General features: G+C 35.7%; 119 protein-coding genes, 3 tRNA genes and 10 pseudogenes (2 of these 132 only partly in view). 33 read left to right on the top strand and 99 right to left on the bottom strand.

Annotated features, from left to right (window positions below; all coding sequences use genetic code 11):
• On the bottom strand, nucleotides 1-115 hold the 5' portion of the coding sequence (gene metG, locus ACJZL3_RS02010; RefSeq protein ID WP_419198877.1) for a methionine--tRNA ligase. 1,523 nt of this gene lie to the left of the window's left edge; the window shows 115 of its 1,638 coding nt (coding positions 1-115); the start codon lies at nucleotides 113-115; the stop codon falls past the left edge of the window.
• 157 nt (nucleotides 116-272) lie between these two features.
• On the opposite strand from metG, the gene ACJZL3_RS02005 reads away from it, so the two are divergent.
• Nucleotides 273-695 carry a TrbC/VirB2 family protein gene (locus ACJZL3_RS02005; RefSeq protein ID WP_233395601.1) on the top strand — a complete coding sequence of 141 codons (423 nt, stop codon included), beginning with the start codon at nucleotides 273-275 and terminating at the stop codon, nucleotides 693-695.
• A gap of 11 nt (nucleotides 696-706) precedes the next feature.
• Here ACJZL3_RS02005 and ubiG read toward each other — a convergent pair whose 3' ends face one another.
• A complete protein-coding gene (gene ubiG, locus ACJZL3_RS02000) occupies nucleotides 707-1,882 on the bottom strand; it encodes a bifunctional 2-polyprenyl-6-hydroxyphenol methylase/3-demethylubiquinol 3-O-methyltransferase UbiG (RefSeq protein WP_419198876.1) in 1,176 nt (391 codons plus the stop codon).
• Nucleotides 1,883-2,077: 195 nt separating this feature from the next.
• Between ubiG and ACJZL3_RS01995 the strand changes: the two are divergent.
• The 4 genes and pseudogenes from ACJZL3_RS01995 to ACJZL3_RS01980 all read left to right on the top strand — a co-directional run.
• Nucleotides 2,078-2,167, top strand: a pseudogene (locus tag ACJZL3_RS01995) (WPE palindromic element domain-containing protein); the annotation flags it as partial.
• A 615-nt stretch (nucleotides 2,168-2,782) separates the two neighbouring features.
• Nucleotides 2,783-4,531 (top strand): DNA primase, encoded by a 1,749-nt coding sequence (gene dnaG / locus ACJZL3_RS01990; protein WP_010082533.1) that lies wholly within the window; start codon nucleotides 2,783-2,785, stop codon nucleotides 4,529-4,531.
• Between the two features lie 237 nt (nucleotides 4,532-4,768).
• On the top strand, nucleotides 4,769-5,851 hold the full coding sequence (locus ACJZL3_RS01985; protein ID WP_010082532.1) for a Fic family protein: 1,083 nt from the start codon (nucleotides 4,769-4,771) through the stop codon (nucleotides 5,849-5,851).
• Between the two features lie 201 nt (nucleotides 5,852-6,052).
• On the top strand, nucleotides 6,053-7,135 hold the full coding sequence (locus ACJZL3_RS01980) for an efflux RND transporter periplasmic adaptor subunit (protein WP_010962527.1): 1,083 nt from the start codon (nucleotides 6,053-6,055) through the stop codon (nucleotides 7,133-7,135).
• Between the two features lie 57 nt (nucleotides 7,136-7,192).
• On the opposite strand, the pseudogene ACJZL3_RS01975 reads toward ACJZL3_RS01980, so the two are convergent.
• From ACJZL3_RS01975 to ACJZL3_RS01940, 8 genes and pseudogenes are all read right to left on the bottom strand, one after another.
• Nucleotides 7,193-8,278: pseudogene (locus ACJZL3_RS01975) on the bottom strand (IS3 family transposase).
• A 156-nt stretch (nucleotides 8,279-8,434) separates the two neighbouring features.
• Nucleotides 8,435-10,228: a reverse transcriptase/maturase family protein gene (locus tag ACJZL3_RS01970; protein WP_253309139.1), complete on the bottom strand. Its 1,794-nt coding sequence runs from the start codon at nucleotides 10,226-10,228 to the stop codon at nucleotides 8,435-8,437.
• A 553-nt stretch (nucleotides 10,229-10,781) separates the two neighbouring features.
• Nucleotides 10,782-11,225 (bottom strand): group II intron maturase-specific domain-containing protein, encoded by a 444-nt coding sequence (locus ACJZL3_RS01965; RefSeq protein ID WP_419198875.1) that lies wholly within the window; start codon nucleotides 11,223-11,225, stop codon nucleotides 10,782-10,784.
• On the bottom strand, nucleotides 11,206-12,033 hold the full coding sequence (gene ltrA, locus ACJZL3_RS01960; RefSeq protein WP_419198874.1) for a group II intron reverse transcriptase/maturase: 828 nt from the start codon (nucleotides 12,031-12,033) through the stop codon (nucleotides 11,206-11,208). Before ltrA (ACJZL3_RS01960) ends, ACJZL3_RS01965 begins: the two co-directional genes overlap by 20 nt.
• A gap of 43 nt (nucleotides 12,034-12,076) precedes the next feature.
• Entirely contained in the window at nucleotides 12,077-12,199 is a 123-nt protein-coding gene (locus ACJZL3_RS01955) for a hypothetical protein (protein WP_419198591.1), read from the bottom strand.
• 568 nt (nucleotides 12,200-12,767) lie between these two features.
• On the bottom strand, nucleotides 12,768-13,151 hold the full coding sequence (locus ACJZL3_RS01950) for a helix-turn-helix domain-containing protein (protein WP_416647572.1): 384 nt from the start codon (nucleotides 13,149-13,151) through the stop codon (nucleotides 12,768-12,770).
• A 34-nt stretch (nucleotides 13,152-13,185) separates the two neighbouring features.
• A complete protein-coding gene (locus ACJZL3_RS01945) occupies nucleotides 13,186-13,518 on the bottom strand; it encodes a helix-turn-helix domain-containing protein (RefSeq protein ID WP_419198873.1) in 333 nt (110 codons plus the stop codon).
• A gap of 43 nt (nucleotides 13,519-13,561) precedes the next feature.
• The gene (locus ACJZL3_RS01940) at nucleotides 13,562-14,506 is read right to left on the bottom strand and encodes a hypothetical protein (RefSeq protein ID WP_419198872.1); all 945 of its coding nucleotides are present in this window, start codon (nucleotides 14,504-14,506) and stop codon (nucleotides 13,562-13,564) included.
• 177 nt (nucleotides 14,507-14,683) lie between these two features.
• On the opposite strand from ACJZL3_RS01940, the gene ACJZL3_RS01935 reads away from it, so the two are divergent.
• Complete coding sequence (locus ACJZL3_RS01935; protein ID WP_419198871.1) at nucleotides 14,684-15,766, top strand: hypothetical protein; 1,083 nt, start codon at nucleotides 14,684-14,686, stop codon at nucleotides 15,764-15,766.
• Nucleotides 15,767-15,946: 180 nt separating this feature from the next.
• On the opposite strand, the gene ACJZL3_RS01930 is transcribed toward ACJZL3_RS01935, so the two are convergent.
• The 10 genes from ACJZL3_RS01930 to ACJZL3_RS01885 all read right to left on the bottom strand — a co-directional run bounded on the left by ACJZL3_RS01930 (nucleotide 15,947) and on the right by ACJZL3_RS01885 (nucleotide 22,215).
• The gene (locus ACJZL3_RS01930; RefSeq protein WP_419198870.1) at nucleotides 15,947-16,309 is read right to left on the bottom strand and encodes a helix-turn-helix domain-containing protein; all 363 of its coding nucleotides are present in this window, start codon (nucleotides 16,307-16,309) and stop codon (nucleotides 15,947-15,949) included.
• Nucleotide 16,310: 1 nt separating this feature from the next.
• Entirely contained in the window at nucleotides 16,311-16,646 is a 336-nt protein-coding gene (locus ACJZL3_RS01925) for a helix-turn-helix domain-containing protein (RefSeq protein WP_264687764.1), read from the bottom strand.
• A gap of 103 nt (nucleotides 16,647-16,749) precedes the next feature.
• On the bottom strand, nucleotides 16,750-17,409 hold the full coding sequence (locus tag ACJZL3_RS01920; RefSeq protein ID WP_419198869.1) for a JAB domain-containing protein: 660 nt from the start codon (nucleotides 17,407-17,409) through the stop codon (nucleotides 16,750-16,752).
• Nucleotides 17,402-17,569 (bottom strand): hypothetical protein, encoded by a 168-nt coding sequence (locus ACJZL3_RS01915; protein WP_419198868.1) that lies wholly within the window; start codon nucleotides 17,567-17,569, stop codon nucleotides 17,402-17,404. Before ACJZL3_RS01915 ends, ACJZL3_RS01920 begins: the two co-directional genes overlap by 8 nt.
• Before the next feature lie 83 nt (nucleotides 17,570-17,652).
• Entirely contained in the window at nucleotides 17,653-18,699 is a 1,047-nt protein-coding gene (locus tag ACJZL3_RS01910; RefSeq protein WP_010082541.1) for a Fic family protein, read from the bottom strand.
• 169 nt (nucleotides 18,700-18,868) lie between these two features.
• Nucleotides 18,869-19,861, bottom strand: coding sequence for a DNA polymerase III subunit delta (holA, locus tag ACJZL3_RS01905; RefSeq protein WP_010962537.1), 993 nt, complete (start codon nucleotides 19,859-19,861; stop codon nucleotides 18,869-18,871).
• Nucleotides 19,862-19,866: 5 nt separating this feature from the next.
• A complete protein-coding gene (locus tag ACJZL3_RS01900) occupies nucleotides 19,867-20,046 on the bottom strand; it encodes a hypothetical protein (protein WP_419198867.1) in 180 nt (59 codons plus the stop codon).
• A 131-nt stretch (nucleotides 20,047-20,177) separates the two neighbouring features.
• Nucleotides 20,178-20,978 carry a metal ABC transporter permease gene (locus ACJZL3_RS01895; protein ID WP_010962536.1) on the bottom strand — a complete coding sequence of 267 codons (801 nt, stop codon included), beginning with the start codon at nucleotides 20,976-20,978 and terminating at the stop codon, nucleotides 20,178-20,180.
• A gap of 1 nt (nucleotide 20,979) precedes the next feature.
• Nucleotides 20,980-21,345, bottom strand: a complete 366-nt coding sequence (locus ACJZL3_RS01890) for an Mth938-like domain-containing protein (protein ID WP_010082536.1) — start codon at nucleotides 21,343-21,345, stop codon at nucleotides 20,980-20,982.
• 3 nt (nucleotides 21,346-21,348) lie between these two features.
• Entirely contained in the window at nucleotides 21,349-22,215 is an 867-nt protein-coding gene (locus ACJZL3_RS01885; RefSeq protein ID WP_010082535.1) for a 4-(cytidine 5'-diphospho)-2-C-methyl-D-erythritol kinase, read from the bottom strand.
• Between the two features lie 81 nt (nucleotides 22,216-22,296).
• Here ACJZL3_RS01885 and ACJZL3_RS01880 point away from each other — a divergent pair, with 81 nt between their 5' ends.
• On the top strand, nucleotides 22,297-25,560 hold the full coding sequence (locus ACJZL3_RS01880; protein WP_391159044.1) for a UvrD-helicase domain-containing protein: 3,264 nt from the start codon (nucleotides 22,297-22,299) through the stop codon (nucleotides 25,558-25,560).
• Nucleotides 25,561-25,884: 324 nt separating this feature from the next.
• Here the strand turns inward: ACJZL3_RS01880 and ACJZL3_RS01875 are convergent, their stop codons facing one another.
• The 4 genes from ACJZL3_RS01875 to ACJZL3_RS01860 form a co-directional block, all read right to left on the bottom strand.
• Nucleotides 25,885-26,175: a GIY-YIG nuclease family protein gene (locus ACJZL3_RS01875; protein ID WP_010082530.1), complete on the bottom strand. Its 291-nt coding sequence runs from the start codon at nucleotides 26,173-26,175 to the stop codon at nucleotides 25,885-25,887.
• Nucleotides 26,176-26,452: 277 nt separating this feature from the next.
• Nucleotides 26,453-27,127, bottom strand: coding sequence for a RadC family protein (gene radC, locus ACJZL3_RS01870; RefSeq protein ID WP_010962534.1), 675 nt, complete (start codon nucleotides 27,125-27,127; stop codon nucleotides 26,453-26,455).
• An 810-nt stretch (nucleotides 27,128-27,937) separates the two neighbouring features.
• Nucleotides 27,938-28,534, bottom strand: coding sequence for an RDD family protein (locus ACJZL3_RS01865; RefSeq protein ID WP_190321214.1), 597 nt, complete (start codon nucleotides 28,532-28,534; stop codon nucleotides 27,938-27,940).
• Between the two features lie 24 nt (nucleotides 28,535-28,558).
• Nucleotides 28,559-28,641 (bottom strand) — tRNA-Leu (locus ACJZL3_RS01860).
• Between the two features lie 114 nt (nucleotides 28,642-28,755).
• Between ACJZL3_RS01860 and ACJZL3_RS01855 the strand changes: the two genes are divergently transcribed.
• Nucleotides 28,756-30,207: a replicative DNA helicase gene (locus ACJZL3_RS01855; RefSeq protein ID WP_010962532.1), complete on the top strand. Its 1,452-nt coding sequence runs from the start codon at nucleotides 28,756-28,758 to the stop codon at nucleotides 30,205-30,207.
• Between the two features lie 87 nt (nucleotides 30,208-30,294).
• On the top strand, nucleotides 30,295-31,374 hold the full coding sequence (locus ACJZL3_RS01850) for a hypothetical protein (RefSeq protein WP_419198866.1): 1,080 nt from the start codon (nucleotides 30,295-30,297) through the stop codon (nucleotides 31,372-31,374).
• 101 nt (nucleotides 31,375-31,475) lie between these two features.
• On the opposite strand, the gene ACJZL3_RS01845 is transcribed toward ACJZL3_RS01850, so the two are convergent.
• From ACJZL3_RS01845 to ACJZL3_RS01745, 21 genes and pseudogenes are all read right to left on the bottom strand, one after another.
• A complete protein-coding gene (locus ACJZL3_RS01845) occupies nucleotides 31,476-33,269 on the bottom strand; it encodes a reverse transcriptase/maturase family protein (protein ID WP_253309139.1) in 1,794 nt (597 codons plus the stop codon).
• A gap of 553 nt (nucleotides 33,270-33,822) precedes the next feature.
• Complete coding sequence (ltrA, locus tag ACJZL3_RS01840; protein WP_419198671.1) at nucleotides 33,823-35,073, bottom strand: group II intron reverse transcriptase/maturase; 1,251 nt, start codon at nucleotides 35,071-35,073, stop codon at nucleotides 33,823-33,825.
• Nucleotides 35,074-35,116: 43 nt separating this feature from the next.
• A complete protein-coding gene (locus ACJZL3_RS01835) occupies nucleotides 35,117-35,239 on the bottom strand; it encodes a hypothetical protein (RefSeq protein WP_419198591.1) in 123 nt (40 codons plus the stop codon).
• A gap of 420 nt (nucleotides 35,240-35,659) precedes the next feature.
• A complete protein-coding gene (locus ACJZL3_RS01830) occupies nucleotides 35,660-36,091 on the bottom strand; it encodes a DUF2924 domain-containing protein (protein WP_419198865.1) in 432 nt (143 codons plus the stop codon).
• 5 nt (nucleotides 36,092-36,096) lie between these two features.
• Nucleotides 36,097-36,318: pseudogene (locus tag ACJZL3_RS01825) on the bottom strand (ankyrin repeat domain-containing protein); the annotation flags it as partial.
• 76 nt (nucleotides 36,319-36,394) lie between these two features.
• The gene (gene ltrA, locus ACJZL3_RS01820; protein WP_419198601.1) at nucleotides 36,395-37,642 is read right to left on the bottom strand and encodes a group II intron reverse transcriptase/maturase; all 1,248 of its coding nucleotides are present in this window, start codon (nucleotides 37,640-37,642) and stop codon (nucleotides 36,395-36,397) included.
• 43 nt (nucleotides 37,643-37,685) lie between these two features.
• Nucleotides 37,686-37,808 carry a hypothetical protein gene (locus tag ACJZL3_RS01815; RefSeq protein ID WP_419198602.1) on the bottom strand — a complete coding sequence of 41 codons (123 nt, stop codon included), beginning with the start codon at nucleotides 37,806-37,808 and terminating at the stop codon, nucleotides 37,686-37,688.
• 380 nt (nucleotides 37,809-38,188) lie between these two features.
• A pseudogene (locus ACJZL3_RS01810) lies at nucleotides 38,189-38,344 on the bottom strand (ankyrin repeat domain-containing protein); the annotation flags it as partial.
• Nucleotides 38,345-38,511: 167 nt separating this feature from the next.
• Nucleotides 38,512-39,669: a phage tail protein gene (locus tag ACJZL3_RS01805; protein ID WP_419198864.1), complete on the bottom strand. Its 1,158-nt coding sequence runs from the start codon at nucleotides 39,667-39,669 to the stop codon at nucleotides 38,512-38,514.
• The gene (locus ACJZL3_RS01800; protein WP_419198863.1) at nucleotides 39,669-40,454 is read right to left on the bottom strand and encodes a baseplate assembly protein; all 786 of its coding nucleotides are present in this window, start codon (nucleotides 40,452-40,454) and stop codon (nucleotides 39,669-39,671) included. The genes ACJZL3_RS01805 and ACJZL3_RS01800 overlap by 1 nt, the downstream gene beginning before the upstream one ends.
• A gap of 2 nt (nucleotides 40,455-40,456) precedes the next feature.
• Entirely contained in the window at nucleotides 40,457-40,792 is a 336-nt protein-coding gene (locus tag ACJZL3_RS01795; RefSeq protein ID WP_419198862.1) for a GPW/gp25 family protein, read from the bottom strand.
• A 21-nt stretch (nucleotides 40,793-40,813) separates the two neighbouring features.
• Nucleotides 40,814-41,068 carry a PAAR domain-containing protein gene (locus ACJZL3_RS01790; protein ID WP_419198861.1) on the bottom strand — a complete coding sequence of 85 codons (255 nt, stop codon included), beginning with the start codon at nucleotides 41,066-41,068 and terminating at the stop codon, nucleotides 40,814-40,816.
• 5 nt (nucleotides 41,069-41,073) lie between these two features.
• Nucleotides 41,074-41,538, bottom strand: a complete 465-nt coding sequence (locus ACJZL3_RS01785; RefSeq protein ID WP_419198860.1) for a phage baseplate assembly protein V — start codon at nucleotides 41,536-41,538, stop codon at nucleotides 41,074-41,076.
• Nucleotides 41,525-42,001, bottom strand: a complete 477-nt coding sequence (locus ACJZL3_RS01780) for a hypothetical protein (RefSeq protein WP_419198859.1) — start codon at nucleotides 41,999-42,001, stop codon at nucleotides 41,525-41,527. Before ACJZL3_RS01780 ends, ACJZL3_RS01785 begins: the two co-directional genes overlap by 14 nt.
• On the bottom strand, nucleotides 41,998-42,495 hold the full coding sequence (locus tag ACJZL3_RS01775; RefSeq protein WP_419198858.1) for a phage tail protein: 498 nt from the start codon (nucleotides 42,493-42,495) through the stop codon (nucleotides 41,998-42,000). Before ACJZL3_RS01775 ends, ACJZL3_RS01780 begins: the two co-directional genes overlap by 4 nt.
• Nucleotides 42,496-42,801, bottom strand: coding sequence for a head-tail joining protein (locus ACJZL3_RS01770; protein ID WP_419198857.1), 306 nt, complete (start codon nucleotides 42,799-42,801; stop codon nucleotides 42,496-42,498). It abuts the gene before it with no gap.
• Nucleotides 42,802-42,925: 124 nt separating this feature from the next.
• Nucleotides 42,926-43,930 (bottom strand): major capsid protein, encoded by a 1,005-nt coding sequence (locus ACJZL3_RS01765; protein ID WP_419198855.1) that lies wholly within the window; start codon nucleotides 43,928-43,930, stop codon nucleotides 42,926-42,928.
• A 16-nt stretch (nucleotides 43,931-43,946) separates the two neighbouring features.
• Nucleotides 43,947-44,315, bottom strand: a complete 369-nt coding sequence (locus ACJZL3_RS01760) for a head decoration protein (RefSeq protein WP_419198854.1) — start codon at nucleotides 44,313-44,315, stop codon at nucleotides 43,947-43,949.
• Between the two features lie 142 nt (nucleotides 44,316-44,457).
• On the bottom strand, nucleotides 44,458-45,501 hold the full coding sequence (locus ACJZL3_RS01755) for a S49 family peptidase (RefSeq protein ID WP_419198853.1): 1,044 nt from the start codon (nucleotides 45,499-45,501) through the stop codon (nucleotides 44,458-44,460).
• Nucleotides 45,498-46,913: a phage portal protein gene (locus tag ACJZL3_RS01750; RefSeq protein WP_419198852.1), complete on the bottom strand. Its 1,416-nt coding sequence runs from the start codon at nucleotides 46,911-46,913 to the stop codon at nucleotides 45,498-45,500. The genes ACJZL3_RS01755 and ACJZL3_RS01750 overlap by 4 nt, the downstream gene beginning before the upstream one ends.
• The gene (locus ACJZL3_RS01745; protein ID WP_419198851.1) at nucleotides 46,913-47,548 is read right to left on the bottom strand and encodes a glycoside hydrolase family 25 protein; all 636 of its coding nucleotides are present in this window, start codon (nucleotides 47,546-47,548) and stop codon (nucleotides 46,913-46,915) included. The genes ACJZL3_RS01750 and ACJZL3_RS01745 overlap by 1 nt, the downstream gene beginning before the upstream one ends.
• A gap of 13 nt (nucleotides 47,549-47,561) precedes the next feature.
• Between ACJZL3_RS01745 and ACJZL3_RS01740 the strand changes: the two genes are divergently transcribed.
• Nucleotides 47,562-48,299: an ankyrin repeat domain-containing protein gene (locus ACJZL3_RS01740; RefSeq protein WP_419198850.1), complete on the top strand. Its 738-nt coding sequence runs from the start codon at nucleotides 47,562-47,564 to the stop codon at nucleotides 48,297-48,299.
• Between the two features lie 13 nt (nucleotides 48,300-48,312).
• Nucleotides 48,313-48,660: a hypothetical protein gene (locus ACJZL3_RS01735; protein WP_419198848.1), complete on the top strand. Its 348-nt coding sequence runs from the start codon at nucleotides 48,313-48,315 to the stop codon at nucleotides 48,658-48,660.
• Nucleotides 48,661-48,662: 2 nt separating this feature from the next.
• On the opposite strand, the gene ACJZL3_RS01730 is transcribed toward ACJZL3_RS01735, so the two are convergent.
• Entirely contained in the window at nucleotides 48,663-49,418 is a 756-nt protein-coding gene (locus ACJZL3_RS01730) for a helix-turn-helix transcriptional regulator (protein WP_419198847.1), read from the bottom strand.
• 253 nt (nucleotides 49,419-49,671) lie between these two features.
• Here ACJZL3_RS01730 and ligA point away from each other — a divergent pair, with 253 nt between their 5' ends.
• Nucleotides 49,672-51,573 (top strand): NAD-dependent DNA ligase LigA, encoded by a 1,902-nt coding sequence (gene ligA / locus ACJZL3_RS01725; protein WP_419198846.1) that lies wholly within the window; start codon nucleotides 49,672-49,674, stop codon nucleotides 51,571-51,573.
• A 12-nt stretch (nucleotides 51,574-51,585) separates the two neighbouring features.
• Here the strand turns inward: ligA and wmk (ACJZL3_RS01720) are convergent, their stop codons facing one another.
• The 3 genes from wmk (ACJZL3_RS01720) to ACJZL3_RS01710 form a co-directional block, all read right to left on the bottom strand.
• Nucleotides 51,586-52,593, bottom strand: coding sequence for a WO male-killing family protein Wmk (gene wmk, locus ACJZL3_RS01720; protein ID WP_419198845.1), 1,008 nt, complete (start codon nucleotides 52,591-52,593; stop codon nucleotides 51,586-51,588).
• A gap of 86 nt (nucleotides 52,594-52,679) precedes the next feature.
• On the bottom strand, nucleotides 52,680-53,594 hold the full coding sequence (wmk, locus tag ACJZL3_RS01715; protein ID WP_419198959.1) for a WO male-killing family protein Wmk: 915 nt from the start codon (nucleotides 53,592-53,594) through the stop codon (nucleotides 52,680-52,682).
• A gap of 8 nt (nucleotides 53,595-53,602) precedes the next feature.
• Complete coding sequence (locus tag ACJZL3_RS01710) at nucleotides 53,603-54,529, bottom strand: hypothetical protein (protein ID WP_419198844.1); 927 nt, start codon at nucleotides 54,527-54,529, stop codon at nucleotides 53,603-53,605.
• Between the two features lie 557 nt (nucleotides 54,530-55,086).
• Here ACJZL3_RS01710 and ACJZL3_RS01705 point away from each other — a divergent pair.
• The 11 genes and pseudogenes from ACJZL3_RS01705 to ACJZL3_RS01655 all read left to right on the top strand — a co-directional run.
• Nucleotides 55,087-55,332 (top strand): annotated as a pseudogene (locus ACJZL3_RS01705) (PD-(D/E)XK nuclease family transposase); the annotation flags it as partial.
• Between the two features lie 454 nt (nucleotides 55,333-55,786).
• Nucleotides 55,787-55,930, top strand: coding sequence for a hypothetical protein (locus tag ACJZL3_RS01700; RefSeq protein ID WP_173862902.1), 144 nt, complete (start codon nucleotides 55,787-55,789; stop codon nucleotides 55,928-55,930).
• 37 nt (nucleotides 55,931-55,967) lie between these two features.
• On the top strand, nucleotides 55,968-57,515 hold the full coding sequence (gene ltrA, locus ACJZL3_RS01695) for a group II intron reverse transcriptase/maturase (RefSeq protein WP_006280223.1): 1,548 nt from the start codon (nucleotides 55,968-55,970) through the stop codon (nucleotides 57,513-57,515).
• Nucleotides 57,512-58,299: pseudogene (locus tag ACJZL3_RS01690) on the top strand (Rpn family recombination-promoting nuclease/putative transposase). Before ltrA (ACJZL3_RS01695) ends, ACJZL3_RS01690 begins: the two are co-directional and overlap by 4 nt.
• Nucleotides 58,300-58,839, top strand: coding sequence for a pyrimidine dimer DNA glycosylase/endonuclease V (locus ACJZL3_RS01685; protein ID WP_419198843.1), 540 nt, complete (start codon nucleotides 58,300-58,302; stop codon nucleotides 58,837-58,839). It begins immediately after the preceding pseudogene.
• Nucleotides 58,840-58,844: 5 nt separating this feature from the next.
• Nucleotides 58,845-59,012: pseudogene (locus ACJZL3_RS01680) on the top strand (Rpn family recombination-promoting nuclease/putative transposase); the annotation flags it as partial.
• Between the two features lie 109 nt (nucleotides 59,013-59,121).
• Nucleotides 59,122-60,594, top strand: coding sequence for a cytoplasmic incompatibility factor CifA (locus ACJZL3_RS01675; RefSeq protein ID WP_419198842.1), 1,473 nt, complete (start codon nucleotides 59,122-59,124; stop codon nucleotides 60,592-60,594).
• Between the two features lie 53 nt (nucleotides 60,595-60,647).
• Nucleotides 60,648-64,067 carry a cytoplasmic incompatibility factor CifB gene (locus ACJZL3_RS01670; RefSeq protein WP_419198841.1) on the top strand — a complete coding sequence of 1,140 codons (3,420 nt, stop codon included), beginning with the start codon at nucleotides 60,648-60,650 and terminating at the stop codon, nucleotides 64,065-64,067.
• A gap of 713 nt (nucleotides 64,068-64,780) precedes the next feature.
• On the top strand, nucleotides 64,781-66,145 hold the full coding sequence (locus ACJZL3_RS01665) for a hypothetical protein (protein WP_419198840.1): 1,365 nt from the start codon (nucleotides 64,781-64,783) through the stop codon (nucleotides 66,143-66,145).
• Nucleotides 66,146-66,153: 8 nt separating this feature from the next.
• On the top strand, nucleotides 66,154-68,364 hold the full coding sequence (locus tag ACJZL3_RS01660; RefSeq protein ID WP_353274265.1) for a hypothetical protein: 2,211 nt from the start codon (nucleotides 66,154-66,156) through the stop codon (nucleotides 68,362-68,364).
• Nucleotides 68,365-69,020: 656 nt separating this feature from the next.
• Nucleotides 69,021-70,991: an ankyrin repeat domain-containing protein gene (locus tag ACJZL3_RS01655; RefSeq protein ID WP_419198839.1), complete on the top strand. Its 1,971-nt coding sequence runs from the start codon at nucleotides 69,021-69,023 to the stop codon at nucleotides 70,989-70,991.
• 18 nt (nucleotides 70,992-71,009) lie between these two features.
• Here the strand turns inward: ACJZL3_RS01655 and ACJZL3_RS01650 are convergent, their stop codons facing one another.
• From ACJZL3_RS01650 to ACJZL3_RS01620, 7 genes and pseudogenes are all read right to left on the bottom strand, one after another.
• Nucleotides 71,010-71,141, bottom strand: coding sequence for a hypothetical protein (locus ACJZL3_RS01650; RefSeq protein ID WP_264686477.1), 132 nt, complete (start codon nucleotides 71,139-71,141; stop codon nucleotides 71,010-71,012).
• Nucleotides 71,142-71,199: 58 nt separating this feature from the next.
• On the bottom strand, nucleotides 71,200-72,654 hold the full coding sequence (locus ACJZL3_RS01645; RefSeq protein WP_419198838.1) for a recombinase family protein: 1,455 nt from the start codon (nucleotides 72,652-72,654) through the stop codon (nucleotides 71,200-71,202).
• A gap of 49 nt (nucleotides 72,655-72,703) precedes the next feature.
• The gene (gene ltrA / locus ACJZL3_RS01640; protein ID WP_419198617.1) at nucleotides 72,704-73,954 is read right to left on the bottom strand and encodes a group II intron reverse transcriptase/maturase; all 1,251 of its coding nucleotides are present in this window, start codon (nucleotides 73,952-73,954) and stop codon (nucleotides 72,704-72,706) included.
• A 43-nt stretch (nucleotides 73,955-73,997) separates the two neighbouring features.
• Entirely contained in the window at nucleotides 73,998-74,120 is a 123-nt protein-coding gene (locus ACJZL3_RS01635; RefSeq protein WP_419198591.1) for a hypothetical protein, read from the bottom strand.
• 403 nt (nucleotides 74,121-74,523) lie between these two features.
• Nucleotides 74,524-74,958 (bottom strand): DUF2924 domain-containing protein, encoded by a 435-nt coding sequence (locus ACJZL3_RS01630; RefSeq protein WP_138265077.1) that lies wholly within the window; start codon nucleotides 74,956-74,958, stop codon nucleotides 74,524-74,526.
• Between the two features lie 4 nt (nucleotides 74,959-74,962).
• Nucleotides 74,963-75,184: pseudogene (locus ACJZL3_RS01625) on the bottom strand (ankyrin repeat domain-containing protein); the annotation flags it as partial.
• Nucleotides 75,185-75,260: 76 nt separating this feature from the next.
• Nucleotides 75,261-75,746, bottom strand: coding sequence for a group II intron maturase-specific domain-containing protein (locus tag ACJZL3_RS01620; RefSeq protein ID WP_419198837.1), 486 nt, complete (start codon nucleotides 75,744-75,746; stop codon nucleotides 75,261-75,263).
• 63 nt (nucleotides 75,747-75,809) lie between these two features.
• On the opposite strand from ACJZL3_RS01620, the gene ACJZL3_RS01615 reads away from it, so the two are divergent.
• Nucleotides 75,810-76,642, top strand: a protein-coding gene (locus ACJZL3_RS01615) for an IS5-like element ISWpi1 family transposase (RefSeq protein WP_094189578.1) whose coding sequence is annotated in 2 segments (ribosomal slippage) — nucleotides 75,810-76,179 and nucleotides 76,179-76,642 — 834 coding nt in all. Because the reading frame shifts where the segments join, the coding sequence is not laid out codon by codon here.
• Nucleotides 76,643-76,665: 23 nt separating this feature from the next.
• Here ACJZL3_RS01615 and ACJZL3_RS01610 read toward each other — a convergent pair.
• A pseudogene (locus ACJZL3_RS01610) lies at nucleotides 76,666-77,716 on the bottom strand (IS3 family transposase).
• A 142-nt stretch (nucleotides 77,717-77,858) separates the two neighbouring features.
• Nucleotides 77,859-79,379: an HlyD family type I secretion periplasmic adaptor subunit gene (locus ACJZL3_RS01605; RefSeq protein ID WP_010962735.1), complete on the bottom strand. Its 1,521-nt coding sequence runs from the start codon at nucleotides 79,377-79,379 to the stop codon at nucleotides 77,859-77,861.
• 248 nt (nucleotides 79,380-79,627) lie between these two features.
• Here ACJZL3_RS01605 and fabG point away from each other — a divergent pair, with 248 nt between their 5' ends.
• Nucleotides 79,628-80,362, top strand: a complete 735-nt coding sequence (fabG, locus tag ACJZL3_RS01600) for a 3-oxoacyl-[acyl-carrier-protein] reductase (protein ID WP_010962736.1) — start codon at nucleotides 79,628-79,630, stop codon at nucleotides 80,360-80,362.
• Nucleotides 80,363-80,457: 95 nt separating this feature from the next.
• Nucleotides 80,458-80,793 carry a TrbC/VirB2 family protein gene (locus tag ACJZL3_RS01595; RefSeq protein WP_070356877.1) on the top strand — a complete coding sequence of 112 codons (336 nt, stop codon included), beginning with the start codon at nucleotides 80,458-80,460 and terminating at the stop codon, nucleotides 80,791-80,793.
• A gap of 21 nt (nucleotides 80,794-80,814) precedes the next feature.
• Here ACJZL3_RS01595 and ACJZL3_RS01590 read toward each other — a convergent pair whose 3' ends face one another.
• The 36 genes from ACJZL3_RS01590 to carA form a co-directional block, all read right to left on the bottom strand.
• Nucleotides 80,815-82,095 carry a M48 family metalloprotease gene (locus ACJZL3_RS01590; RefSeq protein WP_419198836.1) on the bottom strand — a complete coding sequence of 427 codons (1,281 nt, stop codon included), beginning with the start codon at nucleotides 82,093-82,095 and terminating at the stop codon, nucleotides 80,815-80,817.
• Nucleotides 82,096-82,166: 71 nt separating this feature from the next.
• Entirely contained in the window at nucleotides 82,167-82,820 is a 654-nt protein-coding gene (ribB, locus tag ACJZL3_RS01585; protein ID WP_419198835.1) for a 3,4-dihydroxy-2-butanone-4-phosphate synthase, read from the bottom strand.
• Nucleotides 82,821-82,826: 6 nt separating this feature from the next.
• Complete coding sequence (greA, locus tag ACJZL3_RS01580) at nucleotides 82,827-83,321, bottom strand: transcription elongation factor GreA (protein WP_010962740.1); 495 nt, start codon at nucleotides 83,319-83,321, stop codon at nucleotides 82,827-82,829.
• A 9-nt stretch (nucleotides 83,322-83,330) separates the two neighbouring features.
• A complete protein-coding gene (gene atpA / locus ACJZL3_RS01575; protein WP_038198926.1) occupies nucleotides 83,331-84,872 on the bottom strand; it encodes a F0F1 ATP synthase subunit alpha in 1,542 nt (513 codons plus the stop codon).
• Complete coding sequence (gene atpH / locus ACJZL3_RS01570; protein ID WP_419198833.1) at nucleotides 84,869-85,429, bottom strand: ATP synthase F1 subunit delta; 561 nt, start codon at nucleotides 85,427-85,429, stop codon at nucleotides 84,869-84,871. The genes atpA and atpH overlap by 4 nt, the downstream gene beginning before the upstream one ends.
• Nucleotides 85,430-85,470: 41 nt before the next feature.
• Entirely contained in the window at nucleotides 85,471-85,821 is a 351-nt protein-coding gene (locus ACJZL3_RS01565) for a YraN family protein (protein WP_012673177.1), read from the bottom strand.
• Between the two features lie 23 nt (nucleotides 85,822-85,844).
• Complete coding sequence (rplQ, locus tag ACJZL3_RS01560; RefSeq protein WP_007550873.1) at nucleotides 85,845-86,273, bottom strand: 50S ribosomal protein L17; 429 nt, start codon at nucleotides 86,271-86,273, stop codon at nucleotides 85,845-85,847.
• A 7-nt stretch (nucleotides 86,274-86,280) separates the two neighbouring features.
• Nucleotides 86,281-87,348: a DNA-directed RNA polymerase subunit alpha gene (locus ACJZL3_RS01555; protein WP_012673178.1), complete on the bottom strand. Its 1,068-nt coding sequence runs from the start codon at nucleotides 87,346-87,348 to the stop codon at nucleotides 86,281-86,283.
• 21 nt (nucleotides 87,349-87,369) lie between these two features.
• The gene (gene rpsK, locus ACJZL3_RS01550; RefSeq protein WP_015589137.1) at nucleotides 87,370-87,756 is read right to left on the bottom strand and encodes a 30S ribosomal protein S11; all 387 of its coding nucleotides are present in this window, start codon (nucleotides 87,754-87,756) and stop codon (nucleotides 87,370-87,372) included.
• Between the two features lie 24 nt (nucleotides 87,757-87,780).
• A complete protein-coding gene (rpsM, locus tag ACJZL3_RS01545; protein ID WP_010962745.1) occupies nucleotides 87,781-88,149 on the bottom strand; it encodes a 30S ribosomal protein S13 in 369 nt (122 codons plus the stop codon).
• Between the two features lie 59 nt (nucleotides 88,150-88,208).
• A complete protein-coding gene (locus ACJZL3_RS01540; protein WP_007550178.1) occupies nucleotides 88,209-88,850 on the bottom strand; it encodes an adenylate kinase family protein in 642 nt (213 codons plus the stop codon).
• The gene (gene secY, locus ACJZL3_RS01535) at nucleotides 88,847-90,175 is read right to left on the bottom strand and encodes a preprotein translocase subunit SecY (protein WP_010962747.1); all 1,329 of its coding nucleotides are present in this window, start codon (nucleotides 90,173-90,175) and stop codon (nucleotides 88,847-88,849) included. The genes ACJZL3_RS01540 and secY overlap by 4 nt, the downstream gene beginning before the upstream one ends.
• Nucleotides 90,176-90,178: 3 nt before the next feature.
• A complete protein-coding gene (gene rplO, locus ACJZL3_RS01530; RefSeq protein WP_006279863.1) occupies nucleotides 90,179-90,649 on the bottom strand; it encodes a 50S ribosomal protein L15 in 471 nt (156 codons plus the stop codon).
• A 3-nt stretch (nucleotides 90,650-90,652) separates the two neighbouring features.
• Nucleotides 90,653-91,165 (bottom strand): 30S ribosomal protein S5, encoded by a 513-nt coding sequence (gene rpsE, locus ACJZL3_RS01525; RefSeq protein WP_419198832.1) that lies wholly within the window; start codon nucleotides 91,163-91,165, stop codon nucleotides 90,653-90,655.
• A gap of 12 nt (nucleotides 91,166-91,177) precedes the next feature.
• Nucleotides 91,178-91,549, bottom strand: coding sequence for a 50S ribosomal protein L18 (gene rplR / locus ACJZL3_RS01520; RefSeq protein ID WP_006279867.1), 372 nt, complete (start codon nucleotides 91,547-91,549; stop codon nucleotides 91,178-91,180).
• Nucleotides 91,550-91,554: 5 nt separating this feature from the next.
• Nucleotides 91,555-92,100, bottom strand: coding sequence for a 50S ribosomal protein L6 (gene rplF / locus ACJZL3_RS01515; RefSeq protein WP_007551152.1), 546 nt, complete (start codon nucleotides 92,098-92,100; stop codon nucleotides 91,555-91,557).
• Nucleotides 92,101-92,116: 16 nt separating this feature from the next.
• Complete coding sequence (rpsH, locus tag ACJZL3_RS01510; RefSeq protein WP_007551150.1) at nucleotides 92,117-92,512, bottom strand: 30S ribosomal protein S8; 396 nt, start codon at nucleotides 92,510-92,512, stop codon at nucleotides 92,117-92,119.
• A gap of 21 nt (nucleotides 92,513-92,533) precedes the next feature.
• Nucleotides 92,534-92,842 carry a 30S ribosomal protein S14 gene (rpsN, locus tag ACJZL3_RS01505; protein ID WP_006279345.1) on the bottom strand — a complete coding sequence of 103 codons (309 nt, stop codon included), beginning with the start codon at nucleotides 92,840-92,842 and terminating at the stop codon, nucleotides 92,534-92,536.
• 16 nt (nucleotides 92,843-92,858) lie between these two features.
• Nucleotides 92,859-93,392, bottom strand: a complete 534-nt coding sequence (gene rplE, locus ACJZL3_RS01500) for a 50S ribosomal protein L5 (RefSeq protein WP_010962750.1) — start codon at nucleotides 93,390-93,392, stop codon at nucleotides 92,859-92,861.
• 6 nt (nucleotides 93,393-93,398) lie between these two features.
• A complete protein-coding gene (rplX, locus tag ACJZL3_RS01495) occupies nucleotides 93,399-93,716 on the bottom strand; it encodes a 50S ribosomal protein L24 (protein ID WP_006279347.1) in 318 nt (105 codons plus the stop codon).
• Entirely contained in the window at nucleotides 93,716-94,075 is a 360-nt protein-coding gene (gene rplN, locus ACJZL3_RS01490; protein ID WP_006279348.1) for a 50S ribosomal protein L14, read from the bottom strand. The genes rplX and rplN overlap by 1 nt, the downstream gene beginning before the upstream one ends.
• Nucleotides 94,076-94,088: 13 nt before the next feature.
• Nucleotides 94,089-94,325, bottom strand: coding sequence for a 30S ribosomal protein S17 (gene rpsQ, locus ACJZL3_RS01485; protein ID WP_007549925.1), 237 nt, complete (start codon nucleotides 94,323-94,325; stop codon nucleotides 94,089-94,091).
• Complete coding sequence (gene rpmC / locus ACJZL3_RS01480; protein WP_006279350.1) at nucleotides 94,318-94,521, bottom strand: 50S ribosomal protein L29; 204 nt, start codon at nucleotides 94,519-94,521, stop codon at nucleotides 94,318-94,320. The genes rpsQ and rpmC overlap by 8 nt, the downstream gene beginning before the upstream one ends.
• Before the next feature lie 11 nt (nucleotides 94,522-94,532).
• The gene (rplP, locus tag ACJZL3_RS01475) at nucleotides 94,533-94,946 is read right to left on the bottom strand and encodes a 50S ribosomal protein L16 (RefSeq protein WP_010962752.1); all 414 of its coding nucleotides are present in this window, start codon (nucleotides 94,944-94,946) and stop codon (nucleotides 94,533-94,535) included.
• 14 nt (nucleotides 94,947-94,960) lie between these two features.
• Nucleotides 94,961-95,575: a 30S ribosomal protein S3 gene (gene rpsC, locus ACJZL3_RS01470; RefSeq protein WP_010962753.1), complete on the bottom strand. Its 615-nt coding sequence runs from the start codon at nucleotides 95,573-95,575 to the stop codon at nucleotides 94,961-94,963.
• Between the two features lie 39 nt (nucleotides 95,576-95,614).
• Entirely contained in the window at nucleotides 95,615-95,962 is a 348-nt protein-coding gene (gene rplV / locus ACJZL3_RS01465) for a 50S ribosomal protein L22 (protein ID WP_007549821.1), read from the bottom strand.
• A 5-nt stretch (nucleotides 95,963-95,967) separates the two neighbouring features.
• Complete coding sequence (gene rpsS / locus ACJZL3_RS01460; RefSeq protein ID WP_006279181.1) at nucleotides 95,968-96,252, bottom strand: 30S ribosomal protein S19; 285 nt, start codon at nucleotides 96,250-96,252, stop codon at nucleotides 95,968-95,970.
• 3 nt (nucleotides 96,253-96,255) lie between these two features.
• Nucleotides 96,256-97,080, bottom strand: a complete 825-nt coding sequence (gene rplB / locus ACJZL3_RS01455; RefSeq protein WP_015589143.1) for a 50S ribosomal protein L2 — start codon at nucleotides 97,078-97,080, stop codon at nucleotides 96,256-96,258.
• 1 nt (nucleotide 97,081) lies between these two features.
• Nucleotides 97,082-97,369, bottom strand: a complete 288-nt coding sequence (locus ACJZL3_RS01450; protein ID WP_010962755.1) for a 50S ribosomal protein L23 — start codon at nucleotides 97,367-97,369, stop codon at nucleotides 97,082-97,084.
• Complete coding sequence (gene rplD / locus ACJZL3_RS01445) at nucleotides 97,366-97,980, bottom strand: 50S ribosomal protein L4 (protein WP_012673183.1); 615 nt, start codon at nucleotides 97,978-97,980, stop codon at nucleotides 97,366-97,368. Before rplD ends, ACJZL3_RS01450 begins: the two co-directional genes overlap by 4 nt.
• Before the next feature lie 2 nt (nucleotides 97,981-97,982).
• Entirely contained in the window at nucleotides 97,983-98,705 is a 723-nt protein-coding gene (rplC, locus tag ACJZL3_RS01440) for a 50S ribosomal protein L3 (RefSeq protein WP_010962757.1), read from the bottom strand.
• 9 nt (nucleotides 98,706-98,714) lie between these two features.
• The gene (rpsJ, locus tag ACJZL3_RS01435) at nucleotides 98,715-99,035 is read right to left on the bottom strand and encodes a 30S ribosomal protein S10 (RefSeq protein ID WP_012673184.1); all 321 of its coding nucleotides are present in this window, start codon (nucleotides 99,033-99,035) and stop codon (nucleotides 98,715-98,717) included.
• Between the two features lie 14 nt (nucleotides 99,036-99,049).
• Nucleotides 99,050-100,222, bottom strand: coding sequence for an elongation factor Tu (tuf, locus tag ACJZL3_RS01430; RefSeq protein ID WP_010962759.1), 1,173 nt, complete (start codon nucleotides 100,220-100,222; stop codon nucleotides 99,050-99,052).
• Between the two features lie 78 nt (nucleotides 100,223-100,300).
• A tRNA-Gly gene (locus ACJZL3_RS01425) sits at nucleotides 100,301-100,371 on the bottom strand.
• Nucleotides 100,372-100,375: 4 nt separating this feature from the next.
• Nucleotides 100,376-100,458: transfer RNA gene (locus ACJZL3_RS01420), tRNA-Tyr, on the bottom strand.
• Between the two features lie 114 nt (nucleotides 100,459-100,572).
• A complete protein-coding gene (gene carA, locus ACJZL3_RS01415) occupies nucleotides 100,573-101,772 on the bottom strand; it encodes a glutamine-hydrolyzing carbamoyl-phosphate synthase small subunit (RefSeq protein ID WP_419198831.1) in 1,200 nt (399 codons plus the stop codon).
• A 205-nt stretch (nucleotides 101,773-101,977) separates the two neighbouring features.
• Between carA and ACJZL3_RS01410 the strand changes: the two genes are divergently transcribed.
• Nucleotides 101,978-102,472, top strand: a complete 495-nt coding sequence (locus ACJZL3_RS01410) for a hypothetical protein (RefSeq protein WP_010962761.1) — start codon at nucleotides 101,978-101,980, stop codon at nucleotides 102,470-102,472.
• Nucleotides 102,473-102,892: 420 nt separating this feature from the next.
• On the opposite strand, the gene ACJZL3_RS01405 is transcribed toward ACJZL3_RS01410, so the two are convergent.
• From ACJZL3_RS01405 to glpX, 3 genes are all read right to left on the bottom strand, one after another.
• Nucleotides 102,893-103,693 carry a hypothetical protein gene (locus ACJZL3_RS01405; protein WP_244226826.1) on the bottom strand — a complete coding sequence of 267 codons (801 nt, stop codon included), beginning with the start codon at nucleotides 103,691-103,693 and terminating at the stop codon, nucleotides 102,893-102,895.
• A 33-nt stretch (nucleotides 103,694-103,726) separates the two neighbouring features.
• A complete protein-coding gene (locus ACJZL3_RS01400) occupies nucleotides 103,727-104,266 on the bottom strand; it encodes a hypothetical protein (RefSeq protein ID WP_244226827.1) in 540 nt (179 codons plus the stop codon).
• An 81-nt stretch (nucleotides 104,267-104,347) separates the two neighbouring features.
• On the bottom strand, nucleotides 104,348-105,265 hold the full coding sequence (glpX, locus tag ACJZL3_RS01395) for a class II fructose-bisphosphatase (RefSeq protein ID WP_070356883.1): 918 nt from the start codon (nucleotides 105,263-105,265) through the stop codon (nucleotides 104,348-104,350).
• 123 nt (nucleotides 105,266-105,388) lie between these two features.
• Between glpX and ACJZL3_RS01390 the strand changes: the two genes are divergently transcribed.
• Nucleotides 105,389-106,678, top strand: coding sequence for an ankyrin repeat domain-containing protein (locus ACJZL3_RS01390; protein ID WP_419198830.1), 1,290 nt, complete (start codon nucleotides 105,389-105,391; stop codon nucleotides 106,676-106,678).
• Nucleotides 106,679-106,762: 84 nt separating this feature from the next.
• On the opposite strand, the gene ppdK is transcribed toward ACJZL3_RS01390, so the two are convergent.
• Nucleotides 106,763-109,498 (bottom strand): pyruvate, phosphate dikinase, encoded by a 2,736-nt coding sequence (gene ppdK, locus ACJZL3_RS01385; protein ID WP_419198829.1) that lies wholly within the window; start codon nucleotides 109,496-109,498, stop codon nucleotides 106,763-106,765.
• A gap of 210 nt (nucleotides 109,499-109,708) precedes the next feature.
• Here ppdK and ACJZL3_RS01380 point away from each other — a divergent pair.
• From ACJZL3_RS01380 to ACJZL3_RS01365, 4 genes and pseudogenes are all read left to right on the top strand, one after another.
• A pseudogene (locus ACJZL3_RS01380) lies at nucleotides 109,709-109,954 on the top strand (PD-(D/E)XK nuclease family transposase); the annotation flags it as partial.
• Nucleotides 109,955-110,408: 454 nt separating this feature from the next.
• Nucleotides 110,409-110,552 carry a hypothetical protein gene (locus ACJZL3_RS01375; RefSeq protein ID WP_173862902.1) on the top strand — a complete coding sequence of 48 codons (144 nt, stop codon included), beginning with the start codon at nucleotides 110,409-110,411 and terminating at the stop codon, nucleotides 110,550-110,552.
• 37 nt (nucleotides 110,553-110,589) lie between these two features.
• Entirely contained in the window at nucleotides 110,590-112,137 is a 1,548-nt protein-coding gene (gene ltrA, locus ACJZL3_RS01370) for a group II intron reverse transcriptase/maturase (protein ID WP_006280223.1), read from the top strand.
• Nucleotides 112,134-112,862 (top strand): Rpn family recombination-promoting nuclease/putative transposase, encoded by a 729-nt coding sequence (locus ACJZL3_RS01365; protein ID WP_007550709.1) that lies wholly within the window; start codon nucleotides 112,134-112,136, stop codon nucleotides 112,860-112,862. Before ltrA (ACJZL3_RS01370) ends, ACJZL3_RS01365 begins: the two co-directional genes overlap by 4 nt.
• Nucleotides 112,863-112,968: 106 nt before the next feature.
• Here the strand turns inward: ACJZL3_RS01365 and ACJZL3_RS01360 are convergent, their stop codons facing one another.
• Nucleotides 112,969-114,324, bottom strand: a complete 1,356-nt coding sequence (locus tag ACJZL3_RS01360) for a phosphomannomutase/phosphoglucomutase (RefSeq protein ID WP_022626332.1) — start codon at nucleotides 114,322-114,324, stop codon at nucleotides 112,969-112,971.
• Nucleotides 114,325-114,451: 127 nt separating this feature from the next.
• On the opposite strand from ACJZL3_RS01360, the gene ACJZL3_RS01355 reads away from it, so the two are divergent.
• Nucleotides 114,452-115,343, top strand: the 5' end (the start) of a protein-coding gene (locus tag ACJZL3_RS01355; RefSeq protein ID WP_419198828.1) for a hypothetical protein. It continues 1,193 nt past the right edge of the window; the window shows 892 of its 2,085 coding nt (coding positions 1-892); its start codon is at nucleotides 114,452-114,454; the stop codon falls past the right edge of the window.

The raw sequence follows: 115,343 nt of genomic DNA, 5'->3' as shown, positions 1-115,343 counted from the left end.
TCATGAACCTTGCCACCACGTCACACAAGAGAGAAGTGTATGCATGACCAATATGCGGCTTATCGTTTACGTAATATACTGGCGTGGTGATGTAAAAGTTCTCGAATTGTTCCATGGTTTAGCATTTTGATAAAAATCAACTGAGTTAATTATAGTATTAAAAAGGCAGTAATAAATAAATATTGATTGGGTTAAGCATAATTTTTGAAAAAAGCTATTTACTGAAATTTTATTAAAATAAGAAACAATCAGGCATGATTATTGAAAGAACAATGAGAAATTTTCTTGTAATTCTATTTATAGTTTTCTATGCATTTGATGCACACGCTGATGGAGCAACAGATGTAATGTGTAATGTAATAGGTTACGTTCATGGAATAGGTGGACCAATGATTACAGTGGTAATAATTGGTTCAAGCTTACTTGCAATATTTGGCAGAATGCCTTGGCCTGCACTTTTCGCACTGGGTATGTTTGTTGCTGTGTTTTTTGGTGCTCCTCAAATTGTAACAAAGGTAACAGAAAAAGAAGTTTGTTGTCTTTTTAAAGGTCAAACCTTGGAGAATGGAAAGTGTGTTGCTGCTCCTGGATATGAACGTGTAGGTACAGGTTATGCTTGTCGTTCCGGTTGGGCGCTAACTAATAAAGGCTACTGTATAAAAGCTGGCCAAGATCCTTCAAAGTATTGGAAGTGAAAATGGTGCTTTTATAGAGTTAAATCTAACAAACCGCAGAGTATATAATTAACATCCACGCCTTTAGTTAGATTCCACTCACGCTTTATTACGTTGTACTCCATGCCAGCCATGTTTTGCAGCGTTACATTATTTTCTCTTAAGTGATTTGCAATTTCTGACGGTCTGAGAAATTTATTCCAGTTATGTGTACCTTTTGGCAGCCAATTTAATATGTACTCTGCACCAATTATTGCAAGACAAAAGGATTTAATAGTTCTATTTATTGTGGATATAAAGATTAACCCCTCCGGTTTTAGCAGTTCTATCGCTTTTTTCATGAAAAGCTCTAAATTATCCACATGTTCAACTACTTCCATCAGCAGAACCACGTCGTACTTCTTGTCATTGCTTAGCTCTTCAATGCTGGTGTGTATATATTCTATATTTAACCCTACTTTTTTTGCATGTGAATGCGCTACTTTTATGTTTTCTTCACATACATCTATTCCCACAACGTTAATGCCAACGCGTGCCATTGACTCTGACAAAATGCCACCACCGCATCCAACATCAAGCAATGATAATTCTTTCAAATTGCATTTTTTTAACTCTTTTATTTTCTCAATAATGTAAGATACTCTAACAGGATTCATTATGTGCAATGGTTTGAATTTGCCGTTCTCATCCCACCACTGGCCTGCCATTTTAGCGAATTTTGATATTTCATCTTCGTTATAAGTTTTTGTTTTTTTTTTCTTAGAGGTTATATTGCTGAGTTTATCAAGGCGTTTTTTATGTCTGCTTTCTTTTGAAAATTCTGTTTCGAGGAATTGTTTGACTATGTCTTTTGCTAATCCACTCGCAGTAAATCCTGCACCAAGACACAGTACATTTGCGTTGCCATGCTCGCGAGCTAATTTTGCGATCTCAACACTGTTACATAAAGCAGCGTAGATTCCTTCAAAACGATTTGCCACAGTACTCATGCCCAAACCTGTACCACAAATTAATATCCCATAATTTGCTTTTTTGCTTGTTATATCTTCTACAACTTTAACAGCATAGTTTGGGTAATCTACACACTTTTGCTTAGCAGTGCAGCCTTGATCTACTACTCTGTAACCTAGGGCTTCCAGGTAAGGTTTTATTTCTGATTTTAATTCATAACCAGCATGATCTGAGGCAATTGATACTATACCTAACATATAAGAAATAAGGACATTTTATATGGGTTTGAACTTTCTGTCAAGTCATTCAATGCTTCTGACCTTTTGGGAGTTCTAAAGCTATAGCTAAGGTTTTCCTACGTCATACCGCAATTCATTCCACAACTGTACGAACATTGTGATTTGAGAATAATCTCCGCCAGGAAGGGTGTCATCCCAGTGCTTTGGCACTGAGATCCAGAAAACTTAATTTTAAATAAGTACACCAGATAGCTGTATAATAAGAACTGGATTCCAGTGTCAAGCACTGGAATGACACCTTCTGTATAAATATTAAGAAATTTACCAAACGAAAAAAAAGGCAAAAGAAGCCCCGTGGTTGGCTAATTACTTACATTATACTTTCAAGTATGGCGTTTTTTTATTCTAAACACTTAATAACCGCGATTTAGCTGCTTTTAAGCCGCAACTAATCTAAATTATAAACGTTAAGAAATTTACTAAACAGAAAAAAAGGCAAAAGAAACCCTAGGGTAGCTAGTTATTCACTATCCATTTTTTAAGTTGGCGTTTTTTAATGTTTTAAATGCTTTATAAGCGTATTTCAGCTTGTGTAGGTCAAAACCCGGAAATTTGATAAAGACATAAGGTGCACATAGTGCAAAAAATTAAACATGAGACGCCAGATACGTTGAGTTTTTTTGTCATTTAATCTGTACAGAGAAGATAAATAAATAGCTTCAGTTTCATGATAAGGGCGCTGGCGAGGTTTGTCAAGGAAGTTTTTTGTTTCTGTGGGCTACCTGGATGACAGGATTGCTCTTGAATTTGTATAGCTACATTGTCGGTAAATCCAAATTGCTTTAGTTATAGAAATAAATTTCGAGTCAGATGTGTATAAATTCTATATAATTTTTATCCTACTACTAATTTAACAAGATGGATCATATAGATATTATAAAATCAAAATTATTATTATCCGACCTAGTAGGTAAAAAAGTCAGATTAATAAAAAGAGGAGATAGTTTTGTTGGGCTCTGTCCATTTCATAACGAAAAAACCCCATCTTTTTCGGTGAGCAATACTAAGGGGTTATATTACTGTTTTGGTTGCTTGGCTAGTGGTGATGCATTTGAATTTATTTCACAAACTGAAGGATTAAGCTTTAAAGAAGCATTGGAAAAATTAGCATCGGTTACAGGTGTTGAACTGCCCAAAAATCTTAGTATTACAAAAGAGGACAATAAACTATTTTTAGCGCTTGATTTAGCTGCAAATTGGTTTGCACAAAAAAATCAAGGTGTTGTAGATTATTTAAAGCAGCGTAAGATTTTACCTAAAATCATAGATAAATTTAAGATAGGTTATGCACCAAGCTCTGGTTTGAAAGAGTATTTAAACTCTTCAGGTATTGAAGACAAAATTTTAATTGATATTGGATTAGTAAACAAAAATTTTCATGATTATTTTTATGACCGGCTGATATTTCCTATACAGAGCATTGCAGGGAGAGTTATTGGTTTTGGCGGACGTGCGCTAAGTTCTGAGCAACAGCCGAAATATTTAAACAGTCCAGAGAGTCAGCTCTTCAAGAAGAGGGAGAATTTATACGGATTAAACTTTGCTTTAAGCGAAATACGTAAAAAACAGCACATACTCGTTGTTGAAGGATATATGGACGCTATAGCGCTACATCAAGCGGGAATTAGTAATGCAGTTGCTCCGCTTGGTACCGCAATTTCTGCAGAACAGATAAAAAATCTATGGAGATTTGCTAAAGAAATCTCCATCTGTATGGATGGCGATAGTGCTGGACGTCATGCTGCTACTCGAGTTGCAGAACTTGCTCTGCTAATATTAGAGCCTGGATACACGTTAAAGTTTGTGACTTTGCCGAGTAATAAAGATCCATACGATATATGTAACGAACTGGAATACAAGAAAGAAGACGTGTTGACTGCTCTTGACCATTCAACAAAACTGCATTCTGAATATTTATGGCATCACATAATCGATAGCAATTTGCAAAATTATGAAAAACTTGCTCCGGAAAAATATTCAATTCTTGAGCACAAGTTCATGGAATATGTAAATACTATTAGCAACAGCAGTATTAGAAGGTATTACAGAGATTATTTTTACAATAAGGCTAGTGAACTAAGAAGTAGCTTCAAAAAACAGATTTTTAATAGTAAAACTAGAGCAACAAAAGGTGAGTATCTTCATAACAAGTCTCCAGAGCTAATTGAAGCAGAGCAAAATCAGGCCGTAATTTTGCGTATAGCCGTAGAATTTCCTGAAATCTTGAACCGTCCTATATTTTTTGAGCAATTTTCTCATTTTGAATTTACTAATGAGATGAAAAGATTACAACAGCGTATAATTGATGTAATAAGTAACAAAAGCAACCTCGATAAAGAGGCTTTGTTACAAGAATTGAAACAGTTTAACGTTATAAAGTATGTATTTGAAAAAACTAGTGTACTAAATAGCCAACTGAACGAGAGAAAATCTGCAGAAATTGTGTGGAATAATATAGTGTTACTAAAAGAGTTAAATGCATTACGAAAAGAAAGAACCGAAGCGAGGCTGAGCGGTAATCTTGACTTAGAGGAAAGGTTGATAGAACAAATAAAGCAAATAGAAAGCAGTATACAAGAAATGCAAATGGAGTTTATTGAAAAGTAGATATCGTCTCGTTAGTCAACAAGAAAATTACAAAATAAGACAATATTTTACATAAGATTGAAATTTTTAACTAATTAAGCCTTCCTCTAACAGCTTTGCCCTGTAGTTTTTGATATGGTTAGGATCACTTGAAAATGTATAATTTTTGTAGTTAGCTCTGCTGTGCATATAAAGTTTACTATTGACTTTTATCACATTATCTCACATTATCTCACATAATATGCATGTGAGAAGAATATGAACTGGAAGAATTTTCGTCTTAGTACGCGTCTCAACCTAGAAGGGCCTGTAATTGAGCAAGTGTACGAGTTAATTACTGCAGTTGATAGTGTTAAAAATAGCTGGCAGATAACGAAAAAACTACTACCACAAACAATTGAAAGATTAACTCATTCAGTTATTGTTACATCTTCTGGCGCTTCTAACCGTATTGAAGGAAATCGTCTAACCGATAAAGAAGTTGAGGATCTATATAAAAACCTACGTGTCAAAAAATTTAAAAATAGAGATGAGCAAGAAATTGCTGGCTACTTAGAAATGCTTACACTAATATTTCATGATTATACGGATATTCCAATTAGTGAGTCATCAATATTGCACATTAACAACCAGATGCTACTTTATAGTGAAAAAGATTTGTATCATAGAGGAAAATACAAAGCAAGTTCTAATAGAGTTGAGGCAAAAGATCAGAATGGAAAAGTTGTTGGTATAATTTTTGATCCCACACCACCTTACCTTGTTAGAAAGGAAGTACAAGAGCTTATTGATTGGTATCACTGGTCCTTAAATAATAAATTTAAGCATCCTCTTATTATTATTGCTAACTTTGTTTTTGAGTATCTGGCAATACACCCTTTTCAAGATGGGAATGGCAGAACTAGTAGATTGATGACTAATTTAATGCTGTTGCAGCAGGGTTATGATTTTGTATCTATTGTATCACATGAAAAGATAATTGAAACTAACAAACTTGATTACTATTTAGCGCTTAATAAAACACAAAGTAGCTGGAAAAGTGGCAAAGAAGATATTTCCCCGTGGTTAATATTTTTTCTTAATGTACTCAAAACGCAAGCAAATGAGGCGCATTATATTCTTGAGAGGGAGAATACTGAATATTTATTATCAAGAAAACAATTGTTCTTCTGGGAATGGGCACTTAGCCTTGCAGATAAAGAATTTAGTAGAAAAGATGCTATAGAAGCTCTAGGATTTCCTCCAAGAACAGTAGAGGCAATTACAAAGAAACTGCTAGGGATGAAATACTTACAGCGTCTTGGAGAAGGCAAAGCCACTAGATATAAAGTTATTATTTAAAAGTTTTAGTATGTTTTTCGAGATTTTTTTAAATCCAGTCTTATGCACAACTTTGTTTGCAATTTTATTCGATTAAAAATTGCATTTTAGCAATAAAAAACTTACTTATTGTAGGAAAATCTTGTGTTTGTTCTCATATAAAACTATTTATGGAGTGACAATGGTACATGTATTATACTTACATTTCTGATTCGAAAATTTATGCAGTTGTTTCTAACAAGATTGATCAACAAATTCTATTGTTTAAAGATGAGAAATAAAGTAATCATCATTTCCAGTATTGCTTTTATTCTACTGTTTTTTATCAGCAGTGCATTTTTAAAAAAAGATCAGGCGGTTCATAGCGATAATGCAACTAGTAGCTTTTCAGTAAAAACTCAAGAATGTGCGCCGCAAAACCGCACTATATATTTAAATTTTTCTGGTACAGTAAATCCCTTACATAGAGCTAGCCTTGTCTCAAAAATAAGTGGTAAGATTATTGCTATTTATTTACCTGATGGTGAAAAGGTAAAAAGAGATGATGTAGTGTTAAAGATAGAAGATTATGACAGGATTGAGCAAGCTCAGAAAGCCAAAGCTTTATTAAAGCAGCGTGAAATTGAGTATGATTCCTCTCACAAACTGAATAAAAAAGGCTATGGGGCACAAATACAAGTAGAAGCAGCTTTTACTGCGTTACAAAGTGCAAAAGCTGACCTAAAAAGGCTAGAATTGGATTTAGAAAATACTGCAGTCACATCTCCTATAGATGGTTATATTGATAAAATCAATGCAAACGAAGGGGATTTTGTTAATGCTGGGCAAAAAATAGCTGACGTGGTTAATTTCGATCAAATTCTTGTAGTGTTATACGTTTCGGAAAATGAAGTAAATAAAATAGAGCTAGGCAGCACAGCTCAAATTAATTTGCTGGACGGAAAAGAATTGGCAGGTGAAGTAAGTTTTATTAGTAAAATTGCTGAGCCTAAAACTGGGTCTTATAGGGTAGAAGTAAAGGTAACTAATAATAAAATGATATCCTTGCAGGGACTAACTGCCAACGTAAGGCTACCTTCAGGCGAAAGATTTGCATATAAAGTTCCTTCTTCAGCCCTGAGCTTAAGTGACGAGGGTGCTCTTGGAATAAAGATTGTTGATGACAATAATTATGTAGTATTTGCACCAATAGAAATTGTTGATCATGAGAGCGATGGGGTTTGGATAGTAGCAAATAACGAAGATAAACCCATAAAGTTAATAGTATTGGGCCACCTATTTGTTAAGCCTGGTGATAAGGTTTAAGACATAAGATCCTTTGACCTTACCCAGAAAAAGTGGAGAGAAAGTGTGGAATGTTTTTTACAAAAAGAATGATGCATCAAATTGTTCTGGAATGCAATAGTTAATAGTGACGTTGTTTGTTATAAAAAATTTCTATGTATTCAAATATTGCAGTTCTAGTTTGTTGAGCAGAGTGTTGTGAAGTATCAATAAGTATTTCTCTTTTCAATGAGCTAAAGAAGCTTTCTGCAACAGAATTGTCGTAACAACAGCCTTTATTACTCATCTATATTCTTTACAGCTAAGAGATATTGATACCCTTGCGCAGTATATTGTGAACCTTGGTCACTGTGCAGCAGTAGATTTTTAACAGGTTTACGCCTATTAATGGCCATTAATAAAGAGTTCATAACCAATTGTTTATTTATTGCACTACTCATTAACTACCATACGTGAGAATTATTGCTGCCAAATATAGCCATCCCTCCTTGGTTTTGATGTAAGTAATCCCATACTTTATTTGGTTGATCAACAATAAAGTTTTGATCTAGTATATTGGGAGCTACAGCTCTATTATCTGTTTGTTGTTTTTTAATTTTAAACTTTCTTCTCAGTATAGCCCTGATGTCATTTTTCTGCATAATACTTTGCACCGTTTTCAAATTGCAACTTTTACCCAAAGCCTTCAATTCAGCATGAATTTTAGGAGCTCCATATCTACATTTAGAAACTTGATATATTTTTTGAATAGCTTCGAGTAGCTCTTTATTTGCTGATTCTCTACTGCTTATTTTTCTTGTGGTCCACTTATAGTAGCCACTAGCAGAAAATCCTACATAATTCCTGTACTTTATAGCAGTTACTATGCTCTTTTATAAAAAAATATTTTACTCTTTTTGACTGGCCAGGGCTTTTTTTTAAATGTCTCTTTCCCTTGTTACTCTTGCTTTGTAAATCAAACCTCTCTTTGTCATAAGGTGCTACATCTGGAAATGCATTTGCCGCTGACTTTTTTTCGTTATATTTCTTCATCCATTTTCCTAATACACTATCCCTTATTCCTAGATCTCTTGCTACTTTTGCAACTGGTTGACCTACCTTTCTTTGTTCATTTGCCAGTTTAACAGCTTCCAATTTGAATTCTGCTGTATATTCTCTTACCATTTGGAGAGTAGACCGGCGGAACTTCCCCACCAGTCTCTCGCAGAACTGTGCATGAAGTAGAGTGGGCAGCCAGCGAGTTACTTGTTAAGTACTTTTCCAACAACCCCTCTCCGAACCACGCATGATCGTTTCCGTATCACGTGGCTCTCCAATAATCTAACGTTTTAAGGAGTCACCATCATATTTTCCATATTGGATTTTCTTATGGCATTCATGACAAACAACAAGAGTCTTCCTCTGTCGTTCAATCATTCTCTTTTTCCATTTCGGTAGCTCAGTATTACGTTTACCTAGCAAATCAGCAAGTTTACGTACGTGATGTACTTCAATCTGCTCTTGTGATTTACATAATTCACAAGTTTGTGCCAATAGTCTTTGCTCTATTTCACTACGCTTATTCCATATTGGTATAAGGTTATCACTTATACTTACCCATTTATTCCATTTTAGTGACACAGCACCAAAGTGTGTAATTAATGGTATCTTTGATGGTAAACGATCTACTCTGACTTGGATGACTTTTCGTTTTTCACCTTCGTCGTTTTCAATCATTGCACCAAATTTTCTATAAATTTTCCTGCAAGTTGTTTTGTATTTAGATGCTAAAGTCTTTACTAATGATACTTCCATCACATACTTCAAATAACTTAGTGTGTGAAGGTTGTAGGCCATTTTGTAATATTGTACAATTCCTCGATATTCAGTTTGATACTGAGCAACAATACTGTAAGCTGTATCAAGTGTACGTTGAGGTAAATGTATAGGCTTTCCACAACGCATATATTCAGAACACTTTTTCTGCTTTATATGATGTGGTACACGTAACCCAATACTACCGTTAATACATCGTTGTGTCCGATGATCATGTTTATCATCTGCATGCAAGACGTGTATTTTATAACCTAAAAAATTGGCTTTGCTATCACACGCGTGTGTAATAAGCGTTTTATCTTCATTAAGCATAAGTTTGAGCTCCTCATTGAGGAATTTAGCAATCTCATTTTTAATTTGTTCAGCTTCATTTTTTGGTCCTGCAAACCCTACCAGAATATCATCAGCATACCTAACATACCAAAGACGTCGATAATTTAGATCACAAGAATCCTTAGATGGCATACCCTGCACTAATTGACGCAGTTGTTTTGCTTGATCCCAGTTCCCTTGTTTTCTCATCATCGATACTTGCATGGTTAACCTTAAATATTTTGGATTTGTCTTTCTTCGCTTACCTCGGTTATTTGCTGGTATTAGTATATGTTCCACATGTTTATCTAACCGATCGAGTAATATGTTACTCAAAATTGGACCAATAATAGAACCTTGTGGTACCCCACTATGACTCTTATTGTACTTCCAATTTTCCATATATCCTGCTTTTAGCAGTCGATTGATTAGCTGAATAAAACGGTTATCTTGGAAGCTTTCACTCAGTATTTTCAACAACATAGTATGATCAATTGAGTCATAACATGCACTGAGATCTCCCTCTATAAACCATTTTGTACCTCTGCCTTTTTGCATTACTGCTCTTAATGCAGTGTGGCATCCACGCTTTGGTCGAAATCCATGTGAACATTCACTAAATTTAGGCTCATAGTAGGCTTCCAATATTAATCGGATTACTTCTTGAAGTAACTTATTTGACCATGTTGGCAATCCTAACGGCCTGCGTTTACCACTCTTCTTTAAAATATAGATACGTTTTACTGGTGTCCACCGATATCGCTCATAGCGTAAATCCTCTATGATTTTATCGATTTTCTCCAAAGACATACCATCAACTGTTTCAGTTGTCACACCTTCTGTCATAGCACCTTTATTACGACAAAGTTTGCCATACGCTCGAAGGTAAAGATCACGCTGATAAAGTAGGCGATATACGTTTTTAACCGGCAAATTTCTTTGTCCACGTTCACGTATAATGTTAAGTATTGTTTCAGCTTTCCGCATCTTGCGTACCTCCCAATTTCAACATTCAATTATCTGTCACCCTTTGCCCTGTATGTGGCTTTCCCACGCTCCCCGGTGATTCGTTACTTTCACGACTACTACGATGACTCCGTAACCATAGAACTCGCGTTCCTTAGGTCATCCCATGTTCCGTCACTAAGAACTGTTCTAGATCAACTTAGGTTTTCCATTCATCCTCTTAAATAAGTTCACTACTTATCGTTCTACAGCCAGAATGTCACACAAACGAAAGTTTAATCTGTGCTTACCGTAGACATGGGGTTTTAAATGCGATACCCATGGATGTGAAGTCCCACCCCTGAAGATTAGAATTCAAGCAGTTTAGCTTTAACCATATTGATCAGGTGTTGCAAGCCGTTATCTTACACATCTTCAGATAACTCTCGCTTTACATACATGCTCTTGTCCTCCTTCCCTTTCGGGTTAAAGTTAGTTGTTCACCTCGAGGCCATTTATTCTGAACCCCGCTTAGCTCTGCTAAGTATTTCTTAATGCGTACCACGGCGCACCCTCGCGACTCACACAGCTCCCATTATTCAGTCTTTTGACCTAAAGCTAGTGTCCAGTGGTAAAAAGTATTTGTCCCTTCTTTCCTCATTTTTCCTAGAAGTTGCCTCGCTAGTCTTCCATGATTTCGAAGCTTCTTATACTTTCTTCTGACCCACTTTTCTAGGTGCTGCTCTATGTTTCTCAGAGGTTTATATATCTCTTTCCTGTAAAACCTGCCATAGTACTGATACCAGCCTCTGACTATTGGATTTACTGTCTTTGATATTTCCTCTAATGTTTTGTGTGTATTTCGTAGTATTTTCCAGGACCTTATGGTTGTAGTAATATTTTTCTTGGCCTTGTTGCTAATTGCGGGAAGAAATGAAACAAAATGCTTTCCTATTTTATTTCTTGCTAACCTGGGTCTAAATGTGTAACCCAGAAAATCAAAACTTTGTTTAGGAAATTCATTTTTTCCTATTGTCATCCTTGCAGTACACAATTTGTGTCTTTGCAGGATGTAATTTTAGCTTATACTCAGCCAGTCTTTCTTCAATTGCTACCCTCATAAATTCCGCCTGTCTACTACTCTTGCAGTGCACTATCGCATCATCTACATACCTCTCAAATGGTATTGTTGGGCACTTTCGTCTCATCCACTCATCAAATACATGATGCATAAATATGTTTGAGATCAGCGGGCTTATTGAACCTCCTTGCGGAACTCCTTTATCCCTAACTACCTTACTTCCATCTGCTTGCTGAATTGGCGCTTTCATCCATCTTTCAACATACAGTATGACCCATTTGCAGTCTGTGTGCCTTTTGATAGCTCGCAATGCCAACTCGTGGTCCAAATTGTCGAAAAATCCTGCTATATCAAGATCTATCGTCCAATCGTACCACCAGCATCTTTTCCTCGCAGTTCCTACCGCATCCAGTGCAGATTTGTTTGGTCTATAACCATATGAATCTTCATGAAACTTCGGGTCTACTAACGGTTCTAGATACATTGTAGCTGCTGTCTGCGCTATCCTGTCCGATACTGAAGGGACACATAAAATTCTTTGTCCCCCTTCTGTACCTTTTGGTATTGCTACAGCTTTTACAGGCTCTGGAAAATAACTTCCAGATGACATTCGATTCCATAGCTTGTACAGATTATCTTTTAGATTTTCTTCAAACTTTGTTATCGTAACCTCATCTACACCAGCAGCACCCTTATTTTTCGATACTTGTTTATAAGCTCTCCAAATAACTTGCTTCGGTATATCAAAAGACTTTGTTTTACTCATTAACTCCTCCCTTTCGGTTGATAAATAATTAAAACTGAACAACTCAGCCCCTTCGCTCCATTTCCATTACAGAAATTTCTTCACTACTACGAGCTGATCCGCCCCTGTTCTTCGCATCGGTACTCTCATCCTTGAAGTTTAGCTTCTTGGATTTCTCCCTTATCATCGAAATGACAGGTTCCCGCAGTTCTACACAATAGCCCAAAATGGATCCGCGCCACCTATATGCCGGACGCCATCTATCCAGTAAACAAGTTTCCGATAGATTTATCCCAGGTTAGGCTAGAACACCTGGTTTTGACATCTTCTATGAAGTTTCGACACTTCATCAGTGGTTCATTTGCATTCGCCTCTCCATTTTACACATGACGCATAATTGCGCCTTTTCCATAACGCTCACTACCATGGCTCTTTACCAAAGCAGCTTATGGCTGTTTGAAGCCTGCTCTTGTAAACCGGCTCCGAGGGACCTACCCTCATCTATTGTGCAGCTTCAACTGATCGCTTCTACGGCACACCTAACCTCCAACATCCTTGCTAATAAACCCTCACTAAAACTGCCGAAAAGACTTTATAAGTTAATATTCTAAATCTCAATATTTTATGGTGCAGGTTTTTATTTTTAAAACATTATACTTTGTGTAGGGTATAACTACACGCATCAAAGTGAAAGAAAAGCAAAATGATGAAGAAAATGAAAGTTTAAGTTTCCTTCAACGACTCAAGGAGAGAATTTATGCTTTAAAGCCTGTATTAGCAAGAGCCTTAATCACTAAATGAACAATGTCACGCAGAGTTTCATCCTCAATTTTTCTATATTCTCTTACTAATCGGGATATTTCTTCGCTGCCCACATCACTATGGAAAGCCTTATCATGTAAATCCTCAGAGATTTTTGTAAAAAAATATGACATATCAACTGACAAAGCTTCTGCCAATTTATACAACCTATCAACTATAAGCCTTACCTCCCCAGTTTCATATCCTTGTATATGTTGAAATGAAATTCCAAGCTTTTTTCCTAAATCTCTTTGACTAAAACCACACATTAACCTTCTTTTCCTTATTCTTTCACCTATTTGTTTATCAATAGGGTACTGTTCAGCTTGCACAATCATTTATTAATATCTTAATTTATATATCAAAGCAATACTAACTCTCATTGTAACTTTGAGAAAAAGATTTTACTAATATATAAACCGCACTACGTAACCTTTTGCTCTTAATCTCATTATATCCTTTGACTAGCTTTAACACCTCTTCATCGTAAACTTCATGTGAGCCGGCATGCACATCAGTAAAAAAGTTAGCAACATCAATCGATAGGGCTTTTGCTAAATCATATAATCTACTAGCCAAAACACAATTTGAGCCATTTTCGTACCTTTGTATCTGTCTATATGAGACACCTATTCTTTTTCCCAATTCGGCCTGCGTTAAACCATGATCTAGCCTTAATTGTTTTATCTTTTTACCTAATTGCACTTTCCACCTCTTATTCAAATTTACAACAAATTTTATGAAAAAGCTAGCAAAGTAATTGCTTTAATAATTTCTGCCTCTCGCTAATTAAATCGTTTGGCCTTAAGTATTTTTTCTCAATTTCCCTCATCTCTTTTTCTCGTTCTGCAATGCTATTTCGTATTACTTCAGCCGAGTATCTGCTTTTGCCACATGCAAACTCTGATCTTAATCTTCTAACCTTATATTCGAGCTCAGCAAATCTTTCATGCTGCTCAAGAAGCTCTATCATGTGTTTGATTTTAGAATTTAGCTTTTTTTCCTCAACATCTCTCACAATAAAAGAAAGCAGAAGCTTATCTATTTGGTAATCAATATTTGGTTGAGTAGCAAATAGATTGATCATAGCTTTTACATCAGTAGGATTTGCAACTAATAAGCTAAAATTACTACATAGAAAATTATAGAACTTTATCGTCTTCATAAGATAGTTTTTCATATCTTGTGATAATTGTAATTCTTTGTGAATTCCTGACAGCAATATTTTCAATTCTTCCAAGTATTCTACATCAAAATTACCTACTTCTGTAGGTAAAAGGATCATTAGCAGCTTTTTTAAAAGCTCAACATCATTTGATTTTACTGCATTATAAAGAGCTTTTTCTTTATCTTCTTTTAAATCATAAAGCTCTGACGAGTTATCTATGCTGAATAGATATTCAGTATTTCCTTGAGGAGAGTAGATTAAAATGTCCACTTCTCTTAGCGGGTGGTCATCATTAAACTTTTCTAGTAACTGCTTATCGGTGGTTTCCTCTATTGCTACAGCAGCTTTACTGATCTTTTTCAGTTCAGAAACATTATCTCTTGAATTTTCAAGTATGTCTTTAGCCTTGTCTAGCAGCTGCTCATATAGAATTATTTTTTCTTCATTATCTAGTAGCTGACAATGCTTCTTCAACTTTTCAGTGGAGTAAGACAAGAGATCCATTTCTTTCAGTTTTACAATCACAATACCCAACTTTGATTGAAATTGAAATAATTTTTACAAGATGTGTTTTTCTAGTGTAAATGCCCGTAAAACTTGTTATTATAACATACAGTAAATTAATAAGTCGTACAATATTAACAATTAAATAATATTTATCACGATATGATCGAATAGTAATGAAATTAAGTGAGGGTTACAATGAAAAAAATAAATGGTAAAAAATTGCCTAGTAAAATGTTAAAAGCGGTAGAGCGAATAGCAAAAGAAGGGTTATTACCTAATTTTATAAAAGCTGCTCCAACAGCGAATAAAAAGATTAGTAAATTACCTGTCTTAACATATCCTGAGGAGCTCAATCCATTTCGATCAGCTTTATGCAGGACAAGACTAAGTGAGTATGAAAATATGAAACTAAATGAATTCCTGGAAAAAGCTATTGCAGCTAAAAATATAAACGAGTTAAGTAAAGTTATCGATGAAGCTTTGGACTTAGGAATAAGAATAAATGCTGCCAATGAAAATGGCTTTGGCTTCGCTAACGTTACAATGTTTAAGATGTATCGTGATGAATTCAAAGGGAATAAACAAGAGGATATAATCAGGAAGTTAGCATTAAATGGAGCAGATTTTAATGTACAAGTTGATAAGAAAATAACTGAAATTCATCAAAAGGTGCAAAAAGAAATTGAGCCACAAATATATAGTAGGCTCACAAAACTCAGGGAGGTTGGAGAGAACGCTACTATAGAAGGAACTGTTGAAAATGTAGAAATTGATAATAAGACCTTCTATATTGAATTTTCACATAGCTGCATAGTTGATGTTGCCAAAGTTGTAGAAGGTGCAAAAAATTTGGGCTTAAGTAAAGGAGACTTAAACCTTGGCGGTAATATCATAAAAATAGGTGATGGTGAAGTTGAGGTCAAAACTGGGAAAGATGGTAAAAGAAATTATGTAGATATATCCGATAACAGCGCTTTTACAGTAACACTTTGCACTAGCCTAGGAGAGCTAAATTTAATGGTATATCACGATACAGAAGACTATCATCAAGTACAAGTTGAGGTGGAAGATGAAGAAATGTGGAACGAGTTGCAAGAAATAGGAGAAATCGTAGGAAAGGGTTGTTTATTTGGTGGAATGTCTGTTAAAGAAGCAGTAGAAAAAGGCAGTTTTACTAGATGTGGAAGATGGGGCGACCAAAATTCTAAAAGTAGTGAGACCTTTTCTTGGGTGAATAAATTAAAAGACAACAAAACGACATCCGTAGGACGTTCTTGATTGGAGACAAGTGGCTATGTTTCACATAGCTACTTGTATATCAGAAATAAATGGTTAACTATTACAAAGTAAAGTGGTTTTTAAAACTTAATCCAATTTACCATAAATAATTTACTTTAATTAGTATTGCTTGTAGAAGTGTTTTATATTATAAAAAATACCTGAACTTTAAAATTTGTACTATTTGTTAGCAAGAGCCTTTATCACTGAATGCACAATATCACGCAATGTTTCATCTTTAATTTTTCTATATTCTCTTACTAATCTTGATATTTCTTCGCTGCCCACATCGCTACGGAAGGCCTTATCATGCAAGTCTTCAGAGGCTTTGGTAAAAAAATATGACATATCAACAGACAAAGCTTCTGCCAAATTATACAATCTATCAACTACAAGCCTTACCTCTCCAGTTTCATATCCTTGTATATGCTGAAATGAAATTCCAAGCTTTTTTCCTAAGTCCCTTTGGCCAAAACCACATATTAGCCTTCTTTTCCTTATTTTTTCACCTATTTGCTTATCGATAGGATGTTGTATGGTCATTTTACGTATCAGATAATATACTTTGAGAAAAAGATTTTACCAATATATAAACTACACTACGTAACCTTTTGCTCTTAATTTCATTGTATCCTTTGACTAATTTTAATATCTCCTCATCATAAGCTTCATGTGAGTCGTCATGCACATCAGTAAAAAAATCATCCACATTAATCGATAGAGCTTTTGCTAAGTCGTATAGTCTACTAGCCAAAATGTGGTTTGAACCATTTTCGTACCTTTGTATCTGCCTATATGAAACACCTATTCTTTTTCCTAACTCAGTTTGTGTTAAACCACAGTATAACCTAAGTTCCTTTATTTTTTTGCCTAATTCCACTTTTTATTACTAATTTTAGCTGTTCAAGCTTATATTGAATTTTTTAATTTATGAAGTGGAAAAAAAGAAGGAAAGCTAGAGAACTTTCCTTCCAGTCTACAGATTACAATAAACCACTGTCATAAAAACTAAAATGGCTCTTCTGTGTTACGATTATATGATCTATTAATTTCATTCCTACATTTTCACAGGTTGCAGCTAATGTAAGTGTGTTATCTTCATCCTCTTTAGATGGCTCTATATCTCCACTTGGATGATTATGTGAAATTGCAACAGATGATGCGTCAATCAGTAACCCCTGTTTTATTATTTCCCTCACATATAGAGGCACTCTATCTATAGTTCCACAGTCTTGAACATACTCATATATTAAATGACCACTTCGATCTAAGTATACCACTCGTAAGCTTTCCTTTCTTGACTGTCCTATTGCTGCTTTAAAGTATTTTAGTAGCTCTTCTCTATTATCAAGAATCGACAGCTTTTTTAACTTACCTTTCAATATCCTATCGAAAATCTCTTTCAGGCAAAAGATATTTGCTATTGCTCCATCGTTCATTCCTGTAACATTTTTTAGCTCGTGAAGATCAGCATTAATTACCCTTCCTAAACTACCAAAGAGCTCCATTAGCTTTTTGGCAACTTCTCTTCCTTCTGTGTATGCAGATAGATTACGTTCCAGTAGCTCATGGTCAAGCAAAGACCTACCTCTGCTTGATAGAATACGAGTTTCTAATTTCTCTTTTCTCTCACTATTATTCATAAAAACCTCCAAGATCAACATTATATACAAATTCAACGCCAGCTTTCTGACGCAGTAGTTCTCGAGGAATAACCCTCTTGAACTCTAAATTTGCAATGTTGTCCTTGTTGCTTGGGCACTGGGATGACAAGAATAGTGCACTGGGATCTAGTGGGCTCAAACTACAATGTTTGTACAGCTGTGATCTATATTCTATAGCTGAATAATTTAACAATTCAAAATGAATACATATCCTATTGAGCTCTATATTACATACCAGGTTGCTTTGCCTTTTCCATGCTGAGTGATGTGATTACTCTTTACGAGATTAGATACGTGCTTCTTTAAGGTATTGCAGTTTGCTTTAGTAATATTTTCCAAATCCTTAATTGTAAGACGTCCATGTTTGCTGAGTAGTGCTAATACTTTAGCAGAAAGTGGTGGTAAATAGAGATTTAACACTTTTTCATGTGACACCTTTTGTTCAAGATGAAATTTTTGCTTTTGTAGTGACCTTAAAAAGAATATAAGCCATGGATTAAAATCATAGCTGCTCGTCTTCAAGGATTGTTGAGTACGACGCAAAGCTAAGTAGTAACTCTCCTTATTACTTTCAATTATACTTTCAAGGGAACTGTAAGGTACATAGATATACCCTAACTTTAGTAACAAGAAAGTTGTGAGAATGCGTGATAATCTGCCATTTCCATCCTGGAAGGGATGAATAGCTAAAAAAGTAACTATAAAAATGCCAATAATTAATAGAGGGTGTAACGATTTCACCTCTAATTGCTGGCTAGTCCAATAAATAAGTTCTTGCATTTGTGTTGCTGTCTCAAATGGAGAGGCTGTTTCAAAAACTATGCCCAAGCTTTTTCCAGATTCATCAAACGCTTCAACATGATTGGGGAATTTTTTATATTCTCCCATGTGCCTTTGATCTTTATATGAAAATTGTAAAAGCCAGATGTGAAACTGTTTTATAGTGTTTTCTGTAAATGGCATCTTGTTAAAGTTTTGAAATACTTCTTCACACACATACGCATATCCGGCTATTTCTCGTTCATCTAGAGAACGAAATGAGCGTGTATCAAGTTTGGATAGTAATTGCTCAACTTCACGGTCTGATAATCTTGCCCCTTCAATACGAGTAGAAGAACCAATACTTTCAATTGTTGCAATTTTCTTGAGCATTTGTAAACGTTCTGGAGCTAAATTACCAAACAATTGCCATGCTCCTTTAAATTCATCAATTTCAGCAACTAATTTTAACATTTCAGGTGTTATTACAATTTTTGAAATGTCAAACATATCTGTATTTTTATCTAGTTATATTCAATTATATTCGAAAATATCCTATTAGCAAAGAATACTTATGAGACACACACTAAAGAATGAATTTTGGTAGGCATAAAAGCAGCTATTTTATGTTAAAATACAACATTTTGATGAAATTATAAGAAAGGCTGGATCCGAGTAGTCAGCTACCTGTCAGTGCATGTTGAAAAATCATTTTATGATCTAAATCAGTTTTTTTACAGGTAACTTCTAAGCTTATCAATTTTTCCAAGATCTTCTTAAGTTCTGAAAGTTGCAAACTTTTCAAATGAGATTTAAAACTCTGCAATTGTTTAAAAAACAATGGAGGGCTTAGCTGATCAATCGCAGCCTGCTCACTCATTCCACCTTGCACTGACAGCAAAACGTTTTCAAGGCGTAGGAAATAATTTGATATAATGCGAATTAGTGCTATCGGTGAAAAATTTTCTTGCGATATCAATGCATCAGAAATTCTAATGAAACGCGACATATCTTTACTTGCTATGGCAGAGCATAGATCATCAAGTGTAGCATAGTCGTTGCCGGAAGTTGAAAAGCATAATTCTATATCAGTAAGTTTTAGGTCTTTTCTCTCCCCTAAGTATAAAACTAACTTCTCAAGTTCTGAACATATAGGCAGCTTGCTATGATTAAAGTAAGATTGCAAATGGTAGATTATCTCATTTGTGCATTTTATATCATTTTGTTTTAAGTAACTTGATATAATGTCATAAAGATTGCTGTTGCTGTCCTTATAGCAAGCAATCACACCAAAAATTTTTGAACTCTCCATATAACTTTTAGTCGCAGAATTATATGGAAGATCATTTGCTACCATCATTACATAATGACCACTTGCGTTATAATCCAATACATTTTTTAACTCCTTGGATATACCTCCACTCACATTTATCAGCTTAATTAATTTTTTGCTGGTAAACATCGAAACGTTTGCCAATTCAGAAAACAGTAAACTGGGTGACTTATTCACTATTGCAAAATCCATCACCTGAACTGAATACTCACCCAAATTAGCAATTATTTCTTGTACATAAAAATCAACCCTACTGTTATCACTTCCATGAATTAACACACCACGTAAAGCATCAGGTTTCTCTAGGAATTTTTTAACTTTGGATGGTGTGACCCTCATGCTATCTATATGATATCATTCTCATTTGACTGTACATGAGTACCCAAAGACTCTGAGTCTCCTTGTGCAATATTATGCACATCACCTGCTACATCATCTGACTCTTCTGTTTTTCCTGTAATATAATTATAAAATTTTTTCACAGGTTGAGATATATATTTGGAAAAAAATCCTTCTTCGCTCATATTGCTTACTCCATAAAATTAACAACTTATCATTAGCATATAAATAATAGTATAGCAAAAACTATTTTGTGCTAAGATAGTGATGTTTTATAATGAGTATATTACAAAATTATTAACATTCGAGATCAAAATTAAGCCAACCTGCTTAATACTAGCCTTATAAAATAAGCGATAATTAAATATACCGCTGCAACAAGTATAATTGCAGGTCCAGTTAACAAATCAAAACTTGCAGATAACATGAGACCTGATATCCCAGAGATCACAGAAAAAACTGTTGCAACAATAATCATCTGCATTGGAGTTTTCGAAATGAGCCTTGCAGATGCTGCTGGTATTAGCAAAAATGCAGCAATGAGTAATATTCCTATTAGTTGGGCAGCAATTGCTATAAATATAGCAAGAGTGATTAAAAATTCTAGTCTAACAAAGGTAACATTAATTTTTTCAACTACTGCTAAATCTTGATTAATTGAAATCATTAACCAATAACGCCATCTAAATATTAATATCAAAGTAACTACTGCAGAGGTTAAAAAAATCAATACTATATCACTTTGATCGAGCGTTAATATATCACCAAACAGTGAGCTAATAATACTATTATTGCCAGATGGAAGAAAAGACATAAGTATTAAACTCGATGATAAAACTACATTGGTAACAATGTTCAATATCGTATCAGCAGAATATAATCTGTTAAAATTAAGAGAAAGTAGTATAGCAAATGTAATTGCAATGAGCATTATGCTAAGCGATGGGCTAATCTTAAAGATTAAAGCAAGTGCAACACCAAGCAACGAAGAATGGGACAAACTATCACCAAGATAAGATAACCTTTGCCATATCATAAACGATCCTAAAGCGCCTGTTACTAGGCTAATTACAACTACTGCAACTAGACTGTTGATGAAAAAGTCCTGGGTAAGCATGCTATATGGCTATTAGATAACTGACAACAAATCTATCTTCGGATATCAGAATATTATGGGTTCTGCATGCAGAACCTGTTGTCATAAATTCAAAATTTAAACCTTTTTGTTCCATAAGATAGGACTTCACTGAAGAACTTAGTATATTGCGTGTTTTACCAGTACCTATTAACAAAATTTCTATTTCCTCTGTTAAAAAAGATTCAAAATACTCCTTGCTGTTTATATCACTTTCTTTCAATTTTATCACCTTTTCAGGAAAAATTATAATTGAGCCGCAATATTCTTGATTGTTTACCAAAAATTTTCCTTCCCTGTAACCATTTATAAGATTTTTATTCTCGGAAATTAAGGGAGTTATATCCATAAGTCAAACTATTAATTGAGTGTTGCATACCCACCATTCTGGTTGCTTTTTTCCGATATTAACTGCAGCAGCTTTTGCATTTTCCTCACTATCGAATATTCCAAAGCATGATACACCACTGCCTGACATGCGAGAAAGTATAGAGCCTTCTTGTGACTTAAGTGTTGATATCACATCCTTAATTTCAGGTACAAAGCTTATTGCTATTTCTTGAAGATCGTTTCTCGTCTCTTTAAGAAACTTCAACAAATCCTTTTCAGCGTCATCGCTCCATTTAATTGGCTCAGAAAATTTTCCTTCATGTTTGGAAAATACCTCTGGTGTACTCAAAAACCTTTTTTTCGGTTTCACAAGCACCACATTTGTAGGTAAAGAGAATTTTTTAATGTGGCATAATTCTTCGCCAATACCTCTAACAAAAACTGGCTTGCTATCTACGCTTGCGGGAACATCAGCACCAACGTTTAAGGCTATTTCATTTAAAATCGTCCTATCAATCTCCCACAGCTTCCCTAGCGTACGTACCACAGCTCCAGCATCTGAGGATCCGCTACCAAGTCCTGCAGCAATTGGTATGTTTTTTACAACCTTTACAGTGACTTTAGTGCGTACAGGAGCATGCCTAAGCAGCAGATTAACCGCTTTCATTACAGTGTTATATTGGTTATTTATTTTAGACTCGGAGTTTATAAATTCAACTGTAGAGTTATCGTATCTAGAATCCTTCTCACCTACTTTTATTTCCAAAAAATTAGAGAGATTAGCAAAGACAAATAAACCTTCAATCAAGTGATACCCTGTTTCTTTTTTGTCTACAACATGCAAAAAAAGATTGATTTTTGCAGGCGCCTTTACACAAAAACTTTTCATTATATATCTTCACTAACACTATTTTTACATTATATGTATAATGCTATTCTAGTCAACTTTTATAAGGTTCTCGCACTTCTGATGAGATCAAATGCCATAAATCCTAATTTCTCTGTGTGGGTAAATGCGTCCGCTGGTACAGGCAAAACAAAAATCTTAATAGACAGAGTATTGAGACTTTTATTAGAAAACAAAAGAAATATTCTTTGCTTAACATTCACCAATGCTGCAGCAAACGAAATGGAGAATCGCATTCACAGCATACTCAGTAAGTGGGCAATATGTTCAGATAGTGTGTTGGCAGCAGATCTAGAACAACTAGATTTCTTTCCAATGTCATCCCAGTGCGTGACACTGGGATCTCAGCACCCCTACTTGTCATCCCAGTGCGTGACACTGGGATCCAGAAAAAATAAAGATTATTTAACAAGAGCAAGAAGGCTTTTCTCTGAACTGGAAAATCTTGGTCTAACTATACAAACCATACACGCTTTCTGTTACAAATTAATCTCCAGCTTTCCTATAGAAGCTGGCATTGCTCCAAATTGCACGCTGAGCGAATGCAAAGAATTACATTCCATCATATTCAATAAAGTGCTTCATAACGAAACTGTGCAGGATGATATCAACCTTATTGCAACTGAAATTGATGAAAATAAACTACGCGATTTGCTTTATACTTTATGTGTAAAAAGATCAGCGTCAGCAAATGATTCGAAATATATCAAAGATAAATTGAGCGCCCCAGATGAAATTCATGACTTACAGAGTGAAACAATTGAGCACGTGGAAAGACTAGCCGAGATATTAAGTGAAGGCAGTAAAAGAGATCAGAGTTATAGTGAAATACTTTATTCTACTGTCATCCCAGCTGGGATCCAGAAGAAAAGAACCAGCGTCACGCGCTGGAATGACACTAAAGTAGAAAACCTAGCCAAGGTCTTTTTAAAATCAGAATCGCACGAAAAAAAGAGCATATCATCCATTGCAACAAAAAGTATTTTGGAGAAATTCAAAGATGCAGAGCAAATAATAGAGAGCGTTCAGAATGTAGTATTTACCCATATAAGAGACATGAACTCTTATCAAATATTCAAGAGAACCAGTAGCTTACTTGGTGTATTTAAAGTATATGTTGATTTGTATAATAGTGAAAAATCAAAAAATGCACTGCTTGACTACAATGATATAATCAACTTAGCAACAAATCTTCTTAGCAATCCAAACTATAAAGATTGGATATTGTTTAACTTGGATCAAAAAATAGATCACATCCTTGTTGACGAGGCACAAGACAATAGCATCAGCCAGTGGAAAATTATAACAAATCTCTGCGATGAATTTTTTGCCGGTAATGATGAAAAGCGAACCTTATTTGTTGTTGGTGACGTAAAACAATCCATATACAGATTTCAAGGAGCAAATCCCCATCTATTCAACTATATGCAACAATACTTTCATACGAAAACTGGTGGTAGAGATTGGATATCATGCCAACTTGAAAAGTCATTTCGCTCAACTCCAGAAGTTTTGATGCTTGTAGATAGAATATTTAATAACTTCCGCGCAGAAATATCTTTTAATGATAATGAAATAAAACATGTTCCACATAGAGAAAATGACCAAGGATATATTGAAATTTGGCCAGCGTTACCAAGGCGCAAAGAGAAAGAACAGCAAGCTTTACAAATTCCTCTGACATGCAGGGAAAATTATATAATAGCAGACCGATTACTTGCTCAAACAATAGCCAACAGAATTCACAATTGGTTAAATGAAGGGCGAATTTTAGTCGCTAAAGATCGCCATATAGAGCCAAGAGACATTATGATTTTGGTACGGCAACGAAACGTATTAGTTGATTACATAATAAGCGAACTTAAAAAAGCAAACGTGCCAGTTGTAGGCCGGGATTATTTTAGAATTATGGACTATATAGCCGTGCAGGACTTAATAGCTTTGGCCGAATTTTTACTCCTCCAGGCAAATGATTTAGCTCTTGCAAATGCTTTAAAATCACCGCTATTTAATTTCACCGAGGATGATTTATTTAACATTGCATACGACCGTAAAGAGCATTCACTATGGGAAAGAATTCAGGATTATTCTGTGGTTATCTATAGTGAATTAAACTATCTCATTAACTTATCTCGCATAGAGTCTCCTCTTGCACTATTTACACATATATTGCGTACAGGTAAGAAGAAATTTGCTGCAAGGCTAGGTCTTGAGTGCTTTGAGGTTCTAGACGAATTTATGAACCTCGTGTTGCAATTTGAAAACCCATCTCTTCAAGCGTTTGTTCAATGGATCAAGGAGAATAATCCGGAGATTAAGAATGATATGCAATCAGAACGCAATGCTGTGCGAATAATGACAATTCACAAATCAAAAGGTCTGCAAGCTCCCATAGTATTTTTGGTTGATACAAACACAGTGCCAAGAAACAGTGAAAGCATTATCTTTGATGGAACAGAAGTGCCATTTTGGTGTGGAAAAAACAACAACGCTTATTGCGATCAAGTAAAAAGAGAGAAAAAACTAGAGGATTATAATGAATATTTGCGTTTATTATACGTAGCACTCACGCGTGCTGAAGATGAGTTATACATCTTAAGTAAAGAGCCAGTGCAAAAGGGCTCTTGGTATGATCTAATCACTAAGTACGGAGAGCCATATGAAAAGAAACAAAGGGATTTACAGCCAATATTTAAAGAAAAAGTTGAAGTATTATGCGTGAATGCAAACTACCCTTACATTTATAAAAAACGTGATTATTTTGACGTTCCGGTCATTTCCCTTCCACCAGCTTTAGCCCACTCTTCGGTGTCATCCCAGCGCGTGACGCTGGAATCCAGTGAAAAAGAAGGAGCAGAATGGATCCCAGTGTCAGCTACTTGGATGACAGATGGTTATGCAAGAGGCCTGATTATTCACAGCATATTGCAGTATATGCCCAAGATAGAAAAAGAAAGGAGAAAAAATTGGGTCAGAAAATACCTTGATAACATCAGCGAAGATAAGGATGAAATTTACAGTAAAATATTAGCCTTTAATGAAAAATATGGCTATTTGTTTGACTTGGAAGGCAAATCAGAGATTACACTGAGTGGAACAATTGATGGCAAGTCAGTATTAGTACGACTAGATAGGCTATGCATAACGCAAGATAAAGCAATCATAATTGACTACAAATCACACCGTAACGTTTCTGTTTCCTTATTAAATGAAATAAAAAAACAGATGTTAATCTATAAAACCTTAGTACAAGAAATATATCCAAACAAGCAAGTAGAGTGCGTGGTTATTTGGGTGGAAGATTTAACCATTCAATCTGACTTTTAACGAAACTTGATTGCAAGAAATAGCTACTACGTCATACCACCGCGAACCGTCATACCGCCGCAGACCGTCATACCGCGATTCATTCGCGGTATCTCAGCCGCTAACACGTAGCGGAATGACAGCAGTCCTACGTCATACCGCTGCGGATAGATCCCGCTAACAAGTAGCGGGATGACGAATTACTTAACTGTCATACCACCGCAAACCGTCATACCGCCGCGGTATCTCAGCCACTAACAAGTAGCGGGATGACGAATTACTCAACCGTTATCCTGCTGCTCCTTTCTCGTCATCCCGCTACGTGTTAGCGGGATCTCAGCATAGCTATCTTAAAGCTAAGTAATATAAGTCAATCCAGCTAGGATTCTTTTGATTGATCAAATTAATTTTCCACTGCCTTGGCCATTCTTTCAGGCGCCTTTCTCTTGCAATAGCTAAACTTATATCTTCAAACTCTTCAAAATATACAAGTTTATTTACATTATATCTTGATGTAAAACCTGAAACAATTTTGTTTTTGTGTTCCCAAATCCTCTTGATCAAATTTGCAGTTACACCAATATATAATGTGCTATTAGCTTTATTTGTAAGTATATAGATATATGATAACTTCATCTTAATCGTTTATAGCTAAGGTAACTGAGGTTTACCAACATTATACTACACCATCATACCACAATAAAACTTACCGTCATGCCGCCGCAGATAGATCCCGCTAACACGTAGCGGGATGACGAGTTACTATACCGCGGCGGTATCTCAGCCGCTAACAAGCAGCGGGATGACAGCAATCTACGTCATACCGCGATTCATTCGCGGTATCTCTTAGCCGTTAACACGTAGCGGAATGACGATTGTCGGTAAATCTAAGTTACTGTAGCTATAAAGGCTTTCACAACAACCTATTTTCCTTGAAACTAAAATAGCTACTGAATGTAATAATAATGTGATCTATTAATTCTATTCCTATACTTTGGCAAGCTTCTGCTAGTTGTCTAGTGAGAGATATATCGCTATTTGAAGGTTGTGTATCTCCGCTTGGATGATTGTGAGATATTACAATGGATGTTGAACCAATCAAAAGTGCGCGCTTGATGATCTCTCTGACATAAAGAGGAGTTTGATCTACTGTACCAATATTTTGCAAGTCTTCCGCTATTAGACGATACTTTTTATTCATATAGATGACACGAAAATTTTCCTTATTGAGGCTTCCTATACTTATTCTTAAATAATCAAGCAATTTTTCCCAGTTATCGATTACAGGCAGGTTTTTTATTTCTTCTCTTGCAGAACGAACAAAGGCTTGTTTTACACAAAAGATGGCAGATATCGCTGCATTGCTGACATCATCAACGTTTTGCAGCGCTTCCAGGTCAGCATTAAAAACTTTATTTAAGCTGCCAAAACTTTCTATCAAACTCTTTGCCACCGGTTTTACATCAATTCTACTATATGCTGAATATAAAATGTGCTCTAAAACTTCATAATCAAGTAATGATTGTCCATTATCTAAAATAATTTTCTCTCTTAGGCGCTTTCTATGCCCCTTTTTGTAATTTTTCATCATCAATGAATTGCTTATCTCTTGTATAATAAGAAATTAGATTTTTAAGTAAAATATTTAATAAAGCGCATGACGCACAATTGTAAGAACATTCATTTTTAAAGACAGCAAATGGTGTCATGAAAGTAGCTGACGCGAGCTCTACGTCATACCGCCGCAGACCATCATACCGCCGCAGACCGTCATACCGCGATTCATTCGCGGTATCTCATCCGCTAACAAGAGATCCCGCTAACAAGTAGCGGGATGACGAATTACTTAACCGTCATGCCACCGTGAACCGTCATACCGCGATTCATTCGCGGTATCTCTAGGTCCCGCTAACAAGTAGCGGGATACTTGATCTTTACAGGGATGACGGTTGTCGTTTAGCTACAAACATTAAGAAATTTACCAAATGAAAAAAAAGGCAAAAGAAGCCCTAGTCATTGTCTATTTTCAGTATTTGGCGTTTTTTAAATCTTAAACACTGCAATTTAGCTGCTTTTAAACGCAACTCACCTTAGTTTAAATGTTTAAGAAATTTACTAAGCAGAAAAAAAGGCAAAAGAAACCCCGCGTTAGCTAGTTGTCACTCTCTAATCCTGCAAATTGGCGTACTATACTGTCTTAAACGACTTATAAGCGCGTTTCAGCTTATATAGGTAAAAACCCAGAAATGTTGTGAAGACATAAGGTGCACATAGTGCAAAAAATTAAAAATAAGACGCCAACTACGTTGTTTTCTTGCTGTTTAATCTGCACAGATGAAGATAACTGAATACCTTCACTATCATGATAAAGGGGCTGGCGAAGGGTGTCAAGTAGTTTTTAGCTCTGCCTTCTAAGGCTTTTACTCGTGACAACCACTGTGCCTGCGATCTTATCGTGCCAAGTTTGACAGCGTTTGTTGAAATTTGACCATAAAAAGCCCAAGAACAATGGTGCAACTGACAATATAAAGGAAAAAAATCTCTTTGTTGCTTGTTTTAGGGTCATCTTTTCGAAAGTTTGTGCATCCACAACTCTAAGCCCAAATAATAGTTTTCCAGGTGTAGTAGCAAACTTTACCCACATATATATTACATAGCAAAAGAGCATAATAAACTGGACTATTTGATTTAGAATCATTAATTTTACAAGTCTACTCTGCATTGCCTTTTCTTCTATAGAAAGTGGCACTTGCATTGGGGATTTTGCAGCAACTTGGCTGAATATTTTGCTATCCTCTGAGTTTGTAAAGAGCTGATTAAAGGCTTGGCTGCAAAACTGCAAGAACAAAACGATAATAATTAAATCAAGCAATACTGATATATAGCGCCTGAGGCCCGTTACATAACATATCCCATTTTCATCTTTCTTTACCTTTTGAATAACATTTATAGAAGAAAAAATAGAAAATAAACGATTAAAAAATTTATGTAACATATATATACTTTCCAATATTTAACGTGCCCCTGGCCGGACTTGAACCAGCATGCTTTTGCAAGCAACAGATTTTGAGTCTGCCGTGTCTACCATTCCACCACAGGGGCATTAAGTTTTAATGCTATAGGCAACACGGAATTAGTCAAATTTTTTTGCCTTTACATCTTTCAAATGAGGACTAAATATTCTACAATAATCAACAGTTACTCTCAAAACTTAAAATGAATGAATTAGCCAATCTCCTCAGTTCAAGAAGTGTAGATAAGGAAATATGTAAATTACCGCATAATTTAGAAGCTGAACAGATGCTTATTGGTGCAATGATTCGTGATAATAGAATCTGTGATGCAGTTGAAGACACAATTACAGCAGAAAATTTCTATGATCCACTGCATCAAAGTATTTTTACGCAAATATCTAAAACCAGGAAACACGGTATAGTTGCCAATGAACTGAGCCTCAAAATGTTTTTTGAGAACGACCAAGCGTTTACCGAGTGTGGCGGGGTAGAGTACTTAGCAAAGCTTGCAGCGAAGGCAAGTATTGCACTTGATATTTATAGTTTGACTAGAATAATCCGTGATACTTACTTAAGGAGATGTTTAATCAAGCTCGGGCAAGAAATAGTTGGTGATAGCTACAACTACGATATTGAAAATCCTGCACAGGCGCAAATTGAACAAGCAATGACAAAATTGTTCAATTTGGCAGTAAAAAAACAAGGTGAGAAAACATATATAAAACTTGCAAGTTCAATTAAAGATGTAGTTGAGAAGATCAGCACACTGAAAAATAATCCAGAAGCGCTAGGCGTTACAACCGGACTTCAAGATCTAAATCAGCTTCTTGGTGGTCTACAAAAATCTGATTTATTAATTTTAGCTGCAAGGCCTTCTATGGGTAAAACAGCATTGGCGCTAAACATCGCACTTAATGCTTGTAAGATGTTGCAAAAAAGAGCAGATAAGCAACACTATGTAGCGTTTTTCTCGCTTGAAATGTCAGCAGAGCAATTAACTGCAAGGCTGATCACTATAGATTCAGGGATTAGTTATTATAAGGCATTAACCGGGAGAATTAGTGATTTTGAATTGCATGAATTTATCAATACTAGTACAGAATTATCTGAACTGCCTTTCATCATAGATGACACCCCTGCGCTATCAATTAGTGCCCTTCGCACCAGAATACGCTTGCTGTATCAATTATATAATGTAGAAGTGGTATTCATTGATTATTTGCAGCTAATCAGAGGAACAACAAAAAGGAGTAATGAAAATAGAGTGCAAGAAATCTCGGAAGTGACGCAGGGTTTGAAAGCAATTGCAAAGGAGCTAAATATTCCCATTGTTGCACTATCTCAGCTCTCTCGTTCTGTTGAGCAGAGGGATGATAAAAAACCACAACTTTCTGATTTACGTGATTCAGGGAGCATAGAGCAAGACGCAGATATAGTAATGTTTCTCTATAGAGAAGAATACTACGAATTGAGAAAGCAACCAAGTGAAGGAAACAATAAACATCGGGAATGGCAAGAGAAAATGGAGAAAATTAGAAATATTGCAGAGCTTGTTATTGCAAAGCAGAGGAACGGGCCAATTGGCAGTGTGAAGCTATATTTTGACTCTAACAGAGGTGCATTTAAAGATTACACGGAAAGGCATAGTTCATAGCTTGACAGCAATCTTCTTGTTCCCAAGTTTATCAATTATTTTTTTTATGTAAAGATAGCTTGACAACTTCTTAAAAATCCTTTTATAATGGTATTATATTTTATAATACGTGAGATGATGAATAAAAACAATGTACCCTATTATATAGCTGGAACTCTGGCTGCTTTAACTTTATTAGCATCTGGAGTGTTTGCTGCAGCTCCTTATATTGGTTTCTTAGCTCCAGTTGCAGCATTAAGTGTTGGCCTTCCATTTATTATTGGTGGTGCTGTATTTTCTGCTGTAGCTATTGCACTTTCGTATCAAGCAATTAGTGAGAACAAAACAAATTCTGAGTTAAAAAATAAAATGAAAGCTCAAGAGCAAACAATTTCTGGGCAAAAAACTCAACTAGCTAAAAAAGAAGCGGAAGTAAAAACTAAAGAGGAAGAAAATTCTAAGTTAAAAAATAAAGTGGAAGCTCAAGAGGAAGAAAATTCTAAGTTAAAAGATCAAGTACGCACTCAAAAGCAGAAAAGTTCTGAGCAAAAAACTCAACTAGCTGAAAAAAATAAAAAGATAGAAGAAGACAAATTAAAAGTGGCAATTGCTGATGGCACTGTTCAGCTTGCAAAAGGAACAGTTAATAGCGCTGTTTGGTTTGCAAAAGAAGCAGTTAATGGTGTCTTGTATTCTGGCAAATATGCTTACGATAATTATGTGCCATCAACTGAGTCTACAAAAGGAACACTTAGTGGTATTGGAGGTGGCTTGAAAAATACTTATGATGCGTCAATTGCATCTGTAAGAGGAGCACTTAACAGCGTTGGAAGCAGCTTGTACAGTAGGATTTATGGTACTAAGGTTTCTAGTCCGGAAGAGCAGTTTAAGCGTGAAGATGGATCTAAACCTAGCATGCAAGAACTAACTCGTTTGGATTATTTAAATCTTGAGGTTCTTTCCAGTGAGCAAAAGCAACGAGCTAATAGTTTGGATTATTTAAATATTGATAACGTTCCTAAGCAACCTGATCATTTAAATGTTGATGCTGCTAAAAGTTATTTAATGAGTCTTTCTGAGGATCAGGATGTATTTTATGATGCAGAATCTGGTGATGAAAAAGGTACTGAGATTTGGAGAGTAGACCGGCGGAACTTCCCCACCAGTCTCTCGCAGAACTGTGCATGAAGTAGAGTGGGCAGCCAGCGAGTTACTTGTTAAGTACTTTTCCAACAACCCCTCTCCGAACCACGCATGATCGTTTCCGTATCACGTGGCTCTCCAATAATCTAACGTTTTAAGGAGTCACCATCATATTTTCCATATTGGATTTTCTTATGGCATTCATGACAAACAACAAGAGTCTTCCTCTGTCGTTCAATCATTCTCTTTTTCCATTTCGGTAGCTCAGTATTACGTTTACCTAGCAAATCAGCAAGTTTACGTACGTGATGTACTTCAATCTGCTCTTGTGATTTACATAATTCACAAGTTTGTGCCAATAGTCTTTGCTCTATTTCACTACGCTTATTCCATATTGGTATAAGGTTATCACTTATACTTACCCATTTATTCCATTTTAGTGACACAGCACCAAAGTGTGTAATTAATGGTATCTTTGATGGTAAACGATCTACTCTGACTTGGATGACTTTTCGTTTTTCACCTTCGTCGTTTTCAATCATTGCACCAAATTTTCTATAAATTTTCCTGCAAGTTGTTTTGTATTTAGATGCTAAAGTCTTTACTAATGATACTTCCATCACATACTTCAAATAACTTAGTGTGTGAAGGTTGTAGGCCATTTTGTAATATTGTACAATTCCTCGATATTCAGTTTGATACTGAGCAACAATACTGTAAGCTGTATCAAGTGTACGTTGAGGTAAATGTATAGGCTTTCCACAACGCATATATTCAGAACACTTTTTCTGCTTTATATGATGTGGTACACGTAACCCAATACTACCGTTAATACATCGTTGTGTCCGATGATCATGTTTATCATCTGCATGCAAGACGTGTATTTTATAACCTAAAAAATTGGCTTTGCTATCACACGCGTGTGTAATAAGCGTTTTATCTTCATTAAGCATAAGTTTGAGCTCCTCATTGAGGAATTTAGCAATCTCATTTTTAATTTGTTCAGCTTCATTTTTTGGTCCTGCAAACCCTACCAGAATATCATCAGCATACCTAACATACCAAAGACGTCGATAATTTAGATCACAAGAATCCTTAGATGGCATACCCTGCACTAATTGACGCAGTTGTTTTGCTTGATCCCAGTTCCCTTGTTTTCTCATCATCGATACTTGCATGGTTAACCTTAAATATTTTGGATTTGTCTTTCTTCGCTTACCTCGGTTATTTGCTGGTATTAGTATATGTTCCACATGTTTATCTAACCGATCGAGTAATATGTTACTCAAAATTGGACCAATAATAGAACCTTGTGGTACCCCACTATGACTCTTATTGTACTTCCAATTTTCCATATATCCTGCTTTTAGCAGTCGATTGATTAGCTGAATAAAACGGTTATCTTGGAAGCTTTCACTCAGTATTTTCAACAACATAGTATGATCAATTGAGTCATAACATGCACTGAGATCTCCCTCTATAAACCATTTTGTACCTCTGCCTTTTTGCATTACTGCTCTTAATGCAGTGTGGCATCCACGCTTTGGTCGAAATCCATGTGAACATTCACTAAATTTAGGCTCATAGTAGGCTTCCAATATTAATCGGATTACTTCTTGAAGTAACTTATTTGACCATGTTGGCAATCCTAACGGCCTGCGTTTACCACTCTTCTTTAAAATATAGATACGTTTTACTGGTGTCCACCGATATCGCTCATAGCGTAAATCCTCTATGATTTTATCGATTTTCTCCAAAGACATACCATCAACTGTTTCAGTTGTCACACCTTCTGTCATAGCACCTTTATTACGACAAAGTTTGCCATACGCTCGAAGGTAAAGATCACGCTGATAAAGTAGGCGATATACGTTTTTAACCGGCAAATTTCTTTGTCCACGTTCACGTATAATGTTAAGTATTGTTTCAGCTTTCCGCATCTTGCGTACCTCCCAATTTCAACATTCAATTATCTGTCACCCTTTGCCCTGTATGTGGCTTTCCCACGCTCCCCGGTGATTCGTTACTTTCACGACTACTACGATGACTCCGTAACCATAGAACTCGCGTTCCTTAGGTCATCCCATGTTCCGTCACTAAGAACTGTTCTAGATCAACTTAGGTTTTCCATTCATCCTCTTAAATAAGTTCACTACTTATCGTTCTACAGCCAGAATGTCACACAAACGAAAGTTTAATCTGTGCTTACCGTAGACATGGGGTTTTAAATGCGATACCCATGGATGTGAAGTCCCACCCCTGAAGATTAGAATTCAAGCAGTTTAGCTTTAACCATATTGATCAGGTGTTGCAAGCCGTTATCTTACACATCTTCAGATAACTCTCGCTTTACATACATGCTCTTGTCCTCCTTCCCTTTCGGGTTAAAGTTAGTTGTTCACCTCGAGGCCATTTATTCTGAACCCCGCTTAGCTCTGCTAAGTATTTCTTAATGCGTACCACGGCGCACCCTCGCGACTCACACAGCTCCCATTATTCAGTCTTTTGACCTAAAGCTAGTGTCCAGTGGTAAAAAGTATTTGTCCCTTCTTTCCTCATTTTTCCTAGAAGTTGCCTCGCTAGTCTTCCATGATTTCGAAGCTTCTTATACTTTCTTCTGACCCACTTTTCTAGGTGCTGCTCTATGTTTCTCAGAGGTTTATATATCTCTTTCCTGTAAAACCTGCCATAGTACTGATACCAGCCTCTGACTATTGGATTTACTGTCTTTGATATTTCCTCTAATGTTTTGTGTGTATTTCGTAGTATTTTCCAGGACCTTATGGTTGTAGTAATATTTTTCTTGGCCTTGTTGCTAATTGCGGGAAGAAATGAAACAAAATGCTTTCCTATTTTATTTCTTGCTAACCTGGGTCTAAATGTGTAACCCAGAAAATCAAAACTTTGTTTAGGAAATTCATTTTTCCTATTGTCATCCTTGCAGTACACAATTTGTGTCTTTGCAGGATGTAATTTTAGCTTATACTCAGCCAGTCTTTCTTCAATTGCTACCCTCATAAATTCCGCCTGTCTACTACTCTTGCAGTGCACTATCGCATCATCTACATACCTCTCAAATGGTATTGTTGGGCACTTTCGTCTCATCCACTCATCAAATACATGATGCATAAATATGTTTGAGATCAGCGGGCTTATTGAACCTCCTTGCGGAACTCCTTTATCCCTAACTACCTTACTTCCATCTGCTTGCTGAATTGGCGCTTTCATCCATCTTTCAACATACAGTATGACCCATTTGCAGTCTGTGTGCCTTTTGATAGCTCGCAATGCCAACTCGTGGTCCAAATTGTCGAAAAATCCTGCTATATCAAGATCTATCGTCCAATCGTACCACCAGCATCTTTTCCTCGCAGTTCCTACCGCATCCAGTGCAGATTTGTTTGGTCTATAACCATATGAATCTTCATGAAACTTCGGGTCTACTAACGGTTCTAGATACATTGTAGCTGCTGTCTGCGCTATCCTGTCCGATACTGAAGGGACACATAAAATTCTTTGTCCCCCTTCTGTACCTTTTGGTATTGCTACAGCTTCTACAGGCTCTGGAAAATAACTTCCAGATGACATTCGATTCCATAGCTTGTACAGATTATCTTTTAGATTTTCTTCAAACTTTGTTATCGTAACCTCATCTACACCAGCAGCACCCTTATTTTTCGATACTTGTTTATAAGCTCTCCAAATAACTTGCTTCGGTATATCAAAAGACTTTGTTTTACTCATTAACTCCTCCCTTTCGGTTGATAAATAATTAAAACTGAATAACTCAGCCCCTTCGCTCCATTTCCATTACAGAAATTTCTTCACTACTACGAGCTGATCCGCCCCTGTTCTTCGCATCGGTACTCTCATCCTTGAAGTTTAGCTTCTTGGATTTCTCCCTTATCATCGAAATGACAGGTTCCCGCAGTTCTACACAATAGCCCAAAATGGATCCGCGCCACCTATATGCCGGACGCCATCTATCCAGTAAACAAGTTTCCGATAGATTTATCCCAGGTTAGGCTAGAACACCTGGTTTTGACATCTTCTATGAAGTTTCGACACTTCATCAGTGGTTCATTTGCATTCGCCTCTCCATTTTACACATGACGCATAATTGCGCCTTTTCCATAACGCTCACTACCATGGCTCTTTACCAAAGCAGCTTATGGCTGTTTGAAGCCTGCTCTTGTAAACCGGCTCCGAGGGACCTACCCTCATCTATTGTGCAGCTTCAACTGATCGCTTCTACGGCACACCTAGTCCATCCTCATTTGATTTTCTTGTATATATCGCGCACCTTACCTCTTTTAGCATTTTCTCCTCTTCAGCTCCCATTTTTATCACGCATCCCGAATAATAAAGGTCCATTATAGCTCATTCCCATTATTTTTCCTGCTACTGCTGATAATGACATATAAAATCCTTCTCTGTAGATTAAACCCTTATCTGTTACCATTACTGCATGCGTCTCTTCACCTCTCTCTAGTATTAATTCTGTCCCTTCTACTGGTAATTTATCGCTACTTATTCTTTTTCCCTTCTCTAGCCGATCTGCCAGATACTCTAGTCTTTTTAATCCTTTTCTTGACATTTCTCCATATACTTTTTCCTGCATTCTATAAGCTAATCTTGGTATCAGATATTTCTTTGAATGTTTAGGCGCTTCTTCTCCATATGCCTTCTTCCACATTTTTCTCAGCTCATCCAAAGGTTTTCTCTCTAAATTCATTACTTTCTTTTCTATTTCTTCCTCCATATTTTCTATCCTCTCATAAATAGCTTTTCAATTCTGTCTATTTCTTTCTTCAATACTTCAGTTACTTCTTTACTGGTTTTCACATAATCTATCGCTGTCATTCCAAATTTGTCCGCTTGCTCTATTTCTCCTCCAGCTTTCACTAGCTCCTCCACTATTTCTTTTTCACCTACCATGCACGCAAGGTGTAGAGGTATGCACTTATTTCCATATTCTTCCGCATTTAGGAGAGTAGACCAGTGGAACTTCCCCACCAGTCTCTCGCAAAACTGTACGTAAACCTCTTGATTTATACAGCTTCCATTATTCAGCCTTTTGGCCTAACCCTAGTGTCCAGTGATAGAAAATATCCGGAGACCTCTTTCTCACCTTTCCTAGAAATTGTCTTGCTAGTCTTCCGTGACTCCTGAGTCTCTTATATTTCCTTTTCACCCACTTTTCTAGATGCCGCTCTATATTCTTTAGAGATTTGTATACTTCAGTTCTGTAAAATTTGCCATAGTACTGATACCAGCCTCTGACTATTGGATTTACTTTTCCTGACATCTCCTCTAATGTTATATGCGTATTTCGTAGCATTTTCCATGACCTTATGGTTGTAGTAATCTTTTTCTTGGCCTTGTTGCTAATTGCTGGGAGAAATGAGACAAAATATTTCCCTATTTTATTTCTTGCTAACCTGGGTCTGAATGTGTAACCCAGAAAATCAAAACTTTGTTTAGGAAATCCACCACTCCTATTGTCATCCTTACAGTACACTATCTGTGTCTTTTCAGGATGTAATTTCAACTTATACTCAGCCAATCTTTCTTCGATCATTACTTTCACAAACTCTGCCTGTTTCTCTGTTCTGCAGTGCACTATCGCATCATCCACATACCTCTCAAATGGTACCGTCGGGTAGTTCTTTTTCATCCATATATCAAACACATGATGCATGAATATATTAGAGATGATTGGGCTAACTGAACCTCCTTGCGGAACTCCTTTATCCCTAACTACCTTACTGCCATCTGCTTGCTGAATGGGGGCTTTCATCCACCTCTCAACATACAGTATGACCCATTTGCAGTCTGTGTGCTTTTTGATAGCTTGCAATGCCAAGCCGTGGTCCAAATTGTCGAAAAATCCAGATATATCAAGATCTATCGTCCAATCGTACCTCCAGCATCTTTTACGAGCTGTATCTACCGCATCCAGTGCAGACTTATTTGGTCTATAACCATATGAATCCTCATGAAATTTTGGTTCTACCAGCGGCTCTAGATACATAGCAGCAGCCGTTTGCCCTATCCTGTCGAATACTGAAGGAACACATAAAATTCTTTGCCCTCCTGTATCTTTTGGTATCGCAACAGCTTTTACCGGCTCTGGAAAATAACTTCCGGATGACATCCTATTCCATAGTTTGTACAGATTATCTTTTAGATTTTCTTCAACCTTTGTTATCGAAACCTCATCCACACCAGCAGCACCTTTATTTTTCGATACTTGTTTATAAGCTCTCCAAATAAGTTGCTTTGATATATCAAAAGACTTTGTTTTACTCATTAACTCCTCCCTTTCGGTTGATAAATCATTAAAACTAAATAACTCAGCCCCTTCTCTCGATTTCCATTACAGAAACTTCTTCACTACTACGAGCTGATCCGCCCCTGTTTTTCGCATCGGTACTCTCATCCTTAGAGTTTAGCTCCTTGGATTTCTCCCTTATCATCGAAACGACAGGTTCCCGTAGTTCCACACAATAGCCTGAAATGGATTCATGCCACCTTTATGCCGGACGCCATCTATCCAGTAAACAAGCTCCCGATAGATTTATCCCAGGTTACAAACGACCCCCTGGTTTTGACGTCATTTAAAAGGTTTCGACACTTCATCAGTGGTTCACTTTCGTTCATCTCTCTATTCCTTACATGACATATAATTATGCCTTTTCCATAACGCTCACTACCTTGGCTCTTTACCAAAGCAGCTTATGGTTGTTTGAAGCCTGCTCTTGTAAACCGGCTCCGAGGGACCTACCCTCATCTACTGTGCAGCTTTTGCACTTAGTTTGCTCTTACTTGAACATTCTTTGTATCTCTACGGCACACCCTCTGCCCCTTTTTTTATTAATAATCTCACTGTTTTGTAATCAGAGATTTCTACTGCTTGATGCAAGATCGTCTCTCCTTCTTCATTTTTTTTGTTAATATTTTTACTTGATACTTCTTTAAAAAACTTACTAAAAGATTCTTTGCTAAACTTCATACTTACCTCACAAAATTAGCTTTTCTAGCGCCAGATAAATTTCTTATGTTTACCTGCTGCTATTCAAGTCATGTCCTTTTTAGCATGAGAAAGCAAGTCCTTTTCTTTTTATTTCATACACTTTAAACTATTGTTAATATAATATATGAGGATCTAAATATAAGTACTTAACTTATTACACATATTACTTGACTATTTTTCCAACTTCTGTGCAAATGTCGATGTTCGTGCCACTTCAGTACTCCCGGGTAAAATACTAAAATGTAATTTTCTAATTCGTGTATTGAGTCTTTTTGCTCTAAATCTAATTCACTTTCAAAATGAATATTGTGCTCTGCTATACCAAATCTTATAACTTTTTGATTGGTAAAATCTTCTACCTTGTAATGGTGAGTAACGCTAAACCTTTCTAAAATTGGCTTGTGTTTTAAACTCCAATATTGCACTGAAAGTTTATTGCTTCCCAATACAAATTTATTTCCTCTTTCCTCTACACTACCAACTGGAAAACATGCGTTTATTTCTCCTAAATTCCAACTGTTGTCTGATAAGACTATCTGTGCTTTTGCAAACTTTATTTCTGGCAATAAGCTCTGTGGTAATGGATGTAGTGCTTTTAAGTTATACCACTGATGATTTCTTTCATAGATGCCTTTGTAATCCTTCGTGTGAGGCTCTGTTTCCCCAAGCACTGCTACATCTAACCGATATATGTCATTACTAAATGCTTGCTCATAATGGTTACGTAGATAACTCTCTATAACCTTAATTGATTCACCACTAAACCTGAAAAAATTTACTCTTCCAAACGATAATACTGGTCCATCTTTTTCAATTTTTATCCCTGAGTAATCCGATAACAAACTTCCAAAAAAGCTTTCATCTAAAATAAATCTGCTAACATTATAGTGATTATTGAAAATCCTCATTAGCCGCGATCTTGCTGGTAATGACAATTTTGCTAGCTCTATTACTGCATCTACAAAAAAGTCATTAGGTACATCTTTTATTCCTATCTGTAATTCAAAAAAGTGCTTGCCAGGTGGTTCTTCGATAATTGTAATGTCTTCTATATTTGCCCATTTTAGCGCTATTTTTAGTGATGCGGGTGTTCCTCTCAGTCTTTGAAATTTTACTCCTTCTACTACGGCTTTTCTTCTATCTTTTACCCAGCGCAGTATTCCTTCTAAGCCATATTCTTCTATTATCCACGGCAATGTTTCTTCTTTAAGACTAAACTTAAATCCTTTTTGGATATCAACCTTATAATCTGTTGCATCTACTAGCGCTTTTTCCTGTTTTGTTGCATTTGGTGGCAATAACATTACTCAACCTTTAAATTTCTCAAATTTGCACATTCATTTCCCATAATCACAACATCTTCTTTTGGCTCGATTAATTCTACGTTTTCTACACCCTCTACAAATAGGTTTGCTATTATCCAAGATCTTGTCACACTCCACCCTAATCTTTTTGCTAATTCAAACTTCTTAATAAACTGCTTCTTGATTTCCTCCTTCGATATTATAGGACTTATGCTCATTCTGCTGTGAATATCTATTTCCATAATATTGCAGCCAATTACTGTTATCGTATCGGTTAAAACCCTTATATCATCTCTAGTAACCTGCTTTTTTACAATTTCAAGTAGTTCTTCTGACACCATGCCAGTTGTTGTTGATAAGATTGAAATTTGTACTTTCCCTGGTATAGGTGATTCTACTAATGCATCTTTTACTCTACTATCTGCCGACAGTGCATGATAACGATAATACTCTTTGCTTCCTCCTGTTGACCACCCCTTTATTTTTGCTTTAATTCTTTTTCTAAATCGTTCGTCCTCTTCTTCTTTCTGCCTCTCCACTCCATAAAACTCAGCTAAATTATCAAGATCTTCTCCTTTCGCAAATTTTAGTAAATTGCTCTTTACTGATTCATTTATTCTTTGTCTTAGTAACAATTCCCTCCATGCTGCAACTTCCAAAACCTTCATCGCTGGGTCACTTTCAACTAATGCTGTAAAACTTGCGTCTCGATTTATTAGCTCTTCCTTCATTCTCGAAAATATTTCCTCATAGCTTAGTTTTTCAATAATATTAGATGTCTGCATTTCTAAACAACTATTCCGCTAATATTTATGAACTTGCCTTCTGGAAGATAGACACCTTCTAAATTCAATGTTACTCTCCCTTCTTTTACTCCTTCAACTTTTACTTTTTCTAACTTAAATCTCTTTTCCCATTTTTCTAAAGCTTCTGCTGTTGCTGCATATATCTCAAGTGTTAAATCTCTATTTATCGGTTTATCAACTAATTCAAGTAGCCTTGAACCATAACTTCTCCTCATTATTCTACTGTTTACTGGAGTGGTCAGTATATCAATTATCGATTGCTTTAAATGTTCTATTCCTTCTAACGCTCTTCCTGTTTTAACATCCATTCCTCTCATTTTTCGATTATTTTAGTTTTTTTATTTTGAAAACACACTTTGATTTTTACTTACTATTTGAAAACTACAGGATACCACATCACCTGTTCTCGCTACACCAATACCATTTACAAATACATTGTTTGATCCTTGCGTTACTGTTTCCCCAATAGTCAAGATGTCACCCTTACGACAAGCAGGTCTACCATTAACAAATACATCTTCACTCCCGCTCACACAGACATGAACCGGCATACCTGTACAATGATCTCCTATGCAAACAATTGCTTTACTCATATATATTAATTCAAGTCTATTCTTCTTGCTTTTAATTTAATACTACCTTTTGTCATTTCTATACTCGATTCCCCAGCCTTCAGTGTTATTTTGTCCACTACTTCAATCTCTAAATGATGTTTTTCCTTATCACATGTAAACTTCGTCCCATCTTGAAACTTTATACTATTTATTTCTTTTTTATTTTCTAGTGCAGGGTACTTTTCCTGATATATTCCTGGTAATACTACTCCTAATGATAGTTCACCAAGAGGAGAAAATACCACAACTTGTTCATCAATATCTGGCGGAGACCAATCTCTATCTTTTCCTGCTTTGCTTGTTATCCATGGCAACCAATCTGTTAAAAATTCGCCTATTTTAACTCTTACTTTTGCTTTTTCATAATCTACTTCTTTTACAACTCCTATACGAACAATGTTGGCCATTTTCCTCTGTAATTCCGAAATTGCAAAATTATTTTCTAACATTTATTTCACCGATTTCTATTTTGTGTGGCATAAATTTTCCTTCTTCCCAAATAGATCGACCTACGTGTATTGTATGCACCCATTCAACCATCCACACTAAATATGCATCGAGCTCTGGTCTAAAGTCATCTCCTCCTCCTGATATAAATTCTCCTGGTGAAACATTTTCCACATTCCAAGTATTTTTATTTACTACTTTTGCAACTTCTGTGGCTAATGATCTCACAATTATTGAGGCATTCTCTACTGTACTATCAACTACTATTCGTGCTTCAAATCTTGCTTTCAGCGCTAACTCTTCTGTTCCAGGATCATCTCCTTTTTCAAGACTGCTAAGTTCTACAAACACCGCTGGCGCTAATAATTCTTTCCTTATTGCTGGATAAATTTCGCACGTCTGTATTGCTGATATTTCTTCTTTTAACTTAGTGCAAATTGCTTGATGTAAATCTTGCCAATTCATACATTTTTTGTAATATCACCCTCAAAGAACTTTTCAAACACTTTCTCAACCTCATAATTAACAAGATCTCTTATTACTTTTGATGCTTCTGGTTCCAATGGCAATTTAACCTCCTTTATTGGTAATGCTGCTCTTCCTTCACGTTTAAAAATACCGCTATTTCCTTTTGGCATAACTGCTGCAAATCCTCCTATAAACTCATGCTTTCCTACTTTCGATCCTCTTCTTGTTTTTTGTATTTTACCAATTGTCGATGCTCTAATGTCATAGAGATTTGCTCTAATTAACACTTCTAATCTGCTAGTTTTCGCCTTAAAAATTCTTAATCTCTTTCTTATCAAACTTAATTTTATTCTCTTTTCCTCACTGATTTCCTTAGCTGCTTTTGATTTTAGCCATATTGCTGTTTTGTTTAATGCACTCACTGTCGCTTTTTCCACTTTTTTCCTTTCAGCATCTATACTTTGTATAATACTACCGGTGTTAATACGCATTTATACTCCTGACGCTCGAATTTTCCATACCATTCCTGAATTATCTTGCAGCGGTGGAGAATATACTTTATATTTACGGTCACCTATAACAAAAATATCTCCTACAATTGGCTGCAGTACATCAAACGCACTTACTTCTAACGCTAAAGTTTCTTCCACAAATTGTCCTTCACCAATCTCGTATAATTTATCTGGCTGTTGCTTTAATACCTGTACCATATATGACTTATCCTTTGATTTATATAAAGCTAACTCCCCTAAATGGATAAGACAGTCTTTCAATAACTTCTTTACATTTTCCTGCATACCATTTTCTATTCATTTAAATTCACTTCTAAAATCCTCTAAAAATATATTGCATCCTTATATTTTTTTAGCATACTCAACACATATTAAAACCATAAGTAGAGTTTTCTATGTGAGGACTCTACTATGTTGTTACTATTTTTACTAAAATAGACGGACGATGGCACATTGGCAGAGGGTTTGACTGCGTATGCAAATCAGTCCCTCTATCAAATCTTCTTGGCTCTTGTTTTGCATAGAGTGGCTGTCCAAGAGTATTCACTGTTTCATTAAAATCTGCTGGTGCAAAATATGTTGTAAATGTGCTCGCTGTTCCTAGTGGAAAACAGTGACCTATATCTTTTTCTATAAATCTTCTCACGGTTCCTTCAGGATCTGTTGCTTGTCCTCTATATTCCTCAAATGTTATTCCACAAAACGTAAATCCTGACCTCATATCATTTCGAAGTGCTGCTCCTTCTTGCCATCTTTCATATGCTTCTTTCACTTTACTATGCGAAGTTAATGCATCAAAAAACTCAGGGCTTACCAAGGCATGAACTCCTGTCATATATTCACCACTTAGATTATCTTCTATATGCCGGAGTACTTCCAGACACTTACGTTTTACATCTGTTGTTGCTGTTCCAAGGGCAAAATTTACTACTTTTGGTGTGATTTCAAATTCATTGTACAGATTTAATAATTCTGACCCGTCAGCATCAAGAATAATTCCCTTCAGCGCTCCCATTCGCAAATGCTCTAATGTTATTGCGTGTTTGTTTCTCATTAGCTGCAAATGATCAGTTATTACATCCGCCAGCGCTTTAAGTTCACTTTCTGATCCAAATGCTCTTATTCCTTGCACTTCTTCTGGTAACACTACATCATCATGTGGAATATGTGGAATCGTAAATGTTCTTACCTTTCTTTTTCCTCTTTTTCCTACTGTTGCTGGTGCTCCGGGTAACTGCGTTGGCAATAGGCTTAAAACTCCATTTTGCTCTTCTATGGTAATATGTCTAAATCTCACTGACCTACTTGGAAATAAATTTAAATTTTCAATTCGTCCATAATTTATCGGCAATATATTCATCGCATTTGTTAGTGCCGTCATGCTAAATGCTGTATTTGTAAATGGATTTTGCATTGAATTTCTCCTTAAATTAGACTGTTTTGCGAATGATAATCCCACGTGTTTCTAGTTGTTTTATTGCTGCTGTTTTTTGCTCTTCAGTTATATTTGCTGGCCACACAACTGCATGATCTGCTAGCATCGCAATACGTGTAATGATTACTGCTTTGGTGGTTTCTTTTGCATCTACATCACTTGTTATTACACCTATTGCTGTTTGCGTCCCATCTGTTGCTGCTAAGTTTATAATTTTAATTAGATCATCTTTATCACGACCAACAACCATGCCAAGCTTTAGGTTTTGCCCCTTTGCTACTGTTATTTGGTCTCTTGAATATAGATTTGATGCCTCATACTTTAATAAGTTACCTAAATTATTTGTTTCAGTTATGCTTGTCATATTTCTCCCCCTTTTTTCCTTTGTTTATTCCGCTGTGTTTAAAGTCGCTATTCGCCGCGGTAAAAGATATGTTGCTCTATAATTGTGGCGCATTTTGAACACTTATTTACCGCGGCGTATGTTAGCTTTATATCCCGCGGTATCAAATGCTCCGACTTTTTGCTACCTGCATCATCAAGTCTTCCGGTGTATTTTGCGGTATTGTACTCAAAATCTCTGTCTTCTTCGTTCTCTCCGCTAGTATTGACATTAATATCTCTTGGGCTTGCTTTGCATTTACATCCTGTTCGATAAATTCCCCTATCTTCTCTGGCATCTTTGATAAATTACACAAACGTATTAATTCAAGAACTTCAGTACGATACTTAGTTAAATTATCAGTTTCTAGGTCAGTTGTAGTTTGTTCATTCATAGTAATACTCCTATTTTTATTAATAGATGAAAGAATTGTCATTCCATCCGCAAGTCCAATCTCTATTGCTTTCTCGCCAAAATATAGCCCTGCTTCCGTTGATTTAATTTTTCCCGTTGAAAGATTTCTATTCCTTGCTACAAGCTCAACAAACATTTCATATAGTCGGTCTACTTCTCCTTGCAAGCTTTCCAAACTCTCTGATGTTATTGGCTCATGTGGATTTAAATCGTTCTTTCGATTTCCAGCATATACTGTCGTATATTTTATTCCTTGCTTTTCATCAAAAGCGCTTTGATCAATGTGACTTGCTATTACTCCTATGCTTCCTACCCCAGATGTTCTGCTCACATATACCTTTTCAGCACTTGACGCTATTGCATATGCTGCAGAATACGCATCATCATTTGCTATTGCTACGATCTTTTTCAATGTCCTTGCTTCGTAAATAAAGTCAGAAAGGTCGAATAAACCGTTTACTTCCCCTCCGGGGCTGTCTATGTCCAAAATTATTGTTTCTACTTCTTCATCTATTAAAGCTTCTTCTATCTCTTCACGTATCTTCTCATACGATGTCATCCCCAACACATCATCAAAAGCTTCTGACTTTTTCGTCAAGATTCCATGTATTGGTATTATTCCACTTTCACTATTTTTTACTGCATGTTTTATATTTTTAAACGTCGGATGTTTTGCCGCATGTAATGATAATAGTTCAAAACTCCTTGGTTCTACCATTACAGCTTTATTTAACCAAATTGCTTGTTGTTTCATATTACCTCAGCGTTAGAATTTATGTCGGTATCAAAGCTTAAACCTAGGTCATTAGCACGCCTTTGATCCTCAGCTATTTCTTGGTCGATTTCTTCTATATCGTAACCCAGTTCTGACACCACTTCCGATCGACTCTTAAACCCATTTCTTACCGCCATTTGCTGTGCTTGCTGGTCTTTTAGCGGATCTACCCAATCAAATCCTTGTGCTATCCATTTTACTTCTTTTTTTGCCGTTTTTTTTTCGCCTATATCGAGTTCTCCTGAGAGTAGGGCTAATTCTAACCACCTATCCCATACCGGGCGGCAAAATTGAAATACTAAAATGTTATGCTGTAACATCCCGCACCTCCGGCGAAACTCTATTAACCCTGCTCGTATCGATGAATAATTAACGTTGGTAAGATCTCCTGTTAGCTGCTCATACGTTATCCCTGTGCCTACTGCTATTGCTCTGAGCTGCTGTTTCATAAATGCTTCATAACTTCCTCCAACATCTGATGGTTCTGAAAATTTTATATCCTCTCCCGGGTCTAAAAGTTGCATAGTCCCAGGTTCAAGACCAGATAATGCTACCCCTTGTTCATTACTCTCTCCTTCTCCCATGATGTTCGCTTCTGGATCAAGTCTGGTAATAAATCCCGCAAACATCGCTGCAGTCTTTTTTCTCACTAATTCCGCATCGTCATATTGATCAAGTTCATAGAGCTTTAACAGTACACTGGACAACCATGGTACTCCTCGAATCTGCCCAGGTCTTAGCGGTCTATAGATATGCAAAACATCGTTTGCTGGCACTCTCACTGATTCGCCAAACGAGCCTTCTCCTGGATGTTCTCGAAAAAGGTAATACGCTTCTCTCTGCCCAAGTCGGTTAAATTCAATGCCGTTTCTAATTACATTACCGTTGGCAAGGGTTTGATTGCTCTTATTGTCTAAATGCTCTGATTCAAGTACTTGCAGTTGCAACGGCACACAAAGACCATCTTCTCGTTTTCTTGTTCGGAGTCTTACAAAACATTCCCCTCCTTCTATCATGCTCCTACAGACCAAAGCTTGTAATCCATAAAAATCACTCATTCCGCTACTGTCTGCTTCATCCGTCCATCTCAGCCATAATTCTTGCACTTTTTTCCGAAACTCTGCATCTTTGGCTTTTGATTGCGGTTTTATTCCTGTCCCAACAGAGTTACTTACTATCGTATCGATGATGTTTGCTGCATAGGAGTTCTTTCTTACCATGTCACGTGACCGACTACGCAGGTGCTCTAAGCTTTGAGACAGCAAATTATTTATACTTCCTGACTCTCCTTGCCAATACATCACTCTTCTTCCTGATCCTGCAGCGTCCCAGGCTGAGCTTTTTGGTTTTGGTGATTTGTGGAATAATTGTTTGAATGATTTGAGTAACATCATGATATCCAAAAATCTTTTAATTCTTCTAATGTCCCATTGAATTTATTTCGATCACATGGTCCTATGCCTTCTACTGAATTTTGCTTTTCTCCGCTTTTTCCGTCAGTATACTGCCATAGAGTCCATTTTCTCCACCCTATTGGTAATGTCGGCTCTTTTCCCCATTTTGCTAACCATAGTGGACATTCAGTTAGAGTTGGGGTAGCAAAATCTTCTAGAAAACTAGGACTTCCATAAATTAGTGGCAAACGTCCAGTTATTAAATAAACCCTGTTAACGAAATCTTCAGCTTGTTTTGGTGTAATGTTTTCTCCATCTTTGTTTTCTTCTATATCAAGAGCAAGTAGAACTTTAGAACTATCACTTACTGTCTCTAAAAAATGCTCAGCTTGGTCTTTTCCGTTTTCTCCTACTCCAAAATGGTATGCCCCATACAGAAGTCCTTCTTCTTCAGCGGCTTTTTTTCTTTCCACGTATGTTGGATCTATATATTTTAACCCCTGCGTTGCTTTATGAATAACTCCCAATATCCCATCTTCTTTTGCTAATTTAAAATCTACACTTTCATTCCAATGAGAAATGTCTACTACCGCATTTATATGCATCCCTGGTGCTGTAGCTATAATATTCATTAAATGCTCTTCATTGATCGTTTTCGAGACTATCAAAACTATTATTAATACTAGATTTGGTACTAAAATTTTACATTTCTCTGCAAAACGCGATCTTTACAACTTATTTCTTTTCTTCGTTGGACACGATGCTAATGTTAACTTAGCAGATAGAAAAGGTAATACAGTACTACACGTTGCCTCTCGATATGGATCCAAAGCAATAGCAGAGGTTATTATAGCAATAAGCGAAAATATTAATGCTCAGAATATCGATGGCGACACTCCTTTGCATTATTCAGTAAAGTATGGATGTATGGACGTTATGCAAAAGTTATTACAATCTGGTGCAGACATCAATTGCCAAAATCACCTAGGTAAATCACCGCTACATATTGCAGCTCAATGCTCTGATGGTGTAATATTGGGATTACTAGCAAAAGGAGGATCTTATATCAACATCGAAAATAAAGATGGACATACACCTTTGCACCTTGCAGTTTCATCCAATTGTAAAGATTTTGTGGAGATTTTGCTGCAAAACGGGGCAAATATTAATGCAATAGGGAAAGATGGTTGTACTCCTCTGCACCTTGCTGTTATGAAAGGCAATAAAGAAATTGTTGAGTTATTACTAGACAGAAAGGCAAACGCTCATCTGAAATGTTTTTATAACTCTGAAGAAGGTTATACAGCACTGGAAAACGCTGTAGCAAACCGAAACAAAAAAATTGTAGCATTGTTTCTGCTTCATGGAATAACCTTAGAATAGTTGGAGTGCAACAATGTCCTACGAGCAAATCGTTATATACGGTATAATATTAATTATTGCTATTAAAATATTTCTCTTTTTCAGAAGAATATACAAAAACCTCGTCAATCTGGGAGAGAGTGAAAAAAAACAGCTTGAGAATCATGATATCAAAGAGAATCAGGTTTATAAAGAAAATCTAAAAATAATTGGCGTTGCAAAGCCAGTGGGCAAATGGACAAAAATGGTTATACTGAATGGTGAATTGATGCAGCGTCTAGCACAATTGATACAGGAAGAAGGCAATGAAAAAGGTTACTGGGAGCTATTTGTAAAGGCTCAGTCTTCAACCCAGGGGAAATATAAGGGAAGAGGTAGGTAACGTTAGCCTTTTTTCTCTTCCTTTTCATGAATCTTTATTAACTTGGTCAAAAATGAACGCCATAAATCTTTTATCTCTTTGTTTTCAATTTTTTGATATTCTCTCATTATATTTAATATTTTGTTTTCTCCTTGACCATCTTCACAATAACTTTCTGCTTTTGATGTAGGTAGTAGAAGTACAAAACTTATTGATAATCCTTTCGCTAATTCAGGCGTATTTTTGAACGATGGTATTATCCCTTTTTCATATGTGTATATTTGCTTATGGGATAATCCTGCTTTATCTGCCAATTCCATCTGTGTAGAACCTCTAACCAACCGCCAATCTTTTGCCTTTTGCGCCATTTGGAATCTTACAGGTCTTACCTCTGTTGTAACCTTGTTAATTTCGATTCCTTCTGACAAAGATCTGGTTAGTGTACAAACTGCCTCACGAACTTTCGGGTCCTTAATTCTTTTTATGGTTTGCACTAAATTAAATGCCTTCTTATCTTCACGATTAATATAAAATCCTTCTGGTGGCTCAGGAAAGAAAACTTCAATATCATAATATAATTTTTTTGCCATCCTCTCGAGAGTTGTGGGTTCAATGCTGTATATTCCTAGCTCATAATTTGTAACTGCTGACTTTGCTAAACCAACTCTTTTTGCGAAATCAGCCTGAGAGCATTCCATCTTTAACCTAATATCCTTTGCCTTTTGAGTTATTTGATAGCATAAAGAATCAGGAGCTATTTTCTTTGTGGTAGTAGTCATTTTTTCACAGATATTGAAGATTTATATAGTGTTATTAAATTATATTAAAGCTTTATTACTCACATATGGCGAAAAGATCCTGGTCTCTATTAGTTAAATGCCTTGCTATTTCTATTTAAATATTATCCTTTTAATAAAATGCACTAGCAACACGAATATCTTACCCGTAAAATACGCTGGCAGCGAGTGCGCGAGTTAATAATTAATTTACAACTGGCGCTGTATACTAGAACAGTAGTAGTAGAGGTAAGTTATGAATAAAAATGCATTACAAGAAAAAATAAAACGCCACAATGAGTTGTACTATCGGGAAAATATATCAGAAATAACCGATGCGGAATATGATGAGCTGGTGAAAAAAGTAGGTATTCAAACCGTTGGTACTGCGCCTGATAGAAGATTTTTAGAGGTGGAACATATTGTACCAATGCTCTCGTTGGACAAGGCTCACGGACGAGATGAAGTTGAAGAGTTTCTTAAAAAACTTCTGAATGTACATGAGTTGGAAATCATATGTGAACCAAAGATCGATGGGGTGTCGTTTTCTGCGATTTATGAGGATGGAAGATTTGTTAAAGCTGCAGCTCGAGGCGACGGTTTTGTAGGAGAAGATGTCACTCACAATGTTGCAACAATAAAAGACTTTCCTAAATTTTTGCAAGGTGTAAAGGGTAGATTGGAGGTGAGAGGGGAAGTATACATAAGAAATGACGATTTTTTAAAATTAAATAAGAATTTCTCAAATCCGCGCAACACAGCGTCAGGTTCATTAAGACAATTGGATCCAGAAGTTACCGCTAGGAGACCGCTGAAATATTTTGCTTACTCTTTGATCGGTGGAACAGAAAATACCCAGTCTGAAGTATTAAATAAGCTAAAAAAGCTTGGATTCTGTGTAAATGAACATCAATGCTTAGCAAAAAATGTGGATGAAATGCTGGAATTCTACAACAGAACCTACGATAATCGCCATGAATTAGGTTATAATATTGATGGAGTAGTATATAAAATCAATAATTTACAGCTACAAGATCGTCTAGGTAACACAAATAAAGCTCCTAGATGGGCAATAGCTCATAAATTTCCTGCAGCGCGTGGAAAAACCAAGATAAAGAAGATATCGGTACAAGTAGGCAGAACAGGTAAATTGACTCCAGTTGCTGAATTAGTTCCAATAAATATAGGAGGGATAGTCGTTACTAGAGCAAACCTGTATAATCAAGATGAAATTGAACGTAAGGACATAAGAGAAGGAGACGTAGTGGTAGTAGAGCGAGCTGGCGATGTAATTCCTAAAATAATAAGTGTTGATAAAAGTGCCCGTTCTCGCAATGCACCAAAATTTGTTTTTCCTGACACTTGCCGCGAATGCGGGAGTAGTATTGATGACTGGGCTAGATGTTCAGGTGGAGACGTTTGCCCAGCACAACAAATAGGAAAGTTAAAACATTTTGTGGAAGTTCTTGACATTAAAGGTTTTGGCAATAAACAAGTAGAATTCTTTTACGATCTTGGCTTGATAGAACAAATTCCTGATATTTTTACTCTCGAAGAAAAACTTGAAAATTTCAACTTAAGTGAGCTAAATGGATGGGCTGAGAAATCCGTATCTAATCTATTGAATTCTCTCAATAGCAGAAAAACTATAACTCTTGAAAAATTCATATCTTCCTTAGGGATTGAATCTGTCGGGCCAAGTGTAGCAAAAATATTAGCCAATCATTATAGATCTTATGATAGTTGGTATGAGACCATATTATCTTATGATAGCGAAGTTCCCTATCAACTAATTAGCATAAACGGTGTAGGAGAAAAGATTGCAGATTCCTTAGAGTTTTTTTTCTCTGACGAGAATAACGTTAAAATGGTAAACGACCTCGTTTCTCAGTTGACCATTCTGCCTGTAGTTAGCAATTCCCCTCTTAGCGGAAAAATAGTGGTATTTACTGGTAAGCTGTTGACAATGGAAAGAAAAGAAGCTCAAGCAAAAATCGAATCTTTAGGCACAATTGTGAGTTCAAGTGTATCACCTAAAACAGATTATTTGGTTGTGGGCGAAAAACCTGGGGCAAAATACAGAAAAGCTTTGGAGCTAGGTATTAAAATTTTAAGTGAGGAGGAATTTTACAAATTAATTCTGAAAGAAAAACTGTAATCTCAACTCTATTTATCTGAGTTGTGCAATTTCTTCAGATGATAAACCAGATGTTCGCAATATAATATCAATAGCAACACCTGCCTTAACTAGATTTTTTGCAACCCTGATTTTCTCTGCTTTTTTAACCTTTTCTTTGCTAGTCTTCATACCTTCAGATAAGGATCTAACTACCGCACCTACTATATCACGGGATTCCTGATCTTTGCATTCATCTATAAACCTCAATAGCTTGTTTTCTGCTTTACCATCCTCATTTTCATATTCTGTTGGTTCAAGAAATAGAGCTTTAATGTTAACTGATAATGCCTTTGCTATCTTATCTAATATTTCAATTGGAATATCTGTGTATCCTCGTTCATAGTTATGTATTTCTTTAGATGTTGAACCGATTTTATTTGCCAAATCCTCTTGAGCGTATTCCCGTATTAATCTCTGCTCTCTTATCCTTTTCCCCACTTTGTAGAGTGTAGAATCAGTACAAATTTCTTTCTCTGTATCATCATATTCGTAAATAGATAAGCGAGTCGCTTGGGAAATAATATCAACTGGAATTCCTTCTTTAACTAGATTCCTTGCAACTCCTATTCTTACTTCTTCTTGACTAGTTTTTTCACTAACATATACAAATCTTATTAATGGATAAAGCTTCTTGCGTAATTCTTGATCTTTAATTTCTATATGTATTTTTGTTAGATAGACTATTTCTTCATCCTCATCTTCATGCCAACTGTTTTCTTTTAGTACTGTTGGTCCTGGAAGTAGATCTATAACACTAACTGATAATGCTCCTGCTATTATATATGATCCTTTGACTGTAATAGGCTTACACCCTAGTTCAAGGTTATGTATTTCCTGATATGTTAACCCAATTTTGCTTGCTAATTTTGCCTGGGTATATCCTTGTATTATCCTACAACCTTCTATCTTTTTCCCCATTTCATAGTTTATTGAGCCAATATGCTCTAGGTTAACGTAGCTAAAGTCGCTAACAGCTATTTTTCTTACAGAAGTAGACATATGTTATTTATAGAAACTAATGTATATACTTATCACAAAGCTTCATCAAAATCCACTGTTCTGACTGGCTGTAAACTTTTATTTTATTACAAAAATTTTCCAATCATACAACCAGTTGTTTGTGAGATAATATCAGCAGAAATTCCTTCTTTAACTAGACTTTTTGCAACTTCAACCTTTTTTGCTTCTCTGACCTTTTCCCTACAAACTCGTATGCCTTCAAATAAAGATTTGATCAGCACATCTCGTAACTCTTGACTCTCTATCTTTTTGTATTCTTCTATCAAATTCGATAGCTCATTTTCTACCTCATCTTCTGTCGATTCGGGAAGTAGATCTATGATATTAATTGATAATACCTTTGCTATTTCATCTAACGTTTCAAGTGAAACAGCAGCTCGTCCTTGTTCATATTCGTATATTCCTTGATTTGTTATCCCCCCGATTTTATTCGCTAAATCTTCCTGAGTGTATCCTCGTCTCAACCTCCACTCTTTTATCCTTTGCCCTACTTTGTATGGAATAGAATCAATGGGAATTTTGTTCTCCTCATACTCACCAATAGATAAGTTAGTTGTTCGAGAGATAACGTGAGCAGAAACTCCTGCCTTAACTAAACCCTTTGCCACTTCTATTTTCACCGCTTTTCCACTTCTTTCCTCACTAATACGGATGAATTTGGTTAATAAATAAAATATCTCACGTAATTCTTGATCCTTAATTTCTTTATGTCTTCTTACTAGATTTAATATCTCTTCTCCCTCATACCTTTTTTCATTTGATACTGTTTGTTCAGAAACTAGAACTCTAGCACTTGTCGATAATGCTTCTGCTATGGCATATAATTTCTTAATTGAAATTCTACGTGTTCCTTTTTCATATTGTAGTATGACCTGATACTTTGTACCAATTTTACTTGCTAAATCCTTTTGAGTATATCCCAGCCTTAATCTACGATTTCTTATCTCTTGCCTAACTTTATAGCTTAGGCTTTCTGCCAATTCGCACACTAATGTCTTCTATTAGAATTATTGCTTAACCTCGATAATAATTTCTCCCTTTCTCTTATTACCTGGTCGCTTTTATCTCCAATCTCTCTCATTTCTCTTTCTCGCTCTTCTATGCTAGATTTCATAGCCTCAGCCGAATATTTGCTCTTTCCACTTGCTAGTTCTAATTTTAACCTTTTTACCTTGTATTCCAATTCCATAAACCTTTCATGTTTTTTCAGCGTCTCTATCATCTGATTTACTTGTGAGTGTAATTCTCCTTCTTCTAAGCTTTCTGCTATTTTAATCAGTAACAACTCATCAATTTTATAATTTACACCAGATTGAACTATAAATAGATTGATCATTGCTCGTACGTCAGTAGGCTCTGCTACTAATACGTTAACATTGCTACACACAAAGCGTTTTAAACTTATATTTTTTTCTAGATAATTTTTCATATCCTGCGATAATTTTTCCTTTAATTCTTCATATGCTCTCGACAGTAACACCTCTAATTCCTTAAAAAATTCAAGTTCAATATCACCTGACGTAAGGATCATTAATAGATGTTTTACTAACTCCCTATCATTTGATTTAATTGCCTGATAAATTGCTTTTTCTCTATCCTCTTTCAAATCATACAGTTCTGATGAATCACTAAGGCTAAATAAGTAGTTCTTAGCTTCTTCAGGAGCATAGATTGCAATATTAACTTCTCTTAGTGGATGGTCATCATTAAACTTTTCTAGATCAATAGTTTCTTCTATCACAACAGCCACTTTACTCAACTTCTTTAGCTGATCTATACCGCCTCTTGAATCTCTGGATGTATTTTTAACTTCATTTAACACTTCGCTATAAAGACTTTGCTTTTCCTCACTGCTTAATAATGTACAATGCTCCTTTAGTTGCTTGGGAGTCTTGGATAGAAGTTGTACTAACATACGTTTTGTTGAAAATGCTCATGCTATATTATAGAATTTTTAATTGAAAATCATGCAAAAATTTATATTGCTATGGTCTTCAATTTATGTCTCTTTTTAGTGGTTTCTGAATCTCATGATTCCTATATTTCAGCTTCTTGGCAAGGGTATAGCCTTAATGTAAATTTAGCCACCAAAAATGTTGATATCAAGTTTTGAGTCCTTTATAATGTAAAGTGTGGGAGGTTAATCTCGCGATGTTAGGTAATTGAGTTTTTACGCTCGTATTTTATTAGGAGATTAGCCTCTCACACCAAAAATAGGTATTTTTGAAGTTTTTTATAGCTACTAAATTCATGAGTTCATTTACTGGGCTTTAAAGGTACTTTATGAGGGGATTATAAAAAGATGTATAAAAGGATATCTAAGGTGCGTAGTAGCATTCTAGGGCCATCTATGAAAGTAGTTTTTTAGCCAACTCTTGAAATTCAGCTAACTTTAATAGACCTTAGCATAAAAGAGTTGAATATTTCTTCAGAATTGTGTATAATTACTGATGCTTTTTAGGTTAACGTCTTATGGCTTTTTCTAAATTTCTCGATCCTAAATTTGACCTGCCCTTCAAACGAGTGTTCGGCACTGAAAAAAATAAGAATATTCTTATCCACTTTTTGAATGACATCTTAGGGTTTACTGGTGTTAACACAATTCAAGATGTTAAGTTTCTTAGCACTATTATGGATCCTGAGATTGCTTCTGATAAACAGAGTATTGTTGATGTTCTTTGTAAGGATTCATACGGAAATAGGTATATTGCGGAAATGGTGCGACCTGAAAGCCTTCGGTCATATTGTTTAAAAGGAGAGGAATTCATTCAGAAAGAAACTGAAAGGATTCTAAAGCTTATTGAACCAGATGTTTTGCCATCTGAGTCTACGCATCAGTGCGAATTGGGTAACCAGTTGGTGCCGAGCGACGCGGACAATGAACCTCCTCTTGATAAAGAAGATGCTCAATCGTGAGAGAAAGCATAAACTACAAGCATCATGTGGTTGGAGGGCTAGGCTTAGTGGTATGGTGAACGTAAGTGAAGCTTCATAAGTATCGTAACGATTAAAGAGCTAAAGATGCTGATAAGCTCCGACCAAAAGGTAATGTGGATGAGTTACATTTTTCATTTCTGGATGTACGCAAATAATAATTCCACCGGTATAGAGAAGCCACCTAACCCACTATTGTATGACAAAAGGAACAGGATAAGCCTGTATTTTCGCCTATATGGCAGGCAACCCGCAAGGAATGCTGATGGATGTGCAGGTAAAGGATAATGGAGAAAGCGAATGCCATTTTGTAACGAAATGGATAGAATTTGTAACATTAATTCGCGTGAAAACGAGCAGACTTCCATTTGGTCCCTCATGACAAGAAACTTTGTTAACCACTTAAGGTAGGAAAGCAGATGATTACAAGTACAACTGTAAGTGCACCTACCAATAACTCCGAAGCATGGAACCAGTTACCCTGGAAGAAATGCCAAAAAGTTGTTATGAGGCTACAGAGGCGTATTGTTAAGGCTGTCCAACAAGGCAGATGGGGTAAGGTGAAAACTTTACAACACCTTCTCACACGCTCTTTTAGCGGCAAAGCTTTGGCGGTTAAGAGAGTAACTGAAAACCAAGGAAAAAACACAGCAGGTGTAGATCGTCAAATATGGTCAACTTGCAACACAAAATTTCAAGGAATAAAGCTATTAAAACAAAGAGGATACAAACCTTCTCCGCTAAAACGGATATACATCAGTAAGTCTAATGGCAAAAGAAGACCTCTTGGAATCCCTACGATAAAAGATAGAGCCATGCAAGCATTATACTTGTTTGCTTTGGAACCGATAGCTGAAACGATCAGTGATCGTCACTCTTATGGTTTTAGACCAAAAAGATCCTGCGCAGACGCTACTGTGGCTTGTCACTTGTTACTGGCAAGCCGTAACCAACTACAATGGATACTCGAAGGTGATATTAAAGGGTGTTTTGATAACATTAACCATGAATGGCTCATGAAGCATATTCCTATGGAGAAGAAAATTCTTCATAGCTGGTTAAAAGCTGGCTTCCTAGAATCAAAAACTCTGTATTCCACAACTGCAGGTACCCCACAAGGTAGTATCATCTCTCCAATACTAGCAAATCTAGCCCTAAATGGACTTGAAAAATCATTGGAAAGTCAATTTGGTAAACTTGGCAGTAAAAGAAGAAGCAAAATCAGAAGTGGAGTAAATGTAATCAGGTACGCAGATGACTTTATCATTTCAGGAATCACACGTGAAGTACTGGAAAATGAAGTAAAACCTCTAGTATCGTCCTTTCTTCAGGAGAGAGGTCTTATCCTTTCCGAAGAGAAAACAAAAATTACATCTATTACAACAGGGTTTGACTTTCTTGGTTGTAATGTACGCAGGTATAATAAGAAGTTAATTATAAAACCTTCAAAAGAAAGTATTAAGAAACTTCTTAATAAAGCACGTACATTGATAAAGGCAAACATAGCGAACACTCAGGCCGTACTAATCAAGTTGCTCAATTCCCTATTAAGGGGATGGGGAAATTACTACAGCCATGTGTGTGCGAAAAGAGCTTTTAACAAAATAGACCATGAAATTATGTGTGCTCTATGGAAATGGGCAAAGAAAAGACATCCTCGTAAAGGATTACGTTGGATAAAGAATCGTTACTTCAAGGTAATGAAACAACGCCAATGGGTCTTTGCTGCACCCATATGCAAGAACAAACCGAAAGAGATAAGGTATTTAAGACTGCTTAGGTTGATTGATATACCTATCAGACGACATGTTAAAATCAGGGCGGATGCAAATCCACTTGACTTAAAATGGAAAAAGTATTTTGATGAAAGAGTGAAACAAACAAAAATGTTAGCAAGCTCTTTCTCAAGAGAAGGTTCTCTACTGTTGGTGTCACCATTAAGAATGATGTTTTCTGAGGAATCATGAAGGACAAGCCGGTTCGAGAAAAGAAGGACTTAGATAAGGGGCTCAAGCGTAGTGTGGGGAAACCTGCATGCTGCGTTTCTAAGGGAGGGAGTAGTAGCAATACTACTTCCTTACCTAACCAACTCGCTCGTGATAAAGGCTTCGAAAAACGTGCCCAACTTTATGCTGCTAAAGCTTACTCAAGACAATCAGGCAATTACGTTGATTTTAAGAAAGTATTCTTTATCGCTATTTCCAATAGTACGCTATTTCCTCCAGAGGTTGAGTATATTTCCACTCACAATGTACGTGATATTAAGACTAACGGACATTACTTAAAAGATTTTCAATTTGTCTTTATTGAGTTGCCTAAATTTGCAAAAAATAAAGTAGAGCAGCTAGAGAGTACAATAGAGCGCTGGTGCTTTTTTTTCAAGTACGCAGAAGATACTACAGATGAAGACCTAAAAGATATTGCAGAAAAAGCGCCAATAATAAAGCTAGCATATGATGAATTAGACAAGTTTCGTTGGGAAGAAGAGGATCTAGCAGCATACGAAGAAAGAGTTTTGAGTGTACAGAAAGAAGAGGCTATTTGGGCTCAACGCCTTGATGATGCTTCTGCTGAAGGTAGACTAGAAGGCATCCAAATCGGCCATCAAAAAGGCAGAGAAGAGGGTGAGAAGCAAGCTAAAATAGCAGTCGCAAAGAATCTACTTAAAGCAGGGTTTCTACCGATATCGTAGTTCAAACTACTGGTCTTACAGTTAACGAAGTCAAAGACTTAAGCTCTTTGGGTGTCTAGATGAACATCTTTATACTAGATGAAAACCCAGTAATTGCAGCACGAATGTTATGCGATAAGCACATAGTGAAAATGCCATTAGAAACTGCTCAATTACTTAGTAGTGTTTTTTCAATCGCATTAAAAGCGCCAAATCCTTTTGTCAGTATCACAAACCAAAATATAGAAGTTCCATATAAACTTACTCACAAAAACCATCCTTGCTCTTTATGGGCTAGACAGTCGAAAGGGAACTTTTGTTGGTTGATAGAGTACGGAAGAGAATTATGTAAAGAGTACACCTGGCGATACAAAAGAACGCATAAATCCGAAGAAATAGTAGATTGGTGTGATAGTAATAAGGATTTGCTAATTTTTCAATCAGCAGATATACAAACTTTTATACAAGCACTGCCAGACCGGTATAAATGTAGTAGTCCCATAACAGCCTATAGAAAGTACTACCTACATGAAAAGATGAGATTTGCTAAGTGGGAAAAGGGCAGAGAAGCACCGGATTGGATAATAGGGAATCATTGCACTACGGTTATCAGCCAATAAACACAGAAGTCATCCTCATCGGACATGAAAAAAGCAGCGAAGAGGGCGAAAAACAGGCTAAAATAGCTGTGGCTAAAAATTCACTCAAGGCGGGTGTTTCTATTGATGTTATTGCTGAAATAACAGGGTTTTCTGTTGATTATATTAAGAAAATTCAAGAAAAGAAGTTTTAGCCATAACGTTTTTTATTAAGTTTTCTATTCTAGTAATTTTTATGTTGCAAGCCCATTTTGGTGTTTGTATAATGCCACTTTTACATAAGACATTCAATAGGAGGAGTTAATGCCAACACAGAAAGAGCTTCGGGCTACGATGTCCAAAAAATTACAGGAAGCTATTAAACATCCAGATACAACAGTTGCTGCCGGGAGGAAGTCAGCTATCAAGAGATGGGTGGGAGTCCTTCAAGATAACTTTATGGAGCACATAAAATACTTCAAGGATGATAAGCTGAAGTTTTTGCACAATGTATTCCAAGATGAAGGTTGCTGGTCAGGTGTAAGGTTGGATAATGCTGCTTTAGGTCAAAGGTTTACTGAAGAAAAAATAGGTGGAATAGATAATCCACTTCGCAAATATGAGATGGCTTGTAGTTACTGTGTAGTAGATAAAATTCATCCTCTCTTTCAAAAAAGATTTGAGTTTCTCAAGAACGGTTTTCGTCCTGGTGCGCGTGATGGTAGTGGTAATCCTATAACTGATAAATACGTACGAAACTCCCTACTGGATACTATAAAAAGAAATGGTAGCGTGTTTGATTTCTGGATTGATAGAGAATCTGGGGAATTAAAGCAGTACGATGCAGTAGAAGGTTTTGATAGTGCTGTAAAACTTAAGTGGAGTGAAGGAGTAGAGTATTTTTATAATCATTTAAAAGAAGATAAAGAAAAGAAGCTTACAGAAGCTATTATTGCTCTTTCTCGTCCTCAATCTGTTGAGAAAGATGCTCCTATTTTAGATTTTTGCGTAAGGAATATAGCTGATAAAGATACTCTTTTACAGAAATTGCTGCAGAAAGATAAGGGAGTATATTCCCTTCTTGCTGAATTAATAGAGTCATGTTTTTTTGATACGGTTCATGATTTAGTACAGTGCTGGTGTTATAAAGACGTTTCAGCAGGAGGAGACCATTCAGAGAAAATATTCTCACAGGATGAGTATGACCTCCTCCTTTACTCACTTTCAAACGTAATGTTGAAAAATCCTGAATCAAGTACTCAAGCTAGATCTCTTATTATGAAGATTTGGAAATGTGACTGCTTTATTGAATACAGAAAGATTTCTGTTAATATTTCTAATTGTATAGTTCCTATACAGGACATGCTTGCAGGGTTAATAATTAACTGGAAACGAGAAGACATTTATAAGTCTGATGAGGAAAAAGAAGTAGAGAAAAAAGAAATATTAGATGTAATGTTATTTGCTAAAGATTGCTTTCCTGAAAAGTTTGAGTTCTTTAAAAAATTAATAACAAGAAATCTTAGATTATGTGGTAGGGAAGGAATGGAAGAAAGTATAAACTACGATGATTTGGCGAAAGAATTGTTTTCTGAGTTAGAGAAAACAATTTTACCACCTGGTCCTGGAGGTGATGGTCCTTATAGTAATTTGCGATCACGATCTAAAGCTCATGGTAGTAAGAAAACAACTTTGCCACTTGATGATAGTCCGCAGTCTGAGCTTGGAACTCCTAGTGTAAGTGGTGTTTCTTCTTATAAGAAAAAAAGCGTCTTTACGCTTAGTGGTAATAAGTAATCCACTTATGAACTCTTGGTGTTTCTGGTCGTAGTAAATAAGGGGTATTTTGTATGAGTAATGGTGATGGGCTTATTAGGAGTTTGGTGGATGGAGATCTTGAAGGATTCAGACAAGGATTTGAATCTTTTTTAGATCAATGTCCATCTTTCTTGTATCATGTGAGTGCAGGTCGTTTCCTTCCTGTATTCTTTTTTAGTATGTTTGCTACTGCACATGATGCTAATATCTTAAATGCAAATGAGAGAGTGTATTTTCGTTTTGATAATCATGGTATTGATACAGGTGGTAGAAATAGAAATACAGGGAACCTAAAAGTCGCTGTTTATCGTGACGGACAGCAAGTTGTCAGATGTTACAGTATTTCTGATCGTCCTAATAGTGATGGGTTAAGGTTCAGTACAAGGGAGAGAAATGCTCTAGTGCGAGAGATTAGACGGCAAAATCCGAATTTAAGGGCGGAAGACTTAAATTTTGAGCAATACAAAGTATGCATGCATGGAAAGGGCAAGAGTCAGGGAGAGGCAATTGCAACAGTATTCGAGGTGATTCGTGAAAAGGATTTTAGAGGTAGAGATAAATTTGCCAAGTATTCAGCATCTGAGATTAGTCTTCTTAGGCAACTCTTAGGAGATCACGGATTGACAATTCAGGAAATAAAAGGAAGACAACCCAATCAAAATCAGCTCAGACAACTTGATAGATCAGCCAATTTTGCACAGGTAGCACAAGGTCAACAAAGGATTGACAACTTTATGGGAATACTAGCAAATAACCAAAGACAAAATGTAGAACGTAGAATGCACAGGGAAGTTTTGCCATACATCACTGACATCTATGATAATTGCAGACAAGCGCTAGAAAATAATATTGAAAATCGCAATCAAAAATTTGAGAGTCACGGGTTTTTACTAGGGTTTTTAGCAAATTTTAGTCATCGCTACGCAATAGGCATTGACCTTGACTTATCTCCTAGAAACTCACATGTTGCTTTTCTTGTACGTCATCAAGCGGAAAGGGGAAACATTCCTGTTGTTATCAATCTTGCTACAGAAATAACAACATTGCCACGTACTGCATTAAACCGTGCCATAGGGTACGCTGGAAGGTTACATACTTCTTCATTTATACCTATTCATACCACATCAGAGCATACTGTTTGTGTTGGATTAAATTTTAACTTCAATCGAATTCCTTTTATGGTTGATACGGTAGGGCTTCAACAGGATAGATTTCCTTTAGTACAAAGATTGTTTGAGTGTTTGGAGAATGAAGGAATTAGAGAAAATATTAGAGATTTCTTGCCTCAACATCTTCCTAATGAAATACCAAGAAATGCAGAGAATTATAATAGAATATTTGATTGCATAACTGGCTTTGTTTTTGGGAGTAGTGCTTTTGATAGGCATCATTTACAACTCGCAGGGGGAGGGGAATTACCTGTAGCAAAGTATGTATTTAGATATAACGATGAGAATTTAAGACGTTTAACTATGGTCTTTCATGCTGAAGGTTCTGATATAGTTATATTTCATATTAGAGCTCACGATGCGCAACAACAAGGAGCCATCAACTTGCAAGATCTTAATATTAATAGGAATAATATTCATGTATGGGAAGTTTCATGCACACTTAATGACCAACTTGGGCTAGATATTGATCTACCAAATGACCTTGGTTTATATCCCAATTATCAAAATAATAATGCAAATAATTTTCTTGATGGTGATCTTGTACAAGTGCCTAATACTGAAAATGTACATGGTATTTCGGGAAGGGTTATGAATGATGGCTGGAAAAATGTAGGTCAGCATAGAGAACTATTTCAAGAGATCTCTGGAGCATTGATGCCACTTATGGATGCAATAAATGTTAATAGTGAGGATAAATTTCGTTCTATACTACATGGTACATTTTATGCTAGTGATAATCCTTATAAAGTGCTTGCTATGTATAAAGTTGGTCAAACATATAGTTTGAAAAGGGGGCAGGAAGAAGAAGGAGAAAGGGTAATACTCACAAGAATTACAGAACAGAGATTAGACCTTTTATTATTAAGACAACCTACAGCAGATACTCATCCAATTGGATATGTATTAAGATTTGCTGGTAATGCAGAAGAAGTAAGACAACAGCAAAATGATGCGAGACAAGAAATCGGAAGACTTAAGAAACAACACAGAGGATTTATACCTATTACTTCTGGAAATGAGGTGGTTTTGTTTCCTATTGTGTTTAATAGAGATGCACACGAAGCAGGTAATCTTATACTTTTCCCAGAAGGGATAGGAAGAGAAGAGTATGTACACAGGCTTGATCGTCATGGTCGCAGCTCAAGACCAGGAGGATTAGTGGGACCTGAAAGTGTTATTGATGAAAATCCACCAGAAGGTCTATTATCAGATCAGACTCGTGAAAATTTAATAAATTATATTCGAGAAAATCCCGGACGGAACCGGATTTTACCGTTTGATCTAGGTGATAATCGATGTGTTAGTATTATTACCTTCGAAGGTAGTATACAACAACTCCTAGAAATACTAAGGTCAAGAATAAGGGGAGGTGATAATTCCATTCCTACAGCACAAGGAATAAGAAGACAAATAAGAGATATTCTTGGAAATCAAGGGATAGAAGTGAGTGATCTAATTACACTAGAATTTGCGACGAGAAATGGACATTATGATTACTGGCTTCAACAAATTGATATAGCTCACGCTGGAAGATTGCGATATCAGCTTCGTACTGAAGGTAATCACACTTTTGAAGTAGCTAATTTGGCAAGGAATGACGGTAACGAGCACATTGTTAGAGTATTAAATCAATTTAGGGAAAATGAAGAACAACAGCGTTTAACTTTAATCATTACTTTAAATAATACTCATTGGATTACACTAGTGATTGAACGTCAAAATGAAAATTATGTTGGGTACTATGCTGATTCAACTGCTACTGCTGTTCCAGGTGGTATTACCGATATCATTCAAAATAACTTAGGAAATAATATCAGGATTAATGATGTTTCTGTTCGTCAGCAAACAGATGGTTGGAATTGTGGTTTATGGGCATTAGAAAATGCTAGTGATATTAATCGAGTTCTAAACGAAAATCCTGTTGGGCAAGTGCAGAATATCATAAATATAATACGCGATTTTCTTGGAAGAGGCCACCCAAACAGAGATAGAAATTACTTTCAGAACATAAGAGTGGGCATTTCACAATTATTCAGGAATGATCCGGGATTTCAAGATGTGCAATTGCAAGCGTACATTCAAAATAGAGAACAAATTGATCCATTACTACGTACTTATCTAGAATTAGGATATCACAGAGTAGGAGGAGGGTATGGATTAGTAGAAGCACCTATATCGCTTGGTGTTAGTGATTCCAGTAATTTTGGTGACCTGCCACAGTCGAGCTTAGAAAGTCCTGAAGCTAGTCGTGTTTCTGACCTTAGCAAAGGCGGTAGGTAGAGGTAATCGGTAGATGAAAGGAGTGTAACAAAAACTTTATGCGTCAAGTGGAGATTGTGAGCAAATTTAAAGAAGTTAAGGTGGGTAACCTGTTTTTTTCTACTTGCAGCAATGTTTCAAAAAGTATATGTGTCGAGTTGGGTAAAGTTGAAGGAGGTTCTTAAATGAGTAACTATTAATTTGGTAGTATATAACATTAATAAATTTAAACGATGCAACCATTTCCAGCAACAAAACCAGCAAGCGTGAGAGGTGTTCGGTTTGGAATCGCGTGGTCTACCACTCAATACATACGAACTTTTTAATATAGTGATTTCATTATACGCTAAAACTAGCCATATTAGCCCATTTGATCCATATCTACATACGAACTGTTTTACCTAAGCTTATTAAAATAATTTAAATCTTCTATTTTTATAACCTTATTTTTACGCGGCTTGTTCTCACAAATATACGACCCTTTTTGCAATCTTAGGAAGAGTCAATAATTCAAATTTTTGTGGCACTAAAATAGGAATTTCTTTAGTTACAGCAAGGTCTATTTTTCCGTAAGTAAAAGTGTTTTACAATTAATTATTAGAATGAAAATATCATACTTGGCTCTCAAGAAATTTCCTCTTGTGCAGTGGTAAGGTTTGGAGAAAAAGATTGGCTTGGCAACGATAATTTACTAGACTAAAGTTTATATTAAAATACAAAATGGAGTTGCGGGTATGGAATCTGGTTTGGATCACAATTACAATAAAATACTTGATATATTAAAAGGTGCTATTAAAGGCGACGATAATCAAGTTAAAGCGAGAAAACACCTTAGAGTAGAAAGATGGCTAAGGGTTTATATTCAATTAATTGAAGATTTTGATGAGGGAAAATTAAAATTTTTCTCTGATATATTCTCTGATAATTCTTGTTGGGATGGAATAAAATTAAAAAATAAAGCTGTTGGTGAAAGGCTAACTGAAGAAAAAAATAAAAATGGAAAAGAAAATCCGCTTGATCTTGCAGATAGATATTACTTGGCATGTAAATATTGTCTAGAAGATAAGATTCCTGGATTGTTTGAACAAGTATTTATGAGATTTAAGAGAAGTGCCTTTGAAGAGGATGGATCTGATGATGATCTGAGAAGAGAATTATTGGAAAATATCGAAGAAACTAGCCCTATAGAAGCTTTCTGGTCTTTTCTTATTGATAAGCAGATTGGAAAACTAAACGAATATAAATCAGTTGAAGGTTTGCAAAAATCCATACAGATAAATTCTAATAAAAACTGGGAAGAAGGTATAGAGTTCTTCTATAATAAATTGCACAATGATTCCAGTATTTCTAGTCAAGATAAAAATAATTTGTTAATTGAAGCAGCTTTATCTGCAGTAAAGGGTTACAAAGAAGTAGACACCATAGAGTTTTGCCTGTCTAAAATGGATGATGAACAAAAGAAAAAATTACTAAATAGAGATTATAAGGAAAATACTTATTATGCAGTATTAAGTGAACTGATCGATGAATACTGCTTTGACTCTTTTAAGAATTTATTTAACTTACTTGAATCTAATGGTCTTTCGTTCGAGCAGTATGGGGTTATCCTATCATCATTATCAAAAAAGATGCTTCTAAATTCAGATTTAGCTGAGCAAACTAGAGAAACTATTATGTATGCTTGGAAACATAAAAATTTTGAAGAGTGTAGAAAGTCTGTATTTAAGGACTACTCTTTTATTGTAATGGTAACGAATTTAATAGCAGAATTAAGAAAGGAAAGTCCAAGTAATGAAAATAGAAAGAAGGAAATATCAGGAATATTGGAGTGTGTTGAACATACACAAGTTAAAGAAATGCAGGATTCTTTAATAAATAGAATGAGTGCAGTGCATGGAATTGGTGAAGAGCAATTTACTCAAGATCAACAGCTGATAGAACAGCTCTTTTCTGAACTAGATAAGTCCTTTAAGCACAAAAAAGAGGATCCAGTTGTTCAAGGTAATGATGGGGCTGGTGAACCATCTGGTTTACCACAATCAAGTTTTAGCCTGACTGATACCCCGTATAACGTAAAATCTTCAAGCCATAGCAAATAGGAGATTATATGCCAAATATTACAAAGCCACTTGAATTGGTGCAGCTTCTATTGATAGAAAATACATCAAGGGAAGAGTTTTTAGATTTTCAAAAAAGGTTTCAGTCATTTATTGATCAGTCTCCTTCTTTCTTACACTCAGTTGGAAAGGAAGGCTTTTTCCCTAGTTTCTTCTTTGGCGCTTTTGCCACTTTGTTGGATTCAGATCTTGCTGACTTTGAAGATGTTAAGGTTAAGGAAATTCACTTTCGTTTTGATGATCATGGTACTTTAAAGCTAGCTGTATTAACTGAAGATTCTAAGGCAATAAGTGAAAAATTAATCTATATTGCAGTATCCGATAAAAAGAATCATAAACCAAAATTTGATCCAGAAGAATTGGCAAATATACATTCAAGATATGAAAATCTCAGAGAAACTATATATAGTATAACAATTGAAAAGGAAAGAAAGGTTGCTTGTGACGTGACGGAAAATCCTAAAGTAGGTCCTTATGATTCAGAACAGGCAAAAAAATTTACTTTAATAAAAAGCAAAAAAGAAAACTTAAAAGATTTAATTGGAGGGTTAGCAAATAAAAGCCATGAGCAGGTAATGAATACAACTGAAAAAGTGCTGAAATATATTACTGATGTCTACAATGAATATAAAGGTGATAAAGGAGTTAAAAAACAATTTGAAGGTAAAGAATCAAGTTACCATGGCTTTTTAGCGGGATTCTTAATGAATTTTAAATATCGTTTTCACCTAAAACTTTATCTCGAATTATTTGCTGGAAAAGGTTATGCAGACATTATTTTACTTGTACGTGGTTCTGATAAGTCGCTAAGCTCTATTCCCATGATTATTGAGCTTAAAGCAAAAACAGATGAAAAGAGTACAGCACAAAAAGCAATAGAGCAAGCGCAAGATTATGTTAAAGGCTACTTTTTCAACTCCATTAGAATGGTTACTACAGCTAATAAAGCAGTTTGTGTAGGGTTAAATTTTGAAATGAACCACCATCCTAAATATTTACTTTTTGCACAGCAATTCTTGAACAGAAAAGGTAATTCTGTAATAGAAAAGTTACTTGGCACTGAAGCAGCGAATGCTGAGGTGATAAGAACACAGCTAGAGTATCTTTACTATGGAATTGTTTGGAGCAATGGTGGAAGTGATAATATTAATTATGTCAGCAGAATGATCTTAGGTCAGCTAGTACTTATTTCTAATATTATTAAGCGTGAAAAGTTAGGTAAACATATTTTTATTTATGATCAAAATGATAAAATGGTTACTGGATCACAGAAACGCCCAGAAGCAGCAAAAGAAAGTATTGAGGATTGTGTTACAACTATAGTGCTAACTTTAGGTAAGAAGGTGCTTATACTCAACATAAATGAAAAAAATGAATTTGCATTGAGAGTGCCAGATAATAAAGGAATTCCTATTGAAAATATTAGGGGAATTCAAAACGTCAATGACATAAAGATACAAGAAATAACCTGTAACTTATACAGTACACCTAGTAATAAGAATCCATTTGATCAGTACTGTAATAAGAATAAGGGAATTACAGTAAATACGTATGACTCATTGGACAAATACAAAAGAGGTAAAGAAATTTTACAAGGTAATTTTACTCGAATTGTGGAAAATAAAAAATTTAAAGCAGCTTTGAGCAAAGCTATAGAATCTGGTAAATATGATGATTACAAAAAACTATTTGAAGAAATTTCTCATATACTACATCCTTTCAAATCATTAATAAGCAATGAGGCTACATTTCAAGCTGTATTGCATGGTTTATTTAGTAGCTACGGAGAAGATAATATAAAAGTTATTACTGAATTTCAAATAGGTGGTGGAGAGAAGTTGGATGTTATGTTGGTTATAAATGCTACTGATCAAAAAAAAGAATACCCCCCAGTTGGAATAGAGCTAAAATTTGCTAAGAAAGGAGAATTGGATAAAAAAGAAAAAGATGCTAAGGACCAGTTGAAAAGATATAAAGAAGGTGAAGCGTATAAGGTAATTACTGATGCTGGCAAAGTGAAACTGATATATGCTGTTTTTAATAAAGGTGCAACAGATGAAGGTTCCCTTATAAAAATTGGTAATGAGTTTGTAGAGGTAGATGTAAGACATAGCTCTGTGGTTGCTTTTGGTCAACAGCCAGGTAGTCTCCAACAACCTTATGTTCAACAAGCAGGTCTATCTCGAGCAGTTAATCAGTGATCTAGTCTTAAGAAATAGTCATCTTAAGTAGGTTATGCTGTCGAGAAGTTTTGTGACAAAGTTATAGAAGGAAAACAAAATGATCCTGATACGAGTACATGGAGTGCTGTTAAAAGTTCGTTTTCCGATACATTTATTACTAAGCATAATATGAATTACATTTATAGTAATCAATCTCCAGTGAATTCCTTAGATAGCTAAGAGCTAAAAGTATGTATTGTGTAAATAGTTACCAAGGCTGGAAGGTTTTGAACTTTTTTTCACAACACTGATGTTCTTGCTAAAATATTTTTGAAAAAGTTAGTTGACTTATAAATAATTCTCTACTAATACTGGCATGTGTTTGTTTATTCTGCTGAAGTGGCTCCGCAGGTTACTGTATAAGCTTCAGCAGTTTTTGCACTCCTTTAAAGCATAATCCATCATGCTCTTATAGTAGTGATATCAAATATAGGTCTTAACCATGTTAATTTATAGTAAAATTAGCTCAAATTTGGAGTCATAAGCAACTTTTAACCTATCTACATACTCCATTGTTACTCACCATAAAAACTTAACAAAAGCTTAACAACATAAGTAGTAAAAAGATTATGGTTGTTGATTTAATGTTACATATTGCATACAATATATTATGTATCTTAGCTTAAGGGGTAAGTATGGGTGAATCTAACGGGATAGTAAAATCTATCATCAATCTACTAAAACCAAAATCCAAACCAGAACCATCTGATTTTGAATATGAATCCATTATAGAACATTTATCATCTAAAGAGCATTTATTAAATGAACTGATGAATGATATGTGGTACTCAGGAGATTTACCATCAGTTAGAAACTATAATGAACCATCATCTTTAATAGATAGCAAACTTGCACTAAGAGAACAGGTTTGTATTTGGTCTGCTCTTGAGTATGATCTCACTCCAAATCAAAAGAAATTAAATGAAGAGTTATTCAAAACCCTAGAATGTTTAACTTCTTACTATAGCTCATTTGATAATACTGAATCTCTTAAGAAGTTTTTACATGATAATAAAAATAATAAAGATTTAAAAGTAATTCTTAACCTAAGAAGAGGAGAATCTCAATCAACAGTATTGCATGCAATTGCAGGAGCAAATATTGGTGGATTTCGTCGCATAGGAAATCGTGCTATAGATCTACTTTTAGATGCAGGTTCAGATCCTAATATAAAGAATAATGCAGGAAAGACACCATTACACCTTGCTGTTGCTATAGGGTATGGATATAGCATAGACTCTCTTCTCTCTAAAGGTGCTAACCCTAGTATAGTAGATAGAAAAGGAAGAACTCCGCAACAAATAGCAGTTAATAATCATCGCTACGACATTGAAGTGTTCTTTTTAACTGATAAACAGAAAGAGTTGATGAGAGAATTGTATAACTTAGATAGATTTGATTTAGACTACACTAAAAATTTAAAGAAGTTTTTAAGTAAGCATGAAGGAGACTTAGATTTAAAAGTGGTACTGAACATTCGTAACGCAAGAGGTGAATCAGAATTGTTTTCACATCTTGATGGTTGTTGGGACAATGAAGATGGTATGAAAGAAGCAAAAAAGATCTTGCTAAAGATGGGAGCATTAGATTATCGTGTAAATATTGATTATCCTAGCAAAAAGAAAGAACAGATCAGCACTCTACTTGTTAAATTAACTTTACAGCAGAAGGAAGAGCTGCATAAGTCTTTTTTTGATAAGGTATTTTATGCTCAAAACATGGTTGAACTTGAAAAGATTGTAAACGATGCTATAAAGTCTGGTGTACGATTAAACTATTCTCTTTCACAAGATTTCTTTTCAGGTAATGAGTACACTTTTACCGATTATGTGATGAAAAAAATCAGTGAGTTGGAAAAAAATCCTAAAGTTGCTAGTAGTATAATATGTCAATTAGTATCAAAAGGGGCAGTGTTTGGTAATACAGTTGATGCTAACACACTGACATCAGAATTTAAAGAGCATAAAACTAACCTAAAAAAAGCTTATAGAGATTATATTAGCAATTCTCATAAATTTATTGAAATCGCAAAAAGTGCAACCAATAGCGAGCTAAAAGATGCAAGAGTAGACAACTCCGTTTTTTACTTAGAATATTCTAAAGATAGTAAAATAGACATTATAAAGATAACAGATGGGGTAAGGGATTTAGGTCTAACCGATGGAGATGTAAAGTGTGGAAGAAATATAGTAAAAATCGGTAAAAGTGAAGTAGAAATTAAAATTGAAGATGGCATAAGGAATTACACAGATCTTACAGAAGGTAGCAGTATAGTATTAACTTTCTATACTAGTTTAGGAGAATTAGAAGTTAGGTTATATCCTGATGAGAAAAATGAAAATTGGATAAAAGTAGAGGTGAGTGAAGAAGGCCTACTTCTACTCGATGAAATAGAAGATTGCAATGAAGGAATAGAAAATTATGAAAAAATAGGGCAAAATTGCTTATTGGGAGGTTTATCAGTTATTGAAGCCATAGACCGAGGTGTTTTTGCTAGATCTGGTGGATTAATTCGTCCTGAAGTAATAAGCGAGTCTAACAACAAATGGACAGAACGTGAAGAGTTAAGAAGGACTTCTGATCCTAGGAGAGAAGTTTCTAGGTAGATTAATTTGCCAAAAAAGTTAAAGATTATTATTTAAATATAAACTTCTATAATTTATAGATTTTGGATCATTTTCTACCACTGTTGCATCCAGTATGCTAGAATCTTCATTGTTTATATTGATATTTTCATATAATTGATTCTGTAACATTGATTTACTTTTCTATATCAATCTCAACATCTTTTGGCATGGCCCTTTTCTGTTGCTTTTATAAATCAAGACCGTAGAATTTCTCCAATTGCTCACTCCACAGCATCGGTATTTCCCTCAAGTTAGCTAACTTCAAACTCCTTGGCTGCCTCCCATTTACTATGTCTTCTTTAATCTTTGGTGCTAAATAGTTCAATCTCAAAATTTGCTGTATACGTCTTGTACCTATATTAATTTTGGCACTCAGCTCTTTCACACTTTCGTATTTTCTCTCTTCTAGTTGCCGTTTCCACAGATGGGCTCTTACCACTGCTTTCAGTAATGCATTGTTTGTTTTCCCCTCTGGCTCTACTACTGTGCATTTATTTCCTTTCTTCTTTATTGATATAAATTTTTCCTCCGATTCAGAATACACCTCTATTCCATCCTCTCTCACCAATACTGCTTTTATTAACTTTTTCACTGCTTCTTTCTGTTTTCCAAAGCTTAAATTTTTCCACTCTTCCACTTTTTCTTCCCAATTTTCATACAGGCGCTCAGCTCTCTTCATTACTTCTTTTTCTACTTCTCCTGCTATTACATTTCGGTTTTCTGATTCACAACTTTTTCCCCTTAAATGATTATTGCATACGTAATATCTATACCTTTTATTCTCTTTTTTTGCGTACGTCAGCGTCATATTTGCATTACAGCTCTTGCACTTAATTATTCCCTTTAGCAATGCTTCCTCGTATTTCGCCTTTCTATATGGTTGATTCTTTATCAATTCCTGCGCTTTTTGCCATTTTTCCTCTTTTATTATTGCTTCATGCTTTCCCTCATACTCTTTCTCATAATGTCTTATCTTTCCCATATATATCGGATTTGTTATTATTCTTCTCACCGTTGCTTTTTTAAAGATATCTGATTTTGTTCTATAACCTTCTCTATTTAACTCCCTTGCCAATTCTGCCATTGATTTTAGCTCCAAATATCTTTCAAATATATGCTTCACTGTCCTTGCTTCTTTTTCATTTATTATTAATTCTTTATCTTTTACATCATATCCAAGCGGCAAAGTTCCCCCCATCCACAATCCCTGCTCCTTTGATGTTGCTATTTTATTTTTTACCCTTTCTACGATCATTTCTCTTTCTAGCTGTGCTGCTCCTGACAATACCGTTTGTACAAACTTTCCCATTGGCGTATTATTATCAAATATCTGCGTTACTGCTATAAAATTTACTCTATGCCTTCTAAAAAATGATGTCACTTCTATACTATCTTTTGTTTCCCTTGATAACCTGTCTAGCGTATATACTACTACACAATCTACTTCTCCTTTTTTTACATCTTCAAACAACTCCTTTATCGCTGGTCTTTCTAAATTCTTTCCTGAGAAACCTCCATCATCGTACCTTTTTGCCAATGCTACCCAACTCTCTCTGCTCTTTATGTATTTTCCACATGCTACACGTTGCGCATCAAGACTATTAAATTTTTGTTGGAGAGTAGACCGGCGGAACTTCCCCACCAGTCTCTCGCAGAACTGTGCATGAACCTCGCGACTCACACAGCTCCCATTATTCAGTCTTTTGACCTAAAGCTAGTGTCCAGTGGTAAAAAGTATTTGTCCCTTCTTTCCTCATTTTTCCTAGAAGTTGCCTCGCTAGTCTTCCATGATTTCGAAGCTTCTTATACTTTCTTCTGACCCACTTTTCTAGGTGCTGCTCTATGTTTCTCAGAGGTTTATATATCTCTTTCCTGTAAAACCTGCCATAGTACTGATACCAGCCTCTGACTATTGGATTTACTGTCTTTGATATTTCCTCTAATGTTTTGTGTGTATTTCGTAGTATTTTCCAGGACCTTATGGTTGTAGTAATATTTTTCTTGGCCTTGTTGCTAATTGCGGGAAGAAATGAAACAAAATGCTTTCCTATTTTATTTCTTGCTAACCTGGGTCTAAATGTGTAACCCAGAAAATCAAAACTTTGTTTAGGAAATTCATTTTTCCTATTGTCATCCTTGCAGTACACAATTTGTGTCTTTGCAGGATGTAATTTTAGCTTATACTCAGCCAGTCTTTCTTCAATTGCTACCCTCATAAATTCCGCCTGTCTACTACTCTTGCAGTGCACTATCGCATCATCTACATACCTCTCAAATGGTATTGTTGGGCACTTTCGTCTCATCCACTCATCAAATACATGATGCATAAATATGTTTGAGATCAGCGGGCTTATTGAACCTCCTTGCGGAACTCCTTTATCCCTAACTACCTTACTTCCATCTGCTTGCTGAATTGGCGCTTTCATCCATCTTTCAACATACAGTATGACCCATTTGCAGTCTGTGTGCCTTTTGATAGCTCGCAATGCCAACTCGTGGTCCAAATTGTCGAAAAATCCTGCTATATCAAGATCTATCGTCCAATCGTACCACCAGCATCTTTTCCTCGCAGTTCCTACCGCATCCAGTGCAGATTTGTTTGGTCTATAACCATATGAATCTTCATGAAACTTCGGGTCTACTAACGGTTCTAGATACATTGTAGCTGCTGTCTGCGCTATCCTGTCCGATACTGAAGGGACACATAAAATTCTTTGTCCCCCTTCTGTACCTTTTGGTATTGCTACAGCTTTTACAGGCTCTGGAAAATAACTTCCAGATGACATTCGATTCCATAGCTTGTACAGATTATCTTTTAGATTTTCTTCAAACTTTGTTATCGTAACCTCATCTACACCAGCAGCACCCTTATTTTTCGATACTTGTTTATAAGCTCTCCAAATAACTTGCTTCGGTATATCAAAAGACTTTGTTTTACTCATTAACTCCTCCCTTTCGGTTGATAAATAATTAAAACTGAATAACTCAGCCCCTTCGCTCCATTTCCATTACAGAAATTTCTTCACTACTACGAGCTGATCCGCCCCTGTTCTTCGCATCGGTACTCTCATCCTTGAAGTTTAGCTTCTTGGATTTCTCCCTTATCATCGAAATGACAGGTTCCCGCAGTTCTACACAATAGCCCAAAATGGATCCGCGCCACCTATATGCCGGACGCCATCTATCCAGTAAACAAGTTTCCGATAGATTTATCCCAGGTTAGGCTAGAACACCTGGTTTTGACATCTTCTATGAAGTTTCGACACTTCATCAGTGGTTCATTTGCATTCGCCTCTCCATTTTACACATGACGCATAATTGCGCCTTTTCCATAACGCTCACTACCATGGCTCTTTACCAAAGCAGCTTATGGCTGTTTGAAGCCTGCTCTTGTAAACCGGCTCCGAGGGACCTACCCTCATCTATTGTGCAGCTTCAACTGATCGCTTCTACGGCACACCTAGACCATCTTCATTTGACTTCCTAGTATATATCGCACATCTTACCTCTTTCAGCATTCTTTCTCCTTATCTCTCATTCCAAATAGAAGCGGCCCATTGTAACTCATTCCCATTATTTTTCCGGCTACTGCTGACAATGACGTAAAAAATTCTTCTCTGTAGATTAAACCCTTATCTGTTACCATTACCGCATGCATCTCTTCTCCTCTCTCTAATATTAGCTCTGTTCCTGCTACTGGAAGTTTGTCACTACTTATTCTTTTTCCCTTCTCTAGTCGATCTGCTAGATACTCTAGTCTTTTTGCTCCTTTTCTTGACATTTTTCCATACGCTTCCTCCTGCATTCTATAAGCTAATCTCGGTATCAGATATTTCTTTGAGTATCTAGGCGCCTCTTCCCCATATACCTTCTTCCATATTTTTCTCAGTTCACCCAAAGGTTTTTTCTCTAAATTCATTACTTTCTTTTCTATTTCTTCCTCCATATTTTTAGCCTTTCATAAATAACTTTTCAATTCTGTCTGTTTCTTTCTTTAATACCTCGGTTATCTTTTTGCTATTTTTCGCATAATCCATCGCTGTCATTCCAAATTTATCCGCTTGCTCTATTTCTCCTCCAGCTTTCACTAGCTCCTCCACTATTTCTTTTTCACCTACCATGCACGCAAGGTGTAGAGGTATGCATTTATTTCCATATTCCTCAGCATTTAGGAGAGTAGACCAGTGGAACTTCCCCACCAGTCTCTCGCAAAACTGTACGTAAACCTCTTGATTTATACAGCTTCCATTATTCAGCCTTTTGGCCTAACCCTAGTGTCCAGTGATAGAAAATATCCGGAGACCTCTTTCTCACCTTTCCTAGAAATTGTCTTGCTAGTCTTCCGTGACTCCTGAGTCTCTTATATTTCCTTTTCACCCACTTTTCTAGATGCCGCTCTATATTCTTTAGAGATTTGTATACTTCAGTTCTGTAAAATTTGCCATAGTACTGATACCAGCCTCTGACTATTGGATTTACTTTTCCTGACATCTCCTCTAATGTTATATGCGTATTTCGTAGCATTTTCCATGACCTTATGGTTGTAGTAATCTTTTTCTTGGCCTTGTTGCTAATTGCTGGGAGAAATGAGACAAAATATTTCCCTATTTTATTTCTTGCTAACCTGGGTCTGAATGTGTAACCCAGAAAATCAAAACTTTGTTTAGGAAATCCACCACTCCTATTGTCATCCTTACAGTACACTATCTGTGTCTTTTCAGGATGTAATTTCAACTTAGAGGTTGTCCGGAAACAAGTAAAAGGCTATAATATCTGAAATTTTAGTACGGGGTAAAGATGAGAAAAAAGTATCCAACAGATCTAAGCGAAAGGGAATGGGCAAGAATAGAAAAACACTTCAGAGTATCATACAAGAAAGGAGGAAGGCCGCCAAAGTATAGCAAAAGAGAAATATTAGAAGCAATTTTCTATGTATTGCGTACAGGGTGTCAATGGCGGTATTTACCAAATGATTTTCCGCTATGGAAGACTGTGTATGAGCAGTTCAGGCAATGGAAGAAGCAGGGAATTTTTGAGAAAATGAATTATGAAATTACAAAATATAGTAGAAGAAAAATAGGAAGGAATGAGCAGCCGAGTGCCTGTATAGTAGATAGTCAATCTGTAAAGACTACAGAAAAGGGGGGATCAAAGGCTATGATGGAAGTAAAAAAGTAAAGGGTAGAAAAAGGCATATAATTACAGACACTCAGGGTTTTATACTAGGTTGTTACGTAGGCGCTGCTAACGAAAATGATAGAGATGGTATTAAAATAGCATTAAACAATATGAGAACAAAATATACTAAAGTTAAAAAAATGTGGGCTGACATGGGATACCAAGGAAGAAATTTAAAGAATCACATAAAGGAAGAATATGACATAGATATTGAAATTGTTAAAAGGCCTCCATGTAGATTTTGGGTGCACAAAGATACGCCACCTGAGCTACTACCAACAAGAGAACAAGGGTTTAAAGTACAGCCAAGAAGATGGGTTGTAGAAAGGACTTTTGCTTGGGTTAATAGGAATAGAAGGCTATCGAAGGAGTATGATTTACTCACAACATCCACTGAGAATTTCATATACCTAGCTATGAGTAGGGTTATGTTAAAGAGGGAATATGCTTGAATTTACTAGTTTCCGGACAACCTCTAATAGTGACGTTGTTTGTTATAAAAAATTTCTATATATTCAAATATAGCAGTTTTGATATGCTGTTTAGAGTGCCGAGAGGTGTCTATTGGTAACTCCCTTTTTAGAGAACTGAAGAAGCTTTCCACAACAGAATTGTCGTAACAACAACCTTTATAACTCATCTATGTTTTTTATGGATAAGAGATATTGATAACCTTGCGAAGTATATTGTGAACCTTGATCACTATGTAATAGTAGATTTTTGGCAGGTTTACGCTTGTTAACGGCCATTAATAAAGAGTCCATAACCAATTGTTTATTTATTGAACTGCTCATTAACTACCATGCGTGAATATAGATCGATTATTGTTGCCAAATATAGCCATCCTTCTTTGGTTTTTATATAAGTAATCCCATACTTTATTTGGTTGATCGACAATAAAGTTTTGGTCTAATATATTGGGAGCTACTGTCCGTTTGTTGTTTCTTAATTTTAAATTTTCTTCTCAATATAGCCTGAATACCATTTTTCTGCATAATACTTTGCACTGTTTTTAAGTTGCAACTTTTACCCAAAGCCTTCAATTCAGCATGAATTTTAGGAGCTCCATATCTACATTTAGAAGCTTGATATATTTTTTGAATATCTGCTAATAACTCTTTATTTGCTGATTCTCTACTGCTTATTTTCCTTGTAGTCCACTTATAGTAGCCACTAGCAGAAAACCCTACATAATTCCTGCACTTTATAGTGTTTACTATGCTCTTTTATGAAAAAATATTTTACTCTTTTTGACTGGCCAGGGCTTTTTTTAAAATGTCTCTTTCTCTTGTTACTTTTGCTAACTCTTTCTGTAAATCAAATCTCTCTTTGTCATAAGGTGCTACATCTGGAAATGCATTTGCCGCTGACTTTTTTTCGTTATATTTCTTCATCCATTTTCCTAATACACTATCCCTTATTCCTAGATCTCTTGCTACTTTTGCAACTGGTTGACCTACCTTTCTTTGTTCATTTGCCAGCTTAACAGCTTCCAATTTGAATTCTGCCGTATATTCTCTTGCCATTTCTAATCCTCCAAAATTTTATTTTACCCGAAAAAACTCCTTTCTTTCTCTCCACTTTTTCTGGGTAAGGTCAAGAAGCCTATTGTCTAATTATGTACCTAAATTTTATTACGGCACTTTCACTACTACTTTAACGAGTGAGCTACCTTTCTATAAAAGACCTATCGACTGTTGCAATTATAGGCGTAAACAAGAATGATAAAAGAGTACGAGATTGAGTAACTATGTACACTTCTGCTGGCATACCAGGGTATAGGTATACGTTTTTAAACTGAGCAAGCTCTGGTTTTGGTATCACTACACGTACTGAATAATAACGCCCTAGTCTTGGATCATCAAGAGCGTCAGGAGAAATATGGCTTACTATACCACTAATTAAACTTAAACGACGTGCACTGTAAGCACTTAACCGGACTTTAACCTTTAGCCCTTCTAGCCCATCAATAGAGACTATGTTGCTATCTTTCTTTTGTGCCGACAGTACCTCTTCTATGTTTCTGGTCTGAATTTTAGCATCTATTATTAGGTCATCATCCGATGGCACTACGCTCATGATCGGAACTCCAGATTGTATAACACCACCTTCAGTATGGTATCTTATATCTGTGACTATCCCATCTTGAGGCGATTTAATTATTGTACGTGCTAATGAATCTTCAGCAACCATCAGCCTCTCTTTCAAGTCTGCAATAGACGTACTAACTTCCTTAAGTTCAGCGTTTGCTCTTTCTTGAGAATCGTTTCTCACGTTTATAATTTCTAATTCGTTCTCTCCAATTTTTTGCTGCACTTGAGATATTGCAGAACGGTAATGTCCAACTCTGCCTTCAATTTCAGCAAACTGCTTTTCTAAAGCTAAAATGTGTGGTTTGCTTATATGGCCACTATCAAGTAATTGTCTTTTTGTTTCCAACTCCTCAGTTATCAAGTCATATTGCTTATGAGCTGCATTTAGTTGAAAGTTTAGCCCCGCTAATTCATCATTTAACTGCTTTATACGTTGTTGCAGTATGTCTGTTTTTCCCAATATGCTCTTTCTCTGAGAGTTGAACAACTTTACTTGATTCTTTATCGCTTTATTTACAAGTTCATCGTGAGATAATTTTTTAACCTCATCAGGAAACTCGAGCGTGTCCAAATCTACTCTGATTGCAAGAAGCCTTGCTTCTGTTGCTAAAAATGATAAGAGCTTCTCTTTGATAATACTTAAATTCGCCTTCTCGTTAACATCACTCAACAAAACTAGAGGCTCATCTTTTTTAACTGCTTGGCTCTCTTTGACTAAAATTTTGCTTATTATTCCTCCACCCAAGTGTTGAACTATTTTCCTATTTGAAGATACAATAACTTCTCCACTTGCATGCACCGCACCGTCAATTGGAGCTATAGCCGACCAAATACCACCTATCCCAAAAAAGATAAGTATTACTACCAGACCAAAAAATAGTGGTCCCCATGTTACTCTCAGAACTTCATTTACGTTATTACTTTCACGTTTTAAAATAAAATTTATCATCGCATCAATCAATGCGAACGTCTTATCCAAAAATTTTGGGTACTTCTTCTTTTTATTTTTTGCTCCTTGCATATTTATATTATCACTATGGCCAATCAAGCCTGTCAAAGAAAATCCAGTGCTAAGCTTTTTTAACTTACTGATCATAATACTACTGTGAATTTGTGTTAACTCAAGATAACACACAAAAACAAAGAATCTATAATTTAAGCATTCCATTTAGACTGTAGAGCACCAGAATAAACTATTTAGTAACAATTCCTGCATAACTATGTTTTTAAAATTTTTTGACGTTTAACTTTATTTTGTGAATATCTGAGTTACTTATATTATGTAAGAAATCTATTGCCAACTAGTCAATATTCTGTTAGGAATTAAGATAATATAAAGTTATTATGTTTGGATTGGAAAGCAGAAAGTTCCTGATTACTGGTGCATCAGGCGGAATAGGGCAAGCAATTGTAAAAATTATGCACAAAGCCGGAGCAACTTTATGTGTTTCTGGCACAAAAAAAGAAGTGCTCGAAGAAGTTGCTAAACAATATGAAAAAAATATGCACGTACTCCCTTGTGATTTATCAAATGCTGAGGAAGTAAATCAACTAGTAAACAGAGCAAGTGAGTTGATGGAAGGCTTTGACGGGCTTGTATGCAACGCGGGCATTACGCAAGACAGTTTATTATTGAGAATGACAGATGAAACATGGCAAAAAGTAATTGATATTAACTTGAGTTCTACATTTAAGCTGAGTAGAGAAGCATGCAGGAAACTAATTAAGAATAATTGGGGAAGAATTATAAATATTTCCTCAATAATAGGGCTGACAGGAAACGCCGGGCAAGCAAATTATGCAGCGTCTAAAGCTGGAATAATAGCTATGAGCAAATCTATAGCAAAAGAAGTTGCAAGTCGTAATATAACAGTAAATTGTATTGCTCCTGGGTTTATAGATACTAAAATGACTGAAGTTTTAAATGAAGTGCAAAAGGGAAAAATATTAGATAATATTCCAATGAAAAGAATGGGAACAGGGGAAGAAATAGCAGCAGGGGTCTTATTTTTAGCAAGTGATGAAGCAAAATATATAACAGGGCATGTGCTTAACATTAATGGTGGGTTATTTATGTAGCAACACTTATGTATGGACAAATTATAATTTTTACTTTAAAATAAAAATATGTGTAGGTGTAGGTTTACGTTAATTTATTATTTAGAGGCAAAAAAATGAGCTCTATAATGGAATTTTTTAGTGTTTTTTGCGTAGTATTGCTTTTCTCTTTCTCAGGTTATGCAGCTGACCCTGATATGGATGACACAACTAAAGTAATATGCAATATTATTGGTTATGTTTGGGGGATAGGCGGTCCACTTATGACGGTAGTAATAATTGGTGCAGCTTTGCTTGCAATATTTGGCAGGATGCCGTGGCCAGCCCTCTTTGCTCTTGGCATGTTCTGTGGTGTATTTTTTGGCGCTAAAACTATCATAACGAAAATTATGCCCAATGTAAGCGATGAAGCAAAAGCTATGTTGGAAAATTGTGGAAAGAGAAACCCATAAAAGTACAGAAATGCTTTTTTGTTATCCATTAAATCGCTTCATATCTTCAACTTGCAACAAATAAGGGCTATCTTTTGGTAAAGTTTTAACAGCTAGCTCAGCATATTTTGTAAATTGCTTTAAATCACCTTCAATACAAGCCTTTTTTGTCAAAGCAAAATAATGCATTGCCGTATCAGCGTCACATTTATATGCAACGCTTAAATATTTCCAGACAAAAGCGTTATTTGGTTCTACATTCAAAATCTGCTCCAGGTAAAAAATTGCCTTTTTTGCATCACCGTGTAATAATAAAGTATGAGATAATGCAAGTTTCACTAAATAACTGTTTTTCTCAGATAAATACCTAAGCGATTCCTCATACATTTTTATTGCTTCACTTAAATTTCCAGCCTTGTATAGCATTTCTGCTTTTAATTCATATAGGTATGGGTCATTGCGTGACTCTTGAATCAATGAATTAACTTTAGCAATAGCCTCCTCTATCTTTCCTTGCCTATAGCAAACTATAGCATTTACATACTCAGAATTATCTTCATATTTATTAGATAACACATGAATAGGAGCAAAGAAAGAGTCTAGCTTTGCAACCACACGCTCAAACTTTAGTAACTTATCCGCAAAAATTGGTTTTACGTTGTTTTTGACCTTATAATTCTGTACAGCAAATATACGTTTCTCACTAAGTGGGTGAGTACGGAAATATTCCTCGGTATTCTCATGCTCAATACTTTTAAAATAATCAAAAATCTCTTTCATACCTGAATTATCATAGCCAGATTCATCAAGGTACCTTAAAGCATAGCTATCTGCTACACTTTCTTGCTCTTGAGAATAGTTAAAAAATAGCCTTGAACTGAGTGCTACACCACTAAGCAAAATTGCACCAGCAACCTGAGGGTTAATGATAATACTAGAAACTAATCCTACCATATAACTAATCATTGCTATCGATTGAAAATAACCCACAGCACTACTCATTTGCAATATATGACCAGCAGATATGTGAGCAATCTCATGTGCTAATATACCAAGCAAGACATAAGGTTTAGCCGAATATCGTAAAAGCCCTAAATGAATGAAGATACTGTTATTGTTAATTACAAAAGCATTAATCGAACTGTCATTAATTACAAAAACTTTCACTTGATCATGATCAATATCTGCAGCAGAAAATAAAGGTTGCGCTAGCTCTTTCACTATTGCTTCCACCTCACTATCTCTAATAATGTTAATAGAGTAAGCATTATTATAATATGCAAGAAAGAACAATAAGGTCAAAAACTTAGCAATTCTAAACATGAAAATTCTGTGCTTGTATAATTTACAGGAATTTTATATTTTAACACTTAAATTATACAAATTTATAAACGCTAGTTTAATTTTTTAACGTAACTGATAAGTTTGTCGATGGTAGTTAACTTAATTTTATGTTGTTCAGCAAATTTAAGCAACTGAGGTAAGCGCATCATAGAGCCATCATCATTCACTAATTCACACCCTACAGCTACATGATTAAGACCAACCAACTTTGCTATTTCAACACTTGCTTCAGTGTGACCATTGCGTGCTAAAACCCCGCCTTCATTTGCAATAATAGGGAAAACATGCCCTGGAGTAATAATATCGTCCTTAGTACTCTTTTCATCAATGGCAGTAAGTATCGTATGCGTTCTATCATGAGCAGAAACACCTGTTGTAATGCCATAACGCGCATCAATTGACGTAGTAAATGCAGTATGAGGAGTAAGCTTTTCATCTACATTGCTCTTCCTCATAAACTCAAGATTTAGTTTACTCATATGAAGCTTTGTCATAGCTAAAAATACAATACCAGTACCGTATCTAACCATAAAAGCCATATGTTCTGGTTTTACTTTTTCAGCTAAGACAACCAAATCACCTTCATTCTCTCTACTTTCATCATCAACTAAAATGAACAATTTACCGGAACGAGCATCCTCTAATACATCTTCCACAGAAGAAATACCGGGTAGACTCATTGAAGCATAAGTGGCCTGTACCATAATAATTTACTTAAATTCAATCTTAACTATTTTATACAATTTCTCTCCATTTGGCACTGTCACTTCCACATACTCACCGACTTTTTTGCCGATTAAGGCACTCCCGAGTGGTGAACTAGTAGATATTAACTGCTTTGAAACATCAGCTTCATATTCGCCTACAACCTTATAAACATATTCCACTTCACCGTTATTATCACTTAACATTCTTAATGTCACAGTTGCACCAAATATTACTGAATCACCAGACAAATTTTTTACTTCTATTACTTCCGCATGTGAGAGCTTACTTTCTATCTCCATTATACGGCCTTCAATAAAACCTAACCTTTCCCGTGCAGCATGATACTCTGCGTTTTCAGACAAATCACCTTGATCACGAGCATCAGAAATAGCTTGTATAACAGAAGGCTTTTCTTCCTTTAATTTTTCAAGTTCGGCTTGCATATTCTCAAAACCTTCCCTCGTCATAGGAAATTTATTAATAATAGATGAAGCCATAATTACCACCTAAACGCAATTAAATTGAGTAACAAAATTACTCACAATATTAAAAATATCACCTTTTATATCACCATTCATGTCATTTGACAACTTTTTTAAAACCCCAGGGTGTACAGTACGAAAATAATTAACAAGATCATGTTCAAATTTATTAACGTTACTTATTTGTATTTTACTTAACTGATTATACAGGTTAGAAAAAATATACATCAGCACTACTTGCTCTTCTATTGACATAGGTAAATGTTGTTTTTGCTTTAATAACTCAACAAGATATTTACCCTTATTCAAGGATAATTGAACACTAGCATCAAGATCAGAACCAAATTTTGCAAAATCTTCTAATTCTCTATACTGAGCTAAGCTTAGCTTTATAGAACCAGCAACTTTTTTCACAGACTTTAATTGTGCAGCAGAACCAACCCGTGAAACCGACAAACCTATATTTACTGCAGGTCGAAATCCTTTATAAAATAATTCAGACTCAAGAAAGATCTGCCCATCGGTAATTGAAATAACATTTGTTGGCACATATGCGGATACATCACCAGCTTGAGTTTCGACAATTGGCAAAGCAGTTAAAGAACCCTGCCCTTTTTTATCAGACATTTTAGCAGCTCTTTCAAGCAAGCGAGAATGTACATAGAATATATCTCCAGGGTAAGCTTCACGACCAGGAGGACGTCTGAGCAATAAAGACATCTGCCTATATGCCACAGCATGCTTAGATAAATCATCATATATAATCAAACAATGCATTCCATTGTCACGGAAAAATTCCCCAATAGTGCAACCAGCATAAGGTGCTAAAAATTGCATAGGCGCGCAGTCAGATGCACTAGCCACAACTACAGTTGTATACTCTAATGCTCCGCTTTCTTTCAGCTTATTTACCACTTTTGCTACTGTTGAAATTTTTTGCCCAATAGCAACATAAACACAGTAAACTTTTTGATTTTCGTTTACCTCATCGTTAATCTTCTTCTGATTGATAATAGTATCAAGCGCAATAGTAGTTTTACCAATTTGTCTATCACCAATAATTAATTCACGCTGCCCTCTACCTATTGGAATTAGCAAATCTATAATTTTAATTCCTGTTTGCAGTGGCTCATGCACAGACTTACGATCAATAATGCCTGGCGCTTTAGATTCTATATCCATTCTGTTTTTGGCTCTAATTTCCCCACCGTCGTCCATAGGATGGCCCAACGCATTTACAACTCTCCCTAACAATTCATGCCCTACAGGCACCTGCACAACATCACCACTACATTTTACAACGTCCCCTTCTTTCACATCACGGTCATTACCAAGCACAACTATTCCAGCCGTATTATGATCTAAATCGAGAACTATTCCTTCTACACCACTTGCAAAAAATACCTTTTCACCGAATTTTGCTTTTTCCAGCCCATAAACCAATGCGATACCATCTGTTACTGAAATTACTTCACCTATATTTTCCCGCTTTATAGGATTATCAAACGTCTCAACCTTTTCTCTTATTATACTTGCTATCTCAGAAACATTCATACTGTTCTTCATACAAAATTCCTTACTTTTAATATTTCCATTTTACTTAAGTCAACTAACCTATCCAAGTAACTTTTTAGCGAAGCATCGATCAAATTAAAACCATACCTAACTACGAAGCCACCTAGTATAGAAGGGTCAACCACATTGCTTACTTTTATTATTTTACCAAGAAAGCTCAAAGATTCAGTAATTATTTTTATATCAGATTCCTTTAAAGTTTCTGCTGACTTTATAGTAATTTCGAATTCATTTTCATTTTCTCTTGCAAGACTTAAGAATTTTTCTAATATAAGGATCAATAAACTAGAGCGTTTATTTGCAAATATAACCATAATAAATTTTACTAAATTCTCACTCAAGTGCTCACTTATAGAAAGCATCACTTCTTTTTTGTGTGCAAAAGAAATCATAGGATGAGATAGGTACACAAAAACATCACGTTGATCCTTAAAAAAAGCCAACAAAAATTCTACTTCTTTCCTTATAATACCTAACCTGCTTCCTGAGACATGAAATAGCACTCTAGCGTAAGATGAAACTAAATTATTGTATTGGGTCTTTTTCATATTAAATCCAGTAAATCTAAATTAATTCAGCTACAAATCTTTCATTCTTCAATCCAAGCATTTTTTATATAAACAGGTCTTCTCTTTAAGGAAAGAAAATATAAATCATATCTGACTGAATAATCTAAAAAACTAAGGTTTTTACTTAAGAAATACTTAGAAGAATTTATAATAGACTGACATTGAAGATGAGATATCGGTATTTCTTTTCCAAGTAAACTTGTTTTAACTTCTATAAAAATCAGCTCCTTTTTTTTAGATACAATTAAGTCAATTTCACCGAACTTACAACGGTAACGGCGTTTTATAACATTATACCATTTCAGTTTTAAATATACTAAAACTAATAACTCGCCAAAGTAACCTACAAAGTAGCGTAACCTACTTACCACAAGAAGAACAATTATGATAACAATTAACTTTGTGTAACTACTTTGCCTCCTTCTTTATTTTTACTATAAACCTTACCTCTTGCTGCAATATCCCTATCAACCAGTTCTATCACTGCCATTGAAGCGCAATCACCCTTTCGAGTGCTAAATTTTATTATTCTAGAATACCCACCTTTACGATCTTGATAACGGCTGGCTAAGACGTTTAATAACTTATCAACTGCTAACTTACTATTATGAAGGCGTGAAAGCAAAAGTCTTCTACCATGTAAAGTATTCTTATTCTTAGCAATTGTAATAAACTTTTCGACATATGGACGAAGTTCCTTAGCTTTTGGTAAAGTAGTTACAATCTGCTCATGGTTAATTAATGAGATAGATAGATTCTTTAACGTCGATAATCTATGTTCAGTACAACGAGATAGTTTACGTTTTTTTATTCCATGTTTCATATATCACCTAATCTTCATCAGTATGTTGTTTAGCCAACTCATCTATATCCTTAGGTGGCCAGTTTAGCACATTCATACCCAAAGACAAGCCAAAATTAGTCAAAACTGCCTTAATCTCATTCAAAGACTTTCTGCCAAAATTAGCAGTTCTTAACATTTCACCTTCTGTCTTTTGTACAAGATCACCTATATAAGTGATGTTTTCGTTTTTCAGACAGTTATGAGACCTGACAGATAATTCCATTTCATCTACCTTACGCAATAAGACAGGGTCATAACCCAAATCTTTAGCACCACTAGACGAAGAAACCTGCGATTTTTTATAACTTACATCAGAACTAATAAAGGGCTGAAGTTGCTCCTGTAATATTCTTGCAGCAGAGTCAACAGCTTGACTCGGAGAAATTGTACCATCAGTTTCAATTGACAATATCAGCTTATCCTTATCAGTCACTTGGCCAACACGACTGTTCTCTACCCTGTACGAAACCCTGTTGACAGGGCTATACAAAGCATTAACTGGAATAAAACCAATTAAATCCTGTTCACTCATAAGCTTCAAAAGTTCATTTTCTTTATATTTAGTTACAGGAAGATAACCTTTTCCGCTAGCCACATATATGGTCATGTTAAGCTCCACATTTTGCCCCAGCGTACATATTAACAAATCTTTATTAACAATAGAGCATTGATCATCAGTTTCTATCATCCCAGCTAATACCTGGCAAGGCCCTTTAGCGTTTAAATTTAAGCATTTATTAGAAGCACCATTTAATTTACACCTCAACATACCCATATTTAATACTATATCAGTTACGTCTTCTCTCACCCCTTGAATTGAAGTGAACTCATGAGTTACACCTTCAATTTTTATTCCATAAACAGCACTACCTTTAAGAGAAGATAACATTACACGTCTTAATGCATTGCCTAATGTTAAAGCAAAACCACTTTCCAACGGTTCTAGCACTATATCACTTTTTTCACTTGAATCATCTGATATTACCTTAACTGAACTAGGTTTAATCAATTTATCTAAATTGCTACAGAGAGAAACATCATTATTATAATACATAAAACAACCTTTTCAAATATCCTATACTCTTCTTTTTTTTCTTAACCTGCACCCATTATGAGGAATTGCGGTTTTATCTGCAATTGAAGTCACAGTCAACCCACAGCTCTGAAGTGCTTTAACCGCAGCTTCGGTACCAAAGCCAGGGCCGCGAATTATTACAGAGACAACCTTCATACCAAATCTCTCCATTGCGTTCTTCGCAGCAGACTCCGCAGCCTTACCTGCAGCATAAGGTGTGGATTTTCTCGAACCTGAAAAACCACATGCACCCACAGAAGTTTGACATAGCGTATTACCATGAACATCAGTTACATTTACAAAAGTATTATTAAAAGTTGCACGAATATGGACAACACCAGTAATAAACTCCTTCTTACTCTTACTAACCGTTTTGACTTTTTTCATTAAAACTCACAATAATAATAAATTTTATTTTTTCCCAGCAATAGGCAACCGAGATCTACCTTTACGAGTCTTAGCATTAGTATGAGTCCTTTGCCCTCTCACAGGTAAACCTTTTCTATGTCTCACCCCTCTATAGCATCCCATTTCCACTAAAGATTTTATGTTCATAGCCACTTCTTTTCTGAGCTCACCTTCTATAACATAATTTTGTCTAATGAAACCGCTGATCTTTTCTATATCTTCATCTCGTAATTCTGAAACACGTTTGCGCTTATCAACTTCGCAAGCGTGACAAATTACATTCGCAGTAGCAATACCTATACCATATATATAAGTTAATGCAAAAGGAACACATTTCCTCACTGGAATATTTATGCCTGCAATACGTGCCACTGGTACCTCGATACTTTATTAATAACAACTCTTAATTTATACCATAAAACAACTCAGAGTCAAACCAAATTACAAGAAATTTTACTTTCAATCTCTTGCGTTACCTCATCAACACTCAAATTAGCGTCAATTGTTAATAATTTGCCTTTATAATACTCGCGTAAACCTTTCATTTGAAGGTGATATTCACTTATTCTCTTATTAATTGCAGACATATCAGCATCATCAATTCTTTTCTCTAACCTCGTACTTTTACATTTAGCACAAGTAGTACTCTTAAAAGAAGATACACTATATATGCTTTTACAGTCCAAACACGCGAGACGATTTTTTAACCTATCGATTGCAATATTATCGTCAAGCTGCAGCTCAACTACAATGTCAACATCCCTATTATATTTTTCTTGCAAAACTTGAGTCAAAAAATGAGCCTGGTTTAAATTTCTCGGAAAACCATCTAATAAGCAATTATCATCCACTAATGCAAGCTGGTCACGTAATAATCCACATATAATTTCATCTTGAATTAAATTACCAGATTCCACGGTACCCTTTATTTTTTTACCTAACTCACTACTGCTAGATATAATATTCCTTAATAAATCCCCTACTGAAATTAATTTTAAATTATATTTTGCTATTAACAAGCTTGACTGAGTACCTTTACCAGAACCTGGAGGACCAAAAATCGTAATGATCATCTTACTTTCCTCGTTTTAGACTCATATTTCTTTATCCAGTTGTCGTACCTATTTGAAAAAATATAAGATTGTATTTGCATAATAGTATCAGTAATAACGTTCACTATAATCAGTAAGCTCGTCCCACCAAAAATAAATGGTATATCATAATAATATCTCATAACTTCAGGTACAGTACATATGACTACCAAATACGCAGAGCCAATGAATGTCAACTTAAAAACTATATCTTGAAGGTAATCAGAAGTATGTTTCCCAGGCCTTCTACCAGGTATAAAACCACCATTTTTTTTAAGAAAATCTGCGTTTTCCTCTGGATTAAATATAAAATTGGTATAGAAAAAATTAAAAAATACTATCAGCACCAAATAGGCTACAATATATACTACTTTATTTGCCATAAAGTAATTCAAAATAAAATCAGAAAAAGCGTGCCCCTTATAGAAATTTGCAATTGAAATAGGTGTCAATAAAATTGCATTAGCAAAAATGGTTGGTACTACACCAGATAAATTAATCTTCAATGGAATATAAGTAAAATCGTCATTATGTAATCTTTTAAATTGCTTTTTAGGATGTTGAACAATAACCTTTCTATAAGAAGACTCTACAAAAATGACTAAGAGAAGCAGCAAAAAAAACAATACCAAAACAAAAAGGATAATAAATAACGATACGCTACCGTTTTTATTTAACGTTAACAAAGATGACAAAGCGCTGTGTAACTCTGATATTATACCCGTGAAAATGATTAATGAGATACCATTGCCTATACCGCTAGCGCTGATTCGTTCACCAAGCCATATTAAAAGCATAGTTCCACCTAAAAGGCTGAAAACACCTATTGTACGAAACATAACACCAGGTTCGATTACAACCAATACCCCTTCCCTATTCATCCCTTCCAATCCAACCAAAATTGGAATTGATTGAAATACACAAATTACTATGGTCAGATAGCGTATATAAGAATTCATCTTTCTACGGCCTGACTCTCCATCATTCTTAACTTCCTTCATTCCTTTAATCGCAGAAGAAAGTAACTGAATAATGATAGAAGCCATTATATATGGCATAACGTTCAATGCTAGAATTGTCATTCTAGCCAATGCACCACCAGAAAATAAATTAAATACTCCAAAAACGCCTGAGCCATCTTTGGGAAATATATCATTAATTACATCAAGATTAATTCCAGGAATAGGCACATAAGTACCCAAGCGATAGCAAATTAAAGCTATTAGCGTAAAAAATATACGCTTTAATAAATCGCCTTTATATAACAACGTAGGATCCAAGCTATTAAATGCTGATTTATTGCCCATGACTTACGATAGTATTTCCACACTACCACCAACTGAAGCTACAGATTTTTTTGCAGCTTCTGACGCAAAATCAACATGAAACACAAATTTTTCGCTCAACTTACCTTTATTAAGAAGTTTAATTTTATCCTTAATAGACTTTATAAAACCTAATTTATACAGCCTCTCCTTATCTATAACAGAGTCTTTCACTATTTTTTTAGCTTCCATTAAGCGCTGTATATCGCCAACATTAATTATAGAGTATATGCTCCTACGTATAGGCTTAAAACCTCTTTTAGGCAAACGAGTATATATAGACTGTTGTCCACCCTCAAAACCATTTATAGAAACTCCACTTCTAGCCTTCTGCCCTTTATGCCCTCTACCGGATGTTTTACCTTTACCACAACCGATACCTCTACCCAGCAACTTAGGCTTCTTTTTCTTAGATAATTTAGTAAATATAGAGTTTAATTTTACAGCATTATTCATACTTTACCTGTTTCCAACTATCTCGCTAATCTTTTTGCCTCTTTTGCTTGCTACCTGACGAGGAGATAACATACTATCAAAAGCCTTAAACACCGCACATATAACGTTATGAGGATTATTTGATCTAGTGGATTTAGCTACCACATCCTTTATACCTAACACCTCAAAAACTGATCTAATCGCTCCACCAGCAATAATACCTGTTCCGGCTCTTGCGGTTCTTAAAACTATCTCACCAGAACAAAATTTAGCTTTAATATCATGATGCAAAGTTCTACCTTCACGCAAGTACACTCTAATCATTGATTTCTTTGCAGCATTTACAGCTTTGACTCTTGCTTCAGCAACTTCTGCGTGCTTACCTATTCCACACCCTACCCTACCCTTCTCATCGCCAACAACAACCAAAATTGAAAATGAAAATCTTCTACCACCTTTGGTAACCGTTGCCACTCTTCGTACCGAAACTAAAAGCTCTGATAAATCATTATTATTTTGTAAATTCTTTATAGCCATATTCAAAACCTTCTAAAATTCAAATCCAGAACTTCTTAAAGCCTCAGCAAATTGAGAAACTAATCCTGTGTATTTATACGCTCCACGATCAAACGTAAGCTGCTGCTCTAATTTCATGCCAGACAGACGCTCAACCATTAAAGAAGAAACCTGTTTTATAGTTTCAGCGTTGACTTTCCCTTTACATACATCCTTAATTTTAGCATCCAAAGTAGAAGCTGAAGTGAGAGTTATTCCTTTTACATCATTAATTAACTGGACATAAAAATGCCTATTAGATTTAAATATGGATATACGTAAACGTTCAGCGCTCTTGTCAAGCTTCGCTCTATTACGTAACTTCCTTTTTTCAGAATTACTTAAAAAATTATACGATCTTTTCATTTTTATTACTTCTTTTTACTTACAACCTTACGCAGCATAAATTTGCCTTTTATTACAACACCCTTACCTTTATAAGGATCATATTTTCTAATTTTGCATATATCAGACGCCACCATATAGACCTTCTGCTTATCCATACCACTAACTACTAAGTGAGTTGGCTTTATGCACTTAATCTCAACATCTTTAGGCACTTTATATTTAACATTATGGCTATAACCAAGATATAAAGTCAAATACTTACCATCACACTCTGCCTTATATCCCACACCGTTAATCTCAAGATTAACAGAAAAACCATCAACCATGCCGTTAATGATATTATTAATATTACTCCTATAAGTGCCCCACATAGGCTTTATTTTATCATAATTATCTTTATCTTGATCAACAGAAAGCAATAGCTGATTATCAATAATCTGACACACAACATCCCTGATCAAGCTAACTTCCTTTTCAGCCTTAGCACTCTTTATTAACATACTACCATTATTATATTCAACTGAAACACCAGCAGGAATATTGATAGGAGCAGCACCTATACGAGACATGAATTTCTCCTATTATTTAAAACACACGACACAAAACTTCTCCACCAACCTTTAATTTATGTGCATTATAATCAGTCATCACTCCTTTGGGTGTCGATATAATAAAAATACCAAGACCATTATATGCTTTAGAAATGTCCTTATACTTAGAATAACGACGACAACCAGGCTTTGACACCCTAACTATGTCACTAATTACAGGTGACTTCTCATAATACTTCAATTTTACAATGAAAGAAGGTAAGTTATCTACAACTTGCTTTTCATAATCAAGGATATACCCTTCCTCTTTTAAAATCTCCAATATAGAAGAATTCATCTTAGAAAATAGTACCCTTGTTGCCCTATGCATTGCCAATTGAGCATTACGTATCCTTGTTAAAAAATCACCAATACTATCAGATAACGCCACAATATACTCCTTATATTATATTTACCAACTAGACTTTGTAACTCCTGGAATTTGCCCAAAAGAACATAAATCACGCAAAACAATTCTACATAAACCAAATTTTCTATATACTCCTCTTGGTCTCCCAGTTAAAGCACACCTATTTCTAATTTTGGTTTTAGAAGAATTTCTAGGCAATTTTTTAATTAATTTATTTTGAGCTGTAAACCTTTCTACAATAGACAAATTCTTATTATTTATTATAGATTTCAATTTTTCTCTTTTTTCTTTATATTGATCGCACAACTTTATTCTGCGAAGATTTCTTTCTATCATAGATTTTTTTGCCATATATTTCTCCTCTCAATTAATCAAAAAAAGGAAATTTAAGAGCCAGTAATAATTCCTTTGCTTCCTTATCACTAACTGCACTTGTTATAATATTAATATCCATACCTCTAATTTTACTTATTTTATCATAGTCTATTTCTAAAAACGAGATATGTTCCTTTATACCAAAGGAAAAATTACCATTACCGTCAAATTGCTTCACACTAAATCCTCTAAAATCTTTTTCCCTTGGCAAAGCAATATATATCAATCTTTCTAAAAACTCATACATTTTATCTCTACGCAAAGTTACTTTGCAACCTACTGTAGCACCTTTTCTGATCTTGAAGCCAGAAATAGATTTTTTTGCAAAAGTTGATAAAGGCTTCTGCCCAGCAATCAAATATAGGCTATCAAGTGGTTCATTTATTGCTTTACTATCTGTAGCAGCATCTCCAACGCCCATATTGATACACACCTTGACAAGTTTAGGCACTTGCATTATATTGCCGTAATTAAACTTATCCTTCAAGGACTTTACTATGCTATCTTTATACAATTCTTTAAACATATCAACCTAATCTATCACTTCTCCAGAAACTTTTGCAAAACGCACTTTTCTACCGTCTATAACCTTAAACCCCACTCTAGTTGGAGTTTTATATTTAGGGTCCAATGTTGCAACGTTGGATATATCAATAGCTAACTCTTTATTTAATATACCACCACTACTACCAGCTTTTGGTTTAGTATGTCTCTTATGCACATTCACTCCAGAAACAATTACTTTCTTTTTAGCATCACGTGCTATAACTTTGATTACCTTACCAATTTTTCCCTTATCTTTACCAGTTAAAACTATAACGTCGTCACCACTTTTTATTTTAGCACTCATTATAAAACCTCAACAGCTAATGACATTATCTTCATAAAAGAACCAGATGATAACTTTTTTACCGGACCAAACACCCGAGTGCCAAGTGGTTCACCTTGATCGTTAATCAAAACTACAGCATTGCTAGAAAAACGAATTACAGAACCATCAGATTTCCTAATAGGGCTTTTCACCCTCACCACAACTGCTCTATATACTTTTCCCTTCTCAACTTTCCCTCTTGGAGTAATAGATTTAGTAGATACAATAACTGTGTCACCTATAGATGCAGACTTTCTACCACCCAATAAACCAATACAAAGCACTGCACGCGCGCCAGAATTATCAGCTACTTCCAACAATGTATTTTTTTGAATCATATAAATATCCTATTCAATGTGAGCTATTAACAATAACCCATTTTTTAGTAGTAGAAATAGGCTTGTGTTCTTGTATTAAAACCTTGTCCCCTTCTTTACAACTATTATTCTCATCATGTGCTGTATACTTCTTGTATTTTTTTATAACCTTTTTATACAGCTCATCCTTATACACTTGTAATACCGAAACCTTTACAGTCTTATCACACTTAGCCTTAGTTACAGTACCACAAAAAACCTTTTTAGGCATTCTTTTCCTCTCTTCTTCTTTTATTTAATGTAGTTAAAATACGAGCTATGCTCTTTCTTATTAAGCTAAAACGCGAAATATTGTTGCACTGGCCCAGCTTCTTTTGAAAAACCAAATTAACAAACTCTTTTCTCAAATTCACAAGAATTTCATGCAATTCTTGCGAGGACCTCGATTCAATGTCAGCTATATCCATTGCAACTCCATTTAATTATGATTAGATACAAATTTACACTTCATAGGAAGCTTAGCAGTTGCCTTTTCAAGCGCCAATCTTGCTAAATGCATGGGAACATCACTGCTAATTTCAAACAACATTCTACCGGGCTTAGCTTTAAATACCCAAAACTCAACACTACCTTTCCCTTTACCCATACGCACATCCGCCGGCTTTTTACTAACAGGGGTATCAGGAAAAATTCTTATCCACACTTTACCAGAGCGTTTTAATGTTCTAGATATTACACGCCTTGCAGTTTCAATATGCTTAGATTGAATCCTACCTGCTTCCATAGCCTTTAGACCATAATCTCCAAAAGATAATGTGCTACCACCTTTCGTGTTACCCTTAATTCGTCCTTTAAATACTTTTTTATATTTACTTTTTTTAGGAATAAACATTTCAATATACCTAATTAGTTACCAATATAAACCCAGACCTTAACTCCTATGATGCCATATATAGTTTTTGCTTCAGCAAAAGCATAATCTATATTAGCACGTAAAGTATGCAAAGGCAAACGGCCTTCTTTATACCACTCAGTACGAGCTATCTCAGCTCCGCCAAGGCGCCCAGAACAACTTACTTTAATACCTCTAGCACCCATCCTCAAACAACTTTGAATAGCTTTTTTCATCGCTCTTCTAAATGAAACCCTTTTTTCTAACTGCTGTGCAATGCTGTTTGATATTAAAACTGCATCTATTTCAGACCTTTTAACCCCTACTACATTCACTTCCACATTATTTTTTACTTTTTCAGCTATCTTTTGCTTTATCTTCTCAATATCCGAGCCTTTCTTACCTATTATCACTCCAGGTCTAGAAGAATGTATTATTACAGATACCAAATCGATCGTACGCTCTATAATTACTTTAGAAACACCAGCATGCTTAAAAGATTCATTTATATAACTGCGAATAGATAAATCTTGATGCAACCCTTGTTTATAACCCTTCTCAGCATACCAAATAGATGACCAAGTATTAATTATTTTTAACCTAAATCCTTTAGGATTAACGTTTCCCATATTTTTGCACTTTCCTTATTAATTTTCTATTTTTATGAATCATATAATTTCCCCCAATTTTACAGTTATATTACTATAACGTTTACTAACTCTATTAGCTCTACCCATAGCTTTTGGACATACCCTACGCAAAGTAAGAGACTTACCTATTAAAATTTCTTTTATATATAAATTATCGATATCCAATCCATAATTTTGAGCATTAGCAATCGCAGAATTTAATACCTTCCTTATAAGACCTGCAGCTTTCTTTTCACAAAATCTTAATTGCACAGTGGCAAAAGAAACTTTTTTATTACGTACTAAACCAGCAACCAAATTCAATTTACGAGGAGTTGATTTTAAAACCCTAGAACCAGCTTTAACTATTACATCTCTGTTTTTCATATCAATTACCTTCTTGTCGCCTTTTTATCACCACTATGCCCAGTAAATTTACGAGTGGGTGAAAACTCACCAAACTTATGACCTATCATATTCTGATCATTAACATTCACAGGAATGTAATCCTTACCATTATAAACAGCAAACTTTAAACCTAAACAATTAGGAAGAATTACAGAAGCCCTGGAATGAACTTTTATAGCCATGTTAACAAACCCCTTGTTTAAAGCATTATTCACCGACTTTAATATAGAAGGATGACAAAAAGGAGGCTTCCATGCAGATCTACTCATAAACTAACCTTTCAATTGTTTTATATACTTATCACTAGATTTATTTCTCCTTCGAGTTTTCTTTCCTTTTGTTGCAACACCCCAAGGAGTAACAGGATGACGACCACCAGAGGTTTTTCCTTCCCCGCCTCCATGAGGATGGTCAACTGGATTCATTGCAACTCCACGTACAGTAGGTCTAATCCCAAGCCACCTACTTCTCCCAGCTTTACCCAACTTTCTATTCTTATGGTCAGGGTTAGATACTACACCAATAGTAGCCTTGCAAGAAGATAAAATCAACCTAATTTGACCAGACCTGAGTCGTAATAAAACATATTGGCCATCACGACCAACGATTTGTGCATAACAACCAGCAGCTCTAGCAATCGCAGCACCATTACCTGGCTTCAGCTCAACATTATGAACGAAAGAACCAACAGGTATATGCTTGAGTAGTAAACAATTCCCTGGCAAAATATCAGCATCATTCCCAGCTGTAACAACATCACCTGGCTTCATACCTTGAGGAGCTAATATATAAGACTTAATATCATCTTCCTTATATGATATTAACGCCAAAAACCCACTTCTATTTGGGTCATACTCTATTTTTTCAACTATACCTTGACCACTTCTATTACGCTTAAAATCTATCACTCTATACTTCTTTTTGTGACCACCACCCCTATGACGAGTTGTAATTCTACCATGATTATTTCTTCCACCACTGGACTTTTTACCGGATGTAAGAGACTTTTCTGGCTCATCTTTTGATAAACCAACTTTACTTACTAACACAGTCCCACGAGAAGACGGAGTAACAGGATTAAAAAATTTCATACCCATACTAAACGCTCATTATATCTAATTTTTGACCATCCATCAAAGAAAAATAAACTTTCTTTTTCTGTTTTTCACAACCAACCACACCCCTAAAACGCCTATATTTAGGCTTAATTCTAACAACATTTATAGAAGAAATTTTAACATCAAATAGAGACTCTATTGCCAACTTTATTTGACGCTTATTTACATTTACAAAAACATACAAAGAATATTTATTAAACTTCTCCCTCAAAAAAGAGGCCTTTTCTGTAATTATAGAAGATTTTATTATATTATTATATTTGATCATAACAATCTACCTTCAAGATGCTTTAAAGTATCCTTTGTCAACATCACGCATTCGTGATTCAATATATCAAAAACATTTAACCCAATAGGTTTGATTAAGTCTACATAGTGCAAGTTTTTAGCCGCACGCAACAAATCATCTCCATAATCACCAACTATCAAAAAGGAAGAAAATTTAAAATTTTTAATACATTTACACATTTCAGACGTTTTCTTCACATCAATATTTAAATTATCCAGAATAATTACTTGATTATTTAAATACTTTAGAGATAAAGCAATTTTTAAACCAAATTTGCGTACCTTCTTATTAAGAGAATAAGTATGACTCCTCACAACAGGGCCGAAAATAATCCCACCACCTCTAAATTGAGGAGATCGCAAGCTCCCTTGTCTTGCCCTACCGGTACGTTTTTGACCATAAGGTTTAGCTGTTGTACCAGAGACATCACTAATACCTTTTGTTTTATGAGTACCAGCTCTTCTCTTCGCTAATTGCCATCTCACTATATCATGCAAAATACTCAATTTTTGCTTAGCAGAAAATATCAAAGGATTGAGCTGAGCAGTACCTACATTATCATTAGATAGATTAACTAAATTACATTCCATAACTAACTTACCAAATTACTAGCATCATCATTTACATCTAACAGTAAACCTACCGGAAAAGGAACATCTTTATGTAAAGATTTTTTAACTGCATCTCTTACAAAAACATAGGAATTTTTAAACCCAGGAACATTATTACCCTTCACAGCAATTATACTATTTTCATGATCAATGGATAATATCTTCATATTTTGTGCAGTTATCCTGCTGTTACCTAAATGACCAGCCATTTTCTTTCCTTTGAATACTCTACCAGGATCCTGACATTGGCCAGTGGAACCTTGTGATCTGTGAGCAATAGAAACACCATGAGATGCCCTAAGCCCACTGAAATTATGCCGCTTCATCACACCAGCAAATCCTTTACCTATAGAATAACCCGTAATATCAAGATATTGACCAACCACAAAATGATTGATTCCCACTTTTTTACCACATTCTATTCCCGACAGGTCATTTAATCTACTTTCGTATAACTTACATTTATTATTTATACCCTTTTTCTTTAAATATTCCAACTGAGGTTTTGCTATATTTTTAAAATCTCCTGTGCCTAAAATGACTGAATTATAGCCACATTTATCTTGTCCTTTTATATCAATAATATGAGTTTCGCTGAGATGCAATAAAGTTACAGCCATGCGACTATTGTCAGAATACATAGCAGTATGACCAATATTCATCATTAGTAAACCAATTCTCCTCAGCGAATTTATTCTCTTCATTTCCTTCTCCTAAACCTTAACTTCCTTGACTTTTAAATCCACTTCTACGCCAGCAGAAAAAGATAAACCTGTAAGCATCTGCATCATAGTAGGAGTAAGATCATGTAAAACAATCAAACGCCTAGAAGTTCTCATTTCAAACTGTTCACGAGATTTTTTATCAACGTGAGGAGATCTATTAACAATAAATTTAGAATCTTTCCTTGGCAACGCAATCGGACCAGATAATTTTGCACTGGACCGCTTTAATTCATCAACAAATTTTCGAACACACTCCTCCAATAAAGAACAATCGAAAGCCTTAATGTTAATATATATATCTTGCTTCATCTTAGTTACTACACTCACTCCAAAATTTCAGAAACAACACCAGAACCAACAGTTCTACCGCCTTCTCTTATCGCAAAACGCAATCCCTTATCCATTGCTATCGGTACTTGCAATTCTACTTCTACACTCACATTATCTCCTGGCATTACCATCTCCTTCCCATCTAGCAATTTTATGCTCCCAGTTACATCCGTTGTCCTTAAATAAAACTGTGGCTGGTAATTCGCAAAAAATGGTGTATGCCTTCCTCCTTCCTCTTTCTTTAATATATAAACCTCCGCCTTAAACTTTCTATGCGGTGTTATCGTCCCCGGTTTCGCTAATACTTGCCCTCTCTCCACTTCTTCTCTTTTTGTTCCTCTTAACAATATTCCTACATTGAGTCCTGCACTTCCCTTATCCAGCAACTTCTTAAACATCTCAACACCTGTGCATATCGTCTTTTGCGTCGCTTTCAGACCTATTATCTCTATCTCTTCTCCCGTCTTTATCTCTCCCTTCTCTATTCTTCCTGTTACCACTGTTCCTCGCCCCGATATCGAAAATACATCTTCGATTGGCAATAAAAATGGTAAATCCACAGGCCTTGGTGGAACCGCTACATATTCATCTAACTTTTCCATCAATTTATCTATTGATTTCTTTCCATATTCGCTGCTGTCATCCTCCAGCGCCTTGAGCGCTGAACCAACCACCACAGGCACTTCATCCCCTGGAAATCCGTATTTACTCAGTAATTCCCTCACTTCCATTTCTACTAAATCTATCATATCAGCATCAGCAACATCAGCTTTATTTATATACACCACGATATATCCAACACCTACCTGCTTCGCCAGCAATATATGCTCTCTCGTTTGTGGCATTGGCCCATCAACCCCCGACACTACCAATATCGCCGCATCCATCTGTGCTGCACCTACTATCATGTTCTTTACATAGTCAGCGTGTCCAGGACAATCAACGTGTGCATAATGCCTTTTCTCTGTCTGATACTCAACATGCGCTGTTGCTATCGTTATCCCCCTCTTCCTTTCTTCTGGCGCTTTGTCTATCTGATCGTACGCTACAAAATTTCCATAATGCTTCGTTATCGCCGCTGTTAACGTCGTCTTCCCATGATCCACATGTCCTATTGTTCCCACATTTACATGCGGCTTTCCAAATGCTTCCACTATTGCTGTCATAATTTAAACTTTTCTACCTAAAATACAAATACATCAATAAATAATATGTTGATTTTATAAAAATACAACAAAAAAAAGAGCGGATAGTGGGAATCGAACCCACGTCACTAGCTTGGAAGGCTAGAGCTCTACCATTGAGCTATACCCGCACAATGGAGGAGGTAGGATTCGAACCTACGTACGCTCACGCGGACAGATTTACAGTCTGTTACCTTTAACCACTCGGTCACTCCTCCGCAAAAATTTGTTAAGAGAATACTATTTTAGCATCTTAACTTAAGCTCTTATTGTATTTAATACTAAACGCCTAAAATTAAAAAATCAAGCAATAAAACCTACCCTGATTAAAATCATGCAGATTTCATTTTATATAACACAATATTGCCAATAAAACGCCTAAACAAATAATGCGAATCATGCGTACCTGGCGCTTCTTCTGGATGATATTGCACAGAAAAGACTAGGTAATCTTTCATCATTATTCCCTCTACACTATTATCAAATAGAGAAATGTGAGTAATTTCAACATTACTTGGAAGAGAAGCTGAATCAACAACAAAACCATGATTTTGGCTAGTGATCTCAACTTTTCCACTAATTACATCATAAACTGGATGGTTACTCCCTCGGTGACCTATATCCATCTTGATGGTCTTTGCCCCCAAAGTAATCGCAAGTAATTGATGGCCCATGCATATGCCAAAAATTGGTATTTTAGATTTTATAATAATGTCTATTTCTGAAACTACACTTTCTCCTATTTCTTGCGGATCACCAGGACCATTTGAAAGCACTATACCATCTGGATTTATACTCAACACTTTTTGAGCAAAACCTGTGCTTGGTCTGATTAATTCAACTGTACAACCAAGTTCTATTAAGCGTGAAACTATACTGATTTTTACGCCAAAATCAACGATTACAATCCTATATTTTGCATTAAGGTCAATAGCTCTATCTGATGTCATTCCAGTGCGTGACACTGGAATCCATATATTTTTTGCTGGATCCGAGTAGTCAGCTACTTGGATGACAAAGTGCTCCGCTAGTCTATTATTTTCAAAACTGTTATTTAAACTAACCTTATTAGTTATTTCTATCCCATTTACAGGTTTGTATTCCTTCAATTTGTCTAATGCATGCGCCTTACTCGATGAGCATATCATTCCATTTTGAGATCCATGTTCTCTCAAATATCTTGTTAAAGCTCTAGTATCAACTCCTGATATCCCAATCACGTTATTTTTCTCTAACCAATCATTTAAACTGATATATGAAGAAGGGTGGGACATAGAAGAAAGTTCACGCATAACCACACCACTTGCAAAAATTTTCTTTCCTTCATTATCTTTATGATTTATTCCAATGTTACCAATATGAGGAAAAGTGAACGTTATAATTTGATCGGCAAAAGAAGGATCAGTTATAGTATGCTGATAACCGGTCATACCAGTGGTAAAACAAACCTCGCCTATGCACTTGCCTTTTTTACCTACTGATTTTCCCCAAAAGCACTTGCCATCTTGTAAAATTAAAACTGCGTCCTGCACTTCATTATCTATTTAACTGATTCAAAACAGTATACAAGAATTTCAAATAATACGTAACTCTTTCTAAAATTCCAAATTTAACCACGAAGCAGCAAAAAATAACATGAAAAACTTTTAATACAATCTTTCATATAAAATATATAGTTGACTACCTTCATATTTCGTATTAGATATAGGTAAATCATAAGTAAAGTGGAGGGTAATAATGAACACTGGTACAAATCAATCAAAAAAAATAAATGAGAAGTGGTTAGCTGGAGGAATTGGCGCGCTATTATTTGTAATGATGCTACCGTCGATTCTTCTTTTAGCAAAAATAGCTATAGGGCTAATTATGGTTTCAGTTGCAGCAATAGCGATAAAAGTTGCCTTAAAAACAATATCGAATGCTTTAGAGGATAAACAGGCAGATCAAAGCCAAGCGACGCAACAAACAACACAAAGTAAAATTATAAACCTGGCTATTGGATTAACATCTATATTCGTAGGAGGATTATCACTATTCATTATAGCACAAACTGGCTTAATTGCAGCATGTGCAGCTATAACTGCTTTAGCTCTACACGAATATGTTAAAAATCAAGAAATAGGAAAAGAGATAAATGATAAATTCGATAAGGTAGCTGACGATACAATCAATTTTATTGTTAGCAGTGTTGAAAAACTTATTCCAACAAAGCCGCCAGGCATAACAGCCTAAACTGTCTCCGTTCAGGGCATAAGTGTTACAAGTAGCATTATATAAAGCGATTAATGGCATCCTCCTGATAATAGAATAATTGTATCTGTTCAGGGGCATCGCAAATATTGAAGCAAAAGTGGTCAGTGCTTACTATACGAATATTGTGATTTGAATCCACTAGGGAGGATGTCATCCCAGTGCCCAGACACTGGGATCCAGGAATTTTGATTAGAGATTAAATTGGTGAGTATAAAAGTAGCTAATCCTACGTTAAAATACAACGTTTTTAATGGGACTGCGTAAAAGGGCTGGATTCCAGTGTCAAGCACTGGAATGACACCTTTGTGTTTGAGGCAAAACCTGCTATAACATTTCTTCGCAAACAAACGTTCGTACAGTTATGTATCAGCTACTTTCATGGCACCATTTGTTGTAAACTCACATTTCTCTATGATTATCTTTATTTGCCGCTTTCCCGAACGGATGCTCTACAGTTATTTCCTCATTAATAGAGCGAGGTGCACCGGAACCAGGTACAACGATATTCTCGTGCGATTGCATATCCTTCTTTTCCTCACATGGTGTTTGCTTAATGAAATGTGCTGCTAAAACTTCATGTAAAGCTTTACCTTTTATAAGCACAGCCTCGTTTTGCTTAGCTAACTCTAAAATTTTCTTTGGTTCAACATCTTTACCGTCAATAGTTGATTTTTTAATACTAACTTGACCTAAATTTATATTTAGAACAACAGTACAGTTAAGGTCTTTTCCAGATTCATCTTTTGCATCCCAACTAATTTCGATGTCACATATTGCAAATTTTGTAAAGGAGTAGTTCCTCTGTTGTTTCTCATTCTTCTCAATTGTTACTATTCTTTTATCATTACTGTATATTTTTACTCTTTGTACCTCATTTTTAATTGTTTCCATCCTTTTAATCTTTTCGCTAAAAAGACGACTAGTTTCTAAACTCTGTCCAGGTTTAGTAATGTTGATACTAAGATTATCATAATGATTAACAAGATGTCCTGCCTTTTTGTCTGGCCAATAACATCCATCAAAGAAACCAATTAGATCATCTTTGTTTAGAAATTCTTTTGCATCATTCATTCCTTCGTCAATTCGAAGAAGATATCTACCCAACCTCTTTTTAAAATTTTCTTTTAACTCCTCCTGATCTTTAGAAGTAAGCTTCTTATCCAATATATCCATTATTTCTCTTTGCTTACTTAATACCACATAGTTAAAAAGGAAAATGCTCTCCTTCTCCCGTCAATAATAGTTTGCTATTTTGTCAAATGGATCCGCTGGCCGGCCGTTATTATAATTTACAGAATCAGAAGAATCTTGACATTTATTATCCTTAAAATTGAAATTCAATTTTTCAAAATCTGATAACACTTCTTCTGCCCTATCTTTAAAAGACTGAAGTCTATCTTGAAGTTCTTTTCCATAACTCATTCCTTTGTCAATTTGAAAAACATATTGACTATATTTCTTTCTAAACTCCTCCTGTTCTTCGAGAAGAGGAAGATTCCTATCTAATATATCGATTATTTCTTTCCGCTTATTCAATATCACGTAATTAAAGAGGGAACTCTTCCCCTTCTTTTCATAATCGTCTGCTATTTTGTCAAAACACTTATTATCCTTAAACTCCAATTTCTCAAAATCTGAGAGCACACTTTGTACCTGAGTCTCATCGAATTGAAGATTTGCTTGAGGAGATAGAAGAGTCAACTTTTCTTCACTTTCCTTGGTACTCGAATTTTTGTAAAAACCATTCAATAGATTTACAATACTAGAAAACATTTCACACCTCTATTGTTATAAGTAAACTTGATTATATCTTAATGCTAAATGTTGTAAAGCTAAAATTAGAAACTAAAAAAGCTAACATAAGTTCTGCATTGTTTGCAGCTTTATCAGCTTATTAGGTAGAATTATTAAAGAACTAGTTGAACATATGTTATCAACTCCATCCACAAGTTCTCCGCTTGTTACTCCAGTTGCAATAAACACTGATTCACCTCTTGCCATATCTTTTACGGTGTAGATTTTTTCTGGGTCATGGATATTTAAATTTTTTGCTCTTTCTTTTAATTGATCCGTGTCAAATATTAATCTTCCCTCCATCTGCCCACCGATTGAACTCAGCGCTGCAGCCGCAAGCACCCCTTCTGGTGCCCCTCCTATTCCGATATACATATCATGATTGCCATTTACTAGTGAAACTACGGCTGCAACATCGCCATCATCTATTAGTTTAATTTTTGCTCCTAATTTCCTGATTTTCTCTATTAATTCATTGTGCCTTTCACGTTTAAGTACAGTTACCACGAGATCATTCACTTTGCATTTTTTTGCCTTGGCTAAATTGTCTAGATTCTTTTCAATGCTATTTTTTAGTGAGACTACACCCTCTGGAAGATTTTTTCCTACTGCTATCTTTTCCATATAAACATCAGGTGCATGTAAAAAATTACCTTTTTTCGTTGCAGCAAGAACGGACATTGCCCCTGATTTGTAATGAGCACAAATCGTAGTGCCTTCAAGTGGGTCAACGGCAATGTCGATTTCAGGACCATTTCCAGTGCCAACCTTCTCGCCAATATATAGCATCGGCGCTTCATCTCTCTCACCTTCACCAATTACGATAGTACCATTTATTTCCATTGAATTTAATACTGTACGCATTGCATCAACTGCAACCTGATCAGCCTTTTTTTCATCGCCGAAGCCTGCTAGTTTATATGCAGCAAGTGCTGCAGCTTCGGTCACTTTAACTAATTTATAAGCTAAATCTTCCATCATTTGCTCGAGAATCATAAATAAAGAATCCAATATATATCATGCAACTTTAGACTGCAATATGTCTTGACTGGTTGTGGGAAAGTTGCTGTAATAAACTAACATATAGTAGTAGGTTTAGTTATGGTATATAGTAATGATGATATTAGAGAGTTGTATCGAAAGATAGCTACAATTGTAAAATATGATGATAAGGGAATTGCTAGTCTTAAAGATTTGCAAAAGGAACCAAAGTGGAAAGAAGTTAATTTCCAAGATAAATGTGAAGGAGACAATTCATTAGAAGACTTACTTCTAAAACATGCAACCGAAAATAACAACACACGCGTTAAGGATTTTCTCCTCCAAAATGGGTGTAAACCCCTTCAACAAGAGCAAATAACCGCAGCGATAAACAAGGAAGAAGAGGCACCTAATGTGGAAGAGAATAGAGCAGACAGTAATGAAGTAGATTCTAGTAACTCCATAAACCCTGGTATGACTGCTGAAGTACTTTACGGGCAACTAATACAAGGAAAAAAAACAAATTCGGCAATTTTTGACTCGTTTGCAAATGCTGTAAGAGAGTCCAATATTACCGGCGATCGTAGCGTATTTCTAGATGTTGTAAAATTGTTTACAGATTTAGATGCTGTAATCCATCTTACAGATACTGCTTCCAGGACTATATTGGATATAGCTGCAATAACAAAACAAGCTGACGTTGTTAAGGTACTTTTGGATAGTGGCAAATTTAATGAAGAAGAAAAATTGCATGCCTTGAATTCTGCTATTGTTCAAGGTAATGTCCAAGAAGTTGAGCTAATTTTAGGTTACGTGAGTCCTGCAAACAGGAAAGAGGCTTTAGAAGTGGCCATACAGGTAGGTAAAACTGAAATTGTTAATGCGTTCTTGAATAGTGGTAAGCTTAATGAAGAAAACAGAGCAAAACCTTGCAGCAGTAATGGGAACATTGGTAGTAGACCTATAGCAACAGTTCCTCTAACCAGTACCAATGGTGATAATCATAATAACAAAAACAAAACGCCTGTAATACCAGAGGAAACAAATACTAAGCAAACTGCCACACCAAATAATGATAATAAAGCTAACGGCTTCGTAGATGCTCAATTTTCTATGCCAAATGAACAAGAAACTAAATATAAAGAGAGCAAAAAGGATTTTTACACCTCATTGACAAAAGATGTTGTTGGAGTTGTTATTACAGGATTATTCATTACTGCTGCTGTAATGGTTCCATTTGTAGCTGGTGCAGTAGTTTGCAGTGTCATAGCTGCTTTGGTTGCAATATACATCGGGTTGCATGTAAAAAATTCTACATTACCAAGTTATAGGGAGATGAGAGAGAATGAAGTTGAACGTGTAACAGGATGTCATCCCAGTGCCCAGACACTGGGATCCAGAAAGCCATAATAAAAACTAGATCCAGCGTCACGCGCTGGAATGACACCCTCTGGTGGGCTCAAACCATATGAGTAGCCAACACTGCCACTATACTTACCTAGCAAATTTAGATCTAACACTAAACTGTGCTGCCACTAACTTTGCAATCGGTACTCTATAGGGTGAGCATGAAACATAATCCACCCCTGATTCGATGAGAAACTCTATAGATTTTGGATCTGCTCCATGCTCTCCACATATACCCAGTTTTATTTCTTTTCGGGTTTTTTTGCCTCTTTCAATGGCCATCTTGATTAACTCCCCTACCCCTTCGATGTCCAGCACTTCAAATGGGTCGTTTTCGAATATGTTGCTTTCCTTATAAGAATCGAGGAAATTAACTGAATCATCTCTTGAAAGTCCCATGGTTGTTTGCGTTAAATCATTAGTGCCAAAACTAAAGAACTCTGCATGTTTTGCTAACTTATCAGCAATCAGTGCTGCTCTTGGTAGTTCTATCATCGTTCCAATTGAATAAGCCTTGTCTGATGTCATTCCAGCGCGTGAAGCTGGAATCTGCGTCTGGATCCCAGCTGAGATAACAGAGGATTCTTTCTTTGCTAGCTCGCATATCAGAATAAATTCTTTCTCGCTCATGATAAAAGGAATCATGATTTCAGGCTCTACTTCTATCTTCTTTTCTTTCTTTAATTCACTTGCAGCACTAAGTATTGCCCTAATCTGCATGCTATATATTTCAGGATGAGAAATAGCAAGTCTACAACCTCGATGGCCAAGCATTGGGTTCTTTTCTGATAACTGCGCTATTTTATTTTTTACTGACTCAACTGACTTACTAAGTGATTTGGCAATTTTTTCTATAGTAGACTGATCATTGGGTAAAAATTCATGCAAAGGTGGATCAAGCAACCGTATAGTGACTTCCCTGCCCTCCATAATAGAAAATATTTCTTTGAAATCAGACTTTTGCATTTCTTCTAGTTTAATGAGCGCATTTGCCCTTTCATTTTCATCGTCAGCTATTATCAACTTTTGAATGAATTCGATTCTATCACTAGCGAAAAACATATGTTCTGTGCGACATAAGCCTATACCTTCTGCACCGAATTCTTTTGCAATTTTTGCGTCTTTTGGAGTATCAGCGTTCGCTCTCACTTTGACCGTTTTGATTTCATCTATCCAGTTGATTACCGTTTTGAATTCTTGCGATAATTCAGGTGAAATTGTAGGGAGAATGCCAAGCATAACCTCCCCTGTTCCTCCGTTGATGGTAATTGGTTCACCTTTATTTACTTTTGTATCCCCTACAGAAAAGAAAGTTCCATCTTTATCGATATAAAGTCCACTCACACTGCAAATGCATGGCTTACCCATTCCACGGGTTACAACAGCAGCATGCGAGGTCATCCCTCCCCGTGCTGTTACTATGCCACTTGCAGCATTCATTCCATTAATATCTTCAGGACTCGTTTCTGACCTTACTAAAATCACTTTTTTGCCCTGCTCTGCAGCTTTTTCAGCATCACTTGCACTAAACACTACATATCCAGAAGCAACCCCTGGAGAAGCCGGCAGCCCCTTCCCTATTACTTTTTGGTCACTCTTAACGTCAAGAACTGGATGCAATAAATTGTCAAAGGTTTTTGGATCAATTCTCAATATTCCTTCTTCTTTTGTAATCGTTCCTTCGTTTACCATATCAACTATTATGCGAATAGCAGCTTCAGCCGTGCGCTTGCCAGACCTAGTCTGCAAAATCCATAACTTACCGTCCTGCACAGTAAATTCGATATCCTGCATGTCTTTATAATGCCTTTCAAGTTTTTCACATACCACGCATAATTCTCGGTAGACACTTGGCAGCAACTTCTCCATGGTGTTTTTTTGCTCTCCGTCAATTGGCATAGGAGTATAAACACCAGAAACCACATCCTCACCCTGAGCATTAATCAGAAATTCACCAAAGTATTTTTTTTCTCCAGTTGAAGGATTTCGTGTAAATATCACACCAGTTGCAGAATTATCATTTAAATTACCAAAAACCATTGCTTGCACGTTGACCGCTGTTCCAAGGCTTTCAGGAATATTATGTATTTTTCTATAGGAAACAGCCCTATCATTTTTCCAAGAAGCAAATACTGCATTCACTGAGCTGAGCAATTGCTCTTCAACGTTCTGCGGAAAATGTTTTCCTGTTTTTTCATGTACTATCCTTTTGAAATTGTTAACAATTTCTTTTAAAACATCAACATCAAGATCAGCTAAGCTTTTTGCTCCACTCTTTTGCTGCTTATTATCAACAACATCTTGAAATAGGTGATGATCAAGCTGTAGTACAACATTGGAGTACATCATGATGAAACGGCAGTAGCTATCGTAAGCAAAACGTTCGCCACTTTTTTTTGCAAGCCCAACAACGGTTTCATCATTTAGACCAACATTTAAAATAGTATCAAGCATGCCCGGCATTGAACTAACACTACCAGAGCGTATGGAAACTAATAAGGGATTATTTAAATCCCCAAATTTACAACCGATGTCATTTTCGAGCATCGCCATGTAGTTTTTGATTCCACTACATATGTCATTCCAGTGCGTGACCACATTTTTTTCTGGATCCGAGTAGTCAGCTACTTGGATAACAGAAGATCTATTGTCTTGATAATAGACTTTGCAAGCAGAGGTGGAAATTGTGAAACCAGGTGGAACAGGAATGCCAACATTGCACATTTCTGCTAAATTTGCCCCCTTTCCTCCCAGCAGATTTTTCATTTCTGCATTGCCTTCGCATTTACCCTGGCTAAAGTAATGTATTAACTTTTCCCCCATCATTTTCTCCGGATTTTCACTGATAAACACATTGTACATATAGCTCCAATAAACCTGTGAGAACTTGAAACCTTAGGATAATAAATTTTACAAAATTTTGCAACAACGTTCCTTACAACAACATCAGTAAAGTTAACAAAAAAGACGACAAATTATTGAATTATTATTAATAAGAATATATAATATAAAGATACATTTAAAAATTTTTTTATGGCTCTTTCTAAATTTCTCGACCCCAAGAATGATGTTGCGTTCCGGCGTATTTTTGGTACTGAAAAAAATAAAGACATCCTCATTCACTTTCTCAATGATATTTTGGGGTTCACTGGCAAAGATGAAATAAAAGAAATAGAATTCCTCAGCACTATTCAAGATGCTGAAATTGCCTCTAAAAAACAAAGTATCGTTGATGTTCTTTGCAGGGATGAAAATGGGGTGCAAGTAATAGTCGAAATGGTGCGACCTGAAAGCCTTCGGTCATATTGTTTAAAAGGAGAGGAATTCATTCAGAAAGAAACTGAAAGGATTCTAAAGCTTATTGAACCAGATGTTTTGCCATCTGAGTCTACGCATCAGTGCGAATTGGGTAACCAGTTGGTGCCGAGCGACGCGGACAATGAACCTCCTCTTGATAAAGAAGATGCTCAATCGTGAGAGAAAGCATAAACTACAAGCATCATGTGGTTGGAGGGCTAGGCTTAGTGGTATGGTGAACGTAAGTGAAGCTTCATAAGTATCGTAACGATTAAAGAGCTAAAGATGCTGATAAGCTCCGACCAAAAGGTAATGTGGATGAGTTACATTTTTCATTTCTGGATGTACGCAAATAATAATTCCACCGGTATAGAGAAGCCACCTAACCCACTATTGTATGACAAAAGGAACAGGATAAGCCTGTATTTTCGCCTATATGGCAGGCAACCCGCAAGGAATGCTGATGGATGTGCAGGTAAAGGATAATGGAGAAAGCGAATGCCATTTTGTAACGAAATGGATAGAATTTGTAACATTAATTCGCGTGAAAACGAGCAGACTTCCATTTGGTCCCTCATGACAAGAAACTTTGTTAACCACTTAAGGTAGGAAAGCAGATGATTACAAGTACAACTGTAAGTGCACCTACCAATAACTCCGAAGCATGGAACCAGTTACCCTGGAAGAAATGCCAAAAAGTTGTTATGAGGCTACAGAGGCGTATTGTTAAGGCTGTCCAACAAGGCAGATGGGGTAAGGTGAAAACTTTACAACACCTTCTCACACGCTCTTTTAGCGGCAAAGCTTTGGCGGTTAAGAGAGTAACTGAAAACCAAGGAAAAAACACAGCAGGTGTAGATCGTCAAATATGGTCAACTTGCAACACAAAATTTCAAGGAATAAAGCTATTAAAACAAAGAGGATACAAACCTTCTCCGCTAAAACGGATATACATCAGTAAGTCTAATGGCAAAAGAAGACCTCTTGGAATCCCTACGATAAAAGATAGAGCCATGCAAGCATTATACTTGTTTGCTTTGGAACCGATAGCTGAAACGATCAGTGATCGTCACTCTTATGGTTTTAGACCAAAAAGATCCTGCGCAGACGCTACTGTGGCTTGTCACTTGTTACTGGCAAGCCGTAACCAACTACAATGGATACTCGAAGGTGATATTAAAGGGTGTTTTGATAACATTAACCATGAATGGCTCATGAAGCATATTCCTATGGAGAAGAAAATTCTTCATAGCTGGTTAAAAGCTGGCTTCCTAGAATCAAAAACTCTGTATTCCACAACTGCAGGTACCCCACAAGGTAGTATCATCTCTCCAATACTAGCAAATCTAGCCCTAAATGGACTTGAAAAATCATTGGAAAGTCAATTTGGTAAACTTGGCAGTAAAAGAAGAAGCAAAATCAGAAGTGGAGTAAATGTAATCAGGTACGCAGATGACTTTATCATTTCAGGAATCACACGTGAAGTACTGGAAAATGAAGTAAAACCTCTAGTATCGTCCTTTCTTCAGGAGAGAGGTCTTATCCTTTCCGAAGAGAAAACAAAAATTACATCTATTACAACAGGGTTTGACTTTCTTGGTTGTAATGTACGCAGGTATAATAAGAAGTTAATTATAAAACCTTCAAAAGAAAGTATTAAGAAACTTCTTAATAAAGCACGTACATTGATAAAGGCAAACATAGCGAACACTCAGGCCGTACTAATCAAGTTGCTCAATTCCCTATTAAGGGGATGGGGAAATTACTACAGCCATGTGTGTGCGAAAAGAGCTTTTAACAAAATAGACCATGAAATTATGTGTGCTCTATGGAAATGGGCAAAGAAAAGACATCCTCGTAAAGGATTACGTTGGATAAAGAATCGTTACTTCAAGGTAATGAAACAACGCCAATGGGTCTTTGCTGCACCCATATGCAAGAACAAACCGAAAGAGATAAGGTATTTAAGACTGCTTAGGTTGATTGATATACCTATCAGACGACATGTTAAAATCAGGGCGGATGCAAATCCACTTGACTTAAAATGGAAAAAGTATTTTGATGAAAGAGTGAAACAAACAAAAATGTTAGCAAGCTCTTTCTCAAGAGAAGGTTCTCTACTGTTGGTGTCACCATTAAGAATGATGTTTTCTGAGGAATCATGAAGGACAAGCCGGTTCGAGAAAAGAAGGACTTAGATAAGGGGCTCAAGCGTAGTGTGGGGAAACCTGCATGCTGCGTTTCTAAGGGAGGGAGTAGTAGCAATACTACTTCCTTACCTAACCAAGTTGCCAAAACTAAAGGCTTTGAAAAACGCGCTCAATATTACGCTGCTAAAGCTTATTCAAGGCAAGCTGATAAAGGTGATCAATATCAGGGTCTTAAAGAAATCATTTTTATAGCTATTGCTGATTGTATTCTCTTTCCTAATAAATCTGAGTATAAGTCAGATCATGTAATGTTAGACAAAGATAGCTATGAACATGATTTAAAAGATTTTTATTTTACATTTATTGAGTTACCAAAATTTCCTAAAACTAAAGAAGACCAATTGGAGAGTATAGTTGAAAAATGGATCTATTATTTTAAATATGCAGATGAAACTAGCGAAGAAGAATTGGAAAAGATAATAGGTAGTGATGTAATAATTAAAAAGGCATATGAAGAACTAAATAGATTCAACTGGTCAGAGAAAGAATTTATTGCCTACGAACAGGAAATAAAACGTATTCGTGATGAACGGGCTGTTCTTGAACAAAAACTTGATGATGCTAAAAAGGAAGGAAAAATTGAAGTTGCAAAAACAATGCTAGCTAATAATGTTGATGTCACCACTATTGTTAAGTTTACTGGCCTCTCCATGAGTGAGATCAAAGAATTGCAGAATTAAGTGGACCCGCAAACGGTTACACGAAATAATGCTGCAGCCTGACCAGGTGATAAGTACATTTAGCCTATTTATCTTTATACTTTCATGTCAATTTTATAAATCAAATTTATTTCTGTGAGTAGCTACAATTTAAAGACCTTGCTTCATCAATGTAATGGAACAAAACCTTCTTAGTAAGTTCAAAACCCTCTAAAGTCTCTCCTTCGCATCTTGCTGTAATGCAGTTTTGCGTATTTGATACCCTAAGAAGCCACCAACCTTTATTATCGGTTACCTTAACACCATCAAGATCTGAAAATACAATATTTTGCTGCTCCAGTGTTTTCTTTATTGACTCAATTATTTGAAACTTTTTCTCATCTTTCACTACAATCTTCACTTCATGAGTGATATATAACTTCGGTAAATCCTCAATCACCTGAGATAGGCTTTGGTTTTTCTTAAGCAAAATGTCAACTGCTTTAACAGCAGAATATAGCCCATCATCAAAACTTAGCTCAGAAAAGAAGAAGTGCCCGCTTAATTCACCAGCAAACTTTGCCTCTTCCTCTACCATCTTCTTCTTAACTAGTGAATGTCCAGTAGCACAGGTGATAACTTGCCCTCCTAACTTGCTAACAAAATCATGCACTTTCATACTCATTTTTACGTTAGCAATAACTTTGCTTTCTGGATATTCCTCCAACACTTCACGTGCAAAAATTATAAATAAATGGTCATTGGAAACAACGTTGCCTTTATTATCAATTAAGCGCACCCTATCGCTATCGCCATCTAGCGCAATGCCAAGATCACATCCATATTCCTTCACAATGTCAATTAATTGAGCAAGATTTTTTTCCTCTATGGGATCTGGATCATGCAGTGGAAATGCCCCATCTATAGAGTTATTGGTTACGATGTGCGTATGACCAGGCAAGATCTTTTCAATATACCTTATAATTCCACTTGCTGGACTATTTCCACAATCCCAGGCTATTTTTAATTTCTGTGTAGTATCGTTCTTCACTGCACTTTTCAATATGCTAATGTACTCACTATATATATTTATGTTAATTAAGCTTCCAATTCTTGTGCTGTTTTTAATTGGACTGCTTATAATTTCCTTCATTTCTTGATCTGAGAAGACTTTTTTATTACTAAAAAATTTAAAGCCATTATATTCGCTGGGGTTATGAGAGGCAGTTATTATGATACCAAGATCCGCCTGTGTGATTTGTGTTGCAGCGTAAAGCATAGGTGAAGAGCATAGCCCAACGCGTATAACATTTGCACCGGATAAAGTTAAGCCCCTAATTAATTCTCTTTCTATACCTGGTGAATCTATTCTGCTGTCGTAGCCGACACAAACACTAGCTACGGTTTGGCCAAACTTTCTACCTATCTCGTACCCATCATTAATCTGCAAATCTTTGCCTACTATACCTCTAATATCGTATTTTCTTATAATGGTATTGTCCATACTGTACTTCTTGAAGTGACTACTATATAATATTTTGGCCAAATGCTCAAGTTTATTTATCCAACAATTAGTTGATTTTTTAAAGAAATCTGTTAATATTATAGTATATTTTTTAAAATGTAAAATTATGCCACAGGAAAACGAAAATGTATTTATAGCTGAAAGTCAAAGTTTAGATGTAGATGAACAAAAGAAAAATGATACTTTAAATGTCATTGAATCTTGCAACGATCTTCAGGATTTTATCAAAAGACTGGAGGAAGAAAATTTAATCTGGTACTTTATTGGTCCTTTACGCAAAGATGAGGACATTACAGGACAGATAAATTTAAAGTGGGAAAAGGAGTTCCAAAAATTTGAGCAATCAATAGACGCAATGCATAAAGAACTTAAGTCGTCTCTGCCTGGTCAAAATTTCTTAGTGTATCCAACAAAGGATAATGACTTCAAAATTAGATTTGAAAATGAAGAAAAACCAATAGAAATTAGCAATATTTTAAGGACCAGCAGTGAAGGTAAGGTTTATAACATATCTTTAGGGAAAGATAGTCAAATAACTGCAACCAAAAAAGGCAGCGAAAGGCACTATGATTTTACTGGTTCAAGCTCATGTGAAATGACCATTAATTGGCAGGCTAAGGATTCTGAAGGTAACAGCATAGACTGTAGCATGACCGTAAAATTGGATTCTGGTGGTATACAGAGTGTTATTGGTGAGCCAAAATTTGGAGGAATAACGAGTTCAGAAGAAGTATTAAAGTTAGTTGGACAAAATAAAGAAGTTTTTATCAACGGAAAAACTCTGTATCAAGCTTTTACTGGCATATCCAAGAGTGTAGACGATCAGCAAGTACCAGCAGAGGAAATATTTACAAAAGATCTACATATATCACCACAGTCACCTACACCAAGCAGCAGTGGGTATTCCTCTCCTAGCACACCTTCTTCACGTAGAAGTTCTATATCCACCAACAGTGAATTTAGTGATGAAGATGAAATATTTGAGGATGATATGTCTG

It is taken from the genome of Wolbachia endosymbiont of Rhagoletis cingulata (genome assembly GCF_048537655.1).
Classification (GTDB): Bacteria; Pseudomonadota; Alphaproteobacteria; order Rickettsiales; family Anaplasmataceae; genus Wolbachia; species Wolbachia pipientis.
Note: the sequence above shows the minus strand (reverse complement) of the source record. Positions and strands in the feature narration are given on the sequence as shown.

Coding starts and splice junctions, on each gene's coding strand:
- ACJZL3_RS02005 (WP_233395601.1), top strand. CDS start 273: ATGAGAAATTTTCTTGTAATTCTATTTATAGTTTTCTATGCATTTGAT.
- ubiG (WP_419198876.1), bottom strand. CDS start 1,882: ATGTTAGGTATAGTATCAATTGCCTCAGATCATGCTGGTTATGAATTA.
- dnaG (WP_010082533.1), top strand. CDS start 2,783: ATGGATCATATAGATATTATAAAATCAAAATTATTATTATCCGACCTA.
- ACJZL3_RS01985 (WP_010082532.1), top strand. CDS start 4,769: ATGAACTGGAAGAATTTTCGTCTTAGTACGCGTCTCAACCTAGAAGGG.
- ACJZL3_RS01980 (WP_010962527.1), top strand. CDS start 6,053: ATGCAGTTGTTTCTAACAAGATTGATCAACAAATTCTATTGTTTAAAG.
- ACJZL3_RS01970 (WP_253309139.1), bottom strand. CDS start 10,228: ATGCGGAAAGCTGAAACAATACTTAACATTATACGTGAACGTGGACAA.
- ACJZL3_RS01965 (WP_419198875.1), bottom strand. CDS start 11,225: ATGACAATAGGAAAAAATGAATTTCCTAAACAAAGTTTTGATTTTCTG.
- ltrA (WP_419198874.1), bottom strand. CDS start 12,033: ATGAGTAAAACAAAGTCTTTTGATATACCGAAGCAAGTTATTTGGAGA.
- ACJZL3_RS01955 (WP_419198591.1), bottom strand. CDS start 12,199: ATGATAAGGGAGAAATCCAAGAAGCTAAACTTCAAGGATGAGAGTACC.
- ACJZL3_RS01950 (WP_416647572.1), bottom strand. CDS start 13,151: ATGATTGTGCAAGCTGAACAGTACCCTATTGATAAACAAATAGGTGAA.
- ACJZL3_RS01935 (WP_419198871.1), top strand. CDS start 14,684: ATGAAAAAAATAAATGGTAAAAAATTGCCTAGTAAAATGTTAAAAGCG.
- ACJZL3_RS01930 (WP_419198870.1), bottom strand. CDS start 16,309: ATGACCATACAACATCCTATCGATAAGCAAATAGGTGAAAAAATAAGG.
- ACJZL3_RS01920 (WP_419198869.1), bottom strand. CDS start 17,409: ATGAATAATAGTGAGAGAAAAGAGAAATTAGAAACTCGTATTCTATCA.
- ACJZL3_RS01910 (WP_010082541.1), bottom strand. CDS start 18,699: ATGTTTGACATTTCAAAAATTGTAATAACACCTGAAATGTTAAAATTA.
- holA (WP_010962537.1), bottom strand. CDS start 19,861: ATGAGGGTCACACCATCCAAAGTTAAAAAATTCCTAGAGAAACCTGAT.
- ACJZL3_RS01900 (WP_419198867.1), bottom strand. CDS start 20,046: ATGAGCGAAGAAGGATTTTTTTCCAAATATATATCTCAACCTGTGAAA.
- ACJZL3_RS01895 (WP_010962536.1), bottom strand. CDS start 20,978: ATGCTTACCCAGGACTTTTTCATCAACAGTCTAGTTGCAGTAGTTGTA.
- ACJZL3_RS01890 (WP_010082536.1), bottom strand. CDS start 21,345: ATGGATATAACTCCCTTAATTTCCGAGAATAAAAATCTTATAAATGGT.
- ACJZL3_RS01885 (WP_010082535.1), bottom strand. CDS start 22,215: ATGAAAAGTTTTTGTGTAAAGGCGCCTGCAAAAATCAATCTTTTTTTG.
- ACJZL3_RS01880 (WP_391159044.1), top strand. CDS start 22,297: ATGAGATCAAATGCCATAAATCCTAATTTCTCTGTGTGGGTAAATGCG.
- ACJZL3_RS01875 (WP_010082530.1), bottom strand. CDS start 26,175: ATGAAGTTATCATATATCTATATACTTACAAATAAAGCTAATAGCACA.
- radC (WP_010962534.1), bottom strand. CDS start 27,127: ATGAAAAATTACAAAAAGGGGCATAGAAAGCGCCTAAGAGAGAAAATT.
- ACJZL3_RS01865 (WP_190321214.1), bottom strand. CDS start 28,534: ATGTTACATAAATTTTTTAATCGTTTATTTTCTATTTTTTCTTCTATA.
- ACJZL3_RS01855 (WP_010962532.1), top strand. CDS start 28,756: ATGAATGAATTAGCCAATCTCCTCAGTTCAAGAAGTGTAGATAAGGAA.
- ACJZL3_RS01850 (WP_419198866.1), top strand. CDS start 30,295: ATGGTATTATATTTTATAATACGTGAGATGATGAATAAAAACAATGTA.
- ACJZL3_RS01845 (WP_253309139.1), bottom strand. CDS start 33,269: ATGCGGAAAGCTGAAACAATACTTAACATTATACGTGAACGTGGACAA.
- ltrA (WP_419198671.1), bottom strand. CDS start 35,073: ATGAGTAAAACAAAGTCTTTTGATATACCGAAGCAAGTTATTTGGAGA.
- ACJZL3_RS01835 (WP_419198591.1), bottom strand. CDS start 35,239: ATGATAAGGGAGAAATCCAAGAAGCTAAACTTCAAGGATGAGAGTACC.
- ACJZL3_RS01830 (WP_419198865.1), bottom strand. CDS start 36,091: ATGGAGGAAGAAATAGAAAAGAAAGTAATGAATTTAGAGAGAAAACCT.
- ltrA (WP_419198601.1), bottom strand. CDS start 37,642: ATGAGTAAAACAAAGTCTTTTGATATATCAAAGCAACTTATTTGGAGA.
- ACJZL3_RS01815 (WP_419198602.1), bottom strand. CDS start 37,808: ATGATAAGGGAGAAATCCAAGGAGCTAAACTCTAAGGATGAGAGTACC.
- ACJZL3_RS01805 (WP_419198864.1), bottom strand. CDS start 39,669: ATGTTATTGCCACCAAATGCAACAAAACAGGAAAAAGCGCTAGTAGAT.
- ACJZL3_RS01800 (WP_419198863.1), bottom strand. CDS start 40,454: ATGCAGACATCTAATATTATTGAAAAACTAAGCTATGAGGAAATATTT.
- ACJZL3_RS01795 (WP_419198862.1), bottom strand. CDS start 40,792: ATGAGAGGAATGGATGTTAAAACAGGAAGAGCGTTAGAAGGAATAGAA.
- ACJZL3_RS01790 (WP_419198861.1), bottom strand. CDS start 41,068: ATGAGTAAAGCAATTGTTTGCATAGGAGATCATTGTACAGGTATGCCG.
- ACJZL3_RS01785 (WP_419198860.1), bottom strand. CDS start 41,538: ATGTTAGAAAATAATTTTGCAATTTCGGAATTACAGAGGAAAATGGCC.
- ACJZL3_RS01780 (WP_419198859.1), bottom strand. CDS start 42,001: ATGAATTGGCAAGATTTACATCAAGCAATTTGCACTAAGTTAAAAGAA.
- ACJZL3_RS01775 (WP_419198858.1), bottom strand. CDS start 42,495: ATGCGTATTAACACCGGTAGTATTATACAAAGTATAGATGCTGAAAGG.
- ACJZL3_RS01770 (WP_419198857.1), bottom strand. CDS start 42,801: ATGCAGGAAAATGTAAAGAAGTTATTGAAAGACTGTCTTATCCATTTA.
- ACJZL3_RS01765 (WP_419198855.1), bottom strand. CDS start 43,930: ATGCAAAATCCATTTACAAATACAGCATTTAGCATGACGGCACTAACA.
- ACJZL3_RS01760 (WP_419198854.1), bottom strand. CDS start 44,315: ATGACAAGCATAACTGAAACAAATAATTTAGGTAACTTATTAAAGTAT.
- ACJZL3_RS01755 (WP_419198853.1), bottom strand. CDS start 45,501: ATGAAACAACAAGCAATTTGGTTAAATAAAGCTGTAATGGTAGAACCA.
- ACJZL3_RS01750 (WP_419198852.1), bottom strand. CDS start 46,913: ATGTTACTCAAATCATTCAAACAATTATTCCACAAATCACCAAAACCA.
- ACJZL3_RS01745 (WP_419198851.1), bottom strand. CDS start 47,548: ATGAATATTATAGCTACAGCACCAGGGATGCATATAAATGCGGTAGTA.
- ACJZL3_RS01735 (WP_419198848.1), top strand. CDS start 48,313: ATGTCCTACGAGCAAATCGTTATATACGGTATAATATTAATTATTGCT.
- ACJZL3_RS01730 (WP_419198847.1), bottom strand. CDS start 49,418: ATGACTACTACCACAAAGAAAATAGCTCCTGATTCTTTATGCTATCAA.
- ligA (WP_419198846.1), top strand. CDS start 49,672: ATGAATAAAAATGCATTACAAGAAAAAATAAAACGCCACAATGAGTTG.
- wmk (WP_419198845.1), bottom strand. CDS start 52,593: ATGTCTACTTCTGTAAGAAAAATAGCTGTTAGCGACTTTAGCTACGTT.
- ACJZL3_RS01710 (WP_419198844.1), bottom strand. CDS start 54,529: ATGTTAGTACAACTTCTATCCAAGACTCCCAAGCAACTAAAGGAGCAT.
- ACJZL3_RS01700 (WP_173862902.1), top strand. CDS start 55,787: ATGGCAGGCAACCCGCAAGGAATGCTGATGGATGTGCAGGTAAAGGAT.
- ltrA (WP_006280223.1), top strand. CDS start 55,968: ATGATTACAAGTACAACTGTAAGTGCACCTACCAATAACTCCGAAGCA.
- ACJZL3_RS01685 (WP_419198843.1), top strand. CDS start 58,300: ATGAACATCTTTATACTAGATGAAAACCCAGTAATTGCAGCACGAATG.
- ACJZL3_RS01675 (WP_419198842.1), top strand. CDS start 59,122: ATGCCAACACAGAAAGAGCTTCGGGCTACGATGTCCAAAAAATTACAG.
- ACJZL3_RS01670 (WP_419198841.1), top strand. CDS start 60,648: ATGAGTAATGGTGATGGGCTTATTAGGAGTTTGGTGGATGGAGATCTT.
- ACJZL3_RS01665 (WP_419198840.1), top strand. CDS start 64,781: ATGGAATCTGGTTTGGATCACAATTACAATAAAATACTTGATATATTA.
- ACJZL3_RS01660 (WP_353274265.1), top strand. CDS start 66,154: ATGCCAAATATTACAAAGCCACTTGAATTGGTGCAGCTTCTATTGATA.
- ACJZL3_RS01655 (WP_419198839.1), top strand. CDS start 69,021: ATGGGTGAATCTAACGGGATAGTAAAATCTATCATCAATCTACTAAAA.
- ACJZL3_RS01650 (WP_264686477.1), bottom strand. CDS start 71,141: ATGTTACAGAATCAATTATATGAAAATATCAATATAAACAATGAAGAT.
- ltrA (WP_419198617.1), bottom strand. CDS start 73,954: ATGAGTAAAACAAAGTCTTTTGATATACCGAAGCAAGTTATTTGGAGA.
- ACJZL3_RS01635 (WP_419198591.1), bottom strand. CDS start 74,120: ATGATAAGGGAGAAATCCAAGAAGCTAAACTTCAAGGATGAGAGTACC.
- ACJZL3_RS01630 (WP_138265077.1), bottom strand. CDS start 74,958: ATGGAGGAAGAAATAGAAAAGAAAGTAATGAATTTAGAGAAAAAACCT.
- ACJZL3_RS01605 (WP_010962735.1), bottom strand. CDS start 79,379: ATGATCAGTAAGTTAAAAAAGCTTAGCACTGGATTTTCTTTGACAGGC.
- fabG (WP_010962736.1), top strand. CDS start 79,628: ATGTTTGGATTGGAAAGCAGAAAGTTCCTGATTACTGGTGCATCAGGC.
- ACJZL3_RS01595 (WP_070356877.1), top strand. CDS start 80,458: ATGAGCTCTATAATGGAATTTTTTAGTGTTTTTTGCGTAGTATTGCTT.
- ACJZL3_RS01590 (WP_419198836.1), bottom strand. CDS start 82,095: ATGTTTAGAATTGCTAAGTTTTTGACCTTATTGTTCTTTCTTGCATAT.
- ribB (WP_419198835.1), bottom strand. CDS start 82,820: ATGGTACAGGCCACTTATGCTTCAATGAGTCTACCCGGTATTTCTTCT.
- greA (WP_010962740.1), bottom strand. CDS start 83,321: ATGGCTTCATCTATTATTAATAAATTTCCTATGACGAGGGAAGGTTTT.
- atpA (WP_038198926.1), bottom strand. CDS start 84,872: ATGAAGAACAGTATGAATGTTTCTGAGATAGCAAGTATAATAAGAGAA.
- atpH (WP_419198833.1), bottom strand. CDS start 85,429: ATGAAAAAGACCCAATACAATAATTTAGTTTCATCTTACGCTAGAGTG.
- rplQ (WP_007550873.1), bottom strand. CDS start 86,273: ATGAAACATGGAATAAAAAAACGTAAACTATCTCGTTGTACTGAACAT.
- ACJZL3_RS01555 (WP_012673178.1), bottom strand. CDS start 87,348: ATGTATTATAATAATGATGTTTCTCTCTGTAGCAATTTAGATAAATTG.
- rpsK (WP_015589137.1), bottom strand. CDS start 87,756: ATGAAAAAAGTCAAAACGGTTAGTAAGAGTAAGAAGGAGTTTATTACT.
- ACJZL3_RS01540 (WP_007550178.1), bottom strand. CDS start 88,850: ATGATCATTACGATTTTTGGTCCTCCAGGTTCTGGTAAAGGTACTCAG.
- secY (WP_010962747.1), bottom strand. CDS start 90,175: ATGGGCAATAAATCAGCATTTAATAGCTTGGATCCTACGTTGTTATAT.
- rplO (WP_006279863.1), bottom strand. CDS start 90,649: ATGAATAATGCTGTAAAATTAAACTCTATATTTACTAAATTATCTAAG.
- rpsE (WP_419198832.1), bottom strand. CDS start 91,165: ATGGCTATAAAGAATTTACAAAATAATAATGATTTATCAGAGCTTTTA.
- rplR (WP_006279867.1), bottom strand. CDS start 91,549: ATGAAAAGATCGTATAATTTTTTAAGTAATTCTGAAAAAAGGAAGTTA.
- rplF (WP_007551152.1), bottom strand. CDS start 92,100: ATGTCTCGTATAGGTGCTGCTCCTATCAATATTCCTGCTGGTGTTTCA.
- rpsN (WP_006279345.1), bottom strand. CDS start 92,842: ATGGCAAAAAAATCTATGATAGAAAGAAATCTTCGCAGAATAAAGTTG.
- rplE (WP_010962750.1), bottom strand. CDS start 93,392: ATGTTTAAAGAATTGTATAAAGATAGCATAGTAAAGTCCTTGAAGGAT.
- rplX (WP_006279347.1), bottom strand. CDS start 93,716: ATGAGTGCTAAAATAAAAAGTGGTGACGACGTTATAGTTTTAACTGGT.
- rplN (WP_006279348.1), bottom strand. CDS start 94,075: ATGATTCAAAAAAATACATTGTTGGAAGTAGCTGATAATTCTGGCGCG.
- rpsQ (WP_007549925.1), bottom strand. CDS start 94,325: ATGCCTAAAAAGGTTTTTTGTGGTACTGTAACTAAGGCTAAGTGTGAT.
- rpmC (WP_006279350.1), bottom strand. CDS start 94,521: ATGGATATAGCTGACATTGAATCGAGGTCCTCGCAAGAATTGCATGAA.
- rplP (WP_010962752.1), bottom strand. CDS start 94,946: ATGTTTATTCCTAAAAAAAGTAAATATAAAAAAGTATTTAAAGGACGA.
- rpsC (WP_010962753.1), bottom strand. CDS start 95,575: ATGGGAAACGTTAATCCTAAAGGATTTAGGTTAAAAATAATTAATACT.
- rplV (WP_007549821.1), bottom strand. CDS start 95,962: ATGAAAAACAGAGATGTAATAGTTAAAGCTGGTTCTAGGGTTTTAAAA.
- rpsS (WP_006279181.1), bottom strand. CDS start 96,252: ATGAGTAGATCTGCATGGAAGCCTCCTTTTTGTCATCCTTCTATATTA.
- rplB (WP_015589143.1), bottom strand. CDS start 97,080: ATGGGTATGAAATTTTTTAATCCTGTTACTCCGTCTTCTCGTGGGACT.
- ACJZL3_RS01450 (WP_010962755.1), bottom strand. CDS start 97,369: ATGATCAAATATAATAATATAATAAAATCTTCTATAATTACAGAAAAG.
- rplD (WP_012673183.1), bottom strand. CDS start 97,980: ATGGAATGTAATTTAGTTAATCTATCTAATGATAATGTAGGTACTGCT.
- rplC (WP_010962757.1), bottom strand. CDS start 98,705: ATGAAGAGAATAAATTCGCTGAGGAGAATTGGTTTACTAATGATGAAT.
- rpsJ (WP_012673184.1), bottom strand. CDS start 99,035: ATGAAGCAAGATATATATATTAACATTAAGGCTTTCGATTGTTCTTTA.
- tuf (WP_010962759.1), bottom strand. CDS start 100,222: ATGACAGCAATAGTGGAAGCATTTGGAAAGCCGCATGTAAATGTGGGA.
- ACJZL3_RS01410 (WP_010962761.1), top strand. CDS start 101,978: ATGAACACTGGTACAAATCAATCAAAAAAAATAAATGAGAAGTGGTTA.
- ACJZL3_RS01400 (WP_244226827.1), bottom strand. CDS start 104,266: ATGTTTTCTAGTATTGTAAATCTATTGAATGGTTTTTACAAAAATTCG.
- glpX (WP_070356883.1), bottom strand. CDS start 105,265: ATGGAAGATTTAGCTTATAAATTAGTTAAAGTGACCGAAGCTGCAGCA.
- ACJZL3_RS01390 (WP_419198830.1), top strand. CDS start 105,389: ATGGTATATAGTAATGATGATATTAGAGAGTTGTATCGAAAGATAGCT.
- ppdK (WP_419198829.1), bottom strand. CDS start 109,498: ATGGGGGAAAAGTTAATACATTACTTTAGCCAGGGTAAATGCGAAGGC.
- ACJZL3_RS01375 (WP_173862902.1), top strand. CDS start 110,409: ATGGCAGGCAACCCGCAAGGAATGCTGATGGATGTGCAGGTAAAGGAT.
- ltrA (WP_006280223.1), top strand. CDS start 110,590: ATGATTACAAGTACAACTGTAAGTGCACCTACCAATAACTCCGAAGCA.
- ACJZL3_RS01365 (WP_007550709.1), top strand. CDS start 112,134: ATGAAGGACAAGCCGGTTCGAGAAAAGAAGGACTTAGATAAGGGGCTC.
- ACJZL3_RS01360 (WP_022626332.1), bottom strand. CDS start 114,324: ATGGACAATACCATTATAAGAAAATACGATATTAGAGGTATAGTAGGC.